General features: G+C 65.8%; 112 protein-coding genes and 1 pseudogene (2 of these 113 only partly in view). 40 read left to right on the top strand and 73 right to left on the bottom strand.

Going from position 1 to position 109,853, the window contains the following annotated elements:
- Together HV798_RS14210 and HV798_RS14205 are read right to left on the bottom strand one after the other, a co-directional pair.
- Positions 1–457: the 5' end (the start) of a Bug family tripartite tricarboxylate transporter substrate binding protein gene (locus HV798_RS14210; RefSeq protein WP_175192094.1), read on the bottom strand. Its footprint begins 530 nt before the window's first position; the window shows 457 of its 987 coding nt (coding positions 1–457); its start codon is at positions 455–457; its stop codon lies beyond the left edge, outside the window.
- A gap of 19 nt (positions 458–476) precedes the next feature.
- Entirely contained in the window at positions 477–1,430 is a 954-nt protein-coding gene (locus tag HV798_RS14205) for an alpha/beta hydrolase (protein ID WP_175192095.1), read from the bottom strand.
- A 114-nt stretch (positions 1,431–1,544) separates the two neighbouring features.
- Between HV798_RS14205 and HV798_RS14200 the strand changes: the two genes are divergently transcribed.
- The 5 genes and pseudogenes from HV798_RS14200 to HV798_RS14180 all read left to right on the top strand — a co-directional run.
- Positions 1,545–2,462: a LysR family transcriptional regulator gene (locus HV798_RS14200; protein WP_175192096.1), complete on the top strand. Its 918-nt coding sequence runs from the start codon at positions 1,545–1,547 to the stop codon at positions 2,460–2,462.
- Positions 2,463–2,507: 45 nt separating this feature from the next.
- Positions 2,508–3,980 (top strand): M20 family metallopeptidase, encoded by a 1,473-nt coding sequence (locus tag HV798_RS14195; protein ID WP_175192097.1) that lies wholly within the window; start codon positions 2,508–2,510, stop codon positions 3,978–3,980.
- 69 nt (positions 3,981–4,049) lie between these two features.
- Entirely contained in the window at positions 4,050–4,607 is a 558-nt protein-coding gene (locus tag HV798_RS14190) for a DUF1415 domain-containing protein (RefSeq protein WP_025136063.1), read from the top strand.
- 180 nt (positions 4,608–4,787) lie between these two features.
- Positions 4,788–5,774 carry a Bug family tripartite tricarboxylate transporter substrate binding protein gene (locus HV798_RS14185; RefSeq protein ID WP_175192098.1) on the top strand — a complete coding sequence of 329 codons (987 nt, stop codon included), beginning with the start codon at positions 4,788–4,790 and terminating at the stop codon, positions 5,772–5,774.
- 133 nt (positions 5,775–5,907) lie between these two features.
- Positions 5,908–6,711: pseudogene (locus tag HV798_RS14180) on the top strand (acyl-CoA thioester hydrolase/BAAT C-terminal domain-containing protein); the annotation flags it as partial.
- 46 nt (positions 6,712–6,757) lie between these two features.
- On the opposite strand, the gene HV798_RS14175 reads toward HV798_RS14180, so the two are convergent.
- Positions 6,758–7,654 carry a LysR family transcriptional regulator gene (locus HV798_RS14175; protein ID WP_175192099.1) on the bottom strand — a complete coding sequence of 299 codons (897 nt, stop codon included), beginning with the start codon at positions 7,652–7,654 and terminating at the stop codon, positions 6,758–6,760.
- Between the two features lie 110 nt (positions 7,655–7,764).
- On the opposite strand from HV798_RS14175, the gene HV798_RS14170 reads away from it, so the two are divergent.
- Positions 7,765–9,336, top strand: a complete 1,572-nt coding sequence (locus HV798_RS14170) for an MFS transporter (RefSeq protein ID WP_175192100.1) — start codon at positions 7,765–7,767, stop codon at positions 9,334–9,336.
- On the opposite strand, the gene HV798_RS14165 is transcribed toward HV798_RS14170, so the two are convergent.
- Positions 9,282–9,950: an O-methyltransferase gene (locus HV798_RS14165; protein ID WP_175192101.1), complete on the bottom strand. Its 669-nt coding sequence runs from the start codon at positions 9,948–9,950 to the stop codon at positions 9,282–9,284. The genes HV798_RS14170 and HV798_RS14165 overlap by 55 nt on opposite strands.
- Positions 9,951–10,087: 137 nt before the next feature.
- Here HV798_RS14165 and HV798_RS14160 point away from each other — a divergent pair, with 137 nt between their 5' ends.
- Genes HV798_RS14160 through HV798_RS14150 form a run of 3 tightly spaced genes read left to right on the top strand, consistent with a single transcriptional unit; the run spans position 10,088 to position 12,355 of the window.
- Entirely contained in the window at positions 10,088–10,729 is a 642-nt protein-coding gene (locus HV798_RS14160; RefSeq protein ID WP_175192102.1) for a TetR/AcrR family transcriptional regulator, read from the top strand.
- 36 nt (positions 10,730–10,765) lie between these two features.
- Complete coding sequence (locus tag HV798_RS14155; RefSeq protein WP_175192103.1) at positions 10,766–11,602, top strand: alpha/beta fold hydrolase; 837 nt, start codon at positions 10,766–10,768, stop codon at positions 11,600–11,602.
- A 9-nt stretch (positions 11,603–11,611) separates the two neighbouring features.
- Complete coding sequence (locus HV798_RS14150; RefSeq protein WP_175192104.1) at positions 11,612–12,355, top strand: SDR family NAD(P)-dependent oxidoreductase; 744 nt, start codon at positions 11,612–11,614, stop codon at positions 12,353–12,355.
- A 5-nt stretch (positions 12,356–12,360) separates the two neighbouring features.
- Here the strand turns inward: HV798_RS14150 and HV798_RS14145 are convergent, their stop codons facing one another.
- From HV798_RS14145 to HV798_RS14130, 4 genes are all read right to left on the bottom strand, one after another.
- Positions 12,361–13,395 (bottom strand): Lnb N-terminal periplasmic domain-containing protein, encoded by a 1,035-nt coding sequence (locus HV798_RS14145; protein ID WP_175192105.1) that lies wholly within the window; start codon positions 13,393–13,395, stop codon positions 12,361–12,363.
- A complete protein-coding gene (locus HV798_RS14140; RefSeq protein WP_175192106.1) occupies positions 13,392–14,771 on the bottom strand; it encodes an HdeD family acid-resistance protein in 1,380 nt (459 codons plus the stop codon). The genes HV798_RS14145 and HV798_RS14140 overlap by 4 nt, the downstream gene beginning before the upstream one ends.
- A gap of 179 nt (positions 14,772–14,950) precedes the next feature.
- On the bottom strand, positions 14,951–15,799 hold the full coding sequence (locus HV798_RS14135; RefSeq protein ID WP_175192107.1) for an alpha/beta fold hydrolase: 849 nt from the start codon (positions 15,797–15,799) through the stop codon (positions 14,951–14,953).
- A gap of 78 nt (positions 15,800–15,877) precedes the next feature.
- Complete coding sequence (locus tag HV798_RS14130; protein ID WP_175192108.1) at positions 15,878–17,179, bottom strand: UDP-N-acetylglucosamine 1-carboxyvinyltransferase; 1,302 nt, start codon at positions 17,177–17,179, stop codon at positions 15,878–15,880.
- A gap of 323 nt (positions 17,180–17,502) precedes the next feature.
- On the opposite strand from HV798_RS14130, the gene HV798_RS14125 reads away from it, so the two are divergent.
- Positions 17,503–18,045 (top strand): DUF1801 domain-containing protein, encoded by a 543-nt coding sequence (locus HV798_RS14125; protein WP_175192227.1) that lies wholly within the window; start codon positions 17,503–17,505, stop codon positions 18,043–18,045.
- Here the strand turns inward: HV798_RS14125 and HV798_RS14120 are convergent.
- From HV798_RS14120 to HV798_RS14090, 7 genes are all read right to left on the bottom strand, one after another.
- Entirely contained in the window at positions 18,042–19,091 is a 1,050-nt protein-coding gene (locus HV798_RS14120) for an SGNH/GDSL hydrolase family protein (RefSeq protein ID WP_246288806.1), read from the bottom strand. The genes HV798_RS14125 and HV798_RS14120 overlap by 4 nt on opposite strands.
- Before the next feature lie 232 nt (positions 19,092–19,323).
- Entirely contained in the window at positions 19,324–19,815 is a 492-nt protein-coding gene (locus tag HV798_RS14115; RefSeq protein WP_175192109.1) for a hypothetical protein, read from the bottom strand.
- A 40-nt stretch (positions 19,816–19,855) separates the two neighbouring features.
- Positions 19,856–20,542 carry a hypothetical protein gene (locus HV798_RS14110; protein ID WP_175192110.1) on the bottom strand — a complete coding sequence of 229 codons (687 nt, stop codon included), beginning with the start codon at positions 20,540–20,542 and terminating at the stop codon, positions 19,856–19,858.
- Positions 20,543–20,718: 176 nt separating this feature from the next.
- On the bottom strand, positions 20,719–21,420 hold the full coding sequence (locus tag HV798_RS14105; protein ID WP_175192111.1) for a hypothetical protein: 702 nt from the start codon (positions 21,418–21,420) through the stop codon (positions 20,719–20,721).
- 214 nt (positions 21,421–21,634) lie between these two features.
- Positions 21,635–22,120 carry an EF-hand domain-containing protein gene (locus HV798_RS14100; RefSeq protein WP_175192112.1) on the bottom strand — a complete coding sequence of 162 codons (486 nt, stop codon included), beginning with the start codon at positions 22,118–22,120 and terminating at the stop codon, positions 21,635–21,637.
- Positions 22,121–22,259: 139 nt separating this feature from the next.
- Positions 22,260–23,168, bottom strand: a complete 909-nt coding sequence (locus HV798_RS14095) for a DNA/RNA non-specific endonuclease (RefSeq protein ID WP_175192113.1) — start codon at positions 23,166–23,168, stop codon at positions 22,260–22,262.
- 137 nt (positions 23,169–23,305) lie between these two features.
- Positions 23,306–24,205 carry a LysR family transcriptional regulator gene (locus HV798_RS14090; protein WP_175192114.1) on the bottom strand — a complete coding sequence of 300 codons (900 nt, stop codon included), beginning with the start codon at positions 24,203–24,205 and terminating at the stop codon, positions 23,306–23,308.
- Positions 24,206–24,481: 276 nt separating this feature from the next.
- Between HV798_RS14090 and HV798_RS14085 the strand changes: the two genes are divergently transcribed.
- Together HV798_RS14085 and HV798_RS14080 are read left to right on the top strand one after the other, a co-directional pair.
- A complete protein-coding gene (locus tag HV798_RS14085) occupies positions 24,482–25,399 on the top strand; it encodes an aromatic alcohol reductase (RefSeq protein WP_175192115.1) in 918 nt (305 codons plus the stop codon).
- A gap of 190 nt (positions 25,400–25,589) precedes the next feature.
- Positions 25,590–26,069, top strand: a complete 480-nt coding sequence (locus HV798_RS14080; RefSeq protein ID WP_025136081.1) for a VOC family protein — start codon at positions 25,590–25,592, stop codon at positions 26,067–26,069.
- An 11-nt stretch (positions 26,070–26,080) separates the two neighbouring features.
- Here HV798_RS14080 and HV798_RS14075 read toward each other — a convergent pair whose 3' ends face one another.
- Positions 26,081–26,902, bottom strand: a complete 822-nt coding sequence (locus tag HV798_RS14075; protein WP_175192116.1) for a DUF7822 domain-containing protein — start codon at positions 26,900–26,902, stop codon at positions 26,081–26,083.
- 201 nt (positions 26,903–27,103) lie between these two features.
- Here HV798_RS14075 and HV798_RS14070 point away from each other — a divergent pair, with 201 nt between their 5' ends.
- Positions 27,104–28,279, top strand: coding sequence for a GGDEF domain-containing protein (locus HV798_RS14070; protein WP_175192117.1), 1,176 nt, complete (start codon positions 27,104–27,106; stop codon positions 28,277–28,279).
- A gap of 24 nt (positions 28,280–28,303) precedes the next feature.
- Here the strand turns inward: HV798_RS14070 and HV798_RS14065 are convergent, their stop codons facing one another.
- Both HV798_RS14065 and HV798_RS14060 read right to left on the bottom strand, forming a co-directional pair.
- Positions 28,304–30,097: an LVIVD repeat-containing protein gene (locus tag HV798_RS14065; protein ID WP_175192118.1), complete on the bottom strand. Its 1,794-nt coding sequence runs from the start codon at positions 30,095–30,097 to the stop codon at positions 28,304–28,306.
- Between the two features lie 54 nt (positions 30,098–30,151).
- Complete coding sequence (locus HV798_RS14060; RefSeq protein WP_025136085.1) at positions 30,152–31,192, bottom strand: porin; 1,041 nt, start codon at positions 31,190–31,192, stop codon at positions 30,152–30,154.
- A 304-nt stretch (positions 31,193–31,496) separates the two neighbouring features.
- Here HV798_RS14060 and HV798_RS14055 point away from each other — a divergent pair, with 304 nt between their 5' ends.
- Positions 31,497–32,486 carry a LysR substrate-binding domain-containing protein gene (locus HV798_RS14055; RefSeq protein ID WP_025136086.1) on the top strand — a complete coding sequence of 330 codons (990 nt, stop codon included), beginning with the start codon at positions 31,497–31,499 and terminating at the stop codon, positions 32,484–32,486.
- On the opposite strand, the gene HV798_RS14050 is transcribed toward HV798_RS14055, so the two are convergent.
- The 6 genes from HV798_RS14050 to HV798_RS14025 all read right to left on the bottom strand — a co-directional run bounded on the left by HV798_RS14050 (position 32,480) and on the right by HV798_RS14025 (position 37,597).
- Complete coding sequence (locus HV798_RS14050; protein WP_246288803.1) at positions 32,480–33,466, bottom strand: Bug family tripartite tricarboxylate transporter substrate binding protein; 987 nt, start codon at positions 33,464–33,466, stop codon at positions 32,480–32,482. The two genes, HV798_RS14055 and HV798_RS14050, sit on opposite strands and share 7 nt — an antisense overlap.
- 46 nt (positions 33,467–33,512) lie before the next feature.
- The gene (locus HV798_RS14045; protein ID WP_175192119.1) at positions 33,513–34,097 is read right to left on the bottom strand and encodes a malonic semialdehyde reductase; all 585 of its coding nucleotides are present in this window, start codon (positions 34,095–34,097) and stop codon (positions 33,513–33,515) included.
- Positions 34,098–34,125: 28 nt separating this feature from the next.
- Positions 34,126–35,025, bottom strand: a complete 900-nt coding sequence (locus HV798_RS14040; RefSeq protein WP_175192120.1) for a dihydrodipicolinate synthase family protein — start codon at positions 35,023–35,025, stop codon at positions 34,126–34,128.
- 10 nt (positions 35,026–35,035) lie between these two features.
- Complete coding sequence (locus tag HV798_RS14035) at positions 35,036–36,010, bottom strand: alpha/beta hydrolase (protein WP_175192121.1); 975 nt, start codon at positions 36,008–36,010, stop codon at positions 35,036–35,038.
- A gap of 13 nt (positions 36,011–36,023) precedes the next feature.
- Positions 36,024–36,593, bottom strand: coding sequence for a VOC family protein (locus HV798_RS14030; protein WP_025136091.1), 570 nt, complete (start codon positions 36,591–36,593; stop codon positions 36,024–36,026).
- A gap of 77 nt (positions 36,594–36,670) precedes the next feature.
- Positions 36,671–37,597, bottom strand: coding sequence for a fumarylacetoacetate hydrolase family protein (locus HV798_RS14025; protein ID WP_175192122.1), 927 nt, complete (start codon positions 37,595–37,597; stop codon positions 36,671–36,673).
- A gap of 169 nt (positions 37,598–37,766) precedes the next feature.
- Between HV798_RS14025 and HV798_RS14020 the strand changes: the two genes are divergently transcribed.
- On the top strand, positions 37,767–38,741 hold the full coding sequence (locus HV798_RS14020; protein WP_175192123.1) for an NAD(P)-dependent oxidoreductase: 975 nt from the start codon (positions 37,767–37,769) through the stop codon (positions 38,739–38,741).
- Between the two features lie 55 nt (positions 38,742–38,796).
- Here HV798_RS14020 and HV798_RS14015 read toward each other — a convergent pair whose 3' ends face one another.
- Entirely contained in the window at positions 38,797–39,270 is a 474-nt protein-coding gene (locus HV798_RS14015) for a VOC family protein (RefSeq protein ID WP_025136094.1), read from the bottom strand.
- A gap of 50 nt (positions 39,271–39,320) precedes the next feature.
- The gene (locus tag HV798_RS14010) at positions 39,321–40,478 is read right to left on the bottom strand and encodes a porin (protein ID WP_246288800.1); all 1,158 of its coding nucleotides are present in this window, start codon (positions 40,476–40,478) and stop codon (positions 39,321–39,323) included.
- Between the two features lie 334 nt (positions 40,479–40,812).
- Here HV798_RS14010 and HV798_RS14005 point away from each other — a divergent pair, with 334 nt between their 5' ends.
- Both HV798_RS14005 and HV798_RS14000 read left to right on the top strand, forming a co-directional pair.
- A complete protein-coding gene (locus HV798_RS14005) occupies positions 40,813–41,469 on the top strand; it encodes a GntR family transcriptional regulator (protein ID WP_029953547.1) in 657 nt (218 codons plus the stop codon).
- 1 nt (position 41,470) lies between these two features.
- Positions 41,471–42,307, top strand: a complete 837-nt coding sequence (locus HV798_RS14000; protein ID WP_175192124.1) for a hypothetical protein — start codon at positions 41,471–41,473, stop codon at positions 42,305–42,307.
- A 9-nt stretch (positions 42,308–42,316) separates the two neighbouring features.
- On the opposite strand, the gene HV798_RS13995 is transcribed toward HV798_RS14000, so the two are convergent.
- A complete protein-coding gene (locus HV798_RS13995) occupies positions 42,317–43,270 on the bottom strand; it encodes a LysR family transcriptional regulator (RefSeq protein WP_246288797.1) in 954 nt (317 codons plus the stop codon).
- Between the two features lie 168 nt (positions 43,271–43,438).
- On the opposite strand from HV798_RS13995, the gene HV798_RS13990 reads away from it, so the two are divergent.
- Positions 43,439–44,467, top strand: coding sequence for an NADP-dependent oxidoreductase (locus tag HV798_RS13990; protein ID WP_175192125.1), 1,029 nt, complete (start codon positions 43,439–43,441; stop codon positions 44,465–44,467).
- A gap of 317 nt (positions 44,468–44,784) precedes the next feature.
- The gene (locus HV798_RS13985; protein ID WP_175192126.1) at positions 44,785–45,930 is read left to right on the top strand and encodes an alpha-hydroxy acid oxidase; all 1,146 of its coding nucleotides are present in this window, start codon (positions 44,785–44,787) and stop codon (positions 45,928–45,930) included.
- On the opposite strand, the gene HV798_RS13980 is transcribed toward HV798_RS13985, so the two are convergent.
- The gene (locus HV798_RS13980) at positions 45,931–46,863 is read right to left on the bottom strand and encodes a hypothetical protein (RefSeq protein WP_175192127.1); all 933 of its coding nucleotides are present in this window, start codon (positions 46,861–46,863) and stop codon (positions 45,931–45,933) included.
- A 176-nt stretch (positions 46,864–47,039) separates the two neighbouring features.
- On the opposite strand from HV798_RS13980, the gene fhuE reads away from it, so the two are divergent.
- Positions 47,040–49,235: a ferric-rhodotorulic acid/ferric-coprogen receptor FhuE gene (gene fhuE, locus HV798_RS13975; protein ID WP_175192128.1), complete on the top strand. Its 2,196-nt coding sequence runs from the start codon at positions 47,040–47,042 to the stop codon at positions 49,233–49,235.
- A 7-nt stretch (positions 49,236–49,242) separates the two neighbouring features.
- Here fhuE and HV798_RS13970 read toward each other — a convergent pair whose 3' ends face one another.
- The gene (locus HV798_RS13970; RefSeq protein ID WP_175192129.1) at positions 49,243–49,665 is read right to left on the bottom strand and encodes a hypothetical protein; all 423 of its coding nucleotides are present in this window, start codon (positions 49,663–49,665) and stop codon (positions 49,243–49,245) included.
- A 99-nt stretch (positions 49,666–49,764) separates the two neighbouring features.
- Between HV798_RS13970 and HV798_RS13965 the strand changes: the two genes are divergently transcribed.
- Positions 49,765–51,678, top strand: a complete 1,914-nt coding sequence (locus tag HV798_RS13965; protein ID WP_175192130.1) for a B12-binding domain-containing radical SAM protein — start codon at positions 49,765–49,767, stop codon at positions 51,676–51,678.
- A 27-nt stretch (positions 51,679–51,705) separates the two neighbouring features.
- Here the strand turns inward: HV798_RS13965 and HV798_RS13960 are convergent, their stop codons facing one another.
- Positions 51,706–52,299 (bottom strand): BPSL1445 family SYLF domain-containing lipoprotein, encoded by a 594-nt coding sequence (locus HV798_RS13960; protein ID WP_175192131.1) that lies wholly within the window; start codon positions 52,297–52,299, stop codon positions 51,706–51,708.
- Positions 52,300–52,467: 168 nt separating this feature from the next.
- Between HV798_RS13960 and HV798_RS13955 the strand changes: the two genes are divergently transcribed.
- Together HV798_RS13955 and HV798_RS13950 are read left to right on the top strand one after the other, a co-directional pair.
- A complete protein-coding gene (locus HV798_RS13955; RefSeq protein ID WP_175192132.1) occupies positions 52,468–52,851 on the top strand; it encodes a hypothetical protein in 384 nt (127 codons plus the stop codon).
- Between the two features lie 79 nt (positions 52,852–52,930).
- The gene (locus tag HV798_RS13950) at positions 52,931–53,605 is read left to right on the top strand and encodes an SOS response-associated peptidase (RefSeq protein WP_175192133.1); all 675 of its coding nucleotides are present in this window, start codon (positions 52,931–52,933) and stop codon (positions 53,603–53,605) included.
- Positions 53,606–53,693: 88 nt separating this feature from the next.
- Here the strand turns inward: HV798_RS13950 and HV798_RS13945 are convergent, their stop codons facing one another.
- The 3 genes from HV798_RS13945 to HV798_RS13935 all read right to left on the bottom strand — a co-directional run bounded on the left by HV798_RS13945 (position 53,694) and on the right by HV798_RS13935 (position 56,817).
- Entirely contained in the window at positions 53,694–54,005 is a 312-nt protein-coding gene (locus HV798_RS13945; RefSeq protein ID WP_175192134.1) for a hypothetical protein, read from the bottom strand.
- 724 nt (positions 54,006–54,729) lie between these two features.
- Positions 54,730–55,482 carry a DUF5343 domain-containing protein gene (locus HV798_RS13940; RefSeq protein ID WP_175192135.1) on the bottom strand — a complete coding sequence of 251 codons (753 nt, stop codon included), beginning with the start codon at positions 55,480–55,482 and terminating at the stop codon, positions 54,730–54,732.
- A gap of 993 nt (positions 55,483–56,475) precedes the next feature.
- Complete coding sequence (locus HV798_RS13935; protein WP_175192136.1) at positions 56,476–56,817, bottom strand: carboxymuconolactone decarboxylase family protein; 342 nt, start codon at positions 56,815–56,817, stop codon at positions 56,476–56,478.
- 117 nt (positions 56,818–56,934) lie between these two features.
- Here HV798_RS13935 and HV798_RS13930 point away from each other — a divergent pair, with 117 nt between their 5' ends.
- Together HV798_RS13930 and HV798_RS13925 are read left to right on the top strand one after the other, a co-directional pair.
- Positions 56,935–57,882, top strand: a complete 948-nt coding sequence (locus HV798_RS13930; protein ID WP_175192137.1) for a cupin domain-containing protein — start codon at positions 56,935–56,937, stop codon at positions 57,880–57,882.
- 313 nt (positions 57,883–58,195) lie between these two features.
- Positions 58,196–59,305, top strand: coding sequence for a hypothetical protein (locus tag HV798_RS13925; RefSeq protein WP_246288795.1), 1,110 nt, complete (start codon positions 58,196–58,198; stop codon positions 59,303–59,305).
- A gap of 273 nt (positions 59,306–59,578) precedes the next feature.
- Here the strand turns inward: HV798_RS13925 and HV798_RS13920 are convergent, their stop codons facing one another.
- Complete coding sequence (locus HV798_RS13920) at positions 59,579–60,010, bottom strand: DUF7716 domain-containing protein (protein WP_175216462.1); 432 nt, start codon at positions 60,008–60,010, stop codon at positions 59,579–59,581.
- A gap of 226 nt (positions 60,011–60,236) precedes the next feature.
- On the opposite strand from HV798_RS13920, the gene HV798_RS13915 reads away from it, so the two are divergent.
- A complete protein-coding gene (locus tag HV798_RS13915; protein ID WP_025136111.1) occupies positions 60,237–60,446 on the top strand; it encodes a hypothetical protein in 210 nt (69 codons plus the stop codon).
- Between the two features lie 110 nt (positions 60,447–60,556).
- On the opposite strand, the gene HV798_RS13910 is transcribed toward HV798_RS13915, so the two are convergent.
- From HV798_RS13910 to HV798_RS13885, 6 genes are all read right to left on the bottom strand, one after another.
- Complete coding sequence (locus tag HV798_RS13910; RefSeq protein WP_175192139.1) at positions 60,557–61,414, bottom strand: class I SAM-dependent methyltransferase; 858 nt, start codon at positions 61,412–61,414, stop codon at positions 60,557–60,559.
- A 72-nt stretch (positions 61,415–61,486) separates the two neighbouring features.
- Positions 61,487–62,221, bottom strand: coding sequence for a transporter substrate-binding domain-containing protein (locus tag HV798_RS13905; RefSeq protein WP_025136114.1), 735 nt, complete (start codon positions 62,219–62,221; stop codon positions 61,487–61,489).
- Positions 62,222–62,272: 51 nt separating this feature from the next.
- A complete protein-coding gene (locus HV798_RS13900) occupies positions 62,273–63,043 on the bottom strand; it encodes an MBL fold metallo-hydrolase (protein WP_175192140.1) in 771 nt (256 codons plus the stop codon).
- A gap of 4 nt (positions 63,044–63,047) precedes the next feature.
- A complete protein-coding gene (locus HV798_RS13895) occupies positions 63,048–64,031 on the bottom strand; it encodes a Bug family tripartite tricarboxylate transporter substrate binding protein (RefSeq protein ID WP_175192141.1) in 984 nt (327 codons plus the stop codon).
- A gap of 30 nt (positions 64,032–64,061) precedes the next feature.
- A complete protein-coding gene (locus HV798_RS13890; protein WP_175192142.1) occupies positions 64,062–65,141 on the bottom strand; it encodes an Ldh family oxidoreductase in 1,080 nt (359 codons plus the stop codon).
- A 46-nt stretch (positions 65,142–65,187) separates the two neighbouring features.
- Positions 65,188–66,183 (bottom strand): Bug family tripartite tricarboxylate transporter substrate binding protein, encoded by a 996-nt coding sequence (locus HV798_RS13885; protein WP_175192143.1) that lies wholly within the window; start codon positions 66,181–66,183, stop codon positions 65,188–65,190.
- A 111-nt stretch (positions 66,184–66,294) separates the two neighbouring features.
- On the opposite strand from HV798_RS13885, the gene HV798_RS13880 reads away from it, so the two are divergent.
- Positions 66,295–67,194, top strand: coding sequence for a LysR family transcriptional regulator (locus tag HV798_RS13880; protein ID WP_025136119.1), 900 nt, complete (start codon positions 66,295–66,297; stop codon positions 67,192–67,194).
- Positions 67,195–67,275: 81 nt separating this feature from the next.
- On the opposite strand, the gene HV798_RS13875 is transcribed toward HV798_RS13880, so the two are convergent.
- The 10 genes from HV798_RS13875 to HV798_RS13830 form a co-directional block, all read right to left on the bottom strand.
- A complete protein-coding gene (locus tag HV798_RS13875; RefSeq protein WP_175192144.1) occupies positions 67,276–68,445 on the bottom strand; it encodes a CMD domain protein in 1,170 nt (389 codons plus the stop codon).
- A gap of 20 nt (positions 68,446–68,465) precedes the next feature.
- A complete protein-coding gene (locus HV798_RS13870) occupies positions 68,466–69,779 on the bottom strand; it encodes an acyl-CoA thioesterase/bile acid-CoA:amino acid N-acyltransferase family protein (RefSeq protein ID WP_025136121.1) in 1,314 nt (437 codons plus the stop codon).
- Between the two features lie 4 nt (positions 69,780–69,783).
- Complete coding sequence (locus tag HV798_RS13865) at positions 69,784–71,355, bottom strand: ABC transporter substrate-binding protein (protein WP_175192145.1); 1,572 nt, start codon at positions 71,353–71,355, stop codon at positions 69,784–69,786.
- A gap of 77 nt (positions 71,356–71,432) precedes the next feature.
- Positions 71,433–72,521, bottom strand: a complete 1,089-nt coding sequence (locus HV798_RS13860) for an ABC transporter ATP-binding protein (protein ID WP_246288792.1) — start codon at positions 72,519–72,521, stop codon at positions 71,433–71,435.
- Entirely contained in the window at positions 72,518–73,552 is a 1,035-nt protein-coding gene (locus tag HV798_RS13855) for an ABC transporter ATP-binding protein (protein ID WP_025136124.1), read from the bottom strand. The genes HV798_RS13860 and HV798_RS13855 overlap by 4 nt, the downstream gene beginning before the upstream one ends.
- Entirely contained in the window at positions 73,549–74,466 is a 918-nt protein-coding gene (locus HV798_RS13850; RefSeq protein WP_175192146.1) for an ABC transporter permease, read from the bottom strand. Before HV798_RS13850 ends, HV798_RS13855 begins: the two co-directional genes overlap by 4 nt.
- Entirely contained in the window at positions 74,463–75,437 is a 975-nt protein-coding gene (locus tag HV798_RS13845) for an ABC transporter permease (protein WP_025136126.1), read from the bottom strand. Before HV798_RS13845 ends, HV798_RS13850 begins: the two co-directional genes overlap by 4 nt.
- Positions 75,434–76,933, bottom strand: a complete 1,500-nt coding sequence (locus tag HV798_RS13840; RefSeq protein ID WP_175192147.1) for a flavin-containing monooxygenase — start codon at positions 76,931–76,933, stop codon at positions 75,434–75,436. Before HV798_RS13840 ends, HV798_RS13845 begins: the two co-directional genes overlap by 4 nt.
- Positions 76,930–77,907, bottom strand: coding sequence for a LysR family transcriptional regulator (locus HV798_RS13835; RefSeq protein WP_025136128.1), 978 nt, complete (start codon positions 77,905–77,907; stop codon positions 76,930–76,932). Before HV798_RS13835 ends, HV798_RS13840 begins: the two co-directional genes overlap by 4 nt.
- Before the next feature lie 179 nt (positions 77,908–78,086).
- Positions 78,087–78,380: a hypothetical protein gene (locus HV798_RS13830; protein ID WP_025136129.1), complete on the bottom strand. Its 294-nt coding sequence runs from the start codon at positions 78,378–78,380 to the stop codon at positions 78,087–78,089.
- Between the two features lie 151 nt (positions 78,381–78,531).
- Here HV798_RS13830 and HV798_RS13825 point away from each other — a divergent pair, with 151 nt between their 5' ends.
- A complete protein-coding gene (locus HV798_RS13825; RefSeq protein ID WP_175192148.1) occupies positions 78,532–78,684 on the top strand; it encodes a hypothetical protein in 153 nt (50 codons plus the stop codon).
- Positions 78,685–78,748: 64 nt separating this feature from the next.
- Here the strand turns inward: HV798_RS13825 and HV798_RS13820 are convergent, their stop codons facing one another.
- From HV798_RS13820 to HV798_RS13800, 5 genes are all read right to left on the bottom strand, one after another.
- Positions 78,749–79,255, bottom strand: a complete 507-nt coding sequence (locus HV798_RS13820) for a GNAT family N-acetyltransferase (protein ID WP_175192149.1) — start codon at positions 79,253–79,255, stop codon at positions 78,749–78,751.
- Between the two features lie 51 nt (positions 79,256–79,306).
- A complete protein-coding gene (locus tag HV798_RS13815) occupies positions 79,307–79,693 on the bottom strand; it encodes a hypothetical protein (protein WP_025136131.1) in 387 nt (128 codons plus the stop codon).
- 88 nt (positions 79,694–79,781) lie between these two features.
- The gene (locus tag HV798_RS13810) at positions 79,782–80,048 is read right to left on the bottom strand and encodes a hypothetical protein (protein ID WP_025136132.1); all 267 of its coding nucleotides are present in this window, start codon (positions 80,046–80,048) and stop codon (positions 79,782–79,784) included.
- A gap of 41 nt (positions 80,049–80,089) precedes the next feature.
- Entirely contained in the window at positions 80,090–80,296 is a 207-nt protein-coding gene (locus tag HV798_RS13805) for a DUF7661 family protein (protein ID WP_025136133.1), read from the bottom strand.
- Entirely contained in the window at positions 80,293–80,730 is a 438-nt protein-coding gene (locus tag HV798_RS13800) for a GNAT family N-acetyltransferase (RefSeq protein ID WP_175192150.1), read from the bottom strand. The genes HV798_RS13805 and HV798_RS13800 overlap by 4 nt, the downstream gene beginning before the upstream one ends.
- A gap of 65 nt (positions 80,731–80,795) precedes the next feature.
- On the opposite strand from HV798_RS13800, the gene HV798_RS13795 reads away from it, so the two are divergent.
- The gene (locus HV798_RS13795) at positions 80,796–81,035 is read left to right on the top strand and encodes a hypothetical protein (RefSeq protein ID WP_175192151.1); all 240 of its coding nucleotides are present in this window, start codon (positions 80,796–80,798) and stop codon (positions 81,033–81,035) included.
- A gap of 150 nt (positions 81,036–81,185) precedes the next feature.
- Here HV798_RS13795 and HV798_RS13790 read toward each other — a convergent pair whose 3' ends face one another.
- Entirely contained in the window at positions 81,186–82,151 is a 966-nt protein-coding gene (locus tag HV798_RS13790) for a 2-hydroxyacid dehydrogenase (RefSeq protein ID WP_175192152.1), read from the bottom strand.
- 56 nt (positions 82,152–82,207) lie between these two features.
- Positions 82,208–83,203, bottom strand: coding sequence for a Bug family tripartite tricarboxylate transporter substrate binding protein (locus tag HV798_RS13785; RefSeq protein ID WP_175192153.1), 996 nt, complete (start codon positions 83,201–83,203; stop codon positions 82,208–82,210).
- A gap of 235 nt (positions 83,204–83,438) precedes the next feature.
- Between HV798_RS13785 and HV798_RS13780 the strand changes: the two genes are divergently transcribed.
- On the top strand, positions 83,439–84,317 hold the full coding sequence (locus tag HV798_RS13780) for a LysR family transcriptional regulator (protein ID WP_175192154.1): 879 nt from the start codon (positions 83,439–83,441) through the stop codon (positions 84,315–84,317).
- 12 nt (positions 84,318–84,329) lie between these two features.
- Here HV798_RS13780 and HV798_RS13775 read toward each other — a convergent pair whose 3' ends face one another.
- From HV798_RS13775 to HV798_RS13750, 6 genes are all read right to left on the bottom strand, one after another.
- The gene (locus tag HV798_RS13775; RefSeq protein WP_281360863.1) at positions 84,330–86,780 is read right to left on the bottom strand and encodes a TonB-dependent receptor; all 2,451 of its coding nucleotides are present in this window, start codon (positions 86,778–86,780) and stop codon (positions 84,330–84,332) included.
- Between the two features lie 206 nt (positions 86,781–86,986).
- Positions 86,987–87,940, bottom strand: a complete 954-nt coding sequence (locus HV798_RS13770) for a FecR family protein (protein WP_175192155.1) — start codon at positions 87,938–87,940, stop codon at positions 86,987–86,989.
- Positions 87,941–87,955: 15 nt separating this feature from the next.
- Complete coding sequence (locus HV798_RS13765; protein WP_025136140.1) at positions 87,956–88,459, bottom strand: sigma-70 family RNA polymerase sigma factor; 504 nt, start codon at positions 88,457–88,459, stop codon at positions 87,956–87,958.
- An 84-nt stretch (positions 88,460–88,543) separates the two neighbouring features.
- Positions 88,544–88,927, bottom strand: a complete 384-nt coding sequence (locus HV798_RS13760) for a DCC1-like thiol-disulfide oxidoreductase family protein (RefSeq protein ID WP_175192156.1) — start codon at positions 88,925–88,927, stop codon at positions 88,544–88,546.
- Between the two features lie 17 nt (positions 88,928–88,944).
- Positions 88,945–89,520, bottom strand: coding sequence for a hypothetical protein (locus HV798_RS13755; protein ID WP_175192157.1), 576 nt, complete (start codon positions 89,518–89,520; stop codon positions 88,945–88,947).
- An 8-nt stretch (positions 89,521–89,528) separates the two neighbouring features.
- Positions 89,529–90,164: a DUF2239 family protein gene (locus HV798_RS13750; protein ID WP_175192158.1), complete on the bottom strand. Its 636-nt coding sequence runs from the start codon at positions 90,162–90,164 to the stop codon at positions 89,529–89,531.
- A 209-nt stretch (positions 90,165–90,373) separates the two neighbouring features.
- Between HV798_RS13750 and guaB the strand changes: the two genes are divergently transcribed.
- Entirely contained in the window at positions 90,374–91,834 is a 1,461-nt protein-coding gene (guaB, locus tag HV798_RS13745) for an IMP dehydrogenase (protein WP_175192159.1), read from the top strand.
- Positions 91,835–91,954: 120 nt separating this feature from the next.
- Positions 91,955–93,547 carry a glutamine-hydrolyzing GMP synthase gene (guaA, locus tag HV798_RS13740; RefSeq protein ID WP_175192160.1) on the top strand — a complete coding sequence of 531 codons (1,593 nt, stop codon included), beginning with the start codon at positions 91,955–91,957 and terminating at the stop codon, positions 93,545–93,547.
- Between the two features lie 126 nt (positions 93,548–93,673).
- Here guaA and HV798_RS13735 read toward each other — a convergent pair whose 3' ends face one another.
- From HV798_RS13735 to msuE, 3 genes are all read right to left on the bottom strand, one after another.
- A complete protein-coding gene (locus HV798_RS13735; protein ID WP_175192161.1) occupies positions 93,674–94,702 on the bottom strand; it encodes a methionine synthase in 1,029 nt (342 codons plus the stop codon).
- Positions 94,703–94,730: 28 nt separating this feature from the next.
- Entirely contained in the window at positions 94,731–95,714 is a 984-nt protein-coding gene (locus HV798_RS13730; RefSeq protein WP_175192162.1) for a DUF1852 domain-containing protein, read from the bottom strand.
- A gap of 75 nt (positions 95,715–95,789) precedes the next feature.
- Positions 95,790–96,371 (bottom strand): FMN reductase, encoded by a 582-nt coding sequence (gene msuE, locus HV798_RS13725; RefSeq protein ID WP_025136150.1) that lies wholly within the window; start codon positions 96,369–96,371, stop codon positions 95,790–95,792.
- Positions 96,372–96,514: 143 nt separating this feature from the next.
- Between msuE and HV798_RS13720 the strand changes: the two genes are divergently transcribed.
- A complete protein-coding gene (locus tag HV798_RS13720; protein WP_175192163.1) occupies positions 96,515–97,438 on the top strand; it encodes a LysR family transcriptional regulator in 924 nt (307 codons plus the stop codon).
- Between the two features lie 164 nt (positions 97,439–97,602).
- Positions 97,603–98,490 (top strand): methylenetetrahydrofolate reductase, encoded by an 888-nt coding sequence (locus tag HV798_RS13715; protein ID WP_175192164.1) that lies wholly within the window; start codon positions 97,603–97,605, stop codon positions 98,488–98,490.
- 25 nt (positions 98,491–98,515) lie between these two features.
- Here HV798_RS13715 and HV798_RS13710 read toward each other — a convergent pair whose 3' ends face one another.
- The 5 genes from HV798_RS13710 to HV798_RS13690 all read right to left on the bottom strand — a co-directional run bounded on the left by HV798_RS13710 (position 98,516) and on the right by HV798_RS13690 (position 103,119).
- On the bottom strand, positions 98,516–100,933 hold the full coding sequence (locus tag HV798_RS13710; protein ID WP_175192165.1) for a DNA/RNA helicase domain-containing protein: 2,418 nt from the start codon (positions 100,931–100,933) through the stop codon (positions 98,516–98,518).
- Positions 100,934–100,954: 21 nt separating this feature from the next.
- Positions 100,955–101,305 carry a nucleotide pyrophosphohydrolase gene (locus HV798_RS13705; RefSeq protein ID WP_175192166.1) on the bottom strand — a complete coding sequence of 117 codons (351 nt, stop codon included), beginning with the start codon at positions 101,303–101,305 and terminating at the stop codon, positions 100,955–100,957.
- Between the two features lie 124 nt (positions 101,306–101,429).
- Entirely contained in the window at positions 101,430–101,816 is a 387-nt protein-coding gene (locus HV798_RS13700; RefSeq protein WP_175192167.1) for a type II toxin-antitoxin system RelE/ParE family toxin, read from the bottom strand.
- 17 nt (positions 101,817–101,833) lie between these two features.
- Positions 101,834–102,136 (bottom strand): type II toxin-antitoxin system Phd/YefM family antitoxin, encoded by a 303-nt coding sequence (locus HV798_RS13695; RefSeq protein ID WP_175192168.1) that lies wholly within the window; start codon positions 102,134–102,136, stop codon positions 101,834–101,836.
- Between the two features lie 74 nt (positions 102,137–102,210).
- Complete coding sequence (locus tag HV798_RS13690; protein WP_175192169.1) at positions 102,211–103,119, bottom strand: LysR family transcriptional regulator; 909 nt, start codon at positions 103,117–103,119, stop codon at positions 102,211–102,213.
- A gap of 93 nt (positions 103,120–103,212) precedes the next feature.
- Here HV798_RS13690 and HV798_RS13685 point away from each other — a divergent pair, with 93 nt between their 5' ends.
- The 4 genes from HV798_RS13685 to HV798_RS13670 all read left to right on the top strand — a co-directional run bounded on the left by HV798_RS13685 (position 103,213) and on the right by HV798_RS13670 (position 105,938).
- Positions 103,213–103,989, top strand: coding sequence for an SDR family oxidoreductase (locus HV798_RS13685; RefSeq protein WP_175192170.1), 777 nt, complete (start codon positions 103,213–103,215; stop codon positions 103,987–103,989).
- Positions 103,982–104,392 (top strand): GlcG/HbpS family heme-binding protein, encoded by a 411-nt coding sequence (locus HV798_RS13680; protein WP_175192171.1) that lies wholly within the window; start codon positions 103,982–103,984, stop codon positions 104,390–104,392. Before HV798_RS13685 ends, HV798_RS13680 begins: the two co-directional genes overlap by 8 nt.
- A gap of 158 nt (positions 104,393–104,550) precedes the next feature.
- Positions 104,551–105,579, top strand: coding sequence for a MerR family transcriptional regulator (locus tag HV798_RS13675; protein WP_175192172.1), 1,029 nt, complete (start codon positions 104,551–104,553; stop codon positions 105,577–105,579).
- An 8-nt stretch (positions 105,580–105,587) separates the two neighbouring features.
- A complete protein-coding gene (locus HV798_RS13670; RefSeq protein ID WP_175192173.1) occupies positions 105,588–105,938 on the top strand; it encodes a VOC family protein in 351 nt (116 codons plus the stop codon).
- A 12-nt stretch (positions 105,939–105,950) separates the two neighbouring features.
- Here the strand turns inward: HV798_RS13670 and HV798_RS13665 are convergent, their stop codons facing one another.
- Positions 105,951–106,937 carry an AraC family transcriptional regulator gene (locus HV798_RS13665; RefSeq protein WP_246288789.1) on the bottom strand — a complete coding sequence of 329 codons (987 nt, stop codon included), beginning with the start codon at positions 106,935–106,937 and terminating at the stop codon, positions 105,951–105,953.
- A 170-nt stretch (positions 106,938–107,107) separates the two neighbouring features.
- Here HV798_RS13665 and HV798_RS13660 point away from each other — a divergent pair, with 170 nt between their 5' ends.
- Together HV798_RS13660 and HV798_RS13655 are read left to right on the top strand one after the other, a co-directional pair.
- Complete coding sequence (locus tag HV798_RS13660; RefSeq protein ID WP_175192174.1) at positions 107,108–107,959, top strand: SDR family oxidoreductase; 852 nt, start codon at positions 107,108–107,110, stop codon at positions 107,957–107,959.
- 106 nt (positions 107,960–108,065) lie between these two features.
- On the top strand, positions 108,066–109,127 hold the full coding sequence (locus HV798_RS13655) for a hypothetical protein (RefSeq protein WP_217481174.1): 1,062 nt from the start codon (positions 108,066–108,068) through the stop codon (positions 109,125–109,127).
- 15 nt (positions 109,128–109,142) lie between these two features.
- Here HV798_RS13655 and HV798_RS13650 read toward each other — a convergent pair whose 3' ends face one another.
- Positions 109,143–109,853, bottom strand: partial view of an FAD-dependent monooxygenase gene (locus HV798_RS13650; protein ID WP_175192175.1) — the final stretch only. The gene runs 771 nt beyond the window's last position; 711 of the gene's 1,482 nt are visible here — the last part of the coding sequence; its start codon lies off the right edge, out of view; its stop codon occupies positions 109,143–109,145.

Below are 109,853 nucleotides of genomic sequence, written 5' to 3'. Positions count from 1 at the left end.
TGGCCTTGGCCGTCGCGATCAGCGCGTTCAGGTCGGCGGCCGGAAAGTCCTTAGTCACGCTCAGCACGCCCGGCACGGTGACCAGCTGCGTGATGGCGGTGAAGTCCTCTACCGCGTCGTACGTCAGGTTCTTGTAGACGGCGGGGTTGGTGCCGTGGGTGCTGGACGAGGCCAGCAGCAGGATGTAGCCATCGGGCGCGGCATCGGCCACAAAACGCGTGCCGATCGAGCCGCCTGCGCCGGCCTTGTTCTCGACCACCACGGTGGCGCCCAGTTCGGTGCCCAGCTGCGCGGCGAACACGCGGCCGATGATGTCGGCGGTGCCGCCGGGAGCGAACGGCACGATCAGGCGTACGGGCTTGTTGGGGTAGTCGGCCTGCTGGGCCGAGGCCGCGCCGGACAGCAGCGAGGCGCCGGTCAAGAGCGCCACGGCCAAGGTGGTTTTCGTCAATGTCATGAGTGTCTCCAGGCGAAGGTTAGTCGAGGCCGTTGAGCCAGTCGACGATCAGTTCGGCGATGCGGTCGCTGTTGCGGTCCAGCATGCAGAAATGCGAATTGCCGGCGATGCCGGCGGCGGGCAGGTCCAGCACGTCGGCCCGCTTGCCCGCGCGTTGCAGGGCGTGCCAATAGGCGTCTGTCTGGGCGCGGTAGCGCTGCCAGGTGTCGTTGGCGGCGAAGTGGTCGCCCCAGACCAGCAACTGCGGGGGCAGGGGGCCGTCGACCGTGGCGGGCGTGCCGGTGGGTTCCACCGCCACCACCGCGCGGATCGGGCCGGGGCATTCGCGCGCCAGTTGCGTGGCGTAGCCGCCGCCCTGGCTGTGGCCGATGACGATGCAGGGGCCGGCCAGGTCCAGCAGCAGGCGATAGGCGTCCAGCGCCATCGCGTCATGGTTCAGCCAGCGCGGCACGAATTGCTTGGCGAAGGTATCGAAGGCGTCTTCGGGAAACTGCTGCCCCGGATAGGCGCGCCGCGCCTGGCCGGCGGGCGCGTAGCCGTCGGCCGGGCCGATGCGAAACAACTGCCAGGCCTCTTCCTTGGAACGGAAGATGGGGGCGGTGTCGTAGACCTGCGGCGACATGGCCCACGATGCGCGGCCGCGTTCGGGCGCATCGGCCACGAACACGTCGTAGCCCGATTGCAGCAGGCGCCAGAGCCAGCCCTGGCGGCCGTCGGGCGTGCTTTCCCATTGGGCGCCCGTCATGCCGCCGCCGTGCCACAGCAGCACGGGGTAGGGGTGACGGGGCTGCGCCAGCCGGTATTCCTGCACGTAGAGCTGGCCGGCGCTGTAGCGGCCGTTCATGTCGATGGCGCGCGCCGAGGCGTTGCCCACCACTTTCTTTTGCAGCACCGGCAGCCCGCTGGCCACGACGTCGTGGCCGCCCAGAAAGTGGCTGCGCAGGGATTTCAGCAGGATGGGGGCGTCGGGCATCGGCATCTCCGGAATGACGCCGTAATACTAGTTGTAACCAAAGCCGGCCTTGTGCAAAATGTGCAGACGTTGTGCCGGATCGGCACAACGCCATAACAAGCCGTCGGAGACAAGATGGACATCAAGTGGCTGGAGGACTTCGTGGCGCTGTCCAAATCGCGCAACCTGTACCAGGCGGCCGAGGCCCGCAATATCACGCACCCGGCGTTCGGGCGCCGCATCAAGGCGCTGGAGGATTGGGCCGGCGTGCCGCTGGTGGAACGCGGCCACCAGGTGTCCACCCTGAACCCGGCCGGCCGCAGCATGCTGGCGGCGGCCATCGACGTGCTGGACATCCTGCGGGAAACCCGGCTGAGCCTGCAAAAGCCGGAACTGACCCGCAGCCGCAAGATCTCGATTGCCTCGGGCAAGACGCTGGCGCATTCGGTGCTGCCGGGGCTGATGGCCAGCGTGCAGCAGGGCATGCCGCCCTTCCAGCTGAAGGTGATCACCACCACCCTGAACTACGGCGTGGACATGCTGGCCGAGGGCGAAGTCGATTTCCTGCTGTGCCACGCCCATGAACCGCTGTACGCCCAGATCGACAACCCCAATTACCGCTGCCGCCGGGTGGGCGCTGACAAGCTGGTGGCGGTGAGCGCGCCGCTGGCCGCAGGCAGCAAGCATCCGCGCCACGCTGTGCCCAAGCTGGCCAGCGACCCGGCGGTGCCGTTCCTGGCCTACGCCGACAGCATGTCGCTGGGCCGCATCCTGCGCGACCGGCTGCGCGGCCTGTGCGTCACCGCGCAGTTGCAGACGATGTATGAATCGGACCTGGCCGACGCCCTGCACGCCATGGCCCGCCAGGGTTTCGGGCTGGCGTGGCTGCCGCACACGCTGGTCGAGGCCGACCTGCGCGCAGGCAGCCTGGTGCGCGCCGACAGCGCGCGCAACGACATCCATATGGAGATCCGGCTGTACCAGTCGGTGGACAACGCCAAGCCGCTGGCGCGCCAGGTGTGGGGCCGGATCGAGGCCTACGCGGCGCGCTAAAATAGCCGGATTCCCCCCTGACATTCCCTCACAGGATTCCGCGCCATGAACGCACGTATCCCCGAAGACGCCCTTCCTCCTACCCTCGATCCGAAGGCTCTGCAGGCTTTTGTGGACGACAAGTGGGACAACGAGATCATCCCCGCGCTGACCGACTACATCGCCATTCCGGCCAAAAGCCCGGCGTTCGATGCCGACTGGGAAAAGAACGCGTTCATCGAGCGCGTGGTGCGTGATGCGGCCCAGTGGGTCGAAGCCCAGAAGGTCTCGGGCCTGAAACTGGAAGTGGTGCGCCTGCCGGGCCGCACGCCCGTCATCTTCTTTGACGCGCCGGCCACCCGCAGCGACAACGGCGACACGGTGCTGCTGTACGGCCACCTGGACAAGCAGCCGGAATTCTCGGGCTGGCGCGCCGGCCTGGGTCCCTGGACCCCCAAATACGAAGACGGCAAGCTGTACGGCCGCGGCGGCGCCGACGACGGCTACGCCGTGTACGCCTCGCTGACCGCCATCATGGCGCTGGACAAGCAGGGCATTCCGCGCCCGCGCTGCGTCGGCATTGTCGAAACCTGTGAAGAATCCGGCAGCTACGACCTGCTGCCCTATGTGGACGCGCTGCGCGACCGCCTGGGCAACGTGGCGCTGGTGGTGTGCCTGGACTCGGGCGCCGGCAACTACGACCAACTGTGGATGACCACGTCGCTGCGCGGCATGGTGTCGGGCACGCTGGAAGTGCAGGTGCTGGACGAAGGCGTGCACTCGGGCGATTCCAGCGGCGTGGTGCCGTCGTCGTTCCGCATCCTGCGCCATCTGCTGGACCGCCTGGAAGACAGCGGCACCGGCCGCCTGCTGCCGCAAAGCCTGCATTGCGAAATCCCGGCCGAACGCATTGAACAGGTTTCCGCCACCGCCCGCATCCTGGGCGACGAAGTGTGGCGCCGTTTCCCCTGGAGCTGCGGCGCCGAAGGCGGTTTCGTGCTGCCGATGACCACCGAACCCGAACAGGCCCTGCTGAACCGCACCTGGCGTCCGACGCTGTCGGTGACCGGCGCCGAAGGCCTGCCGCCGCTGTCCAGCGCCGGCAACGTGCTGCGTCCGCGCACGGCCTTCAAGCTGTCGCTGCGCCTGCCGCCGCTGGTGGACGCCGTGGCCGCCTCGCAGGAAATCAAGGAATTGCTCGAAGCCGACGCGCCCTACAACGCCAAGGTCATCTTCAAGGCCAACGAAGGCGCCGCCACCGGCTGGAACGCGCCCGCATCCGTGCCGTGGCTGACCAGCGCGCTGGACGCCGCCTCGCAGCAGTACTACGGCTCGCCCTGCGGCTACATCGGCCAGGGCGGCACGATTCCGCTGATGAGCATCCTGCAAAAGGGCTTCCCCAAGGCGCAGTTCATGGTCTGCGGCGTACTGGGCCCGAAGTCCAACGCCCACGGCCCGAACGAATTCCTGCACGTGCCCTACGGCAAGAAGCTCACCGCCGCGGTCGCCCAGACCATGGCGGCCATGCCGACGGCCTGACGGACGCATACGCAATATCGGGCGCGGGCTGCATCAGGCCCGCGCTTTTCTTTTTCCAGGATTGCCCAGATGATTTCCACCTCCGACGCCTACGCCAACGTGGTCGCAGAAACCCGCCACTGGCTGACCCAGGCCGTGATCGGCCTGAATCTCTGTCCGTTCGCCAAGGCGGTTCAGGTCAAGGACCAGATCCGCTTTGCCGTCAGCGACGCGACCGACGCCGAAGGCGTGTTGACCGACCTGCAGGACGAACTGGCCCTGTTGGCCGAGACCGATCCGGAAAAGATCGACACGACGCTGCTGATCATTCCCGACGCGCTGGACGATTTCCTGGATTTCAACGACTTCGAGGAACTGTCCGACCGCCTGCTCAAGCGCATGCGCCTGGTGGGTGAATTGCAGGTTGCGACGTTCCATCCGCAGTTCCAGTTTGCCGATACGCAGCCGGACGACATCGAGAACTACACCAACCGTTCGCCGTACCCGATCCTGCACCTGCTGCGCGAAGACAGCATCGACCGCGCGGTGGAATCCTTCCCGGATGCCGCCGAGATCTACGAAAAGAACATCGAGACGATGAACCGCCTGGGTCTTGAAGGCTGGAAGCGTCTGATGACCAAGGCCTGATTGATGCCCACCGGGATATCCCTAGATAGCCCCGGCGTCATATTGCATACAAGATACCGTCATTGAGACCCCCGCCGTTCGGCGGGCGGCCTGTGCCTCCTTCCCCCCTTGTCGTTGATCGCATGGCTCGCCGCGGCCGGATGCCGCGCGCCTGCCGTGCACGCCTGTCCGGAGAGCCTTATGCCGTTCACCCGCCGCCATGCCCTGGGCGCGCTTGCCGCGCTGCCGTTGATGCCTCGCCCCGCCTGGGCGCAGGCTGACTTTCCTGCCCGCCCCGTGCGGCTGCTGGTCGGCTTTGCGCCGGGCGGCCTGACCGACATTGCCGCGCGCGCGCTGGCCGAGCGCATGGCCAAGATATTGAAGGGCAACGTGGTGGTGGAGAACCGCCCGGGCGGCCAGGCCATCATCGCCACCGTGGCCGTGGCGCGGGCCGAACCCGACGGCTACACGCTGGGGTTTGCCGGCACCAACGGCATGATCCTGAACCCGTTGCTGTACAACAATCTGCCGTACCAGGTGTCGGACTTCAAGCAGTTGGGGTCGATGGGCAAGTCGCCCATGCTGCTGATCGTGCATCCGGCGCTGGGCGTGAAGAACGTGCAGGAATTCATCGCGCTGGCCAAGAAAAAGCCGGGCGACCTGACGTGCGCGCACGCCGGGCGTGGCGTCATCAACCATCTGGCGCTGCTGCACTTCCAGTCCAAGACCGGCACGCAGTTTCAGGACGTGCCCTACAAGGGCAGCGGCCCCGCGCTGCTGGACCTGATGGCCGGCACGGTGCAAAGCACGTTTGATTTTCCGACCTCGGCGCTGCCCAACATCCAGTCGGGCAAGTTGCAGGTGCTGGCGGTGACGGCCGACCAGCGGCTGTCCAGCCTGCCCGACGTGCCCACCATGAAAGAGGCGGGCGTCGACGGCATGGAGCTTTACACCCGCATGATGATCTCGGGCCCGGCCGCGATGCCGGGCAGCGTGGTCCGCATCCTGGAAAACGCGGTGCGTGAAGGCACGCGCGACCCCGGCCTGGTGCAGCAGTTTGCCGCGCAGGGCGTGACGGTGGAATTCACCTCGTCGGCCGACCTGGACCGCGTCATTGCCGAAGAATCCGCGCTGTGGGCCGGCGTGATCCGCGCCAACAACGTGCCCAAGACCGACCTGAAAGGCTGAGAATCCGCCATGACCGAACAGCCCCGCATCACCGTCAGCCCGGAATTCGCGCTGATCGACGTTGCCCGCGAGATCCGCATCGATGGCTTCGCGCCCTATGCCTTCGTGACCGTCACGGCCCGCATGCGCATGTGCGGCGCGTGCCGCGCTGTTCGCCGCCCGCGGCTACCAATGCCTGGCGCTGGGCATCTTCAATTACGAGGGCCGCCCCAAGTACCTGAACGACATGCCGCTGGAATACTTCGAGCATGCGCTGCGCTGGGCCCGCGATACGTTGCAGCCACGGGACGGCTTCGTGGCGCTGTCGGGCATCAGCCGGGGCGGCGAGACCTCGTTGCTGGTGGCGGCGCATTATCCCGAGCTGGTCAGTGCGGTGGTGGCCTACGTGCCGTCGCCCGTGACGCACGGCGTGGTCAGCGCGGGTGAGCCGGGCACCGGGCGCAATGCGCAGGTCTGGCGCAAGGCCGGCGAGCCGCTGCCGCACCTGTGGCAGGACAACGCCACCGCCGACTGGGACGCGGCCTATGCGTCCGACCCGCCGTATCGGCAGACCCACGCTTTTCTCAGCGCCAGCCGCGACGCCGCGGCGTTCGAACGGGCCCGCATTCCGGTCGAGCGCTATCCGGGGCCGGTCATGCTGGTCAGCGCGTCCGACGACGGCTTCTGGCCCAGCACGGCGTATTCCGAAATCGTGATGCGCCAGCGCCAGGCGCATGGCCTGCCCACGTTCCACCATGTCTGCATGGGGGCGGGGCACCACGTGCACTATCCCTACCTGCCGGCCACGTTGATCAGCAAGCCGCACGCCATGTCCGGCCTGCTGCTGGACGCGGGCGGCACGCCGGCCGCCAATGCGGCGGGCAACGAAGGGTCTTACCTGGCGGTGCTGGATTTCCTGGGGCGTGCGTCGGGCGGCGCCCGTTCGCAGCAGGCCTGAAGGCCCGGCAGTGGCGGGCGCGCGGCCAGTGTGCCCGCGGCAGGCTTCAGTGGCCGTGCTTGAACAGCCGCTCGCTGATGAAATCCACGAACACGCGCACCTTGGGCGACAGGTTGCGGTTGGACGGCCACAGCGCCTGAAAGCGGCCTTCGCCTTGCACATGGTCGGCCAGCACGACCTGCAAGGCCCCGCTCGCCACGGCGTCGTGCACCAGAAAGTCGGGCATGCAGCCGATGCCGAAGCCGCTGACGGTGGCGCCCAGCAGCGCTTCCATGTTGTTGCAGGTGAACGCCGTGGCCAGGCGCGGCGGCGCGTCGCCCGCGGGCAAGATCAGCGGCCATTCCTGCAGCGTGCCGGCGTTGGGATAGCGAAAGCGCACGGCGCGGTGCCGTTCCAGGTCGCGTGGCCGCGCGGGCACGCCGTGCTGCGCCAGGTAGGCCGGCGCCGCGCATAGCTGCAACCGGTACTTGCCCAACGTGCGGGCCGCCAGGCGCGAGTCGGGCAGGTCACCGCTGCGGATGGCCACGTCGACCCGTTCGCCGATCAGGTCGACGATACGGTCGTTGAAATCCATGTCCAGTTCGATGCCCGGATAGTGCGCCGCGAAGGCCGGCAGTACGGGCAACAGGAAGTGGTAGCTGACCAGCGGCGCGCTGACGTGCAGCCGCCCACGCGGCACTTCCAGCGTCTGCGACAGCATGGCGTGGGCATCGTCCAGGTCTTCCAGAATGCGTTTGCAGCGCTCGTAGAACAGCTGGCCTTCTTCGGTGAGCTGCATGCGGCGCGTGCTGCGCTGGAACAGGCGCACGTGCAGGTCTTTTTCGAGCTTGGCTACGGCCTTGCCGACGGCGGATGGCGACAGGTCCAGGTCGCGGGCGGCGGCGGCAAAGCCGCCGAGTTCGGCGCTGCGGACAAACGGCATCAAGCCGCTCAAGCGGTCCATGGGGGCTCCATTGCGGAAATTAATTCTCTTGTGTGTGGATTTTTACCCTATTTATCCCGAAGTCGTGCGCAAGTATCTTCAATGCCGTCGCGTCCACTTCTGGTTTCCTCATGTCCTCATCCGCTGTTGCCCCGCTTGCCGCGGCCCGCAAGACCCTGATCCTGATCGCCGTGTGCCTGGCTTGCGCGGCCATGCCGCTCAGCTTTACCGGGCCGGCCGTCGCGCTGCCGTCGATCGCCCGCGCGCTGGGCGGCGAACCGGCAGCGCTGAACTGGGTCACCAATGCTTTCATGCTGGCGTTCGGCAGCGCGCTGCTGGTGGCTGGCGCCCTGGCCGACCGCTATGGCCGCCGCCGGGTGTTCCTGGCCGGCACGGCCTTGTTCATCGCGGCCTCGATCGGCCTGGTCTACGCGCCCGGCATCGTCAGCTTCGATTGGCTGCGCGCCGCGCAAGGCCTGGGCGGCGCGGCGATCTTCTCGGGCGGGGCCGCCGCCCTGGCGCAGGAATTCGATGGCCTGCCGCGCATGCGGGCGTTCAGCCTGCTGGGGGCCAGCTTCGGCGCGGGCCTGTCGTTCGGGCCGATTTCGTCGGCCTGGCTGATCGAACACTACGGCTGGCGCAGCATCTTCTTGCTGGTGATCGGCCTGGCGGGGGTGGCGTTCGTGCTGGGTGCGCGCAGCCTGCGCGAATCGCGCGACCCTGATGCGGGCCGGCTGGACTGGCCCGGCGCGGCCGCCTTCACTGCGGCGCTGGCACTGTTGACATGGGGCATCATGCGGGTGCCCCAAGAAGGGTGGGGCGATCCGCTGACGCTTTCGATGCTGGCGGGCGCGCTGCTGCTGTTCGTGGCGTTCACGCGGATCGAACTGCGCACGGCGCGGCCGATGCTGGACCTGACGCTGTTTCGCTATCCGCGCTTTGTCGGCGTGCAGTGGCTGGCGGCCGCGCCGGCCTACGCCTTCGTGGTGCTGCTGATCCTGCTGCCGGTGCGTTTCATTGCCGTGGACGGCCTGAGCGAAATCGCCGCGGGCCGACTGATGATCGCGCTGTCGGCGCCGTTGCTGTTGCTGCCCGTGGCGGCCGGCCTGATGACGCGCTGGCTGGCGCCCGCCGTCATCTGCGGCGCCGGCCTGCTGGTGTCCGCGGGCGGCCTGGCGTGGCTGGCCGTGGCGATGGCGGCCGGTGAGCCCCAGGCCTTCGTCGGCCCGATGCTGATGATCGGCGTGGGCATCAGCCTGCCCTGGGGGCTGATGGACGGCCTGGCGGTCAGTGTCGTGCCCAAGGAACGCGCGGGCATGGCGACGGGCATTTTCAGCACCACGCGGGTGGCGGGCGAGGGCGTGGCTCTCGCCATCGTCAGCGGCGTGCTGGCGGGGCTGACGGCGCGGCACATCGGCGCGGCGGTTCCGGGCGGCGCGGCGCACGCCGCCGAGGCCGCCCAGCGGCTGGTGGCGGGCGATTTCGCCGCCGCCGCGCAGTGGCTGCCCGCGGCCGGGCGCGCGGCATTGGTGCAGGCCTCGGGGCAGGCATTCGCCAGCCTGCTGTGGGGGCTGGCGGCCGTGACCGTGCTGACCGCGCTGATCGTGTTCCTGTGCCTGGGGCGAACGGAACCGAAGCCCGCCGCGCGTCAGCCCAGCCGCATCGACACTTCCACATCACCGCTGAACGGCGTGGACAGATAACCCGATGCCGGCGACCGCACCCGGGCCAGGTATTCGGGGCAGTAGTCGGCGTTGTCGGCCACGATCATCGCACCCGGGCGCAGGCGGCTTTCCAGCAGCGCCAGGATGTCGGAATACAGGGCCTTGGCGCCGTCCAATAGCACCAGGTCGATCGACGCCGGCAGGTCGGCGGCCAACGTTTGCAGCGCGTCGCCCTGGCGGAATTCCACCAGATCGGCCAGGCCGCCCGCCGTCAGGTTCTCGCGGGCACGCACCACCTTGGACGGCTCGAACTCGCTGGTGATCAGGCGGCCGCCGCCGTTGTCGCGCAGCGCGGCCGCCAGGTGCAGCGTCGAGATGCCGAACGAGGTGCCGAATTCCACGATGTAGCGTGCGTTGCCGCTGCGCGCCAGCATGTAGAGCAGGGTGCCGGTTTCGGGCGAGACGGCCAGCGGCAGGTCTTTCATGCGGCCGTAGAAATCGAGGTAGTCGGTCTTGCTGCGCATCAGCCGGGTCTGTTCGGCGTCCGACATCGTGGCCAGGGCCGGGTCGGCGGTGGACCACGACGCGTCGGCCTGCGTGAACAGCAGGTCCAGGAGCGGGGCGACGGGGGAGGAAGTCAGGGTATTGGTCATGCGAGGGTTCCGATATCAAGTGAGCGGTTGCGGCAGCATCGAAGGGCCTGTCGGATCGGTCCGTTGAAGCACTGCCGGTGCCGGTTTAGAATACGACGAATTCGTCGCATTTCTCTATTCGCATTTCGGGGCACCCCATGACCACACGCCGCAACGCCAGGCTTTCCGAGCGAAAACAGCCCCAGCAGACCCGTTCGGCAGAACTGGTCGCCGCCATTCTGCAAGCCGGGGCTCAGGTTTTGGCCCAGGAAGGGGCGCAGCGCTTCACCACGGCGCGCGTCGCGGAAAAGGCGGGCGTCAGCATCGGGTCGCTCTATCAGTACTTTCCCAACAAGGCCGCCATCCTGTACCGCTTGCAGATGGAAGAATGGGCGCAGACGTCAGGCCTGCTGCGCGGTATTCTGGAAGACGCCAGCCAGCCGCCGCACGAGCGCCTGCGCACGGTGGTGCGCACGTTCCTGCATTCCGAATGCGAAGAAGCGGTGATGCGCGTGGCGCTCAACGACGCCGCGCCGCTGTACCGCGATGCGCCCGAAGCCAAGGCCACCAAGGAAGAGGGCGCCCGCATCGTCCAGGCCTTTCTGCGCGAAGCGCTGCCGCAGGCTTCCGAGGCCACCCGCGCGCTGGCCGGCGACCTGATCACCACCACCTTCAGCTCGGTCGGCAAGCAATTCTCGGAAAGCCCGCGCACCGCCCAGGAAATCGACGCGTATGCCGATGCGCTGGGCGACATGCTGTGTGCCTACCTGGACAGCCTGGCGTCATCCGCCCGGGGGTAAGATTGCCGCTCATTCCGGCGCCTGCGAGGTTAGGCCATGCATTCTCGTTTTGACGTCGCCAACGGCCATGCCGTGCTGGCTGGCGAAACCGTTGGTCGTGGTGATCCCGTCGTGTTTCTGCATGCGTCCATCTGCGATCGCCGCATGTGGCGGCTCCAGATGGCAGGCATCGCCGCAAGCTGCCAGGCCATCGCCTACGACCGTCGCGGTTTCGGCGACACGCGCGGACAGGCCGAGGAACACTCGGCCGTGGCTGACCTGATGGCCGTCATCGATGTAGCCGCCAGGGGCAAGCCGGTGATCCTGGTGGGATGCTCGCAAGGCGCACGCATCGCCCTGGACGCGGCGCTGCTGCACCCGGCCTCGGTGCGCGGCCTGGTGCTGATATCGCCGACCGTAGCCGGTGCGCCCGAAGCGGCGCTGCCGCCCGCGCTGCAAGCGCTGATGGCGCCGTTGAAGGCGGCCGAGGCCGCGCGCGATATCGATCAGGTCAACCGCCTGAAAGCGCGTGTGTTCCTGGACGGCCCTCTGGCCGCCGAAGGCCGCGTCGCCGGATCGGTGCGCGAGCAATTCCTGGACATGCATGGGCGGGCGCTGCGCGCAGCGCCCGCGGGTGCCAGCCAGGACAACGTGGCGGCGTACTCGCGCCTGCAGGAATTCACGGCGCCCGCGCTGGTGATGTGGGGCAATCTGGATTTTCCCCACATCCAGGAACGCGCGCGCCGCGTGGCGCAGATGCTGCCCCAGGGCGAGGCGTACGAATCGGTCCACGCCGCGCATCTGCCCAGCATGGATCATCCGGCGGCCATCACGGAACGCCTTCTGGCCTTCATTGGCCGCTGTCCGCCTGGCGCGGGCCACGCTTTTTCATAACGGACGCTCATGCCGCATTCCGCTCCCGTCGCGCTGGTCACCGGATCCACGTCCGGCATCGGCGCCGCCATCGCCCGGCGCCTGTCGCGTGACGGCTATTCCCTTGTGTTGCATTCGCGCCGTTCGGCCGATGCCGGCCACGCGTTGGCCTCCGAACTCGGTTCGGCCGTCTACGTGCAGGCCGACCTGGCCGTGGATGCCGACCGGGTCCGGCTGGTGCGCGAGGCCGTCGCCGCCTGGGGCCGGCTGGACGTGCTGGTCAACAACGCCGGCATCAGCCGCGTCATCCCGCATGGCGACCTGGCCGCCGCCACGCCGGAAATCTGGCACGAGATGCACGAAGTGAACGTGGTGGCGCCGTTTCGCCTGGTGGCCGAAGCACAGGCCGCCTTGCTGGCAGCGGCCACGGGCGGCAAGCCGGCGTGCGTCGTCAATGTCAGTTCGCATGCCGGGGTGCGGCCCAAGGGCGCGTCCATTCCCTATGCGGCGGCCAAGGCTGCGCTGAACCACGTGACCCGGCTGCTGGCCGTGTCGCTGGCCCCGAACATCCGCGTCAACGCGGTGGCGCCGGGCCTGGTGGATACGCCGCTGACGCAGGACTGGACCGCGGCGCAGCAGCTCTGGAAAGAACGCGCGCCGATGCGCCGCGCGGCCAGCCCGGACGACATTGCGCAGGCGGTGGCGTTGCTGGTGCAGTCCGATTATCTGACCGGGGAAATCCTGCTGTCGGATGGGGGCTTGAACCTGACCTGACGGGTCTAGGTTGGGGCGCCTGGCGCGCGTGGGTCAGCGGCGTCGTCGTCATCGGCAGATGGTACGCCGGGCACGCCACGGCGGATGTTGCGTGAATACTGCGCCGGGTCCGTGGTGGCCCGCGCCCGCTCGGTATAGCGCCCGGCGCGCCGATAGGCTGCCGCGCTGTCCGCGCCTTCCAGCGTGCCCAGCCGGTACAGGTACTCGGGCAGGTAACCCGACAGCAGCAGCCGGTAGTTCAGCGGCAGGCCGGGCACGATCTTGTCAGCCAGCTGGTAGATGATGGTGATGCAGTTGGCGGTCAGCGTGTTGTAGAAGCGCGGGTGGCGCGCCAGCTGGCTGGCCGTGTCCACATACGACAGCAGCAGCTTGCGCGCCGCGCCGTCGGGCATGTGCACGCGGTACAGGTAGCCGTCTTCGCCGCGGATATTGGTGCGCACGCGCAGGCTGTCTTCTTCAGCCGAGGCCAGCACCGACAATTCATACTGGCGAAAGAACCCGCCGATTTCCGAAAACTTGTCGTGCCGCTTGCGGCGGATTTCCACCGAAAACACCACCTGCTGGCCATCGGTAAAGCCGAACGACACCAGCGCATGCGCGATGGCCGGGCGGCCCCAGTACGACAGCGCCAGATCCACCGAGGCCAGGCGCGACAGATCATAGGTGCGCGTTTCCCAGCGCACGTCGTAGTCGGTGGCGCTGCGCCAGTTGAAGTTGCGCACGTTGCGCAGCGTCAGGGTATCGCCCTGCACCGAGCCTTGCGTGATGCGGGCGACTTCCGGAATCCAGTCGCGGTCGTTGGACGGGCGCACGCCCCAGCGCCACCAGGCCAGCAGCATCAAGAGCAGCCCGCCGAAGCCCCAGGCCGGCCAGGCGTGGCCGGTGGCCAGCCCGATCAGCGCGGCGGCCGCCAGCGCCAGCCAGGCCGCGGGCAGCAGGGGCCGCCAGCGCGCACCCATCAAGGGCTGGAACCACAGCGCCAGTGCGCCCCAGGCCGCGCCCGCCGCAACGGCCACGCCCGCGGCAAGGGTTCCGATCATGGCTGGGCCTGTGCGCTGCGGGCGCCTGCCTCGCGGTCCTGGCGGCGCCAGCCGGCGCGCAATGTCGCGATCTGCCGAAGGGCGGCCTGCGACATCTTCCACCAGCCGAACGGCCGCGGGTCGGCCAGCATGCTCAGCGCCCGGGCATAGTCCAGCGTCAGCCCCGGGGTCCAGGCCATGGTCAGGGCGCGCTTGCGAATCTGCGCGGCCACCCAGAGCTCGGGCGTCAAGAGCAGGCGCAGCAGCACGCCCCAACCGGCGCGCGGGCCGTGCAGGCGGCCCACCACGCCGTCCAGCGCGGCTTCCAGCGCCGCCGACACCGAACTGGAGCAATTGCGGTGCGTCAGGTTGTAGATCTCGGTCTGGCGGTAGACGTCCCAGAACGCCTGCAGCTTGGCCGCGTCGTAGTTGCGGATGCGCACCTGCATGGTGGACGGGCACCAGGCGCGGGATTCGGTGGCGTAATCGGGCTGGTACACGCCGGGCACGTTGTTGTCGGCGGTGGCGCGCAGCAGCGTGCCGAACTGCTCGGGCGAATGGTCGATTTCCTGCGCGGGGTACAGGCTGATGTACACGCCTTCGGGCGATTCCAGCGCGGCGTGGCCGGTGGACACCACGCCGTTGATGTCGACGGCGGCGATGTAGCGGTCCAGCACGGGGTAGTTGCGCGTGGCCGTCTTGGCGGAACCGGACGGCGTCCACACGTGCACCGTCAAGGCGCGTTCGCTGGCCAGCGGCGGGCCGTCGAACACGGTCTGGGCCGGGCCATCGACACGGGTCGGCATGAAGTCGGGATGCGGGTTGTCGGCCAGCGCCGGGTTGGAATCCAGGCTGCGCACCCGGCGTGCCAGCCAGACCAGCTTCATGCCCGAAAACGCCAGGAACAGGCCCAGGCAGTACGGCACCGTGCCCACGTAATGCGTGGGGTAAGGCTGGAAGAAGAAGATCGCCAGCAAGATCTCGACCACGCCGGCTGCAAACACGTAGCGCCAGCGCGGATAGCGCACCACGTAGGCGGCAATGCACTGCAGCAACCCGTCCGCCAGGAACAGCAGGCCGAAGATCATCGACAGCAGGAAATGGCCGTGATGGTGCCCGGCCAGGATCAGGATGCCGGCGGCCAGCACGAACAGGCCCTTGGCGTAGCGCAGCACCCGTTGGCCGCCCACCCCGGACGTGGCGATGGCCAGCGTGGCCAGCCCTTCGATGACGAACAGCGTGGCAAACAGGTACAGCGGAAAATACAGCGCCCCGTCCAGCGCATCGATGAAGATCGTGATGCCGGCGGCCAGCACCAGCCAGCCGATGATGGCGAGCGTGCGCGCGCGCTTGTGCAGGTAATCAACGCCGAGCAGCAGCAAGACCAGGTGGCTCATGTTCCTAGCACTCCGTAGAGAGAGGCGGGCATTGCGGTTCGGGCTTGGCGGGCGGCGCTTGGCGGAATAGGTCGCGGCGCGGCTGCCAGGGCGGTACTAAAGTATCACGACGGGTATCACGGGTGCCACGCCGTACGGGCGGCGGGCCGGCGTCGCCAGGACGCCGGCGTCAGGCCCGCTTAGCGAGGGGTCACGGCCTGCAGCCAGTGGCTGGCCAGGTCGAGCACGATGCGTTCCTGTTCGCGATGCGGTACGTGGCCGCAGTTTTCCAGCAGCGCCTGCTTGCCGCCGGTCAGGCCCGCGATGCGTTCGGGATGGGCCGCCGAACCGTACTCGTCCAGTTCGCCGTGCAGCGCCAGCACGGGGCAGCGCACCTGGCGCAGCGTGTCGTTCAAATTCCAGTCGGCAAAGGCCGGCGACAGCCAAGTATCGACCCAGGCGGCCAGCACCCAGGCGGCCTTGTCGCCGTGGTATTTCTTCAGCCGGTCCAGTTGGCCGGGTTCGGCGAAGTTTCGCTGGGCGGCGCGAATGCCGTCCAGCGTGCGGTCTTCGGCAAAGGCCTGGGCCGACTCGGTGATGAGCGCCACGCAGTCGTCGGGGTAGGCCGCCGCCGCGCAGATCGCCATGCCGCCGCCCACGCTGTGGCCCAGGCCGATGTAGCGGCCGATGGCCAGCGCCTGGCGCAGGTCATGAAAGCCCTCGTGGGCCTCGGCCTCGACGAAACCGGTGGCAAGCGTGGCGGGGTTGGGGGCCGACTGGCCGAAGCCCAGCCGGTCATAGGCGATGACGCTGCGGCCGGTGGCCGCGGCCAGGTGCTCGGGAAAGTCGCGCCACAGGTCGACGCAGCCCAGCGAGTCGTGGAACAGCACGATGGGGGCGAGGTTGGCCGCCGAGCTTCCAACCGCCGTGTTTCCCGCCCCAATGCTGTCAGCCCTGTCAACGCCCTGGCCCGCGGGGTCCCAGCGGCGCGCGAAAAGGCGGCCTTGCCGGGTGGGCACGTGGATATCCTGGCGGGCAATCGGAAGCATGTAGGGGGTCCTGGGGGCTAGGGCGCACCGTGGCGCCGTCCGTGGGTAGCCCCCGATTATAGGAAACCCGTGCCCCGTTTATTCCTCGCTGGCCCATTCGACCTGCACGCCCAGGCTGCGCAGGTTTTCGACAAAGCGCGGGTGGGCGCGGCGGATGGGTGTGGCGTTGCGGATTTCCGAGCGGCCGTCGATGCTGCTGGCGATCATGAAGAGCGCGATTGCGACCCGGATGATGTAGGGGCTTTCGACCACCGCTGGCGTCAGCGGATTGCCGCCAAAGGTGATGACCCGGTGCGGGTCCGACGAAAACACGTGGGCGCCGAACTTGGACAGCTCGCCCGTCCAGCCCAGCGCACCGTCGTAGACCTTGTTCCAGAACATTGCGTTGCCTTCGGCGCACACGCCCAGCGCGATGAAGATCGGCAGCAGGTCCACCGGAAAATACGGCCACGGCGCGGCTTCGACCTTGGTTAGCACATTGCTGGTGAAGGGCGTCTGCACCTTCAGCGGGCCGTTGCGCAGCGCGCGCGACCAGCCGTTCTCGTGCACGATCTGCACGCCGAACTTGGCGAAGGTGCGGTCGATCAGCGGGAAATTGCCGGGCGTGCTGTTGCGCACCACCACGTCGCCGCCGGTGATGGCGCCCAGCGCCAGGAAGGTCGTGATTTCGTGGAAGTCTTCTTCGAAGGTGAATTCGCCGCCCCGCAAGGTGGCGCCGCCGCGCACCGTCAGGCGCGAGGTGCCGATGCCGTCGATATCGGCGCCCATCATGGCCATGAAGCGGCAGAATTCCTGCACGTGCGGTTCGGACGCCGCGTTGGTCAGGGTCGATTCGCCCGCGGCGGCCGCTGCGCACAGCACGAAGTTCTCGGTGGTGGTGACCGACGCGTAGTCCAGCCAGTGGTGCGTGGGCTTGAGCGGGCCGGCGCTGCGCACCAGCAGCGAACCGCTGGCGCGTTCGACCTCGCCGCCGAACGAACGGAAGATGTCCACGTGCGGGTCGATCTCGCGCACGCCCAGCGTGCAACCCTTGACGTTGTCTTCCAGCCGCGCCACGCCAAAGCGCGCCAGCAGCGGCGGCACCAGCATGATGGACGAGCGCATTTCCTCGGGCAGCCGGTGCTGCGCCGCGTCGAATGCGGTGTCGCGGTGGTGCAGGTCCAGCGTGCGGGTGCTTTCGTCCAGCCGCACCTCGCTGCCCAGCGTGCGGAAGATGTCCAGGATCTTGCGCACGTCGGTGATGTCGGGCACGCCATGCAGCCGCAGTGGCTGGTCGGTCAGCAGCGTGGCGCACAGCACGGGCAGCACGGCGTTCTTGTTGGCTGACGGAATGACGCGGCCGCGCAGGGGCGTGCCGCCGTGGACGATGAGATTGGACATGGGCGAGGAGCTTGGACGACAGGAAAAGCGGGTTGGGGGAAGGGCGCGGGAAATTGTACCGGGCGGGCCTGGCGGGCGCTGGGCGCCTCTGGTGAAAATGGTGTCAGACTGCAAACCGTGTTGCCTGGCTTTGCGTGGGCAGGGGTGTCGGTCTGGCGTTCAGCCCTGGCGTTGGCCCAGGGTTGGGCGGGGCGGGCTCGAAATCTGGGCGCGAGCCCGGGATATTGGGGCCAGCCTGCATGGACGCCCCAGGTCAGCTTGGGTATAAAGTCCGCCGGACCATTGCCCCGAGCCAGTCCGCCTTTTCGCCAAGGACCGCCGCCATGAGCACTGCCAAAGCCGCAACAGCCGACAAAGCTGCAAAATCCGCAAAATCCACAAAAGCCGACAAAGCCGATCCTGCCGCCGCCGCCGCGTCATCCCCCGCCCAGCTGATCGACGCCCGCATCCGCGAGTTGGCCGACTGGCGCGGTGAAGTGCTGGCGCAGGTGCGCCAGTTGATCCGGCAGGCCGTGCCGGATGTCATCGAGGAATGGAAATGGCGCGGCGTGCCGGTGTGGTCGCACGGCGGCATCCTGTGCACCGGCGAGACCTACAAGAGCGCCGTGAAACTCACCTTCGCCAAAGGCGCCGCGCTCGAGGACCCGGCGGGCCTGTTCAATGCCAGCCTGGACGGCAATACCCGCCGCGCCATCGACATCCACGAAGGCGGCGCGATCAACGGCCAGGCGCTGAAGGCATTGATCCGCGCCGCGGCGGCGTTGAACGCAGCCGGAGCGAAGCCGGTGCGCAAGGCCGCGCAAAAGATGACGCAAAAAGCGACGCACAAGCCGACGCACAAGCCGGCAGATAAACCGGTGCGCTAACCCTTCGCGCCCGAGGCGGTCGGCAGCAGCAGCCCGTCGGCGCCGAACGCCAGCCGCGCGAAACGTTCGCCCATGCGGCGGTGCGATGCGCCGTCCGGATGCAAGCGGTCGGGCAGCGGCAGTTCGGCAAAGTCCGCCGGCCCGTACAGCGTCATGCCGTCCAGATAGCGTAGCTGCGGATCGGTGGCGGCGCGCTGCGCGACGATGCGGCGCAGTTCGTCGCGAATCACCGTCAACGTCAGCTTGCCGGCCTGGCGCTCGGTCGGGTTACCGGTGGCGCGAAAGGCCACCTTGCCGACGGCCAGGGCGTCGGTATCGAAGGCCCCGGGGCCCGGCGTGTCTTCATGGATCGGGCAATGGATCGGCGACACAACCAGCAGCGGCGTATCGGGATGGCCGTCGCGGATCGTGTCCAGAAAGCCATGCACCGCCGGGCCGAATGCGCGCAGCCGCATCAGGTCTGCATTGACCAGGTTGATGCCCAGCTTCAGGCTGATCACATCGGCCGGCGTGTCGCGGATGACGCGCGCCATGAAGGGGTCCAGCAAGGCGCTGCCGCTGAAACCCAGATTCAAGAGTTCCACCCCGCCCAGGCGGGCGGCCAGCGCCGGCCAGATGGCGGTGGGGCTGTCGCCGTTGGACCCGTGGCTGATCGAACTGCCGTGGTGCAGCCATACGGGCCGGCCATCGCGCTGCACCGGTTCAAGCGGTGCGTCGCTGCGCAAGCTGGCCAGTTCAGTGGTTTCGTTATGGGGCAGCCAGATCTCGACCCGCTTGGCGTGGCCGGGCAAGTCGGCAAAGCGCAGCGTGGCGAGTGCCCCCGTGTGCCGCGAGACTGCGCCCGTAGCCATGTTGATCGTGACGACGTCGCCGCCATCCGCGCTGGCCTGCGCGGCCAGTTGGCCGTCGATCCGCAGGTCGTAGATGCCCACAGGTCGTGGCGGCACACCGGCATAGACGTAGCGCGTGGGGGCAACATCCAGTTCAATCCGCGTGGCGGTGGTCTGGAACACCAGGCGCACGCCCGACGGCTGCGATTCGGCCATGGCCAGTTGCGGGTCCGGGCACTGCTGACGCGCCTACGCAGGCAGGCGATGCGGCAGCAGGCCGCGCGCGGTCGCTTCCAGTTCCAGGGCGCCGCGCACCAGCGCCGGGGCGATCGAGGTGGCGTTCAAGCCAGGGCGCGCGTTCGTCATGCGGGGCAATCCATGCGGGTTCAAAGCGCGCGATCTTAGCAAGGGCGAGCGACCGGCGATAGCGCGGTGCCCGCCGGCCTGGCTATTGCAGCGCCGGGGCGCGGCGCTTGCGGATCAGCACCGAACCGCCGATGGTCAGGAGCAATCCGCCACCGAGGTAGGGCAGCCCGAAGATCAGCGTCCAGAAGAACAGCGCGGTCTTGGTGTCGTTGGCGGCTTGCGCACCGGCCGTGGCGGCGTCTTGCAGGCTGGGGTTCATAGTCAGCACGCTGGCCGCCAGCGTCAGCAGCAGCGTCACGCCGAGCAGCACGCAGCCCCAGCCGGCCCGGCCGCGGTTGTCGGGAATGCGGAGCAACGCCGCCGCCACCCCAATCGTGATCAACGCGCTGATGATCGTGCCGGTGATCAGCATGCGGTCCAGCACGTCAGGGGCATCGGCCACATAGGGCTGCCCTGCCGGATGGTTCAGGCCGAACAGCACGATCAGGATGGGATTGACGACGCCAAAAGCCGCCCGGCCGACCAGCAGGCCGAACACAACGCTGGTAATCCATTTGATCAGGGTGGGGTTCATTCAGGGGTCCCGTGTATGCCGAGGTGGCAACAGGATACCGCTAATCGGCGCATCCCTTGGCGCCGGCGGTGGCGCGGGCCAGCGCCGCATTCGCCTCCCTGTAGCGCGACAGGGCCGCAACGGCCGTCTCGGGCGCCGTGTCACGGGAGGGGTATGGCAAGCCGTATTCCCTGGACGTTGCCGCATAGCGGGTGCGCGAGCCATTGCGGGCGTCCCTGGGCGGCTGATAGCCCGGGGCCATGGTCAGCACGATCCGCTTGCTGACGAGGGTGGTGGCGCCCGCCGACAGGTTCAGTTGCTCTTCCGTGCCGACGTCGGTGATCTGATCCCAGGGGACCAAGGTGTTCAGGTCGGGCAGCCAGACGCCCTTGTGCGACAGCACGGCATAGGGTTTGCGCTGCAGCCAGAACGCCCGCAGGGCTGCCTTGGTCAGGTGCAAGCCGCTGATGACGCCAATGGCGCCCATGAGCCAACGCTTCAATTCCAGGCCCGCCAGCAGGCCGGCAACCAGCAGCAATCCCCCTGTCAGGCCGCAGAGCAGGGCGGCGCCCCAGCCGTGTTCGTAGAGTTTGACCGGCGCGGCGCCTGTCAGGGACTGACGTCGCAGCGAAGCGATGTCTTGCGCAAGCGCCTGCCGGGCGAGGGCGCGGTAGTCGAATTCGGGGAGGGTATCGAAGGACGAAGCGTTCTGGGCGCCGGCGGCGCCCAGGGGTGCAGGGGATTTCATGAGAAGAATCGAGGATTGCGTAGAGCAACTGCAGGGTGGGCCAAGGCCTTGCAGATTACGCAGCGCAACTCACCGCGAACATTGGAATGTTCTGATTTTTGCCGTGCCACGGCAGGGCGCCGGTCGGCTCGTTCTTCGATGGCAACGGCGCGGCAGGCCGCCGCGCCGCAGGCACTTCAATAGTAGATATCGACGTAGTCGGTCAGGCCGCCGCACGCTTCCATCTGCTGCAGGCGCCAGTACTTGCGCTTGCCGGTGGCGCGGAATTCATAGTCGCCCGTGCGTTCGCAGCGACGGCCCGGGTCGGGCGCGTTCAGGATCAGGATGGTGCCGCGGAAAGTGAAGCGGTCGGCCGAGATCGAGACCACTTCGCCGCGCAGTTCCACCGAGCGGTCGCCGTTGACCTGGCCGCCTTCCAGGCTCACCACGTCGCGGTCGTCACGAGCCGTCAGGTGGCCGCGCTTGTCGCTCCAGAGCCACTGCAAGGTGACGCCGCTATTGTTCAGCAGGCGCTCGTAGGCGGCCTGGTTCAGGATTTCGGTCTTTTGCACCCGTTGCAGCGTCTGGCCCGGAGCAGCGGCCTGGCCGGCTTGCGGCTGCGCTTGTTGCGGCTGCGCCTGGGGCTGGGTCTGCGGTTGCCGGGGCGGCAGCGCCGGCGATTGGGATTGCGGTTGCGTTTGTGGCTGCGATTGCGGCTGGACTTGGGACTGGGGGCGGGGCGGAAGCTGGCCCGGCGCCAATGCCGGCGCATCCCCCGGCGCCGCCATGACCGGCGCTGCCGCCACAAAAGCCAGGCCCAGGGCAACAGCGTAAATGCCGGACATCAGCCGCTTCTTGGCGGGCGTGAAAGCCGGGGCGCGATCGGGGATCATGTGCATAGGGGGGAGTCTTGTAGGAAATGGGAAATGCGTTGTCGGTATGGCGACGCACGTTTTACTGGGTAGGTATTACCGGGTACCTATTACCAGGCACGTACTGCCGGGCCGTAAATTAGCACGCGTCATGGCGTGCGCGAATTGCCGATTTTCTGTCTTATGTATCTATTCGTTAACAGGAAAATGACGGCCCCACGCTCGCCTGAACGCCAGGGTTTCAAGGCTTGGGCTTGCGATTCATTTCGTATTTAGGCCGGCTGCGAAAATTCTTCATTGCATAGTCCAGAAACTCAGCCTTGCTGATGCGTCCGTCGCCGTCGGTGTCCATCGCGGCCACCTGTTCCGAGGTCGCTTCATTCAAGAGCGGACCGCGCGTGAGATAACCGTCGCCGTTAATGTCCTGCTTGTCGAAGGCCGCTTCCATGCGGGCGTAGTATTCCTGCTCGGTCATGGGGCGGTTGACGGCGTCGGGGGCCGGGTTGGCGCCGGCTTTGCCCGCACCCGTTTGGCTTTTGTCGGTTTTACCGGCGTCAGTCTGGTTTTCGCCCGCCTTGGCTGGCTCGGCTGTTTTGGCGTCCGACTTGCCAGGTTGCGCGGCAGCCGGGGCAGGGGCCGCGGGCGCCGATTGCGCCATCGCGCCGCCCGTCAGCAAGGCAAGCAGCAACGCTGCGGTCAGGCTGCCGGTCCGGGTGACATTTTTCATGGTTATCCTTTTAGACAATCAAGCGGCGCAAATCATATCGCTGACTCGAATAACCCGTGTTGCCATATGTTTTCGAATACTAAAACCCGGTAATCAACGCTGAAGGTCGTTGATATTCGGCGCGGTAGCCCTGCATTGGCTACTGCGGCAACAACCGCATCCCCGTGCGTTTCACGAACTCTTCATAGCTGATCGGCGGGCCGGCCTTGGTACTGGCGCTGTTGGCCTGCCAATGCACCCATGAACGGCCGCTGGTGGCGTCGTACACCACTTTGTAGATATAGGTCGGCACTGCCACGCCCGACCCGATGGTCTTGGGCCGGTCGACATAGACCGGGCCGGTGAACACGTACACGTCGCCCGCCGCTCGCATCACGTATTGGCGCGTGTCCTGTTCGATGCGGCTCCAGGGGCCGGCGTTGTGGGTCTGGTCCTGCGGCACCATGTTCGCCAGCGAAAAACTCTGCGCCATGGCTTCGGGCGTGGCCATGTCGCCGGCCGGCGCCATGTGGCCGCGGGAATAGCCGGACCCCCGGTAGTCGTCCAGCTCGGACCGCTCGGCGCGCGGCAGCCGCGCGTCGGCGTAGAACTTGTCGGTGCGGTGCAGGCCCTTGGCCTGCGCCAGGTTCTGCCGGTTCAGCCGTTCGGCCACGAACACGGGCGTCTTGGTCTGGCCATTGTGCAGGATCGCGAATGACGAAAAACAGACCTCGCGCAATCGCTGGCTGGCCGGCACGGCGGGCGGGCGCGCGTTCGGAAAGAACTGCGGGCAGTCGGTAAAAGTGGTCTGCACCAGCGCCGAATTGGGCGTGGGCAAGGCGACTGGCGCCGTGCGCTCTTGCGACGGCCAGCCCAGCCGCGACAGCAGGTCGCTGGCCGATGCCGGCATCCGCCAGTGCGGATTCAGCATGTAGGTGGCGGCGCCGAAGCTGGCCAGCGAGGTCACGACCAACGCCCGTAAAAAACGGGGAATGCGGCCGGCGGACCGGGAATTCGTTCGAGAGGAGGTGCTTCTCTTTCTGGGAGCGGGTTTCTTCGCGCGCGTCATGCTACCTGGGGCTACGGACCGGCCGCCAGAGGCAGCCAATGTGACCCCGGATTGTAGATGAGTGATGAATTTGTCACTTGTCGGCGCACAAGCGGGCGCGCGACGCACCTTGAATGCGTCGTCGCCCTAGCGCCGAATCACGGCGTCAGTTCGGGCCGCGCGATCTCGATGACCCAGTCCACGAAGGTCTTGACCGCCGCCGTGGCGCGGGCCTGGGGGTAGACGATGGAAATCGGCACCGGCGCGCAGCGGGCATCGGCCAGCACTTCGCGCAGCCGTCCGCTGCGCAGGTAGACGGCTGCCGCCAGTTCCGACAACTGAATCAGCCCCAGCCCTTCCAGCCCGCAGTGCAGATAGGCCTCGGTCTCGTTGATGGCGTAGCGGCTGGGCAGGGCCACCGACATGGCCTTGCCCGCCACGCGAAAGCGCCAGTCCAGCGGCCGGCCGGTGGCGTTGGACAGGTAGTTCACGACGCGGTGCGAGGCCAGCGCCGCCACCGATTCCGGCTCGCCAAAGCGTTTCAGGTACTTGGGCGACGCGCAGGTCAGCCAGGTCAGTTGGCCCAAGGGGCGCGCCACCAGCGTGGAATCGGCCAGCGCGCCGCTGCGGATCGCGCAGTCGATGCCTTCGTAGATCAGGTCCGCCGGCCGGTCGCTCAGGCCCAGCACCACTTCGATGTCCGGGTAGCGGGTTTCGAATTCAAGCAGGCGCGGCACGACGATGGCGCGCCCGATGGTGCCCGGCATGTCGACGCGTACCCGGCCGCGCGGGGCCAGGGTGGCGGCGGACACGTCGTTTTCCGCGGCGGCAATATCGGCCAGGATGGCCTGGCAGGCCGCCAGATAACGTTCGCCCGCCTCGGTCAGGCTCAGGCTGCGGGTGCTGCGCCGTAGCAACGGCGTGCCCAGGTGGGCTTCCAGGTGCTTGATGACGGTGGTCACCGACGAACGCGGCATCGCCAGCGATTGCGCCGCGCGGCTGAAGCTGCGCGCCTCGACGACCCGCACGAACGTTGCCATCGCTTGAAGTTTGTCCATGGGCCATGCCTGCTGAAAGGGCGTGTGATGAAGGGGCGGCGCCTGCGTGCGCTGAGTCCGGCGGGGATGGCGCGATCTTAACAACGCCCCGGTTTTTACGGGCGGTTGGTCCCTGCGATGTGTATTCAAGCAGCGCGAACAATGGCCGGCCGAGGGGCTCCTACACTGGCCAACACATCACCGCCGCGTCGTGTCGCATCGCTCTGGCGATCGGCCGCAGGCTGCCTCCCACAGACCTCCGTCTTCAATCCATCGACTCATCCCTCGGGGACATTCATGTTGAATCACACCACTATTCTCGTCCTGGGCGCCGGCCAGCTCGGCATGGCCATGCTGCGCGCCCTGGCGCCGCGGGCCCGCCAGGCTGGCGACGTGTCGTTATCGGTGCTGCTGCGCCCGTCGTCCGCAGCCTCCGGCGACCCGGCCCGGCAACAAGACCTGGCCGAACTGCGTGCGTTGGGCGTCGACATCGTCCACGGCGACCTGGCCGAGCAATCGGCCGCCGAGCTGGCCGCTACCTTCGGCCGTTTCCATACCGTGATCTCGTGCACGGGCTTTGTCGGCGGCCCCGGCGTGCAGCGCAAGATCGCGCGGGCCGCGTTGGATGGCGGGGTCAAGCGCTTCGTGCCGTGGCAGTTCGGGGTCGACTACGACGCCATCGGCCGGGGCAGTCCGCAGGACCTGTTCGATGAACAACTGGACGTGCGCGACCTGCTGCGGGCGCAGCAGGCCACCGAATGGATCATCGTGTCCACCGGCATGTTCACCAGCTTTCTGTTCGAACCCGCATTTGGCGTGGTCGACCTGGCCGCCAACCGCGTCAACGCGCTGGGCAGCCTGGACACCGCCGTGACCCTGACCACCGCCGACGACATCGGCGCGTTGACGGCCGAGATCCTGTTCGCCCGGCCGCGCATCGCCAACCAGGCGGTGTTCGTGGCCGGCGATACGGTCACGTACCGCCAGGTGGCCGACGCGCTGGACCACGTGCGCGGCGGCCAGCTCGAACGCCACGAATGGACGGTGCCCGAACTGGAACGCCTGCTGGCCGCCGAGCCAGACAGCGCCATGCGCAAGTACCGTGCCGTGTTCGCCCAAGGGCGCGGCGTGGCCTGGGACAAGGCCGAGACTTTCAATGCCCGGCACGGCATTCCCGTCACAAGCATGCAAGACTGGCTGCGCGCCAATGCCTAGGGCCTGTCATTACTGAAACGACCTTCGCGCAGGACGGTGATTGCCGTCCGCCAGGCCCGGACATTTGCCTACGCTTGGTAACGCCTGCCGGCCGGGGGCGCGCAGTATTCTCGACGACGCAGCATGTTTCAGGCGGCCCGCGCGCGCCGATGCGTCGCGGGCCGGGTGCGTCATCGACAGGAGAACCCGAATGGTCAGCAAAAACACGATTTGCCTCTGGTATGACGGTGGCGCCCTGGAAGCCGCCCAGTTCTACGCCAAGACGTTTCCCGACAGCGCCGTGGGCCGGATCATGCGGGCCCCCAGCGATTTTCCGTCCGGCAAGCGGGGCGACGTGCTGACGGTGGAATTCACGGTCATGGGCGTTGCGTGCCTGGGCTTGAACGGCGGCCCGGGCGTCAAGCACAACGAAGCTTTTTCGTTCCAGGTCGCCACCGACGACCAGGAAGAAACCGACCGCCTCTGGAATGCCATTGTCGGCAACGGCGGCAAGGAAAACGTCTGTGGCTGGTGCCAGGACAAATGGGGCCTGTCGTGGCAGATCACCCCGCGCGTGCTGACCGATGCCATCACCGACCCGGACCCGGGCGTGGCCCAGCGCGCCTTCGAGGCCATGATGCAGATGGGCAAGATCGACGTTGCCGCGATCGAGGCGGCGCGCCGGGGGTAGATCTCCCGGCGTTAGCGCTGGCGCGCTTCGTATTCGCTGCGGTTGAACAGCTCAAAATAGAGCACGTCCGACCATTCCAGGCCCAGCGGATATTCCGTGGCGCCGCTGCGGGTGCTGTCGAATTCATTGTCCAGCCGCAGCCCGAACAGCACGTCCAGCGGTTCGGCGGCCTGCTGTACCGAGGCGCTTTTCAATTGGCGTGCGGCCTCGGCGATATCCGCGGGCAACGCGTCCAGCGCCGCGCCGGCATGCTGGCAGCGCGCCAGTTCCTGCTCGACGCTGGCCTTCAGCGCCGCCTCGCCGGACTCGCTCATGATGTCCAGTTCGATGGTTTCCAGCAGCAGGTATGCGTCCCGGTGCGCCTCGAGAAAGGCAAGGGTTTCGTCCATCGCCACCAGCAGGTCGGACGGCGGCGCGTACGACGTGGTGGCTGCCTGCACCGGAATCGACGAACCCGGCTTTTTGGCCGGCGAGAACAGGCGCTTGACGCGTTCCAGGAACGACACCGGTTGCGGCGCGGCCGGGGCCGGCGAGGCGGTGGGCAGCGGCACGGCCACCGCAACGCGCAGGATGTCCAGGAAGCGCCTGACCCGCTCGAAACCGGGTTCGAACGGGCTGCTGATGGCGTAGAGCCGGGTGCGGGAACCGGGCTCATCGTCGTCCAGGCCATCGGAAACGAGCGACGCGCACAGCTGCGGGTCGCCCGACATCAGCAGGCGGTAGATGAACGGCACGTCGTAGGGCCATTCGGACAAACCCGAAATCGTCTCGGGCCGGTCGGCGTAGGACGTGGGGCGGTTGCTCAAGCTGTAGAGATACGAACGGTTGGCCATGGCGGCGGGAATCTCGCAAGCGTTGGGGACGCTAGTTGACCTCAATTCGTGGCCGGGCGGGGTGAAATTGCGGGTTTGCCTGCAAAAAATAGGGGCGTATCACCTTCGTGGTTCCCTGTATTCGTCACATCCGTGCGAAGGTTTTCCCCCTAAAATTGCGACTGCCGCCGCCTCTCCCGGCGCAACACCTCCCTATTCGAGATGTACGTCGATCTCCTCACCCTTTATCTCATCACCATCGGAACGCTGCTGGCCAGCGCCGGCCTGACGTTCTGGGAGCATCGAACCCATCCCACCCGCAGCCATTCGCTGCGCCTGCTGGCCGCGGGCTTTGCCACGCTGGCGGTCGGCTGTACGTCGGTGCTGTTTCGCGCCGACCTGCCCGCCGTGCTGGGCCCGGCCTTGAGCAACCTGGTCATCCTGAGCGGCTACCTGCTGGTGCTGAACAGCGTGGCCTCGCTGAGCGGGCGGCGCTACCGGGTCCGCGCGTTTGCCTTGCTGGCCGTCATGGCCCTGATCTGGCTGGTGGCCGGCGCGGGCGGGCAGGATGTGGTCTGGAAATACGTCAGTGCCTTTCCCATCGCGCTCGTCAGCGGCCTGACCGCGTGGGAACTATGGCGGTGCGATTCCCTGAAAGCCTTCAAGACACGCTATATCGCCGTGGCGGTTGCGGGCATCCATGCACTGATCTATCTGGGCCGGGCCTTCATCCTGCCCTGGTGGGTGGCGGCCCATGGCCCATCGGCGCAACTGCTGGCCAGCAACATCACCATGTACGAAGGGGTGCTGTATTCGGTGATTCTGCCGATGACGCTGATCAAGCTCATCCGTGAAGAAACCTTGAGCCGGCTGGTGCTGGAATCCCAGACCGACTACCTGACCCGCCTGGGCAACCGCCGCTGGTTCTTCGAGCAGGGCGCGCGGGCCATCGACGACAGCGTCGCCCGCGGACCGGTGGCCGTGCTGGCGTTCGACCTGGATCAGTTCAAGGCCATCAACGACCGCTACGGCCACCAGACCGGCGACCACGTCCTGAAAGCGTTCGCGCAGATCGTGCGCGACGTGCTCGGCCCCAATGCCATCCTGGCGCGCATCGGTGGCGAGGAATTCGCGGCTTTGCTGTCGGGGGATGCAGCCGGCCAGGCCCAGGCGCTGGGCGAGGCCGCGGCCCGGCGGTTCGCCGACACGATCGCCGATCCCGCTGGCGGCCTGGGGCTGCGCGCCACCGTCAGCATCGGGCTGGCGCGGTACGACAGCGCCGCGCCGCCCTTGGCCGATGCGTTGGCGCGGGCCGACCAGGCCTTGTACCGGGCCAAGGCGCTGGGCGGTAACCGGCTGGAGCCAGCCTGGATGCTTGAGGCCGCGGCCGCCGATTGAACCAGGCTGCCGTGGCCCGGTCGCTTAGCGCGCCGGCCAGGGCTTGTCGGCCATGCCCAGCTTCGGTTCCCCCAGCAAGGGCGTGGACAAGGCATACGCGCCGTTCTCGGTGAAGGCCCAGATGATGTTGCGGTCGTACTCGGTGTAGATCGAGAACACGCCTTTGCCCAGGGTATAGACGGGCAGCTCGGATTCATCGGCCAGCGCGGGCACGAAGTACCCGGCGATGGTGGGTTTGGCGGGATCTTCTACGTTGAAGATCTGCACCCCCGCGTTGTAGAACGAGTAGGGCACGATGCCCTGGCGCCACTGGCCCGGCTGGCCGATGGCATTGGCGCGCTTCGGGCCGAAGTTGCCGCCCCTCTGGCAGAAGCTGGTGAACGGCGCGCCGGCCGGCACTTCGGGTTGCGGCATCTTGGCCGCGACCTTCAGGTGCGAGGGGTCGCGGGCGTCGATGACGAAAATGTCTTTATAGGGTTCATAGCAGTCGCGGTTCATCGGGTAGCCGTTGGCGAACACGTAGCCGGTGCGCGCGTACTGGCTGACGTCGGCGTTGTCGAATTCGGTGCCGGCGAAGCTGGGCGCCGTGTTCACGCCGCTGAGCATCCTGGGCTTGGCCGGGTCCGACAGGTCGAACGCGTACACCCCCAGTCCGCCCATTGCGCCAAAGCCGATCTTGCCGCCGTTTTCCAGCGGCTGCGACAGGAAGATGGGGTTGCGCGACCCCATCCACGATGTGCGGTTGCCCGCCCGCGGATTCATCAGGTAGGTCTCTTCGTGTTCCTTGTCGCCCAGGATCTGGCCCGGCACGGCGATCTGCGATACGAACTTGGGATCGGCTGGATCGCTCATGTCCCAGACCTGATAGCCGGGCGAATACAGGTAGTTCGGGTATTCGGTCAGGCCGTAGGTGTCGTCCGGCGCGGCCGACAGGATCATGTATTTGCCGCCGTAGTACTCCGGCGAATCCAGCGAACCGGACCCGCGCTGCTGGCCGACCGGCGCGTCCGGATGCTGGTGATCCGTGGTGCGGGTGGCAATCAGGCGCCACTGGCTGGGCAAGGGGCCGTCCATGACGAAGACCTTGAAGCCCTTGAGCGAGTTGTACTGGCGCTGCGCGGCGACCTTGTCAGGCTGCTCCAGCTTTTCGTTCATCAGGCCATAGCGGCCGATCTCGAACGAGGCAACCAGCACCGGCTTGCCCAGCTTCTTGCTCCAGGCGATGGTGGCGCCGCCCAGATAGTCCTGCACGGTATTCGGATCGTACTTTTCGCTGGACCCTTTCGGCCCCCAGACGCCGCCCTTGGAATAGACGATCTTGCCGTGGGCCGGATCGGTGACATCCAGGATGCGCAGGTAGTCGCGGTCGTGCACATACAGGTAGCGGCGGCCCTCGAAGTCGGCGATGTTGTTCCAGGCATGGAAAGGCGAGCCCACGCCGGGGTAGAAGGCCAGCACCTTGACGTTCTTGGCGTAGCTTTGCTTGTCCCAGCTTGTCATTTCGCCGGGGAATTTCTGCCCGGTGTGCACTTCGGGCGTGGCCTTGGGCCAGATGAACTGGCCGGTCGCCGGATCCATGCCGTAATCCACACCGGGCTTTTGCGGCACGGGCCGGCGCTCGGGCGTCAGGCGCAACCATTGCGCCAGATAGGGGTCCTGCACGTTGGGCGTACCGGGCGTGGCGGCAGGCGCAGCAGGTTTGTTCGGTGCGGCCGGCGCGGTCTGGGCGCAGGCCGGCAGCGCGGCGCCGGCCAGCAACAGCGAGGCGAAGGCCGGGCCCGCGAAACGGACAGGCCAGTGGGGGCGGTGAATGGACATGCAGTCTCCTTGGGTACAGGGGCGCTCGCCGGATGCGGCTATGGCGGCGGGCATTCAGAAGGCGTGGCGGATGCCGACCTGGTAACCGGTCGGGTTCTGGCCGGCGTTGGGATAGTTCTGGAAGGTCACGGGATACGGCACGGGCGCGGCGCGGCGATGCTGCACATGGGCCACGCTGGCGTACAGATCGGTGCGCTTGGACAGGCCGTGGATGAATCCCAGGACGAAACCGTTGGCGCTGGACAGGCTCTTGTTGTCGTCGTCGTGGCGGTGCACCACGCTGGCGTAGAGGCGGTTGCGGCCGTCGATGTTCCAGCGCGCGCCCAGTTGGACGTCCCACCCGCTGGCGTTGAAGGCGGTATAGGGCGGATAGGCGTAGTAGCCGTTATAGGTATGGAAGATGAACGTGGGTTCGACCGAACCGATGCGATAGACGGCCGAGAAATAGTTGTCGCGCGAGGAATGCACCTCGGACGAACGGAAGATGTCGCGGGTGTATTGCTGCTCGCTGGCCACGCCCAGGAACAGGGGGCCTTCACGGTATTCGAGGGCGGTGCTGATGAAGCGTCCGGCCTTGGAGCTGCCGCCTTCGCCGTTGGTCATCATGAGGCGCCCCGTGAGGCCATGGAACGCCGGCGTCTTGTACTGCACCGCGCCGTCCACCCGGTACGACGCATAGAAGAATTCCATGTTGTTGACCATGCTGAACTCGGCAGCCCAGCTCGGGTCGGCATAGCCGGCGATCCAGTACGACGGCGTGAACTGCCGGCCCAGCGTCAATTCGCCCCAGTCGCCTTTGAGCCCCACGAACGATTGGCGAAACTGCGCGGCCTGCTGGCCGTTGTTGGCCGAGAACATGGGTTCGATCGTGAACACGGCCTTGTTGCCGTCGCCCAGTTCTTCCACGCCGCTCAGGTTGAAGCGCGAATTGTTCAAGCCGCCGCTGGACATGCGCGTCGTCGAGCCGGGGCCGGACGACTGCAGGTGCTTGATGTTCATGTCGACGTAGCCGGACAGCCAGACGCGGGTCTGGGCCTGCACGCTGGAACCTGCGCATAGCGCCACCACGGCCGCCAGTGCCGAAATCCTCTTCATTGCACTTTCCCCTCCTCGGTGAGCCGGTCCGGCCGCTGGGCGGTTCGGGCCTGTCGCTCGGGTCAACGTTGGACTTTTGTTGTATACATTTATTGATAAAAGTATACGAAGAGGGGGAATGGGTTTATTGAACTGTCTGCTTATAGTGACGGGCGATTTGGTTATAGCGGCCGTATTTCAAGATGTATACATCAGGGCCTTCCTGGATAGGCGCGGGGCGGCGAATGCACCAGAATCGCGGCAGGCCGCGAGCGGCCGGGCCGCGGGGCCTGTACCCCCGGGCTTTGGACAAGAGGAACCCACCATGCATGCCGCGGAAGCGCTTCCCTTGAATGACCTGTCGCTGATCCGCCGTTTGAAGCTGAACCAGCTGATGATCTTCGGGCGGGTGCTCGAAGCCGGCTCCGTGATCGGCGCGGCCCAGGAATTGCGGCTGTCGCAACCGGCGGTGACCAAGGTCATCCAGGAACTCGAGGCCTGTTTCGACGGCCCGCTGTTCGAACGGTCGAACCGTGGCGTGGCGCCGACCGCGCTGGGCGCGCTGCTGGGCCGCCGGGTCAAGCTGCTGATGGCCGAGTTGCGCGGCATGACCGACGAACTGAATGATTTCCGCCTGGGCGCCAGCGGCCACGTCACGGTGGGCACGCTGATCTCGGCATCGGCCCGCCTGCTGCCCAACGCGATCGCGATGTTGAAGGCGCGTGCGCCCGGCGTATTGGTCACCGTGCGCGAAGGCGCCACCGCACACCTGTTTCCGGCGCTGGCCGCGGGCGACGTGGATATCGTCGTCGGCCGCCTGCCCGAACCCGAGCTGCCGCTGGCCAACGCCCATGCGCTCAGCCACCATGCGCTGTTTGACGAGGCCTTGTGCGTGGTGGTCGGCAAGGGCTATGGCCCGGCGGCCGACCGCGTCACGCACCTGGCCGAGCTGATCGGGTCGCCGTGGATCCTGCCCACGCCGGATTCGCCGGCGCGACTGGCGGCCGAGCACCTGTTTCGCGGGGCCGGCCTGCCGCTGCCTACGGACATTGTCGAATCGTTGTCGATCCTGACCAACATCGGCTTGTTGCTGCACACGCCGCACGTGGCGCTGATGCCGCGCGCCGCGGCCCGGCAATTCTCGGATGCCGGCCTCTTGCGCATCCTGAACCTGCCCGAGACCGGCGCCTTCGGCACCGTGGGCTATTCGCTGCGCCTGAACCGCGAGCCCGGCGCCGCCTGCCAGACATTCATTGCCTGCCTGCGCGAGGTGGCCGCGCCGCCGGGCGGCGGCGCGGCGGCGATGCGCTACTGAGGCTCGATGCCGGCCGCTTCGATCACCGGCTGCCAAAGCCCCTGTTCCGTCTTGATGCGGGTGGCGAAGGCGTCGCGCAGTTCGCCATAGGGCGTGATGCCGGCTTCTTCCAGCCGCGTGCGAAAGGCGGGGTCGGCGACGATGCGGCGGCCCTCGTCGGCCAGGCGGGCCAGCACCGCTTCGGGCATCCCCGTGGGGCCGACCAGGCCGTTCCAGGTTTCCACGACATGCCCGGGATAGGTTTCGGCAATGGCCGGCAGGTCGGGCAATTGCGGCAGCCGCTTGGCGCTGGACACCGCCAACAGCGACAGCTTGCCGGTGGCCGCATGCGGCAGCACTTCGGACACGCTGGCGCTGTACAGGTCGATCTGCCCGGCCAGCACGTCCGCCAGCGCTTGCGCGCCGCCGCGGTACGGCACCATCGTCGCCTGCACCCCCGCACGCGTCAGGAAGAGCAGCGCCGACAGGTGCGTCAGCCCGCCGGTGCCGGCGTGGCCCACGTTCAGGGCGCCGGGGTTGGCGCGGCCGTAATCCACCAGGTCGGCCAGCGTCTTGAAGCCGTGGCGGGCGCTGGCCGCCAGCACGAACGGGTTGCCGCCCACATTGATGATGGGCGCGAAATCGCGGATGGGATCGTAGCGGATCTTGTTGGTCATGGGCGCCGTGACGATCTGCGTCATGGTCGACATGAACAGGGTCTGGCCGTCTGCCTTGGCCCGCGCCACGTATTCGGCCGCGATCAGGCCGCCCGCGCCGCCGCGGTTGTCCACGATGAACGGCTTGCCGATGCGCTGGCCCAGCTTCTCGGCCATCATGCGCGCGATCAGGTCGGTGTTGCCGCCGGGCGAGAACGGCACCACGATGGTGACGGGCCGGTTGGGCCAGCTGTCTTCGGCCCGCGCCACGAAGGGCGCGCCGGCCAGCAGGGTCATCGCGCCCAGGCTGAAGCGCCGCCTGGCCGGGTTGATGGGGGTTGTCATGATGTCTCCTCGTTTTCTAGGTATGCGCCCGGCGTTGCCGGGTCGGTCATGCAATCCGGCAGGCCTGGGCGAAGTCCAGCCGCGGCAAGCGCGCAAAGAGCTTGTCGGGATCGCCTTTGCCCAGGTTGCACAGGAAATTCACGCGCCAGGTGCTGTCGGCAAAGAACGCCTGGTTCACCGCGTTGGCGTCGAAGCCGGACAGCGGGCCGCAGTCCAGGCCCAGGGCGCGCGCGGCCAGGATCAGGTAGCCGCCTTGCAGCGAACTGTTGCGCAGCGCGGTTTCCTGGGCCAGCGCCGCATTCGCCGCATAAGCGTCGTACTGTGATGGCCGATGCGGAAACAGCGTTTCGCCCCACTGGTGAAAGGCGCTGTCGTACGCAACGATGGCCGTGACGGACGCGCCCAGCACCTTGGCCACGTTGGCGGGCGCCAGCGCCGGCACCAGCCGGGCCTTGGCCTCGGCAGTCTTGACGAATACCAGCCGCATGGGGCTGGTGTTGGCGCTGGTGGGGCCGTGGCGCACCAGTTCGTACAGGGCTTGAAGCTCGGCGTCGGCGATGTCGCGGGGCAGCCAGCCGTTGTGGCTGCGCGCCTGGCGGAACAACTGATCCAGCGTGCTGGATTCGTTCATGCGCGGTCTCCTTGGCAGACGCCGGCCGTCATGCCTGCAGCGCCGGCAACGCTGCGCGCATGCGGGCTTCGACCTGTGCGGCGGTGTCGGCATCCAGCGGCACCAGCGGCGCACGCACGTGGCGCCAGCCGTCGTCGCCCGTCAACAGCGACAGGGTGTGCTTGACGGCCGCCACCATCGGGAACTGCTCGGCGGTCTTGCGTACCGCCGTGATGCGGTCGCCCAGGCGCGTGGCTTGCTCGGGTGAGCCGTAGGCCAGCGCAATGTCGCGTGCATTGATGTTGTTGGTGGCCGAAATGCAGCCCGCCGCGCCCCGTTCCAGGCTGCGCAGCATCAGCACTTCGGATGCCGGGAAAATCGACAGCTGCGGAAAACGCGCCAGCATGGCGGTCAGGTTGTCCCAGTCGCCCGAGCTGTCTTTCACGCCGACGATGTGCTGCGGGTACGCCGCCGCCAGCCGTTCGATCAGCGGCAGCGTGATGGCAACGCCCGAGACGGCGGGGATGTGATACAGCACGATGCGCAGGGCGGGGTTGTCCACCCGCTCGATCAATTGCCGGTAATAGGCAAACACGCCGTCTTCCTGCACGTTCTTGAAGAAGTAGGGCGGTAGCACCAGCGTGCCGGCGCAGCCCCGTTCCAAGGCATGGCGTGTCAGGACGACGGCGTCGTCGACCGCGCAGCAGCCCGTGCCGACCAGGATGCGGTCGGGGGCGATGCCCGCGTCGATCACGGCATCGACCAGCGACATGCGTTCGTCAAAGGTTTCCGAGCAGGCCTCGCTGTTGGTGCCGGAAATCGCCAGGCCGGCGCCATCGGCGACCAGTTGCTTGCAGTGCGCGACGAACGCGGGCAGGTTCAGTGAAGCGTCCGCGCGAAACGGACTGACCACGGGCGCGAACACGCCGCGCAGCGAAGGATGTGACATGGAAGGTTCCTCAGGATGAGCGGCCCGGCGCCGGGGCAGCGGGGGCGGTGATGGGCAAGGGGCCGGCATGCGTGGCAACAAAATCCAGCAGCGCGGCGGCAAAGGCGCCGTCGGCGCTGCCCAGGTGCGCCACCACGGATGTGTGGTTGTGTCCGGGCACCTGGACGATGCGAGGCATCCGCCCGGCGGCGGCGACGCGCGCCGCGTACTGCAGCGCGTAGCGATCCAGGTAAGGGTTTTCGTATTCGGCGATCGCGATCAGCAGCGGCACGGCCATGGCCTCGGCGTGCGCCATGGGGGCATGGCGCCGCTGCAACGCGGGGTCCGGGCCGTAATAGGCCACCACGCCGGCGGCGTTGGGGTTGCCGGGCAGGGTGTCGGCTTCCAGGCGGGCGCTGATCAGCGCCGCGCCGGCCACGCCATCCGCCTGGCCACGGTAGCGCGGGTCGGTCAGGAAGGTGGCGACGTGGCTGCCGCCGGCCGAATGGCCGATCAGCACGATGCGCCGCGGGTCGCCGCCCCAGGCCGCGGCATGCCTGCGCAGCCAGTCCACCGCCGCCGCCACGTCGTCGGCGCCGGCCGGGTAGGGCGCTTGCGGCGCCAGGCGGTATTCGACGTTGACGCCGACGCAGCCGGCGCGTGCGAACAGCCTGGGCACGTTGGCATAGATGTGCGGCGTGGCGTCCTTGCTGCCGCGCAGGAACGCGCCGCCATGCACGAAGGCCACGATGGGCCGCGCGGCGCCGTCGGCTGCGGCCGGCAGGTATAGGTCAAGCTGCTGGCGCGGGTCGTCGCCATACGCCTGCGCGGGCAATGTATGCAGGCCGTCCGCGGGCAGGCCATCATGGACGGCGTCGTAGATCTCGCAGACCTGGCGCCGGTTGCCCTGGATGTCGCTGGCCCAGGTCGGGCCCAGGGTCAGCATGGCGGTACGCTGCGCGTCGTCCAGCCCGGGAAACGGCGCGTGCGGGAAGGGGAATGTCATCGCGCGCCTCGGCTCATTCGGGCTTGTCTTTCTTGCCCGGCGCGGGCCGGCCTTCCTTGGCCGCCAGAATCGCCGGCGACGGCTGCACCACGAAATGCGCCAGGCGGTGCCGGTCGAACGATTCGAGGTCGCGGGCCCAGGTCTGCGGTTCGTGTTCGGCGCTGGTCGGTATCTGCTCCATGTCGGTGTAGATCTCGACGTTGTTGCCGTCCGGGTCCTTGAACACCAGGAACCAGTTGCTGCCTGGGCCGTGCTGCCCGATGCCGCGCTCGATCTCTACGCCCAGCGCGCGCGCCACGTCCACCGCGCGCTTCATTTCGTCCAGCGATTCCACGTAGTACGAGAAATGCTCCAGCCCGGGGCGGGTGTAGCGCGGCAGGTCGTCGCGGTCGGGGGCGTCGGCCGGCAGGCGCGACAGGGCCAGGTCATGGTGGTCTTGCCCGGCGCGCAGGAAGACCATCTGGTCGGCGATGCGGTCCGATATCTTCAGGCCCATCACCTCGGTGTAGAAGCGGGTCGAGGCTTCCAGGTCGCGCACCATCAGCACCAGGTGCCCGAGCTTGCGGGTCCGGATGGGTGCGATGGCCTTTGTTTCTGCGGCATTCACGGTTGTCTCCTCGCGGGGCTGTTGGCCCCGTCGTTATCAGGTTGCGTAGCAAGCTACCGGCTTTCCAGGGCCACCGGGTTCTCGATGGTGCCGATGCCTTCTACCCAGGCCGTCATCGTATCGCCAGGCTTGAGATACACGCCGCGGCCCATGCCCACACCGTCCGGGGTGCCCGTGGCAATCAGGTCACCGGGTTGCAGCGTCAGGATGCGCGACAGGTAGGCGATCTGCTCGGCCACCGAAAAGATCATCTGCGAGGTGTTGCCGTCCTGCATGGATTCGCCATTGACGCTCAGCGTCATGCGCAGGTTCTGCGGATCGGCGATGCAGCCGGCCGGCACCAGCCATGGCCCCATCGGCCCGAACGTGTCGAAGCTTTTGCCGCGAAACCAGTCGTGCTTGAAGGGGTAGTCGGTGCGGCGGTTGAGGTCGCGGGCGCTGATGTCGTTGAAGACCGTGTAGGCGGCAATGACCGACAGCGCGTCTTCCACCGACACATGGCGGCAGGTCTTGCCGATGACCACGCCCAGCTCCACTTCCCAGTCCAGTTTTTCGGTTTCCGGGGGCATCAGCACCGTGGCCTGGGTGGGAATGACGCTGCTCTGCGCCTTCATGAAGACGTAGGGCTGGCTTTCGGCGCGGGCGGCGAGCTGCGTGCCCATTTCGTCGGCGTGTTCGTAGAAGTTGGAGGCCACCCCGAAGATGCGCCGCGGGCGATAGGGAATGGCGTAGGCCGCGCCGTCGATGGCGGCCACGCGGCCTTCGGCGGCCAGGCCGCGAGCCTGCTCGGCCAGCGACGCCAGGCGCGGGGCGGCGGCATCCCAGTCGTCCAGCAGGCCGTCCACGGCGGGCAGGCCGCCGGTCTGCCCGGCCTGGCTGGCACGGGCCAGTTGCGCCAGGTCATAGAGCGTGTTGTCGACCACCAGGCCGGGCTGTTGGACGCCGTTCAGTTCATAGGTTGCTAGGCCGTGCCAGATCACGGGGATCTCCTTGTTGTGATGATGAGGTGAAGCGGCGGTCTACGTGTTCTCACTACCGCCTTTGTGAATACTTTAAAGCTTACGTGTATACACGTCAAAGGGTTTGTGATAATTTTTGCCCCCTCATCGTTTCACCCCCGTTTCACCCCCTGAGGAGGCAAGCGCCGTCATGAACGGAACCCCGAAAAACCCGAACACCGACGCCGGCCACGCCGGCCCGCTGCACGTGCTGACCCGGCTGCCGCTGGACGCGGACTGGCTGGCCGCCGTGGCCCCCCGCTACCACGTGACCCCCTGGGCGCAGGCCGACGCCGACGTCCGCGCCCGTGCACGGGCGGTGGTCACCAATGGCTCGACCGGGCTCAGCGCCGACGAGCTGGCCACGCTGCCCGCGCTGCAGCTGGTGGCAAGCTTTGGCGCTGGCTACGAGAAAATCGACCTGCAGGCCGCGCAGGCACGGCAGGTACGCGTCTGCCACGCGCCCGACGCGAACGGCCAGGTCGTGGCCGACCACGCGCTGACCCTCATGCTGGCGCTGGCGCGCGGCATCCCGGCGCTGGACCGCGGCGTCAAGGCCGGCGGTTGGGAAACCCTGCGCGCCGCGCGGCCCGGCCTGCGCGGTAAAACGCTGGGCATCGTGGGCCTGGGCAATATCGGCCACCGGCTCGCCAGGCTGGGGGCGGCGGTGGGCATGCAGGTGGCCTATCTTCGGCATGAAGGCACGCAGGGCGGCGACGGCTACGTGCCGCATGGCGACGCGGTGTCGCTGGCCGCCGCGTCGGACGTGCTGGCTTTGACGTGCCCGGGCGGCCCGCAGACGCATCACCTGGTGAATGCCAGTGTGTTGCAGGCGCTGGGGCCGGCCGGCTTTCTGGTCAATGTGTCGCGCGGCACGGTCGTGGATACCGACGCACTGATCGACGCGTTGGCGCGTGGCGTCATCGCCGGAGCCGCGCTGGATGTGTTGGAAACAGAGCCTGTCGTGCCGCAAGCCTTGCGCACGATGGATCAGGTCATCCTGACGCCGCACCTGGCGGGCCGTTCGCCGGAAACGCGCATTGCGCAGCATGCGGCGCTGGCCAGCAACCTGGACGGCTGGTTCGAGCGGGGCGCGCCCGCGCATCCCGTTCGCTTGCCCGCCTGATTGCAGGCAGGCAACCGGCGATGCCCCGGCGGGGCATCGCCGCGCAAGCGTGGCCTCAAAGACCGTTGCGATCGGCTTTCAGGTCGGGGTTGCGCAGGGCCGGGCCCGCATCGCCATCACCGCCCGCGCGGGACGCGCCGCCCCAGCCGTGGTCGGTCAGGTCGATGATGATGCCGTTCGGGTCGCGGTACTTCACTTCATAGAAGATGTTGCCCTTCACCGGCACCTCGCCCATGTAGTAGTTGCCGCCCGCGGCCTCGACCGTCTTGCGGGCTTCGGCGATATCTTCGACCCAGACGCCGATATGGTGCAGGCCGACGAAATCCTTGCCGCGGTCTTCGCCCGCCGCGTGGTCGCTCTTGTAGTTCAGCAGCGCGATGCTGATGGTGCCGTCGGTAAGGTACACGCCGCGCGCCAGCGACGAATCCGTTTCGCCGACCTTGCGAAAGCCGAATGCGTTCTGATAGAACTCGGCGGCGGCCCAGGGGTCGGGCACGGACAGGGCGATGTGGCGCAGTTTGTTGCTCATGGAGATGCTCCTGGTTGGAACCGGGTGGATGAAAGCGGTGGCGGGCGGCATCAGAACTTGTGCGTGATGCCCACCCCGAAAGCGGTCGCGGCGTCGCCCGCCGTCAGTTGCGGCAGCGGATTGCCGGACAGGTTGTAGCGAGCGGTCTCGCCGTTCACCAGCCGCGTGAACGACGTCCAGACCTCGGTGCGCTTGGACAGCGTGTAGCCGTAGCCCAGCGAGATCTGCCAGGCGCCGGACCCCGAGCCCGGCACGCCGATGCCGCCCACTGCCTTGGTGGTGTCCCCGTGCGCGTCGGCGCCGTAGGTGTAGGACGCGCGCAATTGATGTGGCCCGAAGCTCTGGGTGGCGGCCAGTTGCCAGGCATCGCGATACACCGACTGCCCCGGGGCAGGCTGGTAGCGCAGGCGTTCGTAGGCGCCGCGCAGCTTGGTGCCGCCAAAGGTGTAGGTCACGGCCAGGCGGTCGGCATGGTCTGCCGAGCCGTCGTAGAAGTAGTCGCGGTGGTACTCGTGGCCCCAGGCCACGAACCAGTCGCCGCTGGCGTAGCTGGCCAGCGCCGACCACGCCATGGGATTGCCCGTGGGCATGCGTTCGGGCAGCGTCACGCCCATCTTCAGGCTGAAGCCGCGCCAGTTTGGCGTGGCGTATTGGAAGAGGTTTTTCTGGCGCCGGTCGAACGAATGCGGCGCCACGCCATTGCCGGCCGTGGTGAAGCCGTTGCCCATGATCGAGTTCGACGCGAACACGCCGGCCGTGAACGGGTCCACCGTATAGACCGATGCAAAGCGCAGCGGCATTTCCCATTGCCCCATCAGGAACTCGCCCCACGGGCCGCGCAGCCCCAGCCCGGAATTGCGGTCGGAGATTTCCGACGTGCCGGTGCCGGTCATGCGCAGATTGGTTTCGATCTGGAAGAACGCTTCAAGATCGCCGCTGATTCTTTCCTGGCCGCGAAAGCCCAGCACCGACAGGTCGTTCACCAGCCGGGTCAGGGATTCAGAGCGGCCATTGCCCGACAGCCTGACTGTTTCCACGTCTTCCTTGATGAAGCCGTAGATCTGCACGCTGCTGTCCGGCTGAGCCAGTGCGGGGCTTGCGGCGCTGGCCGCCAGCACGGCGGCGGCCACCCGCCTTCGGTGGGGCCGGCGCGCGGTGCGCGAACCCGATCTTGTGACGCCCATGAAAACGGCTGAAGTCGATGCCATGTGGTTGGTCTCCCCTTGTCCTGTTTAAGGTACATAATTTTCGCAAAGTGTACATTGTTATTGATGTGTATACACAAAGGATTTTTGGGATTCCTAGATCAAACGTAGGGGAAGCGGGCCTGGGATGAGGGAAATCCCTGGACAGACGTGACGGAAACGGCCGGAACGGGCGTGCCTGTCCAAGGCGGACACGAAGTCGTGTTCACTCAATGTGTACAGAAATATGGATATGCACTCAGATGGCGTCGTTGAAATATTTTTGGCCAGAAATCAGGCCAAAAAATGGGGGCGTGTATAATTTTTGCCACTCCCGACACTGATTCGAAGGACATTAGTGCCAACCATCGCCGCCCAAATCAGCCAACAGCTCGCCGAAGACATCATCTCCGGCCTCCTGCCTCCCGGTGAGAAGCTCGAAGAGCCCGCCCTGGCGCAACGATTCCAGGTGTCGCGCACACCCGTCCGCGAAGCATTGCGGTTGCTGGACGCGCGCGGCCTGATCGAACTGGTGCCGCGCCGCGGAGGCGTCGTCATCAACACCAGCCCCGACCAGTTGGCCGACATGCTCGAAGCCCTGTGCGAACTGGAATCGCTCTGTTGCCGCATTGCCACGCAGCGCATGAGCGCCATGCAGCGCCGTCAGCTGGAACTGCTGCATGAAGAAGCCGAGTCGGTGGCCGACAAGCGCGACGCCGAGGCCTATCTGGAACTGAACTCGCGCTTTCACCAATTGATCTGCCAGGGCACCCAGAACGCCACGCTGGTTGCTGCCGTCGAAAGCCTGCGCGAACGGCTGGCGCCGTTCCGCGCTGCGCAATCCGGGGTCGAGCGCCGCTTCGAGGTCTCGCACCGCGAACACCAGAAAATCGTCGAAGCCATTCTGGCCGGCCAGCCGGAACAGGCTTACCTGGCCATGCGCAGCCACACCACGCGCCTGACGCTGAACGTCATGGAATTGATCCAGGCCCAGCGCGCGGGCAAGGCGGCGTAGCTTGCCGGCTGAACGCGAGGGCTTCTGGTTCGATGCGCCGGACGCATCGCTTTGCCTGAATCGATCGGGCCACCAGGTCAGCCTGGCGCAGGCCGTGCCGCCCTGGATGGTGGTCGAGCAGTCGGTGGCCGGCATCACGATCGGCAGCCGTTGGCCCGGCCGTCTGTGGCGGGTGCGGGTGACGCAGTTGGGCGATATGTCGGGTCTGGTGGCGCAGCCTGGCTACTGGCGCGCCGCCGCGATCGAACTGCTCGAGGAATTGCCCGTCTCGACGTTGTTCGGCCCGCAGGGCGGGGCGGTGGTCAGCCTGCTTGAGCAGATACGCAACCTGTCGCGCCCGCAGGCCGAGCAACTTGCGGCCGGCGTGCCGCCGCAGGCGTGGCGGGCCTGGGACCGCGCCTGGATGCGTTGGTCCGCTGATGATGGCGCCGCGCCGTCCGGGTACGCCTCCGACGCCGATACGTCGTCCGGATCGCCTTCCGGCGCCGCGCCCGAAACCGATGGCGCCCTGCAAGCCTGGGACGGCGTGCTCTCGGCCACGCGCCGCCTCGACAAGCAACGTTCGCCCATCCACGCCGGCTTTCTGCTGATACACACCCTGGTGCGCGAACGCGCCCAGGCGCTGGACGGCGACGCCGCTTTCGAGCTGATCGAAGACGACGGTGAAATCGAACAATGGCTGGCGCCGATGTGGCGCGATGTCAGCGATGCCTGCCTGTACGCCGCCATGGCGTTGGGCGGCGCGCAGTGGGTCGCGGATGGACAGGCCGCGGTGTTGACGCAGGCCTGGCGCGGCGTATTCGGTGAGTCCGTGGATGCGCCGGCCACGGCCGGATAGGCCGTCGAACTAGCCGGCCAGCCCCACGGCGGGCAGGGCCTCTGGCAAGTGCGAAGTCCCCGCGCCGATCGGCCGTGATGGCTGCGGCGCGCCCCAATTCTGCAAGCTTTCCCGCAGCAACGACACCGCGGCGCGGCCGCTGTCGTTCAGCCGCTTCGATGCATACATGCCGAACTGCGCACGCAGACTGGGCGGGCTATCGGGCCCGAGCGAAATGATGCGCATGGTGTCGGGCCGCAGGCATTCGCTGGACAGCAGCGCCACGCCCAGGCCGTTTTCCACCGCGGCAATCGTGGCGCCCACATTGTGGCTCGTCAGCGTGACCCGAAAATCGCGGCCCGCGGCGGTCAGCGTATCAAACGCCAGGCGGCGCCACGAGCACGGTTCGGCATACACGATCACATCCAGCGGCGCGTCCGGGTCGGGCGCTTCGTCGATGGCGCAGACCCAGTGCAGGTCCACCGCCCAGGTCTGCACGGGTTCATCCACGAACGCCGCGCACACGCCCACCGCCACATCCAGCATGCCTTCCTGCCAGCGGGCGGCCAGCCTTTCGCCGTCGTCCACCACGACCTCCAGGTGCAACTGCGGGCAGGCGCGCCGCAGGCGGCCCAGCGCGGCGGGCAGGGCGGCCACGGCCACGTCTTCCGACAGGCCGATGCGTACGCTGCCCGCCACCGCGCGTTCGCGCAACCGGGCCGCCGCGGCCTCGCCCAGGGCCAGGATGCGGTTGGCGTAGCTCAGCAGCAGTTCGCCTTCGGTGGTGGGCGCCATGCCGCGGCCGGTTCGGTGCAACAGCCGCTTGCCCACCTGTTCTTCCAGCCGCCGGATCTGCGTGCTGAGCGCCGATTGGGCGCGCCCGGCCTGATCGGCGGCGCGGCTCAGGCTGCCGTGGCGGCAAACCGCCACGAAAGTGCGTAGCAGGGCGGGGTCGAAGTCACCGGACAGGGCAGGGGATGACATTATCAATCTGTTAAGTCTGGATTATGAGAGTTCAGTCTACCTGTATCTCTGCGGCGCTCCTAGTATCCCCGTATCGCGAAACCGAATGCCCTTCGCGTCCCCTTGAATCGCGTCCCCTTGAATTGCGTCCCCTTGAATTGCGTCCCCTTGAACTACGGAGAAACTTCCATGTCCGCCCCTCAGAATCTGCGCGTCGTCCTGGCTTCCCGCCCCGTCGGCCGGCCGTGCCCCGACGATTTTCGCTTCGAAGAGGCCCCCATCCCCGAGCCGGCAGACGGCCAGGTGCTGCTGCGGGTCCAGTACCTGTCGCTGGACCCCTACATGCGCTGGCGCATCAGTGCGGCCAAATCCTACGCGCCGCCCATCGAGATCGGCGACGTGATCGTGGGTGGCACCGTGGCCCGCGTGGAAGTCTCCCGGCACCCCGATTGGGCCGAGGGCGACGTGGTGCTGTCGGCGGCGGGTTGGCAGCAGTACGCGTTGTCCGACGGCAGCGATTTGCGCCGGCTGGACCCCACCATTGCCGCGCCGTCCACCGCCCTGGGCGTGCTGGGCATGCCGGGCTTCACGGCCTACGCCGGCCTGCGCAACATCGGCCAACCCAAGCCTGGCGAAACCGTGGTGGTCGCAGCCGCCAGCGGCGCGGTTGGCTCGGTGGTGGGCCAGATCGCCCGCATTCAGGGCGCGCGCGTCGTGGGCATTGCCGGCGGCCCCGAGAAGTGCGCCTTCGTCAAAGACGAGCTGGGCTTTGACGCGGTGGTCGACCACCAGGCGCCCGACTTCGCGCAGCAACTGGCCCAGGCGTGCCCCGACGGCATCGACGTGTATTTCGAAAACGTCAGCGGCCATGTGTGGGACGCGGTGCTGCCGCTCTTGAACAACTTTGCGCGCGTGCCGGTGTGCGGCCTGATCGCCAACTACAACGACGACCCGGCGGCCGCCAGCGGCCCCGACCGCCTGCCGGCCACCATGCGCGAGATCCTGGCCAAGAGCATCACGCTGCGCGGATTCATCCAGCACGAATTCGTCGACGCGCAGCAGGACGACTTCCTGCGCGAGGCGGCGCAATGGATCAAGACAGGCCAGCTGCGTTGGCGCGAAGACATCGTGGACGGCCTGGAACAGGCGCCGCAGGCGTTCATCGGCCTGCTGGACGGTAAGAACTTCGGCAAGCTGGTGGTGCGGCTGGACCGCTAGCCGTCACGGGACGCGGCCGTCGTCTGGTGCGCGTTGCACAGGGTCGTCAGCCCCTGGTCGCAACGCGCAACGACGGCGCCGGGTATCGAAAATTTCGCCATGCCCCCAGCGGAAATTTCCGGGCGCATGGGTCCGGTTGGCCTGATCTTTGGCGATATCATGGCGGCGCCGTCGCGGCCTTGAAGTGGCCTTGATGTGGCTTTGAAGTGGTTTTGAGGCCGCTCTGTAGCGGCCCTGTTGCCGCCTTGCAGCGGCGTTGAATCCGCTTTCAAGCTGCGCTGCGACGCGCCCCTGCAGCGTTGACCAAGGACCCCGCAATGCGTCTGACTCAGTGCCAGAATTTCCACGACTTTCGCCGCATGGCGCGCCAGCGGCTGCCCGGCCCCATCTTCAATTACATCGACGGCGCCGCCGACGATGAAACCACCTACCGCCGCAACACCGACGCCTTCGAGGCCTGCGACCTGGTGCCCGACGTGCTGCGCGGCGTGGCCCAAGTGGACATGTCTGTCACGGTGATGGGCCAGAAGCTGGCGCTGCCGGTGTATTGCTCGCCCACGGCCCTGCAGCGCCTGTTCCATCACGACGGCGAACGCGCCGTGGCCGCGGCCGCCGGCAAGTTCGGCACGATGTTCGGCGTGTCGTCGCTGGGCACGGTCAGCCTGGAAGAGGCCCGCCAGATCAGCGGCGGCCCCCAGGTCTACCAGTTCTACTTCCACAAAGACCGCGGCCTGAACCGCGAGATGATGGCGCGCGCCAAGACCGCTGGCGTGCAGGTCATGATGCTGACCGTGGACAGCATCACCGGCGGCAACCGCGAACGCGACAAGCGCACCGGCTTTGCCATTCCGTTTCGCCTGAACCTGGCCGGCATCGCGCAGTTTGCCGCCAAGCCCGCCTGGGCGCTCAACTACGTCACCCACGAACGCTTCCGGCTGCCGCAGCTGGACACCCACGTCGACATGGGCGGCGGCGCCATGTCCATCAGCCGCTACTTCACCGACATGCTCGACCCCGCCATGAACTGGGACGACGTTGCCGCGATGGTGGCCGAGTGGGGCGGCCAGTTCTGCCTGAAAGGCATCATGTCCGTCGAAGACGCCAGGCGCGCCGTCGACATCGGCTGCACCGGCATCGTGCTGTCCAACCACGGCGGGCGGCAGCTGGACGGCTCGCGCAGCGCCTTCGACCAACTGGCCGAAATCGTCGACGCTGTCGGCGACCGCATCGACGTCATGATGGATGGCGGCGTGCAACGCGGCACGCACGTGCTCAAGGCCCTGGCGCTGGGCGCCAAGGCCGTGGGCCTGGGCCGCTACTACCTGTTCCCCCTGGCCGCCGCCGGCAGACCCGGCGTGGAACGGGCGCTGGACCTGATGCGCATCGAAATCGAACGCGCCATGAAGCTGATGGGCTGCCAGACCGTGGCAGACCTGCAGCGGCGGCACCTGCGGTTTCGGTGATCAGGTTGCCGGGCTGAACGATTGGCCTTGGGCCTGGGCGCGGAGTTCATCGCGCTCGGTGTCCGTCAACCCGGCTCGGGCGAGGGCGCTGTCCAGCAGGATGGGTATGGAACGCTCGCGAATCATGATGGCCAGCGCGGTGGTTTCTTTCGGGTCCAGGTAGAACGGAGTCTCGCCTTTCTCGAAAGCGCTGGTGAAGTTCTTTTGCTTGTCGGCGACACGGCACGAAAATGTGACGATGGTCTTGCCAAACACCACGCGTTCCTGCTTGATCGGTACGACGACGGGCGTGAAGGTCCAGGTCTTGCCTTCGGCGGCTTTGACGGCGCTGTTTTTCCTGGCGGTCACGAGCAGCGCGCCAGCGGAGGCTACCATCAGGATGACAAGCCCGGCCAGCATGGCGATACGGTTCCAGAGCTTGTCCAGGCCGATAGCGAAAGTGGCCAGTTCCGGCCGCTTGGCCGACCTGACGACATCGACCGAGAGATCTCCCACTTTGAAAGAGATAAACGAGATCTCGATCTTGCGTTGATAGGCCTGTCTGTCGACGCGGTAGGCGACGTTTGCGCTGCAGTCGTAGAAAAAGCCTTTTGACACCTTGCACTTGGCGTTGCGCACGGATGCGTCGGGCACGACGACCGGGTCTTTTTGAATTTCCAGATCCTGCATGATTCCCGGTGCATTGAGCCAAACAAAAAAGGCCGCAATGACGGCAAGGAAAACAGCCATGACATAGGAGGTTGTGCGTGCAGCAGCGCCGGCGCGCAGCAGCTTCACCGGTCGGGTCGGAAAGGCCGAAATCAGATCTTGTGACATAACGTGGGGGGAGCCATGCCTGATGGGCAGGCCAAATCGTTGAGAATCGTCGATCTTAGGGGCGGTGTTGCGGCAAGAGAATAGGGCTGGATGGTTATAGGAAATTTCCTCATGCATAAGCGGAAAACTCCTAGGTGGCGCTATGCGCGCGTGCCACGCTGTACCCCTTCAAGCAAGCCCCAACAAACGGGGACGCAATTATTGGCACATCCTTGCAACAATAAACTACATGAGAAGCGTTTGCATTACACTTCCTCGCGATATGTTGTTTCAGCCCGTGCAAGGAAGCCACCATGCAAGACCCGCGGCCCGTCGGCCAGACTCCCTCCGTTCGTTCTCGCGCCGCACTGCGGCGTACCACCAGCCTGGTGCTGATGGCGCTTGCCAGCAGCGCTGCGCTTGCGCAGCAAGCCGACGTTGCCACGTTGCCCGCCGTCAAGGTTGAAGGCCAGGGCGATCTCACCACTACGGAAGGAACCGGTTCGTATACGCCGCGCGCCACCGCCGCCAGCACCGGCTTGCCGATGTCGCTGCGCGAAACCCCGCAATCGGTCACCGTCGTCACGCGCCAGCGCATCGATGACGAAAACATGCGGTCGCTGGCCGACGTCATGGCCAGCACGCCGGGCATTTCGGTGCAGAACTACGACAGCGAGCGCTATTCGTTCAACTCGCGCGGCTTTGCCATCAGCAACTACATGTACGACGGCATCCCGACGTCGTTCGATATGGGCTACGCGGGGGGCGAGTCATCGCAGGACCCCATCATCTACGACCGCGTCGAAGTCGTGCGCGGCGCCACCGGTCTGTTGACCGGCGCGGGCAACCCGTCGGCATCCGTCAACCTGGTGCGCAAGCACGCCACCAGCCGCGAGTTCACGGCAGACATGAGCGTCAGCGCCGGCAGCTGGGATACCTATCGCGCCACCGTTGATCTGTCGTCGCCGCTGAATGCCAGCGGCAGCGTGCGCGGCCGCATCGTGTCGGCCTACCAGGACAACCATTCCTTCCTGGACAACTACGAGAACCGCAAGAAGGTCTTCTACGGCGTGGTGGATGCCGACCTGACCTCGCGCACCACGTTAAGCGTGGGTTTCAACTACCAGGACAACCAGCCCAAGGGCAGCAGCTGGGGCGGTTTTCCGCTGTGGTACGCCGACGGCGGCCGCACGGACTGGAAGCGTTCGCTGAACACCGGCGCGGACTGGACCTCGTGGGCCAGCACCACGCAGGGCGCCTTCGCCAGCCTGGAACATCGCTTCGACAACGACTGGCGCATCCAGACGACGGCGTCATATTCCAAGAACGAAATGGACGGCAAGCTGCTGTACCTGTACGGCTTGCCGGACCGCAACACCGGCCTGGGCGTGAACGGCTCGCCGGCCTGGTACTACGGCGACCGCCAGCAGAACAGCCTGGACGTGAAGGCCTCGGGCCCCTTCAACCTGTTCGGCCGCACCCATGAAGCCGTATTCGGCGCCAGCTTCAGCCGACAGTATGCCGACTTCCGCGGCCGCTTCCCGGCGGGCGCCGCCGCGCCGGTGGGCAATTTCTACGATTGGGACGGCTCGTATCCCGAACCGCAGTGGGGCGAATCCAGCACCGCCAGCCGCTACACCACCAAGCAGACCGGCTGGTACAGCGCGCTGCGCTTCAGCCTGGCCGACCCGCTGAAGCTGATCGTGGGCGGGCGCTACAGCACCTGGAAGACGGACTCGGTGGGGTTTGCCGGCGGCAACAAGCAGGCCTTCGACAAGGATGCCTTCACGCCCTACGCCGGCCTGCTGTACGACATCAACGAGAACTACACCGCCTACGTCAGCTACACCGGCATCTTCAACCCGCAAAGCTATCAAGACCGCAACGGCAGCTGGCTGGACCCGCTGGAGGGCAAGGCCTACGAGGCCGGCGTCAAAGGCGAATTCCTGGAAGGCCGCCTGAACGCGTCCGCCGCCGTATTCCAGATGAACCAGGACAACGTGGCCCAGATCGACCCGGGCCAATTTGTGCCCGGCACCATCAACCAGGCCTATCGCGCCGGCCAAGGCACCCGCAGCCGCGGCTTCGATCTGGAAATGTCGGGCGAAGTCTCGCCGGGCTGGAACGTGGCCGCCGGTTATTCGCACTGGACCGCGCGCGACGGCGACGGCAACGGCATCCAGACCGACCAGCCGCGCAGCCTGGTGCGCCTGTTCACCACCTACCAGTTGCCGGGCAGCTGGAACCGCCTGACCGTGGGCGGCGGCGTCAACTGGCAGAGCAGCATCTACACCCTGGCCAGCGGCCCCAACGGGCAGGAACGCGTCGGCCAGGGCAGCTACGCTCTGACCAACCTGATGGCCCGCTACAAGTTCGACCGCAGCCTGTCGGCGCAGTTGAACGTCAACAACCTGTTCGACCGCAAGTATTACTCGCAGGTGGGGTTCTACAACCAGGGGGCGTGGGGCGCGGGGCGTAGCGCAACCTTGACGGTGCGCTACCAGTATTGAGGCAGCTTCAGTCCTCGGCGCGCCACGATTTGCGCCGCCGGACCCGCGGCTTGGGCACCACGCCCAGGCGCGGGTCGCGCGCCAGCGCCAGTTCCACCAGCTGCGCCGCACGCGCCTCGAAACCTTCATCCGTCTGCGGCAGGTACAGCCACTTGCTCAATTGCGGATGCGGCACCAGCCCGGGCACGTCTTGCATCAGCGCCGCCTGGCGATCGTGCGAGGTGCACACCATGACCCCATTCCAGGGTTCGTCCCGGTCGGCCACCACCAGGTACAGCGACCCGTCCAGGTAGGCCGCATCGCAGCCGAACATCTTGCGATGCGTGAAATGGGCGTCCCGTTCCAGGGGCTCGATGATCCACAGCAGCGAGTTCTGGCGAACGGGGCGCGACTTTCTGGGCGGGGCGAACGGGTCGGGGGCGTGGCGCATGGGGCAAGTGTAGCGAATCGGGCTGCGCCAACGGGCCAGGGGCCGCACTGCCTATAATCATCCCTGATCCCCGCTTTGACGGCAGTCTTGCCGTGCCTCATGTCCCCTAAGCCTTTACGCGTCCTGTCGGTCATTCCGCCGATGACGCAGCTCAACACCCCATACCCGTCCACGGCCTACCTGACCGGCTTCCTGCGTTCGCGCGAGGTCCCGGCGGTGCAGGAAGACCTGGCGCTGGCCCTGGTGCTGCGCCTGCTGTCGGCCGACGGCCTGCGCGCCGTCGCCGCCCAGATCGACGCCTTGCCCCTGGAAAAGCACACCCCGCCCATCCAGGCCTTCATCGCCATGCAGCCACGCTACCTGGCCACCATCGGCCCGGTCATCGCCTTCCTGCAAGGCCGGGATTCCACCCTGGCGCACCGCATCGCCGGCCGCAACTTCCTGCCCGAAGGGCCGCGCTTTGCCACGCTGGACGTCTATATGGACGAAGACGGCGGCGATCCCCTGGGCTGGGCCTTTGGCGCCCTGGGCCTGCAAGACCGCGCCAAGCATCTGGCAACGCTGTACCTGAACGACCTGGCCGACGTGCTGCGCGACGGCATTGATCCTCGCTTCGAATTCGTGCGCTACGCCGAATCGCTGGCCGGCAGCCAACCCACCTTCGACCCCCTGGCCCAGGCCCTGGCCGCGCCGCTGAACCTGGTCGACGAAACCCTGCGCGACCTGACCCGCGAAGCCCTGGAGCGCCACGCGCCCACCATGGTGCTGCTGTCGGTGCCGTTTCCCGGCGCCGTCTATGCCGCCTTTCGCATCGCCCAGGCCATCAAGGCGCACGACCCCGGCATCATCACCGTGCTGGGCGGCGGCTTCGTCAACACCGAACTGCGCGAACTGAAAGACCCGCGAGTCTTCGACTATATCGACTACGTCTGCCTGGACGCCGGCGAACGCCCCTTGCTGGCCCTGCTGGAACACGTGCAGGGCAAGCGCTCGCGCTCACGCCTGGTGCGCACCTTCCTGCGCGACGCAGAATCCGGCCAGGTCCGCTACATCAACATGGTCGAGCCCGACGTCGCCTTCGCCGAAGTCGGTACCCCCACGTGGGATGGCCTGCCGCTGGACCGCTACCTGTCGCTGCTGGACATGCTGAACCCCATGCACCGTCTCTGGAGCGACGGCCGCTGGAACAAGCTCACCGTTGCCCATGGTTGCTACTGGAAGAAATGCAGCTTCTGCGACGTCAGCCTGGACTACATCGGCCGCTACGAAGGCGCGTCCGCCACCGTGCTGGCCGACCGCATCGAAGCCATCGTCCGCGAAACCGGCCAGACCGGCTTTCACTTCGTCGACGAAGCCGCACCGCCCAAGTCGTTGAAAGCCCTGGCCACCGAGCTGATCGAGCGCAACGCCGGCATCTCGTGGTGGGGCAACATCCGCTTTGAAAAGACCTTCAGCCCCGAACTGTGCGAACTCCTGGCCGACAGCGGCTGCATCGCCGTGTCCGGCGGGCTGGAAGTGGCATCCGACCGCCTGCTGAACCTGATGAAAAAAGGCGTCTCGGTGGACCAGGTCGCCCGCGTCACCCGCGCCTTCACCGACGCCGGCATCCTGGTGCACGCCTACCTGATGTACGGGTTTCCCACGCAGACCGTGCAAGACACCGTCGACGCGCTGGAATACGTGCGCCAGCTGTTCGAAAATGACTGCATCCAAAGCGGCTTTTTCCACCGCTTTGCCTGTACGGTGCATTCCCCGGTGGGCAAGAACCCCGAGGAATACGGCGTCACGCTGCAGCCGCTGCCCGAAGTCACCTTCGCCAAGAACGACATCGGCTTTCACGACCCCACCGGCGTCGATCACGACGCGCTGGGGCGGGCGCTGAAAAAAGCGATCTACAACTACATGCACGGCATCGGTCTGGACGAAGATGTGCGAACCTGGTTCCCGTTCAAGGTGCCCAAGACCACGGTCGCGAAGAACCGCATCAGCCGCGCGTTGAGCCAGCGGGGGTAGGGCGGGTCTGGACGACCCGCCCGGGGCCTACAGCAGCAACGGCGAAATCTTGCTGCCGTCCACCGACACCCCGGCGACCAGGCCGCCGTTGTTCAACACGAAGCCGACGATGGGCTGCTGGATGGTGTACGAATCGATATTGCCGTTCACGCCCAGATTCGCCACGGCCACCGTCGCGTCGGCGCCCACCGTCCAGCCGCTGCTGTTGCGGAACTTGGCCAGGGCATCGTCCGTCATGAACATGACCACCATGGCCTTGGACTGCGCGCCGATCTGCAGGCCGATGGACCCGCCCGTGATGCTGTAGTACCCGGTGTCCTGGCCATTCACACGCAGAACCCCCGAACCATGCTGGGCGCCCACGATGAAGCTGGCGCTCAATACGGCCGGAAACACCAGCACGCCGCGAGCCTGGGCCACCAACTGCTTGGATTGGGGCGCGGCCTCGTACAGCTTGGACAAGGTCGCCGTGGCGGCGGCGTTCAATTCCTGGCGCTTGTCGGCAGCAGACGCCGTCGATTGCGGGCCGGTGGTGGTGCAACCGGTGAACACGGCGCTGGCAAGGCCCAGGGTCAAAGCGGACAGGGCGATGCGGCGCGATTTCGACGAGAGATCAAGCATGGCGATTCCTTTGGGTCGATAAGACCCTTGACGACGCGTCAGGGAGCGAGTGCTCAGGGGCAGGATACCCCGGCTTTGGGTGGGCCGTGTGGATTGCGGGCCGGCATCGCACGGTATGATTCCTAGCTGTTTCCAGGCCGGCCGGCTCAATGGCCAGAGGGTTCATCGATGAAAAAAAGCCTCCCGCTCTTGCTTGGCGTGTCCGTCCTGCTGACGGCCTGCGGCCCCAACAAGATCATCGTCGATCTGCCGTCGCCTGACGGCAAATACCACGTCGAAGTGCGCAAGTGTCCGCAAGCCGGATCATTGACGTGGACGGAAAAAACGCAGGTCTCGGTTCTGGATCGCGGTGTGTCCGAAGCGTGCCAGTCCGCCGTGAAATCCCTGGCGCAGTTCGATGCGCCCACCCCGGAAGATCAGCTGCAACTGGAATGGCTGTCGGACACCGAGCTGCGTGCGTGGCACCCGTCTTTCAACCCGGAATATGGTCCGCAGTCTGCGAATTTCAAACCGGGTACGCCGATCAAGCTGGTGTACGCGCCGAAGAAATAGGGGGGGCGGGCTGTCGTCACAATAGGATCGGCGTGCCGCGAGGCAGGTCATATACTGACCCTTCCGATGGGAGGGTGCCATGTGCAGCCACTACCAGACCCTGAAAGACGCCGAACTGCTGCTGAAGCTATTCGGCGTGCCGATGCCCGAAAAACCGTATGCGCACGACATGCATCCGGGCGTGAATGGGCTGTTCGTACGTCGGCCAATCAAGGGCAATGGCAACGGCAATCGTGAACAGCGCGAAGCCGTGGTCGGACGCTGGGGCCTGACCCGGCGCGGCGCTGCGCTTTCGCCAAAACTGTCCACCTTCAACGCCCGGTCAGACCGACTGGAAACGGCCCGCACCTTCCAAGCCGCCTGGTTCGACCGGCAACGTTGCATCATCCCGGCCGACGCCATTTTCGAACCGGACTGGCGTCAGAAATTCCAGATACCCACGCGCTTCACCCGAGCCGATGGCCACCCGCTGGGCCTGGCGGGTATCTGGGAGCGCGGTCTGGATGCCGAGGGCGGTGTACTGGAAACCTACAGCATGATCACGGTCAACGCCGACGATCACGCATTATTCCAGCGGTATCACCGCAGCAGTGAAGAAAAGCGCATGGTCGTGTTGCTGGCCGATACCGCCTACGACGCCTGGCTGGGCGGCTCGCCTGACGAAGCCATGTCCCTGCTGCGGGGTGCGCCGGCAGAAAGCTGGTGTGCCACGCCAATGCCGCAAGGGAATGCGACCAATCTATCGTTGTTTTAGTCGCGCGGCGCTGCACAGGGCCCGTCGTTGACGGCCAATGCGGCCGCGCAATCCCGCGCAGCCAATCAAGTTCTCACGACGCGCGGTTTCAAAGCCCCCGCGCTAGCCCCTTGGCCGTGTCCTCGACCGACCGGCCTTCATTCACGGCATCCTTGAGTTCGCTGACGAACCACGGCAGCACCAACTTTGTGTCGCCGTCCGACAGCCCGATCCGCAGCCGTTCTTTCGGCTCGCAGACCTCTACGCCATTCTGCGACGAACCCTCGCCTTGCACCGTGGCGGGCTTGGACAAACCAAGTGCGGGGGTGGAAAACACCGGGTCCGTCGTGATGGCCGATGCGGTGGCGGCTACGCCAAGCAGCACAGCGCCGGCAAGCAATTGGATTCGGAAGGTCGGCATGGTGCGCATCCTTTGAAAACTCGGGGGGGCTGCACGGGCGACCCGCCAGTTTCGCGGGTGCGCCGTGATGTAGATATTTCGCTATTGTGCTGCGCGCAGAGGCGATCAGGTACGGGAGAGTTGTGATCGTCTGTGAAGATCTGCGCGCGGCCGGGCCACGCTACATGTCGGCGCGCCTGATGAGCGCAGGCAGCGGCTCGCCGGCCCGATACCGGTGAACCATGTCATCGGGGCCAAAACGGCGACCTAACCTCGTGGGTAAGGTAAAACGGCGTGCTGAGCTTGTCAGCACGCCGTCGGTCTTTACAGCAACAGCAGTTGCACGCTACCGGGGTGACTACGCCAATGGGCGCAAACACTCTCTTCGCGACCAAAACGCCAGCGCGTATAGGCCGTTACATATACGGTCTTCAAGTCAATCATCGCTTACCTCTTACGAGAAAAGCGAGAGCGATAGGAGATCACTACGGCAAGTGTTAAACTTCGCCGTTGTATGCAGTGATCGGCAGAGGGGCGCTCTCAACTTCCTTGCCGCCGACGCTCCATCGACGAGCGATCTGTACGTCAGCAACCCGTCCAAAGGTCGATGTGCAGATTTCAAGTCTGTGGTGCAAATTGCCTACCACCACCCCAAACAAGCCCTTCCTGTCAGTAGGTCCTTGCTTGGGGTGTTTCTTTTGTGCTACCCGCCCGGTAGGCTAAGGGCAAGTAGCTAGTACTCTTCTCATTGGTCACTCTCCTCTTCTTGAACGAATGAAGGAGATGCCATTGTGTCTCGATAGTTTTTCAATATGTATTCCGTCATTTTGATGACGGAACTCCATTGCCTTTCGTCCATGTTGTCGGGTAGATCAACTACACCATCTTGCATCCCGAATATCGGAATGGGGATGTGAATTCGCCCCGGCTTCGCGGCGCGAACGGGAAGAGAACCGTGTAGAGACTGCTCCACAGGTGCGTTTTTCGATGCATCTATTGGGGGTGAACTCTTCGATCGCTTCTTACCAGTGGCGCTGACAGGTGCTGCGGGCGCCCTCACGTGTGGGCTCAATGAAATACCAGCTTCTTTCGCCGCACCGAGAAAGAACGCAACCGATTTCGTCAACGTAGATCCTGAGATTTCGTACTGTCGAAAGCGATCAGCCATCTGCTGAGTTGTTGCGCTATTGAGATTGACCGTGCCGTCTGACATGAAGTCATACGAAGACTCGATCATGCGCCGCGTGATGCCCCTTGCTTCTTCTTCGTCGGCATTGACCAGTTCTTGCAGAAGAGGGGTGGGTTTACTCGCATCATCTACCAATCCGAACCATTTCAGCGTGGCGATCAACGCGGATTGTTCAGATCCAGATCGCTTTTTTAGAACACTGCGATCGACGACTCCGGGCAGCACTTGATGATCCCTGAACTCTTTAAGCAGGTTCTCGAAACTTCGGTACGAAGTGTAGGGGGGTTTGGTGACGCTCTTGTCGTTCATGGAGTCCACTCCTTTCGGAGTTAGTGGAGGTGAGCGAATGATACTCGCCTCAGCGCTCTCTAGACAAGAAAAAAAGACGATTTTTTTTCTACACCCGGCCCGGGCTGGTCTGTGAGGGTTAGTCTAAATTTTGTGATTCCTTATGTTGTTGTTATGAATCAATGACTTATGTTTTTGTTTTGGTTCTTTGCGTGGACTTTTAATCATAAAAAGCCAATTCGCCAACAAGGTTGGGGCTGTGTTAGTGGCTGCCATTCAGGGGAATCCATCGTCATTTAAGGTTAGTGAATGGCATTCAAATCCGGTCGTACCCGAATTTAGCGCTACTCCATAGCGCAATCCGGATACGAGGCACGATAGATGCGTTGGAAGCAAGGCACCTTGTGATGCCACCGAGAGGCGGGGCGTCCTACTAATGAGTGGCACCATCGTTGCGATAGATGCCCTGGGAAAAGGAAAGGGCCGTGTGCGGCCCTTTCTCTGTTTCTTGGCAGGATGTGATGCAGGAAAAATGACCCTTCATCCCCGGAAGCCGCGTCGTTCCAGCGTCTTAGTTAGTCGTTCCGCAGGATGCTTTTGAGGTGGATTCTTGTGTTGTGCAATGATTCGTGCATCCCTCGCTGGGTGCTTCGACCCAAGCATGTCGGTCGTGTTGATTGGATGTCTATGTCCTTCGTGCGGCAAGCTCCGCAAGACCCTCGTAATCTGACAACAAGTTTTCTTATTCGGGTGGAAGCAAGGGTGGTCAGATTGGCGGGATCCAAGCGGCCAGTCTGCAAAGCCCTCATTGCTGCTTTGCAGCTGGCTGCAAAACTGCGCGATCGTTTGAGGGTATGAGAGCTCAGATCGGGGCTATGCCACATTCGGCGCCTGGCCAGCCCTCATCGTTGTGTAGAGCGGGCCGGTTAGTAATTTTGGTGCTTTTACACTTTACATATTGTGCGATCTGCTGATAGCGCGTGATGAGGCGTTCCGAGGATTTGCCATGCCGCTTTATGCACCACCCGCACCCCCCAACGCATCCATCACCCGCGCCGAATAAACCATCGCCGCTCCCGCATTCATCGCCACCGCAACCCCCAGCGCCTCGGCAATCTCTTCACGCGACGCGCCCAGTTTCACCGCCGTGTCGGTATGCACCGCGATACACCCATCACAGCGCGTCGTGACCGCAACGGCCAAGGCAATCAGTTCGCGGGTCTTGGCGTCCAGGTGTCCGGTCTTTTTGCCGGCACCCGAAAGCGTCCGATAACCGCCCAGGGTGTCGGGCGACAGTTTGCCGAATTCGCCGATGCGGCCCATGAGTTGCGTGCGGTATTCGTTCCAGTCGAGCATGTTCGTTCCTTTTCATCAGGGGAAGGGCGTTGACGGCCAACGCCATGAGGGAAAGTGTAGGACGGCGAAATGCGATCTATGGCATAGTTAAGTCTTGATATTTAGCGAATTCGTCTCATGGATGCGTTGAGTCAGCTACTGGCCCTGGCGCAGGGTGAAATCCGCTTGGATACGCGTTGCGCGCTGAGCGGCAGTTTCATCCTGCCCCACGAGCCCTTGCCGCCCGGGCAGGCCGTTTTCCATCTGGTGCTGGATGGGCGGTGTCGGGTGCAGTCGTTGCCGGGCACGTTTCTCGATCTGTCGCCGGGCAGCTTTGTGTTGTTGCCGCAAGGGCAGGCGCATACGCTGAGCGGCATGAATGCCGGGGCGGGGCAAGCGGCATCGAGGGTGACGCAAGAGCAATCGGTCGACGCGCTGCTACCTGTCACTCGCACCGCCGATGCCGACGGTGACGGCGAAGTGGATTTGCTTTGCGGTCGGCTTCTTTACAGCCAAAGCGGCAGCACGTTGTTGATGCAGCAGTTGCCGCCCGTCTTGCAGGTGTGCCTGCATCAGACGCCGGGCATTGATGCGTTGCGAACGCTGACCCAGTTGTTGAGGCATGAGGTATCGGCCAGGCAGCCCGGCGCCTGGGCGATCGCCAATGCCTTGGCGCAGGCGTTGCTGGCCTATGCGATGCGCGCCTATGGCGAGGGCGAGTCCTCTGACGCGCCCCAACCGAGCTGGCTGGCCCTGATTGCCGACGAGCGCCTGTGCGCGTCGTTGCAGGCGATGCTGGCCGACCCGCAGGGCCCCTGGACGCTGGATACCCTGGGCGCCGCCGCGGCGATGTCGCGAGCCACCTACGCCAGGCGATTCAAGGACGCCTCGGGCATGACGCCCGGCGCCGCGTTGCTGGCGGTGCGCATGATGCACGCGAGCAAACTGATGCTGCAGACGCGCCGGACGCTGGCGGATATTGCCGAGGCCGTGGGTTATCAATCGGAAGCCGCGTTTGGCAAGGCGTTCCGGCATGCGTTGGGCAGCACGCCTGGGCAATGGCGCAAGAGCAGGGCGAACGTGTGACGCCGCAGCCAGGTGAACGGGCGGGTTCGACCAGCCCAGGGCAATGAGCTTTGGAGTTCAGACAACCCAAGCATTTGAGTGCATCGGAATCGATCCTCACGCATTCATGTACTATCTTCCATCGATTCTGTCGTGTCCCTAAATTCTGACCGCGACACATGCCGACCAGTGAAAGGCGAGTTTCACAATGCGCTGCAGCCTGTTTTCGTGACAGCGCCTGGCGGGATCGGCTCGCTGGACCGCGGTTCGCACACGTCAAACCCATCAAGAAAAACGGAGAAAGTTGATGCGCTTAAAGGCTCTTGCACTCTGCATGCTGGCAGGATTTGGAACGTCGGCCGCGGCACAAGACAGTACGCAAACGCTGCAACAGGCCTTCAAGCAGATTCCGCAGGCGGTGTTGTCTGCCCCGCAGGCCATGCAGATTTTCTTTCTGGATGCGCAGGCTTGGCGCGGACTGGAAAAATCCGGCCCGACGGCCGACAGTATGCGCAGGCTGAGCCTGGCGCATCCGATCCAGCCGATCGAATCGATTGGCCATGGGCTGGACCAGTGGTCGCTGAATGCGAAGATCGCTTTTGACGAGGTGTCGTATTTCGCCGGGTTTGGCCAGGCGCCGTCCAATGTCAGTTATTGGGGGCTGAAGAATAAGCAAGCGGTCGCTAAATTGGTCGCTGACCTGAAGCAAGGCGATTTTGTGGCGGTGGAGGGCGGTGTGCCGGGCCTGATCGCCAATGGCGCCGAGGGCGCGATGGATCTGAAGAAGGCCAATGCGAAAAGCCCGTGGCGCGGCATGATGGGCAAGACCAGCTTTGTGCTGCCGCTGGATTCGGCGTTGATCCAGGCGCCTTCGGCGGCGGGCATGAAGGATCTGGCGCAGACCGCGCCGTCGGTGGCCGACAGCGAAGTCGTGGCGGCCGCGGTGGCGGGTTTGAAAGAGGCGGTGCCTGCGAACAGCGGCCGCATCGTTCAGGCCGCGGTGATTTCCCCGGTGATGGGGCTTAACGCGGTCGATCCGGCGAAGGTGTTGCTGTCGACCCATGGCGATATCGACATCGCCAAGCAGAATCTCAAGGCGGCGACTGAGGCCAATGGGCGCGGTATTCCGCCTTACTTCTCGGGGATTCTTGCGGACGCGCAGATCGACGACGTGCCGGCGGTGGTGATTTCGCTGGCCTACGCGGATTGCGCGACCGCCAAGCAGGCGGTTGACGGTATCGATGCGGCCTGGAAGGCGAGCATGGCGGCTGCGGTGCCGGCCAAGTTCTCGGGCAAGACGGTCCAGGTCGGCAAGCTGTGTGCAGCGGTGGTGAACCTGACGGCGCCGAAGGCCGAAAATGCCGGCAACCCGATTTTGGCGCAGGTGATGAACCGCTATATGCGGCGCGACTTCACCGTGCTGCAGATCGGCGCGCCGCGCTGATCGCGCGCCTAGGCTTTTTGCGTCTAGGCCTCTTGCGTCAACAGCTTCAAGGGCGGCCCATTTGCCACGCCAGTGGCACGTGGGTCGTTCTTTGCAGGGGCAGGGACGCGTCGGCGAAGCGCGCTTCGATGCGGTCGCGTTCGCGGGCGTCGACGCGTTCGCCCAGTACCAGCGGAAGCTGCCGGCAACGGTTCAACGCTTCGGCTGCGTTGATACCCAGCAGATCAGCGGCTGCCTTGGCGGCAGCCAGCAGGCGGTCTGCCGGGCATGCGGTCAGGTGAAGGTCGTATTCCGCGTAGATGTCGCGGGATAGCCCCGGCGTCGGCTCGGGTTCGTTGCCCCGCTATAGAACTCGCCACGGTCCAGGAACGCGTCTTGCTCGGCGTAGTGTTCGAGTGCGACGGCATAGTCTTCCAGCTGCGATAACGGCTGCTGCCGTTTCTGCACACTCAATACGTCGGCGAAGGTGGCGGCTTCCAGATAGTTGACCAGTCCGTGCGCCATGGCGAAGGCGGGGTGTTCCTCGCCGTCTTCGTCGACGGCAGGATCGTCTTCGTCTTCGCGGGTCGACAGATAGAGTTGGGCGTCGACCAGCGGCACGTCATCGGTCACGTAGACCCAGCAATAGCGGTCCCAGACGTCGCCGTCGTCATGACACGCGGCGATGGCTTCGATGCCGTCGCGAAGGTAGAGGAGTTTGCGCATGGGAAGGAGTCCGCCGAAAAGGGCGATGATGCCAGATTCCGATGCATGGACGGCGCGCCAGCACGAAGATGCAGGGTCCCACTTTCATTGATTCACACCCCCGCCACAAAGGCAGGGCCGTGTCTTTCATTGACCCGTCACCGGCGTTTGACACCATTTTTTACTGCGTTTCGCGGCCGTAGCCGCCATCCTCACCCGTACACTACCGGGAACATCAAGGAGCATTATGTCGATTCAAACGTTGGGCCGTTACGGTGTCGTGCTGTTTCTCGCGGTGCTCAGTTCGGGCTGCGCCAAGGTCGTTGGCGAATGCGGCTGGGTCCGCAGCAGCTGCATGTATGACGGCAAGTACGAAGAAGGCGAAGAAGACTACGCCGAAGCCGAAGCCAAGCGGCTGAACAAGCAATCCACGGATCGGCTGCGTCGCAGCAATTGATTCCGCGGCGCGCGTGTTGAAGCGGGCGAGGTCACTGGCCCGCCCGTGCCGAAAGCCGTCAAAAGACAAAAAGCGAAACCCATGCCAGGTTTCGCTTTTTGCTTTTTGCTTTAAGCCGCCACCGCCGCTTCCGGCAAGAAAAACCGATCCTTCAATTCCTGCAGGCCGATCCGGTCCAGCATCTCGGTCAGGCGTTCGGCCGGCTTTTTCTTCGGCAGGTTCTTGTACTGCGCGATGATCAGTTCGTTCTTCATCGAGTGTTCCCAGCCGACCAGCTCGGTCACGCTGACCTGGTAGCCGTGGGCTTCCAGTTGCAGGCAGCGCAGCACGTTGGTGATCTGGCTGCCGAATTCACGCGTATGCAGTGGGTGGCGCCAGATTTCGGCCAGGGGGTCGGCCAGGGCGCGGGCTTTGTTCTTTCTCAGCACGGACGCCACTTCGGCCTGGCAGCAGGGCACGACGACGATGTATTTGGCCTTTTTTTCCAGCGCGAAATGAATGGCGTCGTCGGTGGCGGTGTTGCAGGCGTGCAGGGCGGTGACGACGTCGATGGTCTTGGGCAGTTTGTCCGAGGTGATCGATTCGGCCACCGACAGGTTCAGGAACGACATGCCGTCAAAGCCCAGGCGCTTGGCCAGTTCTTCGGATGACTTGACGAGTTCTTCGCGGGTTTCGATGCCGTAGATGTGCGAGCCGCTCTTGGCGGCGTCTTTCTGTTCCTTGAAGAACAGGTCATACAGGATGAAGCCCAGGTACGACTTGCCCGCGCCGTGATCCGCCAGGGTGACGGCGCCGCGTTCCTCTTGGACGTCCTTGAGCAGGGGCTCGATGAACTGGAACAGGTGGTAGACCTGTTTCAGCTTGCGGCGGCTGTCCTGGTTCATCTTGCCGTCGCGGGTCAGGATGTGCAGGGCCTTGAGCAGTTCAATCGACTGGCCGGGGCGGATGTCGTGGGTTTTTTCGGACATGGGGCAAGGCAATGCGCCCCGCGGGCAGCGGGGCGCAAAAGAAGGCGGGAAAGCGTCAGTTTAACGAAATCCCTAGGCCGCAGGCGCGACCGCGGCGCCCTCGATGCCATGGCGGGCCAAGGCTTGCTCGACGAAACCGCTGCGTTTCATGTCTTCGACGAAGGCGGCCAGCACCTGCTGCGCGGCCTCGCCGCGGCGGCGCGGCAGGCCCATGGCCTGGCGGATGGTCATGAAGCTGCCGGGCAACAGGCGCAGGCCACCCAGGCGGGCGGCGTCGGCTTCGAGCTGCTGGCGCACGCCGGCGGCGACTTCCGTGCCGTCTTGCAGGAAGGTGTCGACGACGGTGGGCGAGGTGGCGGCGCGGGTGATGGCGGCGTGGCGAAGTTCACGCGTCAGGTACAGGTCGTAGGCGCTGCCTTGGCCGACGGTGACGCGGTGACGCGGGTCGTCGACCTGGGCCATGTCGTGCAGGGGCGAGTCGTGGCGCACCAGGTAGGCGCCTTCGATCAGCACGTAGGCGTCGGTGAAGGCGATGTCGGTGGCGCGCTTGGGGTCGATGGCGAAAAAGCCGATGTCGGCGTCGTTCTGGCTGACGGTGTCGACGGCCTTGCCGGCGCTGTCCAGCACGACCAGGGTCAGCGGCACGCCCAGGCGGTCGGCGAAGGCCCGGGCCAGGTCGACGGAGACGCCCGCGGCATGGCCTGCGGCATCTCGCCGGGCCAGGATGGGGTTGCCCAGGTTGATGGTGGCGCGCAGGGTGCCGGTGGGGGTGAAGGCTTGCAGGATGTGGGGGGCGATGGCGGTCATGGTGAATGGAAAAAAGGAATTCGAAAAGAGAGCGTCAGGGGATAACAGGCGTCAGACCTCGTGCCGCCCCGCTTTTGCCGCACAACAAAGATCAATCCGTGTGGGCTGAAGATCTTCGCCAAACCAGGCATTGATCGCGGCGCGGCGCTCGCCGACGTAGACGGGCGCGCCGGTGTCATCGAGCGTCATGCCCAGGTCATGGCCCGGCACCAGCAAGGTGCCGGGCCGCTTGCGCCACCACGCCCAGATGCGTTGCAGGCTGGCGTGGCTGGCTGCCGCATCGGCAGTGTCGGCGACTTGTCCGGAAAGCAATTCGGCGCGGTTCTTGGCCGCGTCGCCGGTGAACAGCACCGCCTGGCGGGGATCGTCGACGTAGAACAGCAAGTGGCCGGGCGTGTGGCCCGGCGAGGCAATGGCGGTGATGCCGGGCAGGAAAGTGTCGCCGTCCCCGATACGGCGAACGCGCGCCTGGCGGTTCAGTTCCTGCACGTACAGCTCGGGCAGGGGGTTGAAGCCCGGCGGTTGCGCGGCGGCCCATTCCAGTTCCTGCTGGCCGATCCACACGGTGGCGTTGGGAAACAGGGTGAAGTTGACGGCGTGGTCGTAGTGGGCGTGGGTGAGCACGACGTCGGTGATGTCGGCGGGCGCGACGCCGCAGGCGTCCAGGTGCGTGGCCAACTGGTGCCGCACGCCAAAGGCGCCGACGTCGACCAGGATCTTGTGATTGGCCGAGCGCAGCAAGGTGCTGGTGCTCCAGCCCAGGCCGCCGTGGCAGACGGCGCGCCCCGGGTAGCCCTGGATCAGGATGTCGATCTGGTACATGGCGTCATTCCGCGGTGATGTGGGCGTGGGTGATCAGCGTGCGGTAGCGTTGCAGGTCGTCGCGCAGCTGGCGTGAGAAATCGTCGGGCGTGCCGGCGACGATTTCGTTGCCGCCTTCGGTGGCCAGTTTACGTATCACCTCTGGGTCTTGCACGGCCTGCATCACGGCCTGGTGCAGCGTGGCGAGGATGCCGGGATCGGTGCCGGCCGGGGCCAGCAGGCCCTGGAACTGGGTCACGACGAAGTCGCGGTAGCCCAGTTCCTGCAGGGTGGGCACATCGGGCAGGCTGGACGCCCGCCGCGGGCCGGTGACGGCGTAGGCGCGCAGCTTGCCGGACTGGATGTGCGGGGTGGCGGTCACCGTCGTGTCGAACGTGAAGGTCAGCTGGCCGCCCAGCACGTCGGTCAGGGCCTGGGCGTTGCCCTTGTAGGGCACGTGCGTCATCTGAGTGCCGGTCTGCAGCGCCAGCAGTTCGCCGGCCAGGTGGCCGCCTGCGCCCAGGCCGGCCGAGCCGTAGGTGACGGCGCCGGGTTTCTTGCGGGCGGCGGCGATCAGGTCGTCAAGGCTGTGCACGGGCGATTGCTGCGGCACGACCAGGGCGTACTGGTAGCTGGTGATCTGGCTGATGGGCGCGAAGTCCTTCAGCGGGTCATAGGGCGTTTTCTTGTACAGCGACGGGTTGACGACCAGCGGGCCGCTGGCGTCCAGCAGCAGCGTGTAGCCGTCTGGCGCGGCCTTGGCGACGAAGTCGGTGCCGATCATGCCGTTGGCGCCCGGCTTGTTCTCGACGACCAGGGTGCCCTTCAGCGTCTTGCCCATGTGCGCGGCGATGACGCGCGCGGTGATGTCGGCGGCGCCGCCGGCCACGTAGGGCACGATCAGGCGGATGGGCTGCTTGGGGTAGCCCGCGGCCGCATCTGCGGCGTGTGACGCGGGGGCGGCCAGGGCAGCCAGCAGCCCCAGTGCAAAGAAGGCTGAGCCTTTCATGATGTGTCTCCTCCAGGATGCGTGGCCGCGTCAGCCGTGGGGCTGGCCGGCGTGGCGGCGCAGCAGCGCCAGCACGTCGGGGGCGATGTCGATGCCGTGCTGGCGTTGGCGGGCCAGCTTGGCCAGTTCGATTTCGCCGGGCTGGATCACGGGGCGTTGCGCGTCGGCCGGCGGGCTATCGTGCAGGATAGCGGCGAAGTCGTTCATGCGTTCGGCCAGCCATTGCGTCGAGCCCAGGCGGCGGGTGTCGATGAGCAAGAAGAAATGCCCCAGGTTCTGCGGTTCGTCGGGCGCGTCGACCCAGGATTTGACGTGGGTCAGGTAGGCCGCGTTGGAGAGCAGGCCGGCGAACAGGTCCACCATCAGCGCCAGCCCGTAGCCCTTGTGGCCGCCGATCGGCAGCAGGAAGCCGTCCAGGGCTGCCTTGGGATCGGTGGTGGCCTGGCCCTGGGCGTCGGTGGCCCAGGTGTCGGGGATGGCTTGGCCGGCCTTCAGGGCGTTGCGGATCTTGGCGCGGGCCACCACGCTCATGGCCATGTCCAGCAGGAAGTGCTGGCCGCCCGGGTTGGGCACGGCAAAGCCGATGGGGCTGTTGCCCACGCGGGCGTCGGTGCCGCCCCACGGGGCGATGGTGGTGGTGGCGTTGCTGCCGATGATGCTGGCGTAGCCGGCTTCGGCGGCGATCAGGCCGTAGGGCGAGATGGGGCCGAAGTGGTTGCTTTGGCGGGCGAAGGCGATGCCGACGCCGCATTCGCTGGCGGCCTGCATGGCGGCGCGCAGCGCATGCATACCGACCAGCGGGCCGACGCCGTTGTCGCCGTCGACCATGCGCAGGGCGGGCGCGGGGCGGGTGACCTGAATATGGGCCTGGGCATTGATGCCGCCGACCTGCAGGCGTTCGCCATACGATTCGATGCGCGACAGGCCGTGGGTGGACAGGCCGAACAGGTCGGCCAGCACCAGCACGTCGACGACGTCGGCGGCATCCTGGGGCGGCAGGCCCAGGGCCTGGAAGGCGCGTACGCCCAGGTCACGCAGGTCGGCTTCCGCGATGACGGCGGGGGCAGGGGAACGGGCAGGGGCGGTCGTGACGCCGGTGGGGGCAGCCATGGTCAAAGTCCTTGTGCAAACAAAAGAGGGGGCGATGGGGGCGGGGCTATTGCGCGGAAATGTGCGCGTCGCGCACGACCTTGCTCCAGCGGCGCTCTTCGGCGTCGATGAAGGCGGCGAACTCGGCGGGGCCGGCGCCGGACGGCTCGGCGGCGTCGTGGGCCAGGCGCTGGTGCACGGCGTCGCTTTTCAGGGCGGTGTTGGCGGCGGCCTGCAGGCGCGCGACGACGGCATCCGGGGTGCCGACCGGGGCCAGCAGGCCGAACCACTGCGAGCTCTCAAACCCGGCAAAGCCTTGCTCGGCCACGGTGGGCACGTCGGGCAGGATGGGCAGCCGGTGTTCCGAGCCCACCGCCAGGATCTTGATCTTGCCGGCCTGGGCGTGCGGCAACAGGCCCGGAATGCCGGCGGCGGCCGCATCGATGTTGCCGGCCAAGAGGTCGGTGACCTGGGCGCCGGTGCCCTTGTAGGGCACGTGCACCACATCGACGGCCGCGGCAGTCTTGAGCATTTCGAAGGCCAGGTGGCCGGCGCTGCCGTTGCCGGCCGAACCGTAGTTCAAGACGCCGGGCTTGGCGCGGGCCAGGGCTACGAATTGCGGCAGCGTGGCGGCCGGCACCTTGTCGCCCACGGCAAACACCATGGGCAGCTTGGCCAGCAGCACGATGGGAGCGAAGTCGCGGCGCGGGTCGTACGACAGATTGGGCATCATGGTCGGGTTGACCGCCAGCGTGCCCACATGGCCCAGGATCAGCGTGTAGCCGTCAGGCCGGGCCCGCGCGACTTCCTGGGTGGCGATGGTGCCCTGGCCGCCGCCCTTGTTTTCGACGATGACCTGCTGGCCCAGGTCGCGCGACATTTCCACGGCCACGGCGCGGGCCACGACGTCGGAACTGCCGCCGGGGCCGTAGGGCACGAGCAGGCGGATGGGGCGCTGCGGCCAGGCGTCGGCGGCCTGGGCGGACGGCATGGCAGACAGCAGCAAGGGGGCGGTCGCAAGGGCCAGCGCGGTGCGCAGGCAGGCTCTCCGTAACGGCTTCATGGGGTGGGGTCTCCTGGTCTGGGCCGCTATTGGTTGCGGCTGGAAGACATCGTGCCCGGCGCCCGGAATCGAGTAAAGTGCAAAAATTAGTTCAATTCTTGATGAAAACGCATGAATTTCGATCTCGCGGATCTACGCGCCTTTCTGGCGGTAGCCGACCTGGGCAGTTTTCGCGCGGCGTCCGAGGCGCTGCATCTGTCGCAGTCCGCGCTGTCGCGGCGGGTGGACAAGCTTGAGGCGGCGCTGGGCGTGCAGCTGATGACGCGCACGACCCGCAAGGTGGAACTGACCACCATCGGCCGGGGCTTCGTGCCCAAGGCCCGCAGCGTGCTGAACGAACTGGAAAGCGCGTTGATCGGCATTCGCGACGTGGCCGAGCGGCTGTCGGGCATGGTGACGATTGCCTGCGTGCCGTCGGCGGTGGCGTATTTCCTGCCGGATGTGATCCGGGAATATCACGCGCAATACCCGCGCATCCGCATCCGCATCATCGACGAGTCGTCGTCGCAGGTGCTGACGGCGGTGGCGCGGGGCGATGCCGATTTCGGCCTGACCTACATCGGCGCCAACGACGCCGAGATCGAATTCAAGCCCTTGCTGGAAGAGGCCTTCGTGGCCGCCGTGAGCCGCAAGCATCCGCTGGCACGGCGCAAGTGGGTGGGCTGGGCCGACCTGGAAGACCACCCGTACATCACGCTGGCCCAGGGTAGCGGCAACCGCTTCCTGATGGACCAGGCGCTGGTGCACAGCGGCTGCCGGCCGCGCCATTTCTGCGAGGTGCAGCACGTGCCGGCGCTGGTCAGCATGATCGAGGCGGGGCTGGGCGTGGGCGTGGTGCCGCGCCTGGCGATGCCGGGGCCGGAACATGGCACGCTGGTCAGCGTGCCGCTGCGCAACCCCACGGTGACGCGCACCATCGGCCTGATCCATCCGCGCGGCAAGGCGCTCAACCCGGTGGCGCGGCTGTTCTACGACCTGTTGGCGCAGCGGGTGGAAGCGCGCCAAAAATAACAGGCCGCCCGAAGGCGGCCTGTGTTTGCAGTGCCGGGTGCGATGCGTGGTCCGATATCTACCGAACTTGCATCAGCGGCATCAAGCCGGAAAAACCGGCTCGCCCAGGTTCAGCATCAAGCGGTTGGCCCACGCAAAGATCGCGTCGGAATGCAGCAGGTCCAGCACCTCGCCTTCGGTCAGGCCCACATCTTTGAGCGCCTGGATGCTGTCGGCATTGACGGCGGCCGGCGCGTCGGTGATCTGGATCGAGAACTTGCCGATCGCCAGTTCGCGCGCGGTGGTGCCGGCGGTGGCGGGGTCTTCGAACACCTGGGCGATCACGTCATTGCGCTTGGCCAGTTGTTCGAAGCGCTGCGCATGCACCGACGCGCAATACACGCAGCCGTTGACGCGCGACACCACGGTGGCGCCCAGCTCGCGCTCGGCGCGCGACAGGCCGCCCGGCGCATACATGATGGCGTTGAACGCCGTGGAGCGCTGGCGCAGGATTTCCGGCTGGTGCACCAGAAAGCGGTAGTAGTCCGAGACCTTGGCCTTGGGGTGGCTTTCTTCCAGCACGGCGATCTGGTCGGGCGTGGCCGTGTCCAGGTCGATGACGTCGAGCCAGGCCTTCCATTCCAGCGATTCGTTGGTGAAGCCGTGGTTCTTGATGACGTCGCCGGGGGCGGTGGCGGCGGTGTTGGCCGGGAAGGGCGCGGCGGGCGTGCCGGCGGCGCGGCCGGGTTGTTCAGCCAGCGACTTCATGGCGTCCAGGCCCGCCACCAGGCGCACCTGGTACGACAGGAAGGCGATCAGCTGCGACAAGGTCACCACGGCCGGCGTCGAGACGCCCGCGGCCGGCAGGGTCTTGAGCGCGGCTTCGTCACCTTCGACGGGCTTTTCGATCAGCTTGCGCGTGAATTCCAGGATGGCGGCCAGGCGCGGATCGGCGGCGTCCGCGGGCTTGCCGGATTCGGCCACCTGGATGTCGGCGGCGTTGGCGCCCGCATCCACCAGACGCTGGCGGTAGTGGGCGGCCAGCGCAGGCGACGGCGTCAGGCGCGACGCGTACAGCGCGACCAGCAGGCGCTCGGCCAGGGTCAGGCCGGGCAGCGCCGGGTCGAACAGGGCGTCGTAGCTGCCCTGCGTGGCGGCAGCGACCTTGTCGCGCTGGTGGCGCGCGGCGTAGGTGGAGCTGCCGGCCTTCAGGCCGACGAGCTGGTCAACGAGGTCTTTCGCGGCGTCGTAGACGATAGGTTGTTGTGCCATTGAGGGTGTCTCCTTGGGTGTCATTGAGCCGGCTTGGCGGCCGCGCGAGCCTTCACCGCTGCGTCCAGGAACGCCAGCACGCCTTCCCAGGATTCCTGGTCGGCACGGGCGTTGTCCTTGGGGTTGCCGCCGCTGGTGCTGATCTTGCCGGACACGGGGTGGGCGTAGACTAGCTGCGTGGTGGGCACGTACGGGAACAGGATGGAATGCCCGCCGTTCTCGTAGTCCAGCCACTTGACCGGGTACGGGTGCTGCACGTCGGCCAGCTTGTCCTGCACCATCTTCGAATACAGGCTGGACGGCCACGAGCCGTCGTCCGTGGCGGACAGCAGCATGACCGGGCCCTGGATGTCTTCGACGCGGATGCGGGCTCGCGCCACGGCGTCCGGGTCCTGCAAGGCGGTGAGGATGGCCTTTTCGTGGCGATGCGGCGACGGGCCTTCGTCGAACGGCGCCCAGGTGGCGGTGCGGTTGTTTTCCCAGACGTGGGGCAGCGGTTTGCCGCCCAGCAGCCAGGTCGGGCCTTCGCGGCCGATCTTCGGGTCGCAGGCGTTCTGGCCGCTGTGCACGACGGCGCCGGGCACATAGGCCACCACCGCCGACACTTCGGTGGGGAAGGTGGCGCCCAGGAGCAGCACCAGTTCGCCGCCGCGCGACTGGCCGCTGATGGCGACGAAGTCGTGCTTGGGCTGAACCTTCTTGCGCAGCCAGCGCAGGCCGGTCTGGAAGTACTCCAGCGGGGTGTTCGAGATGTAGTCGGACAGGCCCGGCGCCTTGAAATACGCCAGCGCAAAGGCGGCATAGCCGCGCGAGGCATACAGCGCCGCGCGCGGTTCGTTGATGCCGCCGCCCGAGCCGTTCAGGATCATCACGGCCGGGTGCGAGCCGGGCGTGGCGCCGGCCGGCAGGTACAGCGTGCCGACCAGGCCTTCTTCACGCACGTCGATGCGGGTGACGCCGTCGGCGGCCAGGCGCTGCACGAAGCGGCCCTGGGCCTGCGCACCCGCGGCGCGCACGACGATGTCGGTGACCAGGGCCTCGGTGACCGGGTGGTTGAAGTGTTCGCGGCTGGGCGAGTCCACGGGCGACTGCGACCACACCAGGCCCATGGGCGACACGCCGGCATAGTCGCCCGACGCCGGGGCGTCGCGCGACAGGTCGACCACGCCGTCCTCGCCCGCCACGAAGGCGGCGTGGCTTTGCCACAGCACGCCGTTGCGGCGGGTCAAGGCGGTGATCTCGACCGTCTGGCCGGGCGCGACGTGCTCGACCCGGATATGGCGCGGCACGTCGATCAGGGCGTCCGCGGGGGTGATGGAAAGGGTCGGGACCATGGTCTTACTTGCCCGTGTCCTTGGTGACCATCATGGCCGCGGTGCGGTCGCTGGTCATCGGGGTGACCTTCAGGCCCTTCTTGGTGGCCCAGATGTTCTTGTAGTGGTACAGCGGGATGATGCCGACGTCATCAGCCACCAGCTTGACCGAGTCGCGCAGGATGGCTTCACGCTTGGCCACGTCGAATTCCGAGGTGGATTGGTCCAGCGCGGCATCGACCTTGGGGTTGCTGTAATGGCCCCAGTTGGACGCGCCCAGGCCCTTCTTGGCGTCGACGGTGGCCAGGATGTTGACCAGCGCGTAGCTGGCTTCACCCGTGCCGTTGCCCCACGCCAGCATGCTGACGGCGAATTCGTTCTTGTTGGCGCGGCCCGAATACACAGCCCACGGCACGACTTCCACTTGCGTCTTGACGCCGATGCGGGTCCAGAACTGCGCCACGGCCTGGGCGGTTTCCGGGCCTTGCGGGTAGCGGTCGTTGGGCACGTGCATGGTCAGCTTGAAGCCGTCCGGAAAGCCCGCGGCCGCCAGCAGCTTCTTGGCCTGTTCGACATCGTTGGGGATGTCTTTCACGTCGGGGTTGTAGCCGAAGGTGCCCTTGGGCATCCACTGGTTGGCTTCGGTGGCGGCGCCTTGCAGGATGCGGTCGGCGATGGCCTTGCGGTTGATGGCCAGGTTCAGCGCCTGGCGCACGCGCACGTCCAGCAGCGGGTTCTTGTCCAGCGGCTTGCCGTTGTTGTCGGTGATGTACTGGTTGGGCGCAGGGTTGAAGCTGGGCTGCAGGATCATCACGCGCAGGCCGTCGTAGGGGTAGACGGACACGTTCGGGGCCTTTTGCAGCTTGGCCAGGTCAGACACCGACACCTTGTCGATCACGTCCACGTCGCCGGCCAGCAGGGCGGCGGTGCGGGCTGCGGCGTTGTTGATGTAGCGGTAGTTGACCTTGTCCCAGGTGGCCTTTTCGCCCCAGTAGCCGTCGTTGCGTTCCATCAGGACGCGGTCGCCGGGGGTGTAGGACACGAACTTGTAGGGGCCGGTGCCGACCATGGCCTTGCCCGAGTTGTAGTCTTCGGTCGTCGACTTTTCGCCGACGTGCTTGCTGACCACGTGCACCGACGCCAGGTTCAGCGGCAGGTCGGGGTTGGGCGCCTTGGTCTTGACGATCAGGGTCAGCGGGTCCTTGGCGGTCATCGTGTCGATGGTGCGCAGGTAGCCGGCGTAGGTGGCCACGCTGCCGGGCACGGCGCGGGCGCGGGTGTAGGAATAGATCAGGTCGTCAGCGGTGAACGGCGTGCCGTCCTGCCACTTGACGCCTTCGCGCAGCTTGAATTCCCAGGTGGTGCTGTCCAGCGGCTTCCAGCTCACGGCCAGGCCGGGCTGCAGCTTGTTCCACTTGTTTTCGATCAGCAGGTCCCAGAAGTGCAGGGCCACCGAGCGGTCGCCGGCATGGTTGTTCAGTTGCGGGTCCAGCGACGACAGCGGGTCGGCGAAGCCGATGGACAGGTTGTCGGCCGAGGCCGCGGCGGACACGCCCAGAATGGCGGCGGTCAGGGTCGAGAGAATCAGGCGTTTCATGTTCGGAGTCCTTGGTGAGGGGGAACGAGCAGTAAAGGTTCCATGGATCGCGGCGCAGGCGCCGCGGTCCGCGAGCGTCAGGCCATGTCGTTCAGGTGACAGGCGCTCAGGTGGTTGATGGCGATTCCCTTCAAAGTGGGAACCTCGGTTTTGCAGCGCGGCATCGCATGCGGACATCGCGGATGGAAGTGGCAGCCAGAGGGCGGGTTCAGCGGGCTGGGAATCTCTCCCTTGATGGCGGTAAAGGTCTTGTGGCGCGATTTCAGGTTCGGAATCTCGGCCAGCAGCGCCTGGGTATAAGGGTGGTTGGGGCGCTGGAATACCTCGTCGACCGTGGCCGTTTCCACGACGCGGCCCAGGTACATGATGACCACGCGGTCCGACAGGTGCTCGACCACGCCCAGGTCGTGGCTGATGAAGAGATACGTCAGGTTCAGCTGTTCGCGCAGGTCCATGAACAGGTTCAGGATCTGCGCCTGGATGGACACGTCCAGCGCGGCTACGGCTTCGTCGCACACCAGCATCGACGGCTGCACGGCCAGGGCGCGGGCAATGCCGATGCGCTGGCGCTGGCCGCCGCTGAACTGGTGCGGATAGCGCTGGCGCAGCGCAGGGTCCAGCCCGGCGCGCTGCAGCTGGGCGCTGACGTAGTCGTCGAACTCGCCGTTGCCCACCAGGCCGTGGATGCGGGCCGCTTCGCCCACGATCTCGTCCACGCGCAGGCGCGGGTTGAGGCTGGCGTAGGGGTCCTGGAAGATCATCTGCACTTTCAGGCGGGCGGCGTGGGCTTCGGCCGACGTCATCTCGGCCGGACGGCGGCCGTTGATCAATACTTCGCCGCCGGACGGCGTGAGCAGGCCCGCCGCGATCCGGCCCAGGGTGGACTTGCCGCAGCCGGATTCACCGACCAGGCCGACCACTTCGCCGGGGTTCACGATCAGGTCGACGTGGTCGACGGCGCGCGTGACGGCCGGCGGTCTGGACAGGCCCAGGCGCTGCAAGGCGCGGCCGGCGGCGCCCACGGGGCGTTCGCCAAAGCGCTTGCTGACCTGGCGCAGGTCGATCAGGGGCGTGACGCCGGCTTGTGCGCCGGCCGTTGTGCTGTTGCCGGCCGGCGTGTCAGGCTGCGCTTGCAACGGCGTGCCGATAGCGGATTGCTGGCTCATGCCGCCACCTCGCGCAGTTGAATCGTCGGGTGAAAGCAGCGCACCTGGTGGCCGGGCAGCACGTCGGTGATGGCGGGCGCCTGGCCGCACTGCGCCGTAGCGCGCGCGCAGCGCGCCGCGAAGGCACAGCCGGCGGGCAGGTTGAGCAGGTTGGGCGTCATGCCAGGAATCTGGCGCAGGCGTTGGCCGCGCTGGTTGTTGCTGGGCAGGCTGTCGATCAGGCCCACCGTGTAGGGGTGCTGGGGGCGATCCAGCACGTCGTCGACCTTGCCGTGTTCGACGATGCGGCCGGCGTACATCACGGCCACTTCGTCAGCCAGGCCCGCCACCACCGACAGGTCGTGGGTGATCCAGATGAGGCTGGTGCCGTGCTGCTGCGCCAGCTTCTGCACTTCGGACAGGATCTGCGCCTGGATGGTGACGTCCAGCGCGGTGGTCGGCTCGTCGGCAATGATCAGGTCGGGGCGGTGCAGCATGGCGATCGCAATGGCCACGCGCTGGCGCATGCCGCCGGACAACTGGTGGGGGTAGGCCAGCAGGCGTTCTTCCGGGCTGGGAATGCCCATCATGCCGAGCGTGTCGCGGGCCAGTTCGCGGGCCTGCGACTTGCTCATCTTGTTGTGGGCGCGCACCGTTTCGATCATCTGCACGTCCACCCGCAGGACGGGGTTCAGCGTCATCATCGGATCCTGGAAGATCATGGCGATGCGGTTGCCCTGCAGCTTGCGCAGTTCGCGCGGGGCCAGCTGGGTCAGGTCGCGGCCCTGGAACAGCACCTGGCCGCCGACCACGCGGCCGGGGGCGTCCACCAGGCCCATGATGGAAAAGCCGGTGACGGACTTGCCCGAGCCGGACTCGCCGACCAGGCCCAGGATCTTGCCGCGTTCCAGCGTGAACGACACATCGTCCACGGCGGGCAGGGTGCCGGCGCGGGTGAAGAAATGGGTGCGCAGGTTGCGCACTTCCAGCGTGGCCGGTGCGGCCGGGTTCGATGCGGCGGCCGGCGCCGCGACGGGGCGGACGGCGGTCATTTGTGGGTCCTCGGGTTCAGCACGTCGCGCAGGCGGTCGCCCACCAGGTTGATCGCCACGATGGTGACGAGCAGCGCGATGCCGGGGTAGAAACTGATCCAGTATTCGCCGGACAGCATGTATTGGAAGCCGTTGGAAATCAGCAGGCCCAGCGACGGTTCGGTCACGGGCACGCCCAGCCCCAGGAAGCTCAGCGTGGCTTCCAGCGTGATGGCGCGCGCGATCTGCAAGGTGCCGATGACGATCAGCGGCGGCAGGCAGTTCGGCAGGATGTGCTTGAGCATGATCCGCCAGTTGGGAATATCCAGGCAGCGGGCGGCTTCGACGTATTCGCGGCGGCGTTCGACCAGGGCCTGGCCGCGCGCGGTGCGGGCGTAGTAGGCCCATTCCAGGATCACCAGCGTCAGCACCACGTTGCCCACGCCCTTGCCCAGGTAGGCCAGGATCATCATGGCCACCAGGATGGACGGGAACGACAGGATCAGGTCGACCAGGCGCATGATCAGCGCATCGACCTTGCCGCCCGCGTACGCGGCCAACAGGCCCAGCAGCGTGCCGATGATGCCGGCGATCAGGGCCGAGCCCACGCCGACCATCAGGCTGATGCGCAGGCCATACAGAATGCCCGACAGCAGGTCGCGGCCCTGGCCGTCGGTGCCCAGCCAGTAATGGAAAGTACCCAGGCCGTTCATCGATCCCGGCGTCATGCGCGAATCCAGCACGTCGATCTGCAGCAGGTCGTACGGGTTCTGCGGCGAGATCCACGGCGCCAGCACGGCCGCCAGGATCAGCAGGGTGGCGATGACCAGGCCGAACACCGCCGTCTTGGACGACAGGAATTCCAGCAGGTTGCGGCGCCAGGGCGATTCACGGCGCAAGGCGGGCGTAGGGGTAGGGGTAGATGCGGCACTCATGCCGAGGCCTCCAGCCGCACCCGGGGGTCCAGCACTTTATAAAGAATGTCCACGATCAGGTTCAGCGTCACGAACAGGCACACCACCACGATCAGGTAGGCCACGATCACGGGGCGGTCCAGTGCGTTCAGGCTGTCCAGGATCAGCTTGCCGGCGCCGGGCCAGGCGAAGATGCTTTCGGTGATGACGGCAAACGCGATGGTCGAGCCCAGTTCCAGGCCCAGCACCGTCACCAGCGGAATCATGGTGTTGCGCAGCACGTGCACACAGACCACGCGAAACGGCGACAGGCCCTTGGCGCGCGCGAACTTGACGAAGTCCAGCGGCATCACGTCGCGCACGCCGGCACGCGTCAGGCGGATCACCAGCGAGATCTTGAACAGCGACAGGTTCAGCGCCGGCAGGATCAGGTGGCGCCAGCCGTCGGCCGTCAGCCACGACCACTGAAAGCCCAGGAATTCCACCGTCTGGCCGCGGCCGCTGGCCGGCAGCCAGCCCAGCGACACGCTGAACGTCATGATGAGCATCAGCGCGACCCAGAAGGTCGGCAGCGAAAAGCCGACGATGCTGCCCGCCATCACCAGCTTGGAAAAGCGGCTGTCGGGGTACAGGCCGGCCAGAAGACCCAGCGGCAACCCGATGATGACCGCCAGCAGCAGGGCGGCGATCGCCAGTTCCAGCGTGGCCGGCAGGCGCTGGATCACCAGTTCCACGGCGGGGATGTTGTAGACGAAGCTGTTGCCCAGGTTGCCGTGCAGCGCACCGTTCAGAAAGCCCAGGTACTGCTGCCACAGGGGCTTGTCCAGGCCGAGTTCGGCGATGATGCGGGCGCGGTCGATCTGGTCGACGTCCTGGCCGATCAGGATGTCCACCGGGTTGCCGATCGCGTGCAGGCCCACGAAGACGATCAGCGTCATCAGGAAGACGACCACCGCGGCTTGCGCGATACGTCGCAGCAGCCAGCCGGTCATTGCGCGGTCTCCGGGTGCGCGGGCTGCGTCGAGGCAGGTGCCCGGGCTGGGGTCCATTCATCGCCGAACACTTCGGGTTCCGAGAACGCTTCCATGTTGGCGTAGTGCACCGCCACGTCTTCGCGGTAGAACAGGCCCGCGATGCCCTGCGCCAGGCGCTTGGCGCCTTCGCTGATGGCGGGAATGTCGCCGGACACGGTGCCCTGGGTCAACGCGGCCGGGTACGAGAAGCAATGCACCCGGTCCAGGCCCGGACAGGCGCCGGCAGTCTTTTCCTGCAATTCGAACACGGGGCCCAGGTCGGGCGAATCGTGCAGTTCCTGGTCCTCTTCGCCGGCCGGCGGGGTGTAGCGGTCGCCCCAAGCGCGCACGTGCGGGGCCAGCGCCGCGAATTCCGGACGCACGGTCCAGTCGATGCGAAAGCCCGTCGAGAAGATCAGGAAGTCCAGCGTGAACACGCCCTTGGGCGTGGTGACGCGGATGTCATCGCCCGCCAGTTCCACGTCCTGCACGCCGCAGCCCAGGTTGAAGTAGGCATTCGGGTGGCGCGACACGCGCAGCGTGCTGCCGCGCGGGGGCGGCACCTGGGCGGCGTTGATGTAGTGGCGGATCTTCCACTTCCAGTCGTCGGGCAGGTTCAGGTGGCCGTGGGTCAGGCCCGGGTTGCCGGCGCCCTTGCCCTTGTTGATGCGGGGAATGTCGTTGCGGCGGATCAGCAGGTCCACGCTGGCTGCGCCGGCTTCCAGCGCGGTGGCCGCGCTGTCCATGGCCGACGCGCCCGCGCCCACCACGCCGACGCGCTTGCCGGCCAGGGTGGCGTAGTCCATCACGTCCGACGAATGGGCCCAGCGGTCGCGCGGCAGCTTGTGCGCAAAGGCCGGCACGTAGGCGCCGCCCAGGCCGTCGCGGCCGGTGGCCAGCACCACGCGGCGCGCCAGCACCGTGCTGCGGCCCGCGGGCGATTCGATGTCCAGCTGCACCAGCTGGTCGGCGCGCGGCAGCACGGCCAGGATGCGGTGTTCGTTGCGTACGTCCAGGTTCAGCACGCGGCGGTACCAGCGCAGGTAATCCATCCATTGCAGGCGCGGAATCTTGTCCAGCGCTTCCCAGGCCTGAAGGCCGAACTGCGCCTCGAACCAGGCGCGGAACGTCAGGGCGGGCAGGCCCAGCGCGGGGCCGGTCAACTGCTTGGGCGAGCGCAGCGTTTCCATGCGGGCTGTGGTGGCCCAGGGGCCTTCATAGCCTTCGGGCGCCTGGTCGAAGATGGGGGCGACAATGCCCAGGTGCGTCAGCGACGCCGCCGCGGCCAGGCCGGCCATGCCGCCGCCCACGATGGCCACGTCCAGCACCGGCTGGCCGTCGACCACGCGCGGCGTGACCCAGTTCTTGGCGGGAATTTCCAGCCAGGACAGGTCCTGGCGCAGGCGGGCTTCCAGATTGGCCAGGCCTTGCGGCGCGGGGGCCGGGGTGGCTGGGTTGGCAAGCGGCAAGTTCATAGTGCGGGGGTATCCGTAAGGGGGGCTTCATCACCGTAGATGGATTGCAGCAGCGCGCCATGCTGGCAGGCATCGTGCAGCACGAAGCCGGGCAGCAGCGCTGCCGCGGCCTGCGCCAAGGCATCGGCCAAGGCCTGGCAGGCTGGCGTCGGCGCTTGCGACTGCGGGGTGATGACCCCGAAGAAAAAAGGAATGTCCAGGTCGATCGGCCGGATCACCACGCCCGCCATCGGCGCACCGTAGGCGGTAATGGGTTCCAGCACCGACACGCCCAAACCGGCGCGCACGGCGGCCAGGGCATTGACGGACGAATTGGTTTCGATGGCGCCAAGCGGGTTGCCGCCAGGCGGCAGCGCGGCATCCAGGCGACGGCGCAGGCGGTACGGGTTGGCCATGGTGATGACGCGGCGTCCGGCCAGCTCGGCCACGGGCACCACGTCATGGCGTGCGGCCGGGTCGTTTTCCGGCAATGCGACCACACAGGGCGCCTGCCCGATCCAGTGCACCGTCAGGCCGCGGTGTTCCAGCGGCAGGCTGGTCGCGCCCAGCTGGGCCGCGCCGCTCAGCACCGCGTGCACCACGCGTTCGGGCGATGCGCTGCGCAGTTGAATGCGCGCGGCGCCGCTTTGCGCTTCGATGCGCTTGAGTGCATCGGGCACCAGCCCGGCCGCCAGCGCCGACGTGGCGGCCAGCAGCAACGGCTGCGCCTGGCCGCGCGCGATCTCCTCGGCGCGGCCGCGTATCTGTTGCAGGCTGGACAGGGCGCGTTCGACGTCGTCGTACAGCAGGAAGCCCTGGTCGGTCGGGGTCACGCGGGGGCCGCTGCGGGTGAACAGGGCATAGCCGATCTCGGCTTCCAGTTCTTGCAGCAGCCGGCTGATCGCCGGTTGCGAACGGCCGAGCAGCCGCCCGGCAGCGGTGACGCTGCCTGTGGACATGACGGCCGCGAAGGCCTCGAGTTGGCGAAGTTCCATCTGGGGTGCTTTATGCTCAGAACGAATTCTTGCCCACTCAGTATGCGCTTTACAAATAATTAAAGGGCATAAGCAAATTCCCTAATGGGGATTTCCTGATGGTTTTTCATTACTGCGAGTTATTTCAATGACTTAGGGGATATCCCTAGGACGGGCGCGGGCAAACCCGTGCCGGCGCGTCACCGAGGCGCCATGCCCTTGCGCACCGGCAGGGACGTGTCCAGCAGCTCGGCGGTGGCCTTGTCGCTCTCTTGGATACAGGGTTCCAGGGCCAGGCTGGCCAGCAGTTCATCGTAGATGTCGCCCATCAGGCCGGCCGGCCGTTTCAGGTCGCAGGACACTTGATGCACGCGCAGCAAGAGCGAGCGCATGCGTTTGACCTCCCAGAGCAGGGCAAGGACATCGGCGTTCCAGGGCTGGCGCTCGCGGATGACGCGCAGCTCGGCATGGGTAAGGGGGACTTTGAACGGCATGGTGAAAAACACTGGTTATATATCCAGTATAATCCGCCAAAAACAGGGCCGGGTTTGTTGCAGGCCGGCCAAGTGTTACCAATCGCCGAACCCTGTTTCCAGGCTCTCTCCTAGACTCGCGGCATCTCAAATGAACACGGCGAGCGCCTTCATGAAACTACTCTCTACCCTGGCAGTCATCGCCTTCCTGCTGGCGGGCTGTGCGGTCTATACGCCCAGCGGATCCGTGGTCGTCGATCCCCACGACGGCGGCGGCCGCGGCGGATTCTGTCCGCCGGGGCAAGCCAAGAAAGGCAACTGTTAGAGGCGGCAGCCGGCCAGTCTTTTCGACCGTCGGGCTGCGGCATAGGCTTGCGGTTTGATTCTGTTCAGGCCGCGGCCGACCGCAGGCGCGCCATGCTGTACACGTCTGCATAGCCGCCGTCGCGGATGGCGTAGTCGCGCAGTTGCCCTTCGACTTCGAAGCCGTGCTTGCGGTACAGCGCCACCGCGGCCTCGTTGTCGCAATAGACCGCCAGTTCGACCCGGCGCAGGTTCATCCAGTTGTCGGCGATATCCAGCAGTTCGCCCAACAGGCGGCTGCCGATGCCCTGGCGTTGCCAGGCGCTGGCCACGCCCATGCCGATGGACCCGCAATGGCTGCGGCGCACGCGTGCAAATTGTTCCAGCGTGGCACTGCCGACGACTTCGCCCTGGTGCGTGGCCACCAGCGCCACCAGGCGTTCGTTGTCGGGGGCCAGCAGCCGGCGCCAGCGTTCGGCCGGCTGGTAGGGCATCTGCAGCACCTGGCGCGCCATGGCCGGGTCGTTGTACAGCGCGGTGATGCCGGCCAGGTGGGCTTCGGCGAAGCGTTCGATGAGGATGTTCGGGGTCACGGGAAAGCGGTCGTCGGTGTGGGGGCTATCTATATATAGAGGGCAGGGCCATCAGCGCCGCTTGTCGGTTCGCCGCGGCGCCGGCAGCGGCGTGCCGACGTGGCTGGCCAGCCAGTGTTCGATCTTGTCCTCGCGGCGGGCGGCCCAGTCCTTGCCCAGTTCCAGCACCAGCATGTTGCGGGTGTCGCCGAAATCCTGGCCGGGCGCCTTCTGGAACATGGCTTGCCAGATTTCCGAGGCGACCAATTCGGTGGTGAGCAACACGCCGATGCCCTTGGCATCGATCCATAAGGGCGCCGCGCGTTCGTCGACGTGGGTCTTCAGGTTTTCCAGCAGCTTCTGGGCCATCGACGCATTGTCTTTCGAGGCCGCGATCAGGACCAGGTACTGGCGCCGGTTGCTGGACGGTTCGTCCGAATCGCCAAAGGGATTTTCCATGGTCGTGCCTTCAGGGGAAGTCTTGGGGGGGCAGCCGGTTATCGGCCGTCATGTCCGCACCATAGCACCGCGGCGCCCTGGCGTCGGATCAAGCGGTGTTTTTTTCGCGCGAATCCAGCCAGGCGCGGCCCTTGGGCGTCAGCACCGCCACGGCCGGGCCATTGGCTTCGCCGCGTGTCAGGTCGACCAGGCCGTTGGCCGTGGCGTCTTCCCAGGCAGACAGCCGGGGACACGATGTGCGCCAGGCGTCCATGATGTCGGCGTAGGTGCGCGGGTGTTCGGACACCCAGATGAGAAACTGCGCCAGGTTACCCAGTTGGGACGCGCTGGCTTCGATGGCGGGACTGTCAGGCATGACCGGCTCCTTTTCGAACAGCCAATGCCACGATACTCCCGTCAGGAAACCGGCGTCACCGTGTCGCCGGGCCGGGCCAGCTCGTGATAGATGTCGTCCAGGTAGGCGGGCAGTTCGTCGGCGGCCACGTCCGCCGGAATCACCAGGTTGTTGCGCACGCGCTTGCCGGGCTGGGCGTCATAGACGACCCACTGGTCGTCTTCGCGCAGGATGACCAGCTGGAAGCGGCGGTAGATATCGAATTTCACGGTGTCTTCCCGCCTGCGTCTTTGTCGATGAGCTTCTTCATCGACGGGGCCGGATGCAGTGCGTATTTTTCGCGTTCGTAGAAAGCTACCGCATCGGGTCGGGCATCCAGGAACACAGCGCCCATGTCGCGGGCCCGGGCATCGGCTTCGGCGTACGCCATCAGCGCCCGTCCGGCGCCGCTGCCGCGGATGGCTTCGTCGACCACCAGATCGTCTACGTGCAGGTGCGCGCCGCGGGCCAGGGTATGCACGGGCCGGATGCCCATCACGCCGACCAGCTTGCCGTCCAGGTACGCGCCGACCAGCTCATAGCCTGTGTGCGACTGGCGCCGCACGCGATGCAGGAATTCCGCTTCGTCCAGCTTGCGCAACTGCGCGATCAGGGGATAGGCCTGCGCCCAGTTGGACGGCTCGATTCTTTGCACGGCAATCATGGAATTCCCATCGATGTTCTGTCGGGCGGTCAGGCTACCATGGCCTACCCCCACCAGGAGCGACCATGGAAGAACAGGACGGTTTTCAGATCACGCGCGGCGCCGTGCAGGTGCAGGATGGATTCGTGCCGGTCATCGAGGCGCAGGGCCAGGGCCCGGACGGCCGGACGTTGCGGGGCGCCGTGACGGTGACCGAGTACGGCGTCTTCGACGACCAGGAAGAAGCGATCAACGCGGGGTGGACGATACGCGTGCGGTCGATCGAGGTGCAAGGCAACGGCTTGTCGATACGGATCGACGGTTGACGCCAAACGGCAAAAAAAATCCGGCCCGAAGGCCGGAAAAAATTACAACAACAAGCACAACGGCTCGCCGGCACGAGCCAGTGCGGTGAGAAATTTATCAGATATGCGATAGATTGCAATCCCCTGTGTCCACAAGTCGGACACATTTACCTAGACCACCCGCGTCACCGTCGTGCCGTCCCGGAACCAGCCGTCCAGGTTCGCCAGCATCAGGTCCGCCATCGCGCGCCGGGTTTCGTGCGTGCCGCTGGCGATATGCGGCAGCATCACCACGTTGTCCATGCCGTTCAGGGCGGGGGGCGTGGCCGGCTCGTGTTCGAACACGTCCAGGCCCGCCCCGGCAATGCGTCCATCGCGCAGCGCGGCGACCAGCGCGGTTTCATCCACCACGCTGCCGCGGGCGATATTGATCAGCCAGCCTTGCGGCCCCAGCGCGTCCAGCACGGCGGCGTTGACCAGGTGGCGCGTCGCGGCGCCGCCCGGCACGGCCAGCACCAGGAAGTCGCTCTGGGCGGCCAGTTCCAGCACGTCGGCGCAGTATTGATAGCGGGCAGGTGCATCTGCCCGCGGCTTGCGGCTGGTGTACAGAATGGGCATGTCGAAGGCCTCGGCGCGGCGCGCGATCTGCAGCCCGATGTTGCCCAGGCCCACGATGCCGCAGCGCTTGCCGCTCATGCGGGTACCCAGGCCGAAGCCTTCCTGCGGCCAGCGGCCTGCACGCACGAAACGGTCGGCTTCGGCCAGGCGGCGCGGGGCGGCCAGCATCAGCGCCAGCGCGGTGTCGGCAACGCAGGCGTCCAGCACGCCGGGCGTGTTGGTGACCAGAACATTGCGCGCCTGCGCCGCCGCCACGTCGATGGTGTCGTAGCCCACGCCGAAACTGAACACGCCTTCCAGCGCGGGCAGCGCGTCGATCAGCGAACGCGGCGCGCCAAAGCGGCCGCTGGTGGCGATGCCGCGGATCGCCGGGCCGTGTTCGCGCAGCAGCGCGGCCGGGTCTGGGCTTTCCCACCAGCGGTGCACGCGGTAGCGCGATTCCAGGTCGGCGGTCAGTTCGGGCAGCAGAGGGCCGACCATCAGCAGGTCGGCGGCGGGGGCGGTCAAGGTGGATGTCATGGCGGTGTTGCGGGGTGAAGGGCGGCCTGCGGGATCGCGGGCCGCCAAAGGTTGAACTACTGGACTTGAATATGCCGGGTCTTGATGATCTGTCCGTAGCGTTCGCGCTCGCTGGCGGCCAGGGCTTCCAGTTGCTGGGGCGTGGAACCATGGGCCACGGCGCCCTGCGATTCCAGCTTGGTCTTCATGGCGGGGTCGTTGGCCACCTCGCGGATCGCGGCCGACAGCTTGTCGATCACGGCTTGCGGCGTGCCAGCCGGGGCCAGCACCGCCGTCCACGAGCCCGTCTGCGCATTCTTCACGCCGGCTTCGTCGATGGTCGGCACGCCGGGCAGGGCGGGCGAGCGCGTGGCGCCCGTCACGGCCAGTGCGCGCAGCTTGCCGGAATTGACGTAAGGAATCGTCTCCAGCACCGACGCGAACAGCATGTCGACTCGGCCCGCCATCAGGTCCGTCATGGCCGGGCCGCCGCCCTTGTAGGGCACGTGCATCAGGTCGACGCCGGTGGCCTGTTGGAAGATTTCGCCGGACAGGTGCGGCGCGCCGCCCGTGCCCGAACTGGCATAGGTGTGCTTGCCCGGCTGCGCCCGCGCCAGGCTCACCAGTTCCGTCACATCCTTGGCGGGCAAGCTGGCGGGCACCACCAGCACGAACGGCAGGTCCGAGAACAGCGACACCGGCGCAAAGGCCTTGGCCGGGTCCGAGTGCAGCTTGTAGATCCACGGGTTGATGGCCAGCATGCCGGAATTGGCGAACAGCAGCGTGTAGCCGTCGGCGTTGGCGCGCGCCACCAGGTCGGCGGCGATCTGGCCGCCCGCGCCGGGGCGGTTGTCCACCACGACGGACGCGGACAGCTTGTCGCCCAGCGCCGCGGCCAGCAGCCGCGCCGAAATATCGGTGCCGCCGCCAGGCGCGAACGGCACGATCAGGTTGATGGCGCGTTCAGGGTAGGGCGCAGCCTGCGCCGCGCTCGGCAGGACGCTGCTGGCGGCCAGGGCCAGCAGCGCGGCAATGAGCCGGATGCGGGGGCGCGCGGGTCGGTTTGTCTCCATGGATCTTCTCTTTGTGGTGGATGGGTGGGCAACGAAGGTCGGGCGATTCCGTCCGCGAAAACACGGCTGCGGCGGTTCGCCTCGAGGGTTGGGGGCAGGGCCCGCCGACACGGCGCGAAGCCTCCTTTTGTGTCGGTGGACCGGGGTCTGGTCCCTGCGGCCGAGTATAGGAATGCCTGTCGATGGATGACTGTTCGAGCTATAAATAGCATTGATCAATTCAAGGATTGAATCGATGGAATTCCGCCAGCTTGAATGCTTCATCGCCGTGGCCGAAGAACTGCACTTCGGCCGCGCAGCGCAGCGCCTGTGCATGACGCAGCCGCCGCTGTCGCGGCAGATCCAGTTGCTGGAGCAAGACCTGGGCGTGACGCTGTTCGAACGCAGCAGCCGCCAGGTGGAACTGAGCGCGGCGGGCAGGCGCTTCTTGCGCGATGCCCGCCACTTGCTGGAGTATTCCGCGCGCGCCGCGGCCATCGCCCGGCGCACGTCGGGCGGCGAGGCCGGGCACATCACGCTAGGGTTCACCGCGGTGGCGTCGTACCGGCTGATGCCGTCGCTGGTGGTGCGGGCGCGCAAGCGGCTGCCCGGCGTGGACATCCAGCTGCGCGAAACCGTCAGCACTGATCTGTCGCGCCTGTTGGTGGCGCGCGAGGTGGATGCGATCCTGGCGCGCAGCGTGCCGCAGCAAAGCGGCATCGAAGCCCGCCTGATCGAGCGCGAGCCGCTGGTGCTGGCGCTGCCGGCAGGGTCGCCGCTGTGCGCGCACGCCGTCGTGCCGCTGCGCCTGTTGCAGGGGCAGCCGTTCGTGCTGTATTCGCCGCGGGAAGGCAAGTACTTCTATGACCGCATCGTCGGCGCCTTCGGGCTGGCCGACGTGCAGCCGGAATACGTGCAGCGCGCCAGCCAGACGCACACCTTGCTGGCCTTGGTGCGCGCCGGGCTGGGTGCAGGCATCGTGCCGGATTCGGCGCGCGAGCTGCGCCTGGAAGGCGTGGAATTCCGGCCGCTGGGCCAGCGCGATCTCTATGCCGACATGTACCTGGCGTGGCACGCGCAGCACGACAACCCCGCGCTGGCCGCGTTTCTTACGCAGGTCGCAGAAACGGCGTGACGCGCAGGCGGCCTACCAGCGATGCGTGTACATCGCCGTCAGCACCGTGCCGGCGGCGGGCAGGCGGCTGCTGTTCAGGCTGTTGCGCATCAGCTGGCTGTACTGCGGGTAGTAGTCGCGATTGAACAGGTTTTCGATGCCCAGCGTCAGCGTGTCCTGCTTGCTCAGTTCGTAGCGGCTGATCAGGTCCACCGTGGTGTAGCTGCTGACCTCGCGGCGCCCGAAACTGTTCACGCCGTCCAGCCGGTAATCCTTGCTGCCGAAATACGTGACCTGCACGCGGTTGCTCCAGCGCTCGTTGGGGCGGTATTGCAGGTAGCCTGTCAGCTTGAGCGGCGGGATGCGGTAGCCGGTCATGGGCTGGCTGGGCTGGCCGTCCGGTGTTTCGCGGCCACGCGTCCAGGTGAAGGTGCCGCCGGCGCCCCAGCGGTCATCGTCGGTGCTGTAGTCCAGGCTGCCTTCGACGCCGAAGATCTTTTCTTCCGTGCGGGTCAGGATCAGCCCGTTGTTGAAGCTTTGCACGTCGCCCAGCTTGGACGTCGAATAGAACACCGCCAGCGTCGCCGACGTATTGCCGAAGCCGCCGCGCCAGCCCAGTTCATAGTTGTTGGTCTTCACCGGTTGCAGGTCCGACGACGCAATGTCGAAGCCCGGGCGGGCATTGCGCATCTGCACGCCGATATCCGGCAGCTGGAAGCCCTGGCTGAACGAGGTATAGAACTCCTGCCCGCGCACCGGCGCATAGGCCAGCCCTGCATTGAACAGCAGCGCGTCGTAGCTGACCGAGCCGCCCTTGATCGTCTGCGGATTGGCCACCCGCGACTGCGACAGCGGCACGAAATCGTCGAAACGGGCGCTGGAATATTCGTAGCGCACGCCGCCTTGCGCGGACCACTGGTCGTTGAACTTGTGTTCCAGCTGGCCGAACAGGCCGGTGCTACGGGTGGTCAGCTCGGGCATGTAGGTCACGGTGCCGGTGCGGCGAAACACCCGTCCGCCGCTGGCGTCGTACGCCACGGGGTCGAAGATGTCGTTCGGCATGTCGCTGCGTTCCTGGTTGAAGTCCAGGCCCCACAGCAGCTTGGTGCGCTTGGCATCGCCCAGCGGCGTGTCCACCGTGATGCGGCTGCCGAGCACGTGCGAATTCTGCATCACCTGGTCGACGTTGTTGCCGCGCGTGACCACGGCGCGCGCATCGAACGGCGTGAAGCGGGTGTAGTAGTCGCGGTAGTACACCTGGGTGCTGAGCTTGCTGCCCCACAGCGACTGGTGCTGGTATTCCAGGTTCACCAGGGTATTGCGGATCTGGTTCTGGTCGTCCAGCTGCAGCCCGTCCAGCGGGCGCGCCGTGGCCGAGCCCGGCGGCAGGCGCGCTACCGCGGGGTCCGACGCGTAGCGGGTGTCCTGGTCGGCGTTGTAGTGGCTGACCGACAACTGCACGCGCTGGTTGTCGTCCAGCCGCACGCCCAGCTTGGCGCCCACATTGAAGGCGTTGGCGTTGAACATGTCGCCCTGGCTGGGCTCGGGGGCGATGCGGTTGCCGTTGGCGTCGTACGAACTGCCGATATGCCGGCCGCCCACGTCGAAGGCGTAGTCCAGCTTGCCTTGGCTGCCGGCAAAGTGCTGCTGCAACTGGCCGCCCAGGCCGTCGGCGCGCAGGCGCGTCAACGGCGACGTGGCGCTGAGCGTGGTCTCGGCCACGTCGGGGCCGCCGGCCGGGCGCGTGGTGATGGACACGATGCCGCCCGTGGCGCCCGCGCCGTAGATCGCGCTGCTGCCGCGCAGGACTTCCACCCGTTCGATCAGCCCGGGGTCGATGTTGGCCAGGTTGCGCGCGGAATCGCGGTTGGTGTTCAGCGGAATGCCGTCCACCAGCACCAGCATGCTGCGCCCGCGCAGCGTCTGGCCATAGTCGGTGATGGTGCGGCTGGAATCGGCCATGCCCGGCACCGCCTTGGCCAGCACCGTGGCCAGGCTGTCCGAACCCGTGCGCAGTTCCTGCAACTGGTCACGCTCGATCACCGTGGTCTGCCGGGTCGGGCTGGCCAGGTCGGACTGGGTGCGCGACGCGCTGACTTCCACCGCGGCCAGCGTCACGGGGCCGGCCTGGGCGGCCGCGGCCCGTTGCAGCACGATGGCATTGCCTTCGCGGCGCTGTTCCAGGCCGCTGCCGCGCAGCAACTGCGCCAGCGCCTGTTCGGGCGTATAGCTGCCCGACAGGGCCGGCGCTTGCAGGCCCGCCACCACCTCGGGCGTGTAGAACAATTGCAGCGGCGTGCGCTGCGCCAGGCTCTTGAGTGCGGCGTCCAGCGGTTGCGCGGGCATGCTGAAGGCGATCGGGGCGGGGGCGGGCTGTGTCTGCGCGGCAACCGGTGCGCAGGCGCAGGCCAGCGCCAGGGCGACGGGCGCCAGGCGTAGCGCGCCGGCTCGCATGCCGCCGCGCGATGGGCGACGCGAGTCCATTGCGGAGTGTTCCAACCCCAAGTGTTCCAACCATGCCTGCACGTTCCTGCTCCTGTTCTTTGCCGTAGGGGTGTCCGCCGCTTTTGCCGCCCGGGACAGGCGTGATGAAGCGGGGTTGCTTCTGCGGAAGACGCAATCCGGCGAAAAAACCTGAATGGAAATTTGTAACGACGGCGCGAAAGCCGATGCCTGCCGCGGCGACAGGATCAGCGCGCGCTCACCTGCGCCGTGCCGTCCGGCAGCCGGCGCACCGCCACCGGCAGCAATTGGGGCAGGGCGGCCAACAGGCTGTCGGGGTCGGCGGTGTTGAACATGCCTGTCAGGCGCATGCGGGCGGACGCGGCATCGACCACGATCGGCATGGGGCGGTAGCGCGACACTTCGCGTGCCACGTCGGCCAGCGCCGCGTTGGAAAACACCAGCTTGCCGTTGCGCCAGGCCAGCACCGCGTCGACATCGGCGGCCGTCACCGGCCCCAGTCGGCCCTGGGCGTCCAGCGCTACGCGCTGTCCGGCTGTCAGCGCGGCGGTCGCGCCCGTGGGGCCGGGCGCGCCGTCGACCCGCACCGACCCGGACTCGACCACCACGTCCGCGCCGCCGTCGTCGCGCCGCACCTCGAAGCGCGTGCCCGTGACGGTGACCGACCCGCGGCCCACGTCAACGACGAACGGCCGCTGCGAATCGTGCGCCACCGTGAACATCACCTGGCCCGCCACCAGTTCCACCTGGCGCTGCGCCTTGCCCAGCCGCACTCGTACCTGGCTGCGCGTGTTCAGCTCCAGCAGCGAGCCATCGGGCAATTGCAGTTGCTTGCGTTCGCCGATGCCCGTGGCCAGTTCCATCCTCTGGTCACCGGGCATCATCAGCACGACGCCGCCCGCCACGGCCAACGCCAGGGCCAGCGTCGCGCCCGCGCCCACCAGGAATTTGCGCCGACGCGGCGCGGCGGCCTGGCGTTGCATGCGTTCGGGCTGCACCTGGGCAGACGCTTGCCACAGGCGCTCAAGAAAATCGTATTCGTAGCGGTGGCGCGGGTCGGCCTCCAGCCAATCGCGCAGCGCCTGCCGCTCGGCCTCGGTCATGTCGCCCGACTGCGCGCGCGCAAACCAGCGCGCGGCGGCGTCAGCCGTAGAGGGCGGGGCGGGCAGGGTGTGTGTCATGGCAAGGGCGCGCGGCTAGTGCGGCGCATGCGCGCTAAGGCGCTGGCGCAGGTGGCGCAAGGCGCGGATCATGTGTTTTTCGACCATGTTCTTGCTAAGGCCCATGCGTTCGGCGATCTCGGCCTGGGTCAGGCCTTCCAGCCGTTGCCACAGGAACACCTGGCGGCATTTTTCGGGCAGCTCGGCTAGCGCGCGTTCCAGGTCCTGCGTCAATTGGCCCGACCGGGCCTGCGACACCGGGTCGCCCAGGCGGCTGGGGTGGGCCGCAATGATATCAAGCGGCAGCAGCTCGACGCCGCCTTCGCGCCGATGCTGGTCGATGACCAGGTTGCGCGCCGTCTGGTGCAGATAGGCGCGCGGCTCCCGCACGGCGGCGTCATCCGCCTCCAGGCACTTGAGCAGGGTGTCGTGCGACAGGTCTTCGGCCGCGGGCCGGTTGCCCAGGCGTCGCGTCCACGTGCGCAGCAATTCCTCGTAGAAGGGCAGGAATCCCTTCGCGCGTGATAAGCGGCTTGCCATACCGGTGGCCGTAAAGTGGGACCGGAATGATAATGCGTTGCATTTGATTGTGGCAAGCGGCTTTGGCCGGCAGCGCCCGCCCGTTCAGGCCGGCATCTTCTTCTTGCCCATCAACGCCAGCGTCAGCGCGCGCCCGCGCCGCATGAACGGATACAGTGCGGCCGACAGGCACGGGTTGCGAAACACCGCGGCGTTCACCTTGTTGAACAGGTCGTTGTCGGTGCTGATGAGCGCCAGCCGGTTGATGCAGTCGGCGCCCCAATAGGTCTTGCCGTCCAGCCGCAGCAGCATGCCTTCGTTCAGGTCATAGCCTTGCTGGCGAAAGGCGGCGGCCAGGTCCGGGTGCTCGCGCATGTTCAAGAGCGCCACCGGCCCCACGGCCTTCTGCAACTGCACCCTTTGCACGTAATTCGTGCAGAACGGGCAGTCGCCGTCGTACAGCAGGAAGTTCTGGGGGGTGGTATCCATATAGAGAGCTTACCAGCCTAGTTCCAGTCGATATCTTCCTGCAGATACCACGGACCGGCCAGGGGCGTGACGACCAACTGGGGGTGCGACGACAGCAGCGGTTCCTGCGGCGAATATTCGTACCAGAGCAGGTAGCGGTCCGCCACGTCCAGCGTGGCATGCGCCACGGCGCCCGACGCGTCGTACTCGATATGAAAGGCGTCAATCGCCAGCCCCAGCTCGCGGATGCGCCGACGCAAATCCGCATGCTGGGCGGCCGCTTGCGCATCAAAGGCCTGGGCCGGCGGTTGACCTGGCAATTGGCACTTTTCGCCGGCCGGCTCGCAATATCGAATGGTTGCTTCAAGGGTTGCTTCTGGAATGGCCGCGTATTGCTTGGCCGCGAACTCCAACTGCTTCGGCCCCTCGGCCGAATAGCTGGAGATGCGCAGCGGTTGCACATAGGCAAGCAAGGCCTCCAACCGGGGCACGTCCGACGCGCCTGGCTGCCGATAGGCGTGCCAGCCCCAGGCGCCGGCCAGCGCCAACGCCACCACGGCCAGGGCCCCGCCGATCCCGCCCCGGGCCCCGCCTATCCGGATACCGCGCGTCATCTCGCCGCCTACGCCGCCGCGTCCGCCCACGCCAGGTGCATGGCGTAGTCACGCACGTCCTGCGGCCAGTCGGCCAACTGCCGCGCGAACCGCTCGCGGTCGCCGGCATACAGGGCGCGCGTGGCTTCTTCGAAGCCCGCCAGGTTGCCCGCCATGCTGGACATGAAATGGTAGGCGGCCTCCTGGCGCTGGCGTTGCTGGTCGCGCGCCTCGTTGTCGCGGCGCGCCTGTTCCACCAGCTTGCGCAGCGCCACCGAGGCGCCGCCGGGCTGCGCGCCCAGCCAGTCCCAGTGGCGCGGCAGCAGCGTCACTTCGCGCGGCACCACGCCCAGCTTGGGCCGACCGCGGCCGCGCGGGGCAGCGTCGGCGGCCTCGGCCGCGTCTTCCACTGGCGCGGCGCTGGCAATAGGCTGCGGCTGGTAGCGCTGGCGAATCTGCGCGTCGTCGCCACGCAGGTCCAGGTCGACCTGCTTGCCGGTCTGGTCATCGAACACCAGGATGGCGGCATCGCTGCCGGCGGCCGAGGTTTGCCGCACGGTCAGCGCTATATCGGCCAGCGGCCCGCGCGCCAGCAGGCGGTGGCCTTCAAAGGCGGTATGCAGGGCGCCCGCGGGCGTTGCGGCAGAGGAGGGAATCGTGGTCATGGCGGTACGGGTTAAATTTTGCCCGGGTAAATTTGATGGAATGCATTGTGATCCGCCGAAAAGCGTCTGTCAATATAATCCGGGTAAAAATAGTCGCGGCCGCGCCACGCCCATGAAAAAAGTCGCAAAAATCCTGCGCCGACCTAGGGTCAATACCTAGTCAAAACACACAGGCGGCGTATAATCTTGCTTTGCGCCCGGAGTTACCCATGCGTCTCGTTCAAAAAGCGCTCACCTTCGACGATGTGTTGTTGGTGCCTGCGTATTCCGAGGTGTTGCCGCGCGACACCTCCCTGGCCACGCGCCTCACCCGCAACATCAGCCTGAACATCCCCCTCGTGTCCGCCGCCATGGACACCGTCACCGAGTCCCGCCTGGCCATCGCCATGGCCCAGGAAGGTGGCATCGGGATCATCCACAAGAATCTGTCCGCCGACGCCCAGGCCCGTGAAGTCGCCCGCGTCAAGCGCCACGAATTCGGCATCGTGATCGATCCGGTCACCGTCACCCCCCAGATGAAAGTGCGCGACGCCATTGCGTTGCAGCGCCAGCATGGCATCTCGGGCCTGCCGGTCGTCGAAGGCCGCAAGCTGGTCGGTATCGTCACCAACCGCGACCTGCGTTTCGAAGAAAACCTCGACCAACCCCTGCGCAACATCATGACGCCGCAGGAACGCCTGGTCACCATGAAAGAAGGCGCCACGCTCGATGAAGCGCAGGCCCTGATGCACAAGCACCGCCTCGAGCGCGTGCTGATCGTCAACGACGGCTTCGAGCTGCGTGGCCTGGCCACCGTCAAAGACATCGTCAAGAACACCGAACACCCGCTCGCCAGCAAAGACACCCAGGGCCAGTTGCGCGTCGGCGCAGCGGTCGGCGTGGGTGCCGGCACCGAAGAGCGCGTGGAAAAGCTGGTTGCCGCTGGCGTCGACGTCCTCATCGTCGACACCGCCCACGGCCACTCCAAGGGCGTGCTGGAAGGCGTGCGCTGGGTCAAGCAGAACTACCCCAAGGTTGAAGTCATCGGCGGCAACATCGCCACCGCCGCCGCCGCGCGCGCGCTGGTCGAGTACGGCGCCGACGGCGTCAAGGTCGGCATCGGCCCCGGCTCGATCTGCACCACCCGCATCGTCGCCGGTGTCGGCGTGCCGCAAATCCATGCCATCTCTGAAGTCGCCAAGGCGCTCGAAGGCACGGGCGTGCCCCTCATCGCCGACGGCGGCATCCGCTACTCGGGCGACGTCGCCAAGGCCCTGGCGGCCGGCGCCTTCTCGTGCATGATGGGCGGCATGTTCGCCGGCACCGAAGAAGCCCCGGGCGAAGTCGTGCTGTTCCAAGGCCGTTCGTACAAGTCGTACCGCGGCATGGGCAGCCTGGGCGCCATGACCGACGGCTCGGCCGATCGCTACTTCCAGGACCCGGCCAACAACGCCGACAAACTGGTCCCCGAAGGCATCGAAGGCCGCGTCCCCTACAAGGGCAGCGTGCTGGCCATCATCTACCAACTGGTCGGCGGCATCCGCGCCTCGATGGGTTACTGCGGCGCCGCCACCATCGACGACATGCGCACCAAGGCCGAATTCGTGGAAATCACCTCCGCCGGTGTCCGCGAATCCCACGTGCACGACGTACAGATCACCAAGGAAGCGCCCAACTACCGCGCCGACTGATCCCCGTACAGTCAACTACAATGTCATGCATCACGCACCGGCAGAACCGCAAAATCAGTCAGCGGGTCTGCCGGTGCGGTTTTATTTACAGCGATTTCTTTCATTACCGGTAGAGTCTCCATGCACCAGCGCATCCTCATTCTCGACTACGGTTCGCAAGTCACCCAACTGATCGCCCGTCGCGTTCGCGAAGCCGGCGTCTATTCCGAAGTGCACCCGGGCGACGTCGACGACGCCTTCGTGCGCGAACAAATGGCGCAAGGCCTCAAGGGCATCATCCTGTCGGGCAGCCACGCTTCGGCTTACGAAGAAGGCTCCATGCGCGTGCCCCACGCCGTGTTCGAGCTGGGCGTGCCCGTGCTGGGCATCTGCTACGGCATGCAGTCCATGGCGCAGCAACTGGGCGGCGTGGTCAGCTTCTCCGACCACCGCGAATTCGGCTACGCCGAAGTCCGCGCCCACGGCCACACCAAGCTGCTGGAAGGCCTGGAAGACTTCACCACCGCCGACGGCCACGGCATGCTCAAGGTCTGGATGAGCCACGGCGACAAAGTCACCGAGCTGCCCCCGGGCTTCAAGATCATGGCGTCCACGCCGTCGTGTCCCATCGCCGGCATGGCCGACGAAGACCGCCGCTTCTACGCCGTCCAGTTCCACCCCGAAGTCACGCACACCGTTCAAGGCAAGGCCATGCTGGCCCGCTTCGTCAACGAGATCTGCGAATGCCAGGGCGACTGGAACATGCCCGACTACGTCGCCGAAGCCGTTGCCCGCATCCGCGAGCAGGTCGGCACCGACGAAGTCATCCTCGGCCTGTCCGGCGGCGTCGATTCGTCGGTGGCTGCCGCGCTGATCCACAAGGCCATCGGCGACCAGCTCACCTGCGTCTTCGTCGACCACGGCCTCTTGCGCCTGGACGAAGGCAAGCAGGTCATGCAGACCTTCGCCGAGAACATGGGCGTCAAGATCATTCACGTCGACGCCACCGCCCAATTCATGGGCAAGCTGTCCGGCGTGGCCGACCCCGAAGCCAAGCGCAAGATCATCGGCCGCGAGTTCGTCGAAGTGTTCCAGGAACAAGCCGGCAAGCAGCAAAGCGCCAAGTGGCTGGCCCAGGGCACCATCTACCCCGACGTCATCGAATCGGCCGGCGCCAAGACCGGCAAGGCCACCTCGATCAAGTCGCACCACAACGTGGGCGGCCTGCCCGACACCCTGAACCTGCAGCTGCTCGAACCCCTGCGCGAGCTGTTCAAGGACGAAGTCCGCGAACTGGGCGTCGCCCTGGGCCTGCCGCCGCAGATGGTCTACCGCCACCCGTTCCCCGGCCCTGGCCTGGGCGTGCGCATCCTGGGCGAAGTGAAGCACGAATACGCCGAACTGCTGCGCCGTGCCGATGCCATCTTCATCGAAGAACTGCGCAACACCAAGGACGAAGCCAGCGGCCTGACCTGGTACGAGCTGACCTCGCAAGCCTTTGCCGTGTTCCTGCCGGTGAAATCGGTGGGCGTGATGGGCGATGGCCGTACGTACGAATACGTCGTGGCCCTGCGTGCCGTGCAGACGTTTGACTTCATGACGGCAGATTGGGCGCCGCTGCCGCATCCGCTGCTGGCTCGGGTGTCTTCGCGGATCATCAATGAGGTGCGCGGGATCAATCGGGTTGTTTACGACGTGTCGAGCAAGCCGCCGGCGACGATTGAGTGGGAATAACGCCGCAGCAGGTTTCGCGGTAAATGAAAAAAGGCGCCTCGGCGCCTTTTTTCATTGGGGGATTTGGTTTGGAGAACAACCAAGCTACCGCTTCAATCTCTCCCCCCATCTCGCTTCAGTGGGCTATCAGCCCTGCAATTCCTTCCGAACAATCTCCGCGCCTTCGCTCAGCGCCAGCAGTTTGCCCTTCGCAATCGCCCGCGAGAGCGGCGCCATGCCGCAGTTCGTGCACGGATACAGCTTGTCCGCATCCACGAACTTCAACGCCTTGCGCAGCGTATTGGCCACTTCTTCCGGCGTCTCAATCTTGTCGCTGGCCACGTCGATGGCGCCGACCATGACCTTCTTGCCGCGGATCAGTTCGAGCAGATCGATCGGCACGTGCGAGTTGTGGCATTCCAGCGAGATGATGTCGATGTTGGATTGCTGCAGCTTGGGGAACGATTCCTCGTACTGGCGCCATTCCGAACCCAGGGTCTTCTTCCAGTCGGTGTTGGCCTTGATGCCGTAGCCGTAGCAGATGTGCACGGCGGTTTCGCACTTCAGGCCTTCGATGGCGCGTTCCAGGGTGGCGATGCCCCAGTCATTCACTTCGTCGAAGAAGACGTTGAAGGCCGGTTCGTCGAATTGAATGATGTCGACGCCTGCGGCTTCGAGTTCGCGGGCTTCCTGGTTCAGGATCTTGGCGAATTCCCAGGCCAGTTTTTCGCGGCTCTTGTAGTGGCCGTCGTACAGCGTGTCGATCATCGTCATGGGGCCGGGCAGGGCCCACTTGATGGGCTGCTTGGTCTGCTGGCGAAGGAACTTGGCGTCTTCGACGAAGACCGGCTTCTGGCGGCTGACGTCGCCCACGACGGTGGGCACGCTGGCGTCGTAGCGGTCACGAATGCGGACGGTTTCGCGCTTTTCGAAATCGACGCCGCTGAGGTGTTCGATGAACGTGGTGACAAAGTGCTGACGGGTTTGCTCGCCGTCGCTGACGATGTCGATGCCGGCGTGTTGCTGTTCTTGCAGGGCCAGACGCAGGGCGTCTTGCTTGCCCTCGACCAGTTCTTCGTCTTGCAGCTTCCAGGGCGACCAGAGCTTTTCAGGCTGGGCCAGCCAGGAGGGCTTGGGCAGGCTGCCGGCGGTGGAAGTGGGCAGAAGTTTTTTCATGATCTGTGGTCTTGTGTGTTTCTAGTGATTAGAGGGCGGCGTTGGCGGCCCAGTTTTCGAGCGTCTTGGCGTACGGCTTGATGAAGTGTTCTTCCGTGAACTTGCCTTGCTTGACGGCCAGCTGGCTGCGTTCTTCGCGGTCGTAGACGATCTGCGTCAACGAGTAGTCCTGGTTCTTCAGGCTCGGTTGATAGAGCTTGCCCGCGGCGGAATTGGCGTTGTAGATCTCGGGGCGGTAGATCTTCTGGAACGTTTCCATCGTGCTGATGATGCTGATCAGCTCAAGCGTGGTGTAGTGGCCCAGCAGATCGCCCTGGAAGTAGAAGGCCAGCGGCGCGGCGCTGCCCGGGGGCATGAAGTAGCGGACCTGCAAGCCCATTTTTTCGAAGTACTGGTCGGTCGACGAGAATTCGTTCTGCTGGTATTCAACGCCCAGGATGGGGTGCTGGTTTTCCGTGCGCTGGTAGGTCTTGCTGCTCGAGGCGCTGATACAGATGACGGGCGGCTTGCTGAAGTTGGCCTTGTAGGCGCTGGAATTGACGAAGTGCTTGAAGAGTTTGCCGTGCAGTTCGCCGAAATTGTCGGGCGTGCTGAAGGTGGTTTTGTTGTTGTTGTGCTCGGGCAGCAGCACGCTGAAGTCGTAGTCGCGCACGTACGACGAGAAGTTGTTGCCGACGATGCCTTCGATGCGCTCGTTGTTCTTCTTGTCGACGATGTTGGTCTTCAGGATCTCGATCAGCGGGAAAATGGCATCGCCGCCTTCGGCGCCCATGTTCATTTCAACGGAAATGATCTCGACTTCGACCGAATAGCGGTCACCCGTGGGGTTGTCCCAATGCGCCAGGCTGTTGAAGCGCTTGTCGATCATCTTCAGGGTGTTGCGCAGATTCTCCTGGCGACTCGTACCCCGGGCCAGATTGGCGAAGTTGGTCGTGATGCGCGTACTGTCAGACGGCTGATAATTTTCATCAAAATTGATGCTTTTGATGCTGAAGGTGAACGCGTTGCTCATTTTGATTGGGTGTGCCAGTTTTTAAAAAGGTCTGCAGGGCGGTAACGCTGGTTTGGGCAGTGGGGGCCTTGGCTTTCAGGCCGCGACCGCTTCTTGCGCCAGGGCGGCGCGTAGATCGCGCGTCAGTTCGATGAAGGGCAATGCCCGCTGGATGGCCAGCTTGGCCCGTTCGATCAGGGCCGGGTCTTGCAGGCGGTAGTCGACGAAATCCTTGTCGGTGGCGTAGACGCCCAGCGGCAAGGTGCGCGCCTGGAAGAAGCTGAACAGCGGCCGCAGTTGATGGTCGATCATCAGCGCGTGGCGTTCGCTGCCGCCGGTGGCCGCGAGCAGGACGGGCGTGTCGACCAGGGCGTCCTGGTCGATGAAGTCGAAGAAATGCTTGAACAGGCCCGTGTAAGAGCCGCGGTAGACGGGGGTGGTCACCACCAGGATGTCCGCTTGCTCGACGAGGCTCAGTTCCCGCTCGACCGTGTCGGGCAGTTGCGAACGCCAGACCGCGCCCGCCAGTTGCGGGGCAAGCTGACCCAGTTCGACCAGGTGCTGTTCGCAGGGGAATTCGTCTGCGATCAGGTCCAGCAGGTGCTCGGCCAGGGCCGCAGACTTGGAGGGGCGTTGCAGTCCGCCGGAAACTGCGACTAGACGGAGGGGGCGTGTCATTTTTGCTTCACTTGAAGGGATCTACCCGGCGCCGCATCTGCTTTTGTGCAGGTGCAGCAACAAGCCGGAAGCGCATGCTAGAGGAGGGGGGTGATGAAGTAAAATGGTTTTATTTCACGAATCCATGAGCGAGAATCATCTGAATGCTTGAGCGCATCCACCTCAGCATCGTCCAGCAGGTCGAAAAACAGGGGTCACTGACAGCCGCCGCGGGCGTGCTGAACCTGACCCAGTCGGCCCTGAGCCACAGCATGAAGAAGCTGGAACAGCAGCTGGGCACCGACGTCTGGCTGCGCGAAGGTCGCAGCCTGCGGCTGACGCAGGCCGGCCAATACCTGCTGGCAGTGGCCAACCGGGTGCTGCCGCAGCTGGACCTGGCCGAAGAGCGCCTGGGCCAGTTCGCGCAGGGCGAACGCGGCGCGCTGCGCATCGGCATGGAATGCCACCCGTGCTACCAGTGGCTGCTCAAGGTGGTGTCTCCCTACCTGGCGGCCTGGCCGGACGTGGATGTGGACGTCAAGCAGAAATTCCAGTTCGGCGGAATCGGCGCGTTGTTCGGCTACGAGATCGACCTGCTGGTCACGCCCGACCCGCTGTTCAAGCCCGGCCTGAAGTTCGAGCCGGTGTTCGACTACGAACAGGTGCTGGTCGTGGCCAAGGGCCACCCCCTGGCGGGCGCGGCCTACGTGAAGCCCCAGCAGCTGACCCAGGAAGTGCTGATCAGCTACCCCGTGGACATCGAGCGCCTGGACATCTACAACCAGTTTCTGTTGCCGGCGGGAGTTACGCCCAGGCGCCACAAGGCCATCGAGACCACCGACATCATGGTGCAGATGGTGGCCAGCGGCCGCGGCGTGGCCGCCTTGCCGCGCTGGCTGGTCGAGGAATACGCCGCCAGGATGGACGTGGTGCCCGTGCGGCTGGGTGTGCGCGGCATCGCCAAGCAGATCTTCCTGGGCGCGCGAGAGGCCGATACGGCCATCGACTATGTGCGGGCATTCATCGAACTGGCCCGCCATCCCGCCGCCGTGCCCGTGGCCGCCATTGCGCCGGAAGCCATTGCCTGAACCCTACCGCTGAACGCAGACCGTCCGCTGAGCCGACTGGCAAATCCATTTGTCGAGCCCGTTTGTCGAACCCGTTTGTCGAGCCCGTTCGTCGAGCCCGTTCGTCGAGCGCATTCGTCTAACCATCTTTCGAGCCGTTCGGCGGGCCTTTCACTGATTCCCTGATGCATCCCAGTACGCCCAAGTCCCTTCGCCACATCACCGACGGCTATTCGTTGGAAGTCAGCACGAAGGACATTGCCGCGCTGACCGCCGCGGCGCCCCGGATATTGCCCGGGTCGACCATTTCCATTCCCTACCTGCCCGGCCAGGACGACCAGGCGCGATTGGCTGCCGCGCGGGCCGTGCGCGCGCTGGGCTTCGAGCCCATGCCGCACCTGTCCGCACGGCGAATCGCGTCGCTTGCCGAGCTGGATGCGTTCGTCACGCGCGCGGTGGCTGAAGCTGGAGTCGAGCGCTGCTTCGTGATCGCAGGCGACCCGTCGACCCCGGTTGGGCCGTTTGCCGACAGTGCATCATTGATCGAAACCGGCGTTTTCGAACGCGCGGGCGTCCGGGTCGTTGGCGTGGGCGGGCATCCGGAAGGGCATCCGGTCATGAGCGCGTCCGATCGGTGGGAGGTGCTGGAACGCAAGTGCCAGATGATCGCCAGCCGGGGCATGGCGCCCCTGATCATCACGCAGTTCGGATTTGATGCCGACGTGGCGCTGGCGTGGCTGCAAACGCTGCGCGAGCGGGGCATTGGCCACCCCGTGCGAGTGGGGGTGCCCGGGCCGGCGGGCATTGCGGTGCTGGCGCGCTATGCCGCCCTGTGCGGCGTCAGCGCCTGCGCGTCAATGTGGTCCAAGTACGGTATCTCGCTGGGCAAGCTGTTCGGCACGGCGGGGCCGGATGTGTTCGTGGATCGCCTGACCGCCGGACTGACGGACGCCCATGGACCGGTGAGCCTGCATTTCTTTCCGTTCGGAGGGATTGCGCAGTCGGTGAAATGGATCGAGCAGTATCGGGCGCGGACCCCGGCGCTGGATCGCGCCGGTCCGGCGGTGTCTTGATGCTCAGTCAGGCGGCAACGGACACTCAGGGTTCGTTCTCAAGGACGGTCAGCAGTTCCGCAGCGATTGTGAACTCATCGTCATCTACATCTCGGCTGATAACGATCGGTTCATAGCCGGGCTGCAGTGAATCCGGATGCAGAATGATCTGCTCGTGATGCCAACTGCCGTCAGCGTTGATCGTTTTCTTGCTTGAGTAGACTTTGACCGTATATTTGCCGCCCGTCTCTGGATCATCAATGCTGCGATGCTGGGCGATTACAACCTTGCCTTGACGGGTACCGCTTGGTTTCGCTCGGAACAGGCACCATGACCCGTTGGGGATTCGTCGGCTCATTGACTCGCCCACAACTTGAGCCACGAAGAGGCCGGGCTGCGGGGTAATCCAATCTGGCGGTTCGAGCCACTGGGTAGCGGCCTCGTCTAGCATCTGGGCGTCTGAGAAAGTCCCTGCTGCCATCTTGATGTCGATGAGTGGCAGCGCAGTCAAGCTGTTTTGACGCTTGGGTTCTATGACTTGTTTCAATGGCACGACGTTGGTGTCGTCGGCTTGCAAGAGCGGTTCAGATAGCGGTTCCGTAGTAGAACCCAGTCTGTTGCGGAGGTATTCACCGAGCGCTTTGTCGGTGCAATAGACATAGCAACCTTTCATGCCTCGGGTCATCAGCGTGCGGTAGGTGTTCTTGATGATGAGATCCGCCAGTCCCCGCGCATTATCCGGGTTCTCTCGCATCATCTTCTTGAGTCCACGTACAGATTGGTCGGAAGACGCACGCTGCGTAGCATCCGTCTTGATCTGACCATCACGGTAGACCAAGTCGTCGCCAATGATGACGCCGACGTAGTCCAATTCCAGGCCTTGACAGGTGTGGATGCAGCCCACTTCCTGGACAGAGCCGGGCTTGACGATCCATAGGCTCCCGTCTGTGCTGAGGTTCCAGCGCTTTTGATAACCGAATTGGGATAGTTCGATGTCCCACGCTGCGGGGTTCTTCTTGCTTGGCCAAGGCCAGCAATAGCCGGCAACAACGCGAGAGCGGTTATTCAGCTGGTTTTTCGCAGCAATGAGGCCATGCATTTCGGTCGGGCTATCAAATACCCGGAAATCGTAGTCAGTTGGGTCTAGCACTGGATTGGCCGTGGGTCGAATTTCCAGCGTGTTGTCCAGCCAGGCGAGATAGCCTTCCGAACCATTGCATCGAAATTGCGACGTCAACTCCAGTTCCGTGATTTCGGCGCCCTGTGCTTTGGCCTGATTTTTCAGTTCTTCGGTGTGACCAATATCAAAGATCGTGACCCGTTGATCGTCGTCCGTAAAGAAGACAGTGCAGTGCGCTGACCGGATGATCTCCAAGACCTGATTCTCGCCCATGTTGCGATAGAGGCCACTCTTCTCGTTAAGTCGGTGCGCTTCATCTACCAACAGAACGTCATGGCTATCGGGCGTGTCGTCAGTGAAAGATCCTGAGCCGCTGAACAGGTTGCCAAGTCGAGTCTTGGTAAATGTACCCGTCAACTTGGCTTGAAACACCTCTCGGGGGGCGCGATTCTTCGTCACGTACCGTGCGTTGCGCTGCTGGCCTATAAGTGCTGCTAAAAGATTGATGGCTAGAACCGACTTACCGGTGCCAGGGCCTCCTCGGACGATGATGACCTGCTTCTGCGCGCGCGAGCGGGCTTCTATCTGCAGAATGGACTCGTAAACGACCTTTTGCTGATCAATAAGCACGAACTCGCTCTTGCCCTGCATCAGGCCCGTCACATAGTCCATCAGGCTCTTCGATGGCTGGATGCGACCATGTTCGATGGCATAGAGCGACTTCAAGCGATCGCCGCGTCGCACATGCTTGCTGATGAATCGGCTGAGCTTATCCTTGTCGCTTTTGAGAAAGAGGGGAGCCCGCGCCATGTGCGGCCCGTAGTGCGGATGGTCGATCTGACCATCGCGAGGATGATTGTGCAAATAAGCGCAGGGGTGCAGGCCAATGCCTTGTTCATGAACGGCCGCGTTGAGATCCTCAAGCCGCGCTGCGTACGACCAGGCTTGATACGAGGGATGAGGGCCTTCTACCTCGGCGTTACGCCCTCCCCGTCGTGCCCAGACAACCCCATCCTTGCTGCTGTATCTGGAAGTCGACCACTGCTTCAATTCGACGATAACGACCTTCGGGCACCCTGTATCGTCTTCTCCCGTGATCATGAAGTCGATACGCTGTGAACTACGGGGGAGCTGGTACTCGATGGCGATACCGGCGTCGTCTGGAATTTCGGCATCCTGAAGCACTTTAGCCATTTCGAACAACGAGCTTCGCCACGAACGCACTTCGCTTTCTCCGCCACCGGCGACACCAGCATGGCGGACATGGCGCAGCATGATGTCCTCGATGTCATCACGAAGCGCATGTTGGAGAAATTCGGTCTTGCTGGCCTGATAAATGATCAAGATTGCACCTGTTCCAGCACGTCAAAGTTGATCGTATTTCGTGCTGCGACCCTTGGCACGGTTGACCGGGTACTTCTGCGAGTTGATCAGAATTTTTGCCTGCGCAGCTCGCACAGGATCAATCCCAAGCACGTTGCTCAGTTGAACGAGATAAAGGAGCACATCCGCTATCTCGCTACCAACAGCTTCGAGTTTTTCAGCAGAAAGTGCCCGGCTTTGCTCTTCTGTCAGCCACTGAAAATGCTCGAGTAATTCTCCTGCTTCCACGATTAGCGCAGACGCCAAGTTCTTGGGCGAATGGAACTGCTCCCAATCGCGTTCCTTTGCGAACTCGCTTTGTTGCTGGCTAAGATTTTTGAGCGTATCGGTCATGAATGAATTCTCAGCGTGATGCTGCTGGTGAGTCGGTGGATCCACTGGGATCGCTTATCAGCGACAGTGCAGGCTCGTAAGTAGGTGAGCTGCGGGCCGCTCTCTGTAAAAGAAACGTGTCCACTCACTCCAACCAATGGCCTTCCAAATCAAACGACAGTTGCCGGTGGTGCCGGATCGAAAGCAAATATACCGTGCTGCCGATGCGTGCATATAGCAGCAGGTAATGCGTCATCACGTATTCGCGCAATTCGCCGTTGTCGTCGATGGCGTCGAGTTGCTTGGTCAGGCGTTCGATGCCGTTGAGCGCTTCGACCGATCGGGCCGGGCGTTCCAGAAACAGTCGCCCTATGCTCGGATAGCGCTCCAGGTTGGGGACGACAGTGTCCGTCAATTCATCCAGCAACATATCGAATGCGTGGGGAATGTCGGCTTCTTGAAGAAACGCATCGATCTCTTGAAGGTTGGTCTCGAAGTGCGCGGTGAGCTTGACGGTATAGAGGACGGGCACTCGGTGAACTCCGTCCGTTAGCGAGCAGCTTTGGTCGTGCCGCGGCGTTTGAGCGCTGTGAGCGTGTCACGGGCGTCTTTCACCTTTCCGGCATACACATCAGCCAAGCCTTTGCTCGCGTCTTCTATGACCAGAAGATGGATGCGTTCACGCTCTAGCTGGTGGTAGTAATCCAACCGTTGGGCGTCAATGATGGCGACGTAGCTTTCCCCGTTTTTGGTCACGATTTTTTCTGCGCCGGCCTTTACCTGGTCGGCCAACTCGGACAGGTTCGCCCGGGCTTGGGACAGAGGGATGACGTCACTGGAAGAGATGGCCATGGCTTTTTTCCTAGGCTAGGTTTTGTACAAAATAACGTACATAATACAGGAAGTCGACGTTAGCCACTCAACCCTTACACAGCCTCCCGCAACATCTCAATCAACGCCCGCAACGCACCCGACACATGCCGGTGCCCCGAGTAATACAGACACAGCCCCGGATACGCCGGGCACCAATCTTCCAGTACCCGTTCCAGCCTGCCGTCCTCCAGCGCCTGCACCGCAAGATGGTCCGGCACGAAGGCAATGCCGATGCCATCCACCGCCGCGTCCACCATCAGCGGCTGGTCGGTCAGCGTCAGCGGCCCGTTCACGTTGATGCTTTCTTGCACCCCATGCCGTGCGAACTCCCACCTGTACAGGCCGCCGCTGTCAAAGCGAAACCGGATGCAGTCGTGCTGATGCAGATCCTGCGGCACCGTGGGCCGGCCTCGCGCGGCGAGGTACGCCGGGGATGCCACGGCCGCGAAGCGTACCGGGCCGCCGACTCGCACCGAGATCATGTCCTGCGGCACGGCCTCGGCCAGCCGGATGCCGGCGTCGAAGCCTTCGCCCACCACGTCGCTCAGCCTGCCGTCGCACACGATATCCAGATGCACCTGTGGATACGTGCGCAGGAAACGCGCCAGCAGCGGCCTGAGAACCAACCGCACCGCGCCTTCGCTGGCGTTGATGCGCACCGTGCCGCTGGGCGTCTCGCGCAGGTCGTCGATTTCCTGCAGGGCGTGGCTGAGCGATGACAGGGTCGGGCGCAGCCGCGCCGCCAGCCGCTCGCCGGCGTCGGTCAACGACATGCTGCGCGTCGTGCGGTTGAGCAGCCGTACGCCCAGGCGTTGCTCGAGGGTCTTGATGGAATGGCTGACCGCCGATGCCGTGATGTCGACTTCCTTGGCCGCCGCACGAAAGCTGCGGTGGGCGGCGACGGCCAGGAAGACGTTCAGGGCCAGCAGGTCGCAGCCTTTGAATTGGTGAATGGGATTCATCGAGTCGCCAAGCATTGGTGTGATTGTTTTGATAGTAGCGGCTTCCTACACTGGCGGGCAGGAATTCACACCAGCACGCAAGGAATGCAGACCATGTCGCAAAAGATCTTGATTACAGGCGCCAGCTCGGGTTTTGGCCGGGGTGCGGCGATTGAATTGGCGCGTCAGGGCCACCAGGTCGTGGCCGCCGCCGAAACCTGGCCGCAGGTGCGCAGCCTGCGGGCAGATGCCGCCGAGGCGGGCGTGGCCATGGAGGTCATCAAGCTCAACCTGCTGGACAGCATCGACATCGCGCACGCCGGCCGCTTTGATCCCGACGTGCTGGTGCTCAACGCAGGGGTGATGGAAGGGGGCTCGATCGCGGATATCCCGATGCAGCGGGTCCGTGAATCGTTCGACATCAACGTGTTCGGGCATTTACAGCTGGTGCAGGCCATCGTGCCCAAGATGGTGGCGCGCCGGTCGGGCAAGGTGGTGTGGACGTCGTCGATGGGCGGCATTCTGGTGGTGCCGTTTCTGGGCATCTACTGCGCGACGAAGCACGCCATCGAAGCGATTGCCGGGTCGATGAAGTCCGAGTTGGAACCCCATGGCGTGAAGGTCGCCACGGTGAACCCCGGCGTCTTTGGCACGGGTTTCAACGACACGGGCGCAGAGAGCTTTGTGCAGTGGTACGACGCCGACAAGGCGGTGGTGCCGATGCCGGACTTCAGCGCAAGCCTGCTGAACCAGGCCGATCCGCAGGAAATGATCGACGCGATGGTCGAGATCATTCCCGCCGAGAAACACCTGTACCGCACGATGCGGCCGCTTGCGACGATCGATGCGGCCAAACAGTGGCAGGCGACGGAGTGGTCGCAGAATGCCTGACATCGCGATCGATCACGCGCATCGCCTGGTGGCCCGGGGCCGCCAGGCGGCCGAGCAGGCCGGGGTGAGGGCGGTGTTTGTGGTGCTGGACCGCGGCGCTAACCTGGTCACGTTTACGCGCATGGATGACGCGTGGCTGGCGTCGAACGAACTGGCGCTGGCCAAGGCGCGGGCATCGGTGATGTTCCGGATGCCCAGCGAAGCGCTGAATGCGCCGTTGCAGGTGGGCGTGCCGGCGCCGCACTTTGATCATGTGCACGCAGGGGGCCTGTTGCTGATGGGCGGCGGGATACCGTTGTTTGACGCGCAAGGGGCGTTGCTGGGGGCGCTGGGGGTGTCAGGCGGGACGCCGGAGCAGGATGCAGCGATTGCGCGGGCGGCCATCGATGTCTCGGCAACGTAGCATTCGTCAGGAAAACTCATCCAACCCCCGTCTGTGCGCGTGGGCATCTTTCACGTTTATGCTTGCCACAAGGGGGCACAAGCCACCTATCTACTGTTGACCCGACCCCTGGGGCCACCCTCACGCTAGCGGCTCTTGGTCAACATAAAGGGTGATGTATGCGTGCTTCTCAATCGTGCATGAGTGCTTCCGAGGCCGCCAGGCGGCTTGGCGTGTCGGTCAAGGCGTTGCGGCTGTATGAGCGCCAGGGCTTGGTCAACCCGGGCCGCAGCGAGGCGGGGTACCGAATGTACGCCGCCGCAGACATGGCGCGGGCGGCGAAGGTGGCGGCATTGCGCGGGTTGGGGCTTAGCCTGGCGCAGGTGGCCGGCGTGCTGGATGGCGATCCGGCCAGTCTGCAAGCGGCGTTGGCGGCGCACGATGCGGCGCTGGCCGGCGACATCCAGGCGCTGGCGGGCAAATTGGACAAGGTGCGGAGCATTCAGGCGGACCTGGCACAGGGGCAGATGCCGTCGGGCGCGGCGCTGGCCGGCTTGCTGGGTCGGCCGACAGACATTCGTGCGGCGTTTGCGCTGCCCTGGCCGTGGGGCGGCGAATGGTTCGAACTGCGGGACGTCCGGCCCTTGAATTACCTGATCGGCTCGTTGGGTAGCGGCAAGACCCGGTTGGCGCAGCGCCTGGCCCAGGCCTTGCCCAATGCCGCTTTCCTGGGGGTGGATCGCCTGGACGATGGATGCGCTGCCGCCAAGGCGCGGCTCGCGGCCGACGCTGCGCTGCTGGCACGCGTCGATGAGGCGCTGGCGTGGCTGGTCGGCGAGGGGGCGACGCGATCCGACGCTCTGGTGGCGTTGCTGGCCAGCCTGCTGGCCGACGGGCCCGACGTGTGGGTGGTGGATATGGTCGAGCAAGGCCTGGATCACGCCACGCAGCAAGCCCTGATGGCGCATCTGCGACATCGCGCCCGGCATGCGGGCCCGCCGCTCTTTTTGATGACACGCTCTACGGCTATTCTTGATCTTGCTGCGGTCGGCCCGGACGAAGCGATTCTGCTTTGCCCGGCCAATCACAGTCCGCCGCGTCGCGTCGCGCCTTATCCCGGCGCGCCGGGCTACGAGGCGGTGGCGATGTGCCTGGCATCGCCCGAGGTGCGGGAACGCATCGCGCGACGCTCACCAGACCACTCCTAGGACGCCCCATGCAAGTCAAGCGCATCATCGCCAATATCCCCGCCGCCGACCCCGCCGTGGTGGACCGGTTCTATCGGGAAATCCTGGGTTTGGACCTGGCCATGGACCACGGCTGGATCCGCACCTACGCAGGGTTGGCCAAGATGACGGTGCAGCTCAGTGTCGGCAGCCAGGGCGGCGCGGATACGCCGCTGCCGGCGCTGTCGATCGAGGTGGATGACCTGGCCGAGGCGTTGCGCCGGGTCGAGGCGGCCGGTGTTGCCGTGGAGTACGGTCCGGTCAGCGAACCCTGGGGCGTGCGCCGGTTCTACGTCAGGGACCCGGTGGGGACGTTGGTCAATATTCTGCAGCACGAATAGCGCGCGCTGCGATCAATGCGTTGATGCCACGGCCTCCAGCTGCGCCGCCGGCAACAGCGCAAACGCGAATTTCATTTCCCGCGCCTCTTCCCCCGGGCTGCGCCCGAATTGCCGCTTGAATTCCCGGTTGAACTGCGACGCGCTTTCGTAGCCGACGCGGGCGGACGCAGCGGCGGCGGTGAGGTTGTCGCGAATCATCAGCAGCCGCGCCTGGTGCAGCCGCACGGACTTGATGTACTGGATGGGCGAGGTGCGCGCGATGGCCTTGAAGTGCGCGTGGAAGGCGGGCACGCTCAGGCCGGCTTCGCGTGCCAGCAGGCTGACGTCCAGCGGCCGCGCGTAGTCGTTGTGGATGCTCTGCAAGACGCGCGAGATGCGGCCGAAGTTGCCCTGGCTGGCCAGGGCGGCGCGGATGGCGCCGCCTTGTTCGCCTTGCAGCACCCGAAAGCACAGCTCGCGCACGATGCCGGGCGCCAGTACCCGGGCTTCGATGGGCGAAGACAGGGCGCGCAAGAGGCGCAGCGTCGTGTCGGCCAAGGTGGCGTCCAGCGGGGTCGAGACGATGCCTTCGGGCGCGGCATTGCCTGGCGTTCTTGAGCCAGGCGCCGGCCGCGGCGCGTCGTGCGCTTGCCGCGCGAGGTCGTCTCCATCCACTTCGATCGCCAGGTCTGCCACCGTCGTCATGTCCAGGCGCACGGACACCGCCAGCAGCGGTTCGTCGGCGGTGGCGTCGGTTTCGGTGGAAAACGGCAGCGGCACGGACAGCACCAGGTAGTGCTGCGCGTCGTAGTGGTAGACCCGGTCGGCCAGATAGCCCCGCTTGGATCCCTGGCAGACGATGACGATGCTGGGTTCGTACAGCACCGGGGTGCGGCCGACGGGCCGGTTGGCACGCATGAAGCGCACGCCGTCCAGGCGCGACCGGGTGTAGCCCTCTTGGGGGGCCAACTGGGCGAGCAGGGCGGTCATCTGGTGCTGGGCGGCGGTGGCAGTGGCCATCGTGTGAATCTCCGGCTAAGAGTCTTAGGCATGATTCTGCCCGGTATTGGGCAAGAGTGGGGGCTTGGGTTTAGGAATAGGCAATCATCCGATAGCTGTGTGCCTATTCGGCCCAGGCGGGTGCGCCTAGCATCTGTTCCTGCAATCCCTCACTTCAGGAGCACGGAAAAATGCAAAATCATCAAGGCAATAAAGTGTGGTTCATCACCGGCGCCGCTCGCGGCATCGGGTTGTCGCTGGCTCGCCAGTTGCTGGCGCGCGGCGACAAGGTCGCGGCGACGTCGCGCACGCTGGACAGCCTGCACAAGGCGCTGGGCAACGACACCGCGAATCTGCTCGCGCTGGAGGTGGACTTGGTGTCCGAAGCCAGCGTCCAGGCCGCCATCGAACAGACCATGGCCACGTTTGGCCGCATCGACGTGGTGGTCAACAACGCGGGCTACGGCCAGCAGGGCGCGGTGGAAGCGCTGACGGACGACGAAGTGCGCCGCAATTTCGAGGTCAACGTGTTCGCACCGCTGCACGTGCTGCGTCACAGCTTGCCGCATCTGCGCCAGCAACGCAGCGGGCATATCTTCAACGTGGCGTCCATCGCCGGTTTCATGGGCGGTTATGCGGGTTGGGGCAGCTACGTGGCGACCAAGTTCGCGCTGGCGGGGCTGACCGAGACGTTGGCAGCCGAGGCAGCCGAACTGGGCATCAAGGCCACGGTGGTGTATCCGGGGCCGGTGCGCACGGAATTCCTGACCAACAACAGCCTGATGATCGCCCAGCGTTCGATTGCGGACTACACCGCAGCGCAGGCGTCGCTGGATCTGCATCAGGGTTTGGACGGCAAGCAGGACGGCGACCCGGAAAAGGTGGCGCTGCTGATTCAGCAGGCCGCGTCGGTGGCCGAACCGCCGGTGCATCTGTTCGTGGGTAAGGTCGCCAACGGCTTTGCCGACGAGAAGCAGGCTGCCGCGCGCCGGGATATCGATGCCTGGCGAGGCGCGTCCGAGGCGACGGACTTCGCGAACTGACCGGTGTTGCGGGCCGGTGTTGCACCGGCCCGCTTGGCCTTCGGGTATCGTCTACGGCTGCGACGGCCGGGCAACGGGCGCGCATCGATGATGAAAGGCGATAGGCATGTCTGGTTTTCATTCCCTTCTCAAGCAAGGCGCGCGGTTGGCGCAGTGGGCGTTGCTGGCGGCCTTGCCGGCTGTCCACGCGGCCCAGGCTGGCCCCTACACCCACGCCAACGACATTCCGGCGCGTCAGCAGTGGACGGCGAACTACGGCTATTGCGGCGAAGTCGGGTTGATCAGTGCGGGGCTGTATTACGGGCAGTATGTGTCCCAGTACGACGCCCGCGCGCTGGCCAGCCGCAACCGCGACCAGGCCGCACAGGGCAGCCAATTGCTGTTGGGCGTCAATGACACTGCCGCGGCCGCGCGCATGCATTTGCAGGCCGTGCCGTGGAAGGGCGGCCCCGGGGCGGATACGAATGCCTTCCTGGCGTGGGTCAAGACCCATGTGGCGTCTAGCCATCCCGTCCTGATCGGCGTGTATGAAAACCTGCGCCTGTTCGAGGATACGGACGACGACGACGCGGGCGATGCGCAGTATGACCATATCGTGTCGGTGACCGGGGTGTCGTCGACGCGGCCTGTGACGATACCGGCGGCCTATGCCGCCGATGATGTGTTGACGTTCAGCGACCACGGATTATGGTCGCCGAACGGCAAGCCGGATTATCGGTACCGCTATGCCTTCGGGGCGTTTCAGGCGACGCGCCAGGAAGCGAATGCGCAAGACCGCGCGGTCTATTCCTTGCCGCGCGGCGTCGGCAATCATGGCCTGGCGATCACGGGGATCATCGACCGCGATGGTCAGGCGTTGCCGGTGCGCGTGGCGACGAGCGCCAACGACGAGCAACCTGCAATGCCGGAAGGCGGAAGCGCCCGGCCCGCGTCCAGGCCGCTGACCCTGACGGTGACGGTGTCCGGCCTGAAGCCCGGCGTGCCGTACACCCTGTACCGTTACGACAGCTTCCAGGCGGTGCCCGAGGCGGCCTTCAACGGCAATGCGTCCAAAGCCAGCAAGCAGTGGAAGCTGCGGGGCGATGGCGGGTCCACGTACACCATGCAGGAATCGATTCGGTCCGACCAGGTGGCGGTGTATCGCGCCGTGCCGGACTCGGCGCCCTGAAGCGCGCGGGCGTCGTCAAACGTTCACGATGCCGTCTGGGCGGATCGACAGCGCGGCGTCATCCGCCAGTCCGGTCAGCGATTGCCATGTGACGCCGTCGTCGATGAACCGAAAATCCGACCCCACCCGGTAGGTGGTCCCGGTTGCAGGGCGGGGTGCTTGAGCGCCGCCCAGGGTCACATAGCCTTCGCCAAATAGATCCAGCGTCGAACGGCGCTGCCCCATATGTTCTATCCAGGCGTGCGGAAAGCGCGTGCCGGGCTGCGCGCGCAGGGTCGGCACCGTGACGTCGGCGCCGTAGCGGGTGCGCATCTGCAGTTCGCCATAGTCGACCAGCCGGTCAAAGAAACCGGCGTTGCCGTCCGTGCGAATCTGGAAGCGGGCGTCGAAGTCGGTGCGCAGCCAGGCCTGTTCGCCGTTGCGGTGGGCAACGGGGCGGCGTTCGCGCTCGTAGGTGTCGAGCAAGGCGGGGGCGGCAAGGCCTTGCCGGACGTGGGCGATCTTCCAGGCCAGGTTGTGGGCATCGGCGATGCCGGTGTTGGCGTTGAAGCCGCCCCAGGGCGGCATGAGATGCGCGGCATCGCCCATCAGGAAGACGCGTTGGTCGCGGTAGCGGTCGGCCACGCGGACGCGGGTGTTCCAGGGGGACCGGTGCAGCAGGGTCACGGGGATATCGGCGCCGATGGCGGCCTGCAACAGGCGGGTCAGATGGTCGTCCGGCCACTG

It is taken from the genome of Achromobacter deleyi, assembly GCF_902859705.1.
In the GTDB taxonomy this organism is placed as follows: domain Bacteria; phylum Pseudomonadota; class Gammaproteobacteria; order Burkholderiales; family Burkholderiaceae_B; genus Achromobacter; species Achromobacter deleyi.
This window is presented reverse-complemented; position numbering and strand designations above follow the sequence as displayed.

What these genes read in the sequence shown, in the direction of transcription:
- HV798_RS13925 (WP_246288795.1), top strand. Translation starts at nt 58,196, where the DNA reads ATGCTGGCAGGATTTGGAACGTCGGCCGCGGCACAAGACAGTACGCAA.
- HV798_RS14065 (WP_175192118.1), bottom strand. Translation starts at nt 30,097, where the DNA reads ATGTCCATTCACCGCCCCCACTGGCCTGTCCGTTTCGCGGGCCCGGCC.
- HV798_RS13680 (WP_175192171.1), top strand. Translation starts at nt 103,982, where the DNA reads ATGCCTGACATCGCGATCGATCACGCGCATCGCCTGGTGGCCCGGGGC.
- HV798_RS14165 (WP_175192101.1), bottom strand. Translation starts at nt 9,950, where the DNA reads ATGACCAATACCCTGACTTCCTCCCCCGTCGCCCCGCTCCTGGACCTG.
- HV798_RS13835 (WP_025136128.1), bottom strand. Translation starts at nt 77,907, where the DNA reads ATGGAACTTCGCCAACTCGAGGCCTTCGCGGCCGTCATGTCCACAGGC.
- fhuE (WP_175192128.1), top strand. Translation starts at nt 47,040, where the DNA reads ATGCAAGACCCGCGGCCCGTCGGCCAGACTCCCTCCGTTCGTTCTCGC.
- HV798_RS13845 (WP_025136126.1), bottom strand. Translation starts at nt 75,437, where the DNA reads ATGACCGGCTGGCTGCTGCGACGTATCGCGCAAGCCGCGGTGGTCGTC.
- HV798_RS13885 (WP_175192143.1), bottom strand. Translation starts at nt 66,183, where the DNA reads ATGAAGCCGTTACGGAGAGCCTGCCTGCGCACCGCGCTGGCCCTTGCG.
- HV798_RS14050 (WP_246288803.1), bottom strand. Translation starts at nt 33,466, where the DNA reads ATGACAACCCCCATCAACCCGGCCAGGCGGCGCTTCAGCCTGGGCGCG.
- HV798_RS14175 (WP_175192099.1), bottom strand. Translation starts at nt 7,654, where the DNA reads ATGGACCGCTTGAGCGGCTTGATGCCGTTTGTCCGCAGCGCCGAACTC.
- HV798_RS14205 (WP_175192095.1), bottom strand. Translation starts at nt 1,430, where the DNA reads ATGCCCGACGCCCCCATCCTGCTGAAATCCCTGCGCAGCCACTTTCTG.
- HV798_RS13930 (WP_175192137.1), top strand. Translation starts at nt 56,935, where the DNA reads ATGGATGCGTTGAGTCAGCTACTGGCCCTGGCGCAGGGTGAAATCCGC.
- HV798_RS14085 (WP_175192115.1), top strand. Translation starts at nt 24,482, where the DNA reads ATGTTGAATCACACCACTATTCTCGTCCTGGGCGCCGGCCAGCTCGGC.
- HV798_RS13850 (WP_175192146.1), bottom strand. Translation starts at nt 74,466, where the DNA reads ATGAGTGCCGCATCTACCCCTACCCCTACGCCCGCCTTGCGCCGTGAA.
- HV798_RS13920 (WP_175216462.1), bottom strand. Translation starts at nt 60,010, where the DNA reads ATGCGCAAACTCCTCTACCTTCGCGACGGCATCGAAGCCATCGCCGCG.
- HV798_RS14115 (WP_175192109.1), bottom strand. Translation starts at nt 19,815, where the DNA reads ATGAACCCCACCCTGATCAAATGGATTACCAGCGTTGTGTTCGGCCTG.
- HV798_RS13720 (WP_175192163.1), top strand. Translation starts at nt 96,515, where the DNA reads ATGCTTGAGCGCATCCACCTCAGCATCGTCCAGCAGGTCGAAAAACAG.
- HV798_RS14090 (WP_175192114.1), bottom strand. Translation starts at nt 24,205, where the DNA reads ATGGACAAACTTCAAGCGATGGCAACGTTCGTGCGGGTCGTCGAGGCG.
- HV798_RS14120 (WP_246288806.1), bottom strand. Translation starts at nt 19,091, where the DNA reads ATGGCCGAATCGCAGCCGTCGGGCGTGCGCCTGGTGTTCCAGACCACC.
- HV798_RS14145 (WP_175192105.1), bottom strand. Translation starts at nt 13,395, where the DNA reads ATGATCGGAACCCTTGCCGCGGGCGTGGCCGTTGCGGCGGGCGCGGCC.
- HV798_RS13760 (WP_175192156.1), bottom strand. Translation starts at nt 88,927, where the DNA reads ATGGATACCACCCCCCAGAACTTCCTGCTGTACGACGGCGACTGCCCG.
- HV798_RS13755 (WP_175192157.1), bottom strand. Translation starts at nt 89,520, where the DNA reads ATGACGCGCGGTATCCGGATAGGCGGGGCCCGGGGCGGGATCGGCGGG.
- HV798_RS14020 (WP_175192123.1), top strand. Translation starts at nt 37,767, where the DNA reads ATGAACGGAACCCCGAAAAACCCGAACACCGACGCCGGCCACGCCGGC.
- HV798_RS13830 (WP_025136129.1), bottom strand. Translation starts at nt 78,380, where the DNA reads ATGCCGTTCAAAGTCCCCCTTACCCATGCCGAGCTGCGCGTCATCCGC.
- HV798_RS14075 (WP_175192116.1), bottom strand. Translation starts at nt 26,902, where the DNA reads ATGGCCAACCGTTCGTATCTCTACAGCTTGAGCAACCGCCCCACGTCC.
- HV798_RS14080 (WP_025136081.1), top strand. Translation starts at nt 25,590, where the DNA reads ATGGTCAGCAAAAACACGATTTGCCTCTGGTATGACGGTGGCGCCCTG.
- HV798_RS13790 (WP_175192152.1), bottom strand. Translation starts at nt 82,151, where the DNA reads ATGACATCCACCTTGACCGCCCCCGCCGCCGACCTGCTGATGGTCGGC.
- HV798_RS13775 (WP_281360863.1), bottom strand. Translation starts at nt 86,780, where the DNA reads ATGGACTCGCGTCGCCCATCGCGCGGCGGCATGCGAGCCGGCGCGCTA.
- HV798_RS14200 (WP_175192096.1), top strand. Translation starts at nt 1,545, where the DNA reads ATGGACATCAAGTGGCTGGAGGACTTCGTGGCGCTGTCCAAATCGCGC.
- HV798_RS13840 (WP_175192147.1), bottom strand. Translation starts at nt 76,933, where the DNA reads ATGAACTTGCCGCTTGCCAACCCAGCCACCCCGGCCCCCGCGCCGCAA.
- HV798_RS14010 (WP_246288800.1), bottom strand. Translation starts at nt 40,478, where the DNA reads ATGGCATCGACTTCAGCCGTTTTCATGGGCGTCACAAGATCGGGTTCG.
- msuE (WP_025136150.1), bottom strand. Translation starts at nt 96,371, where the DNA reads ATGACACGCCCCCTCCGTCTAGTCGCAGTTTCCGGCGGACTGCAACGC.
- HV798_RS14160 (WP_175192102.1), top strand. Translation starts at nt 10,088, where the DNA reads ATGACCACACGCCGCAACGCCAGGCTTTCCGAGCGAAAACAGCCCCAG.
- HV798_RS14070 (WP_175192117.1), top strand. Translation starts at nt 27,104, where the DNA reads ATGTACGTCGATCTCCTCACCCTTTATCTCATCACCATCGGAACGCTG.
- HV798_RS14015 (WP_025136094.1), bottom strand. Translation starts at nt 39,270, where the DNA reads ATGAGCAACAAACTGCGCCACATCGCCCTGTCCGTGCCCGACCCCTGG.
- HV798_RS13955 (WP_175192132.1), top strand. Translation starts at nt 52,468, where the DNA reads ATGAAAAAAAGCCTCCCGCTCTTGCTTGGCGTGTCCGTCCTGCTGACG.
- HV798_RS14170 (WP_175192100.1), top strand. Translation starts at nt 7,765, where the DNA reads ATGTCCTCATCCGCTGTTGCCCCGCTTGCCGCGGCCCGCAAGACCCTG.
- HV798_RS13670 (WP_175192173.1), top strand. Translation starts at nt 105,588, where the DNA reads ATGCAAGTCAAGCGCATCATCGCCAATATCCCCGCCGCCGACCCCGCC.
- HV798_RS13875 (WP_175192144.1), bottom strand. Translation starts at nt 68,445, where the DNA reads ATGGCACAACAACCTATCGTCTACGACGCCGCGAAAGACCTCGTTGAC.
- HV798_RS13880 (WP_025136119.1), top strand. Translation starts at nt 66,295, where the DNA reads ATGAATTTCGATCTCGCGGATCTACGCGCCTTTCTGGCGGTAGCCGAC.
- HV798_RS14125 (WP_175192227.1), top strand. Translation starts at nt 17,503, where the DNA reads ATGAGCACTGCCAAAGCCGCAACAGCCGACAAAGCTGCAAAATCCGCA.
- HV798_RS13825 (WP_175192148.1), top strand. Translation starts at nt 78,532, where the DNA reads ATGAAACTACTCTCTACCCTGGCAGTCATCGCCTTCCTGCTGGCGGGC.
- HV798_RS13795 (WP_175192151.1), top strand. Translation starts at nt 80,796, where the DNA reads ATGGAAGAACAGGACGGTTTTCAGATCACGCGCGGCGCCGTGCAGGTG.
- HV798_RS13945 (WP_175192134.1), bottom strand. Translation starts at nt 54,005, where the DNA reads ATGCCGACCTTCCGAATCCAATTGCTTGCCGGCGCTGTGCTGCTTGGC.
- HV798_RS13870 (WP_025136121.1), bottom strand. Translation starts at nt 69,779, where the DNA reads ATGGTCCCGACCCTTTCCATCACCCCCGCGGACGCCCTGATCGACGTG.
- HV798_RS13800 (WP_175192150.1), bottom strand. Translation starts at nt 80,730, where the DNA reads ATGATTGCCGTGCAAAGAATCGAGCCGTCCAACTGGGCGCAGGCCTAT.
- HV798_RS14110 (WP_175192110.1), bottom strand. Translation starts at nt 20,542, where the DNA reads ATGAAATCCCCTGCACCCCTGGGCGCCGCCGGCGCCCAGAACGCTTCG.
- HV798_RS13695 (WP_175192168.1), bottom strand. Translation starts at nt 102,136, where the DNA reads ATGGCCATCTCTTCCAGTGACGTCATCCCTCTGTCCCAAGCCCGGGCG.
- HV798_RS14195 (WP_175192097.1), top strand. Translation starts at nt 2,508, where the DNA reads ATGAACGCACGTATCCCCGAAGACGCCCTTCCTCCTACCCTCGATCCG.
- HV798_RS14060 (WP_025136085.1), bottom strand. Translation starts at nt 31,192, where the DNA reads ATGAAGAGGATTTCGGCACTGGCGGCCGTGGTGGCGCTATGCGCAGGT.
- HV798_RS14140 (WP_175192106.1), bottom strand. Translation starts at nt 14,771, where the DNA reads ATGAGCCACCTGGTCTTGCTGCTGCTCGGCGTTGATTACCTGCACAAG.
- HV798_RS13915 (WP_025136111.1), top strand. Translation starts at nt 60,237, where the DNA reads ATGTCGATTCAAACGTTGGGCCGTTACGGTGTCGTGCTGTTTCTCGCG.
- HV798_RS13770 (WP_175192155.1), bottom strand. Translation starts at nt 87,940, where the DNA reads ATGACACACACCCTGCCCGCCCCGCCCTCTACGGCTGACGCCGCCGCG.
- HV798_RS13685 (WP_175192170.1), top strand. Translation starts at nt 103,213, where the DNA reads ATGTCGCAAAAGATCTTGATTACAGGCGCCAGCTCGGGTTTTGGCCGG.
- HV798_RS14055 (WP_025136086.1), top strand. Translation starts at nt 31,497, where the DNA reads ATGCATGCCGCGGAAGCGCTTCCCTTGAATGACCTGTCGCTGATCCGC.
- HV798_RS13890 (WP_175192142.1), bottom strand. Translation starts at nt 65,141, where the DNA reads ATGGCTGCCCCCACCGGCGTCACGACCGCCCCTGCCCGTTCCCCTGCC.
- HV798_RS13655 (WP_217481174.1), top strand. Translation starts at nt 108,066, where the DNA reads ATGTCTGGTTTTCATTCCCTTCTCAAGCAAGGCGCGCGGTTGGCGCAG.
- HV798_RS13735 (WP_175192161.1), bottom strand. Translation starts at nt 94,702, where the DNA reads ATGAAAAAACTTCTGCCCACTTCCACCGCCGGCAGCCTGCCCAAGCCC.
- HV798_RS13750 (WP_175192158.1), bottom strand. Translation starts at nt 90,164, where the DNA reads ATGACCACGATTCCCTCCTCTGCCGCAACGCCCGCGGGCGCCCTGCAT.
- HV798_RS14135 (WP_175192107.1), bottom strand. Translation starts at nt 15,799, where the DNA reads ATGCTTCCGATTGCCCGCCAGGATATCCACGTGCCCACCCGGCAAGGC.
- HV798_RS13765 (WP_025136140.1), bottom strand. Translation starts at nt 88,459, where the DNA reads ATGGCAAGCCGCTTATCACGCGCGAAGGGATTCCTGCCCTTCTACGAG.
- HV798_RS13990 (WP_175192125.1), top strand. Translation starts at nt 43,439, where the DNA reads ATGTCCGCCCCTCAGAATCTGCGCGTCGTCCTGGCTTCCCGCCCCGTC.
- HV798_RS13895 (WP_175192141.1), bottom strand. Translation starts at nt 64,031, where the DNA reads ATGAAAGGCTCAGCCTTCTTTGCACTGGGGCTGCTGGCTGCCCTGGCC.
- HV798_RS14035 (WP_175192121.1), bottom strand. Translation starts at nt 36,010, where the DNA reads ATGACATTCCCCTTCCCGCACGCGCCGTTTCCCGGGCTGGACGACGCG.
- HV798_RS13965 (WP_175192130.1), top strand. Translation starts at nt 49,765, where the DNA reads ATGTCCCCTAAGCCTTTACGCGTCCTGTCGGTCATTCCGCCGATGACG.
- guaB (WP_175192159.1), top strand. Translation starts at nt 90,374, where the DNA reads ATGCGTCTCGTTCAAAAAGCGCTCACCTTCGACGATGTGTTGTTGGTG.
- HV798_RS13705 (WP_175192166.1), bottom strand. Translation starts at nt 101,305, where the DNA reads ATGACCGATACGCTCAAAAATCTTAGCCAGCAACAAAGCGAGTTCGCA.
- HV798_RS14185 (WP_175192098.1), top strand. Translation starts at nt 4,788, where the DNA reads ATGCCGTTCACCCGCCGCCATGCCCTGGGCGCGCTTGCCGCGCTGCCG.
- HV798_RS14105 (WP_175192111.1), bottom strand. Translation starts at nt 21,420, where the DNA reads ATGCACATGATCCCCGATCGCGCCCCGGCTTTCACGCCCGCCAAGAAG.
- HV798_RS13905 (WP_025136114.1), bottom strand. Translation starts at nt 62,221, where the DNA reads ATGACCGCCATCGCCCCCCACATCCTGCAAGCCTTCACCCCCACCGGC.
- HV798_RS14150 (WP_175192104.1), top strand. Translation starts at nt 11,612, where the DNA reads ATGCCGCATTCCGCTCCCGTCGCGCTGGTCACCGGATCCACGTCCGGC.
- HV798_RS13675 (WP_175192172.1), top strand. Translation starts at nt 104,551, where the DNA reads ATGCGTGCTTCTCAATCGTGCATGAGTGCTTCCGAGGCCGCCAGGCGG.
- HV798_RS13995 (WP_246288797.1), bottom strand. Translation starts at nt 43,270, where the DNA reads ATGTCATCCCCTGCCCTGTCCGGTGACTTCGACCCCGCCCTGCTACGC.
- HV798_RS13810 (WP_025136132.1), bottom strand. Translation starts at nt 80,048, where the DNA reads ATGCCTGACAGTCCCGCCATCGAAGCCAGCGCGTCCCAACTGGGTAAC.
- HV798_RS13660 (WP_175192174.1), top strand. Translation starts at nt 107,108, where the DNA reads ATGCAAAATCATCAAGGCAATAAAGTGTGGTTCATCACCGGCGCCGCT.
- HV798_RS13715 (WP_175192164.1), top strand. Translation starts at nt 97,603, where the DNA reads ATGCATCCCAGTACGCCCAAGTCCCTTCGCCACATCACCGACGGCTAT.
- HV798_RS13935 (WP_175192136.1), bottom strand. Translation starts at nt 56,817, where the DNA reads ATGCTCGACTGGAACGAATACCGCACGCAACTCATGGGCCGCATCGGC.
- HV798_RS14040 (WP_175192120.1), bottom strand. Translation starts at nt 35,025, where the DNA reads ATGTCACATCCTTCGCTGCGCGGCGTGTTCGCGCCCGTGGTCAGTCCG.
- HV798_RS14155 (WP_175192103.1), top strand. Translation starts at nt 10,766, where the DNA reads ATGCATTCTCGTTTTGACGTCGCCAACGGCCATGCCGTGCTGGCTGGC.
- HV798_RS13785 (WP_175192153.1), bottom strand. Translation starts at nt 83,203, where the DNA reads ATGGAGACAAACCGACCCGCGCGCCCCCGCATCCGGCTCATTGCCGCG.
- HV798_RS13730 (WP_175192162.1), bottom strand. Translation starts at nt 95,714, where the DNA reads ATGAGCAACGCGTTCACCTTCAGCATCAAAAGCATCAATTTTGATGAA.
- HV798_RS13970 (WP_175192129.1), bottom strand. Translation starts at nt 49,665, where the DNA reads ATGCGCCACGCCCCCGACCCGTTCGCCCCGCCCAGAAAGTCGCGCCCC.
- HV798_RS13865 (WP_175192145.1), bottom strand. Translation starts at nt 71,355, where the DNA reads ATGAAACGCCTGATTCTCTCGACCCTGACCGCCGCCATTCTGGGCGTG.
- HV798_RS14095 (WP_175192113.1), bottom strand. Translation starts at nt 23,168, where the DNA reads ATGACGCGCGCGAAGAAACCCGCTCCCAGAAAGAGAAGCACCTCCTCT.
- guaA (WP_175192160.1), top strand. Translation starts at nt 91,955, where the DNA reads ATGCACCAGCGCATCCTCATTCTCGACTACGGTTCGCAAGTCACCCAA.
- HV798_RS13815 (WP_025136131.1), bottom strand. Translation starts at nt 79,693, where the DNA reads ATGGAAAATCCCTTTGGCGATTCGGACGAACCGTCCAGCAACCGGCGC.
- HV798_RS14045 (WP_175192119.1), bottom strand. Translation starts at nt 34,097, where the DNA reads ATGAACGAATCCAGCACGCTGGATCAGTTGTTCCGCCAGGCGCGCAGC.
- HV798_RS13960 (WP_175192131.1), bottom strand. Translation starts at nt 52,299, where the DNA reads ATGCTTGATCTCTCGTCGAAATCGCGCCGCATCGCCCTGTCCGCTTTG.
- HV798_RS13910 (WP_175192139.1), bottom strand. Translation starts at nt 61,414, where the DNA reads ATGTCCGAAAAAACCCACGACATCCGCCCCGGCCAGTCGATTGAACTG.
- HV798_RS13690 (WP_175192169.1), bottom strand. Translation starts at nt 103,119, where the DNA reads ATGAATCCCATTCACCAATTCAAAGGCTGCGACCTGCTGGCCCTGAAC.
- HV798_RS14130 (WP_175192108.1), bottom strand. Translation starts at nt 17,179, where the DNA reads ATGTCCAATCTCATCGTCCACGGCGGCACGCCCCTGCGCGGCCGCGTC.
- HV798_RS13985 (WP_175192126.1), top strand. Translation starts at nt 44,785, where the DNA reads ATGCGTCTGACTCAGTGCCAGAATTTCCACGACTTTCGCCGCATGGCG.
- HV798_RS13950 (WP_175192133.1), top strand. Translation starts at nt 52,931, where the DNA reads ATGTGCAGCCACTACCAGACCCTGAAAGACGCCGAACTGCTGCTGAAG.
- HV798_RS13900 (WP_175192140.1), bottom strand. Translation starts at nt 63,043, where the DNA reads ATGTACCAGATCGACATCCTGATCCAGGGCTACCCGGGGCGCGCCGTC.
- HV798_RS13665 (WP_246288789.1), bottom strand. Translation starts at nt 106,937, where the DNA reads ATGGCCACTGCCACCGCCGCCCAGCACCAGATGACCGCCCTGCTCGCC.
- HV798_RS13980 (WP_175192127.1), bottom strand. Translation starts at nt 46,863, where the DNA reads ATGCATGAGGAAATTTCCTATAACCATCCAGCCCTATTCTCTTGCCGC.
- HV798_RS13855 (WP_025136124.1), bottom strand. Translation starts at nt 73,552, where the DNA reads ATGACCGCCGTCCGCCCCGTCGCGGCGCCGGCCGCCGCATCGAACCCG.
- HV798_RS14190 (WP_025136063.1), top strand. Translation starts at nt 4,050, where the DNA reads ATGATTTCCACCTCCGACGCCTACGCCAACGTGGTCGCAGAAACCCGC.
- HV798_RS13860 (WP_246288792.1), bottom strand. Translation starts at nt 72,521, where the DNA reads ATGAGCCAGCAATCCGCTATCGGCACGCCGTTGCAAGCGCAGCCTGAC.
- HV798_RS13940 (WP_175192135.1), bottom strand. Translation starts at nt 55,482, where the DNA reads ATGAACGACAAGAGCGTCACCAAACCCCCCTACACTTCGTACCGAAGT.
- HV798_RS13780 (WP_175192154.1), top strand. Translation starts at nt 83,439, where the DNA reads ATGGAATTCCGCCAGCTTGAATGCTTCATCGCCGTGGCCGAAGAACTG.
- HV798_RS14100 (WP_175192112.1), bottom strand. Translation starts at nt 22,120, where the DNA reads ATGAAAAATGTCACCCGGACCGGCAGCCTGACCGCAGCGTTGCTGCTT.